Annotated in this window: 76 protein-coding genes and 1 riboswitch; of the genes, 48 read left to right on the forward strand and 28 right to left on the reverse strand. The window is 54.3% G+C overall.

The window, feature by feature from the left end; genetic code table 11:
- Positions 1 to 98 precede the first annotated feature (98 nt).
- Entirely contained in the window at positions 99 to 632 is a 534-nt protein-coding gene (locus QN359_RS05915; protein ID WP_322250693.1) for an acyloxyacyl hydrolase, read from the reverse strand.
- A gap of 114 nt (positions 633 to 746) precedes the next feature.
- On the opposite strand from QN359_RS05915, the gene QN359_RS05920 reads away from it, so the two are divergent.
- The 3 genes from QN359_RS05920 (at position 747) to QN359_RS05930 (ending at position 5663) form a co-directional block, all read left to right on the forward strand.
- Positions 747 to 1658 (forward strand): NAD(P)-dependent oxidoreductase, encoded by a 912-nt coding sequence (locus QN359_RS05920; protein WP_322250694.1) that lies wholly within the window; start codon positions 747 to 749, stop codon positions 1656 to 1658.
- A 44-nt stretch (positions 1659 to 1702) separates the two neighbouring features.
- On the forward strand, positions 1703 to 3793 hold the full coding sequence (locus tag QN359_RS05925; protein WP_322250695.1) for a molybdopterin oxidoreductase family protein: 2091 nt from the start codon (positions 1703 to 1705) through the stop codon (positions 3791 to 3793).
- A 190-nt stretch (positions 3794 to 3983) separates the two neighbouring features.
- Positions 3984 to 5663 (forward strand): long-chain-fatty-acid--CoA ligase, encoded by a 1680-nt coding sequence (locus QN359_RS05930; protein WP_323493211.1) that lies wholly within the window; start codon positions 3984 to 3986, stop codon positions 5661 to 5663.
- A 68-nt stretch (positions 5664 to 5731) separates the two neighbouring features.
- Here QN359_RS05930 and QN359_RS05935 read toward each other — a convergent pair whose 3' ends face one another.
- Complete coding sequence (locus tag QN359_RS05935; protein ID WP_322250698.1) at positions 5732 to 7312, reverse strand: alkaline phosphatase D family protein; 1581 nt, start codon at positions 7310 to 7312, stop codon at positions 5732 to 5734.
- Position 7313: 1 nt separating this feature from the next.
- The gene (locus QN359_RS05940; RefSeq protein ID WP_322250699.1) at positions 7314 to 7733 is read right to left on the reverse strand and encodes an acyl-CoA thioesterase; all 420 of its coding nucleotides are present in this window, start codon (positions 7731 to 7733) and stop codon (positions 7314 to 7316) included.
- A gap of 111 nt (positions 7734 to 7844) precedes the next feature.
- Here QN359_RS05940 and QN359_RS05945 point away from each other — a divergent pair, with 111 nt between their 5' ends.
- From QN359_RS05945 to QN359_RS05990, 10 genes are all read left to right on the forward strand, one after another.
- The gene (locus tag QN359_RS05945; protein ID WP_322250700.1) at positions 7845 to 9686 is read left to right on the forward strand and encodes an ABC transporter ATP-binding protein/permease; all 1842 of its coding nucleotides are present in this window, start codon (positions 7845 to 7847) and stop codon (positions 9684 to 9686) included.
- Positions 9687 to 10646, forward strand: coding sequence for a LysR family transcriptional regulator (locus tag QN359_RS05950; protein ID WP_322250701.1), 960 nt, complete (start codon positions 9687 to 9689; stop codon positions 10644 to 10646).
- 201 nt (positions 10647 to 10847) lie between these two features.
- Complete coding sequence (locus QN359_RS05955) at positions 10848 to 12134, forward strand: Glu/Leu/Phe/Val dehydrogenase (protein WP_322250702.1); 1287 nt, start codon at positions 10848 to 10850, stop codon at positions 12132 to 12134.
- Positions 12135 to 12397: 263 nt separating this feature from the next.
- A complete protein-coding gene (locus tag QN359_RS05960; protein WP_322250703.1) occupies positions 12398 to 13294 on the forward strand; it encodes an amino acid ABC transporter substrate-binding protein in 897 nt (298 codons plus the stop codon).
- Between the two features lie 191 nt (positions 13295 to 13485).
- On the forward strand, positions 13486 to 14433 hold the full coding sequence (locus QN359_RS05965; protein WP_322250704.1) for an amino acid ABC transporter substrate-binding protein: 948 nt from the start codon (positions 13486 to 13488) through the stop codon (positions 14431 to 14433).
- A gap of 172 nt (positions 14434 to 14605) precedes the next feature.
- Positions 14606 to 15358, forward strand: coding sequence for an amino acid ABC transporter permease (locus QN359_RS05970; protein ID WP_322250705.1), 753 nt, complete (start codon positions 14606 to 14608; stop codon positions 15356 to 15358).
- A gap of 2 nt (positions 15359 to 15360) precedes the next feature.
- Positions 15361 to 16053 (forward strand): amino acid ABC transporter permease, encoded by a 693-nt coding sequence (locus QN359_RS05975; RefSeq protein ID WP_322250706.1) that lies wholly within the window; start codon positions 15361 to 15363, stop codon positions 16051 to 16053.
- Positions 16054 to 16068: 15 nt separating this feature from the next.
- Positions 16069 to 16797: an amino acid ABC transporter ATP-binding protein gene (locus QN359_RS05980; protein ID WP_322250707.1), complete on the forward strand. Its 729-nt coding sequence runs from the start codon at positions 16069 to 16071 to the stop codon at positions 16795 to 16797.
- Positions 16798 to 16909: 112 nt separating this feature from the next.
- Entirely contained in the window at positions 16910 to 17962 is a 1053-nt protein-coding gene (gene pyrC / locus QN359_RS05985) for a dihydroorotase (RefSeq protein WP_322250708.1), read from the forward strand.
- Between the two features lie 5 nt (positions 17963 to 17967).
- Positions 17968 to 18777 (forward strand): DUF3025 domain-containing protein, encoded by an 810-nt coding sequence (locus tag QN359_RS05990; protein WP_322250709.1) that lies wholly within the window; start codon positions 17968 to 17970, stop codon positions 18775 to 18777.
- 130 nt (positions 18778 to 18907) lie between these two features.
- Here the strand turns inward: QN359_RS05990 and QN359_RS05995 are convergent, their stop codons facing one another.
- The 5 genes from QN359_RS05995 to QN359_RS06015 all read right to left on the reverse strand — a co-directional run bounded on the left by QN359_RS05995 (position 18908) and on the right by QN359_RS06015 (position 26409).
- A complete protein-coding gene (locus QN359_RS05995; RefSeq protein ID WP_322250710.1) occupies positions 18908 to 20512 on the reverse strand; it encodes a methyl-accepting chemotaxis protein in 1605 nt (534 codons plus the stop codon).
- A gap of 105 nt (positions 20513 to 20617) precedes the next feature.
- Positions 20618 to 20869, reverse strand: a complete 252-nt coding sequence (locus tag QN359_RS06000; RefSeq protein ID WP_322250711.1) for a YdcH family protein — start codon at positions 20867 to 20869, stop codon at positions 20618 to 20620.
- Between the two features lie 150 nt (positions 20870 to 21019).
- On the reverse strand, positions 21020 to 22600 hold the full coding sequence (locus QN359_RS06005; protein ID WP_322250712.1) for a methyl-accepting chemotaxis protein: 1581 nt from the start codon (positions 22598 to 22600) through the stop codon (positions 21020 to 21022).
- Between the two features lie 366 nt (positions 22601 to 22966).
- Positions 22967 to 23431 (reverse strand): DUF2147 domain-containing protein, encoded by a 465-nt coding sequence (locus tag QN359_RS06010; protein WP_322250713.1) that lies wholly within the window; start codon positions 23429 to 23431, stop codon positions 22967 to 22969.
- Between the two features lie 152 nt (positions 23432 to 23583).
- Positions 23584 to 26409, reverse strand: coding sequence for a valine--tRNA ligase (locus QN359_RS06015; RefSeq protein WP_322250714.1), 2826 nt, complete (start codon positions 26407 to 26409; stop codon positions 23584 to 23586).
- A gap of 223 nt (positions 26410 to 26632) precedes the next feature.
- Between QN359_RS06015 and QN359_RS06020 the strand changes: the two genes are divergently transcribed.
- The 8 genes from QN359_RS06020 (at position 26633) to QN359_RS06055 (ending at position 37008) form a co-directional block, all read left to right on the forward strand.
- Positions 26633 to 28714 carry a diguanylate cyclase gene (locus QN359_RS06020; protein ID WP_322250715.1) on the forward strand — a complete coding sequence of 694 codons (2082 nt, stop codon included), beginning with the start codon at positions 26633 to 26635 and terminating at the stop codon, positions 28712 to 28714.
- Between the two features lie 98 nt (positions 28715 to 28812).
- Positions 28813 to 28913, forward strand: a riboswitch (TPP riboswitch).
- Between the two features lie 81 nt (positions 28914 to 28994).
- Complete coding sequence (gene thiC, locus QN359_RS06025; protein WP_322250716.1) at positions 28995 to 30908, forward strand: phosphomethylpyrimidine synthase ThiC; 1914 nt, start codon at positions 28995 to 28997, stop codon at positions 30906 to 30908.
- Between the two features lie 2 nt (positions 30909 to 30910).
- Positions 30911 to 31114, forward strand: a complete 204-nt coding sequence (gene thiS, locus QN359_RS06030; RefSeq protein WP_322250717.1) for a sulfur carrier protein ThiS — start codon at positions 30911 to 30913, stop codon at positions 31112 to 31114.
- A 36-nt stretch (positions 31115 to 31150) separates the two neighbouring features.
- Positions 31151 to 31948 (forward strand): thiazole synthase, encoded by a 798-nt coding sequence (locus QN359_RS06035; protein ID WP_322250718.1) that lies wholly within the window; start codon positions 31151 to 31153, stop codon positions 31946 to 31948.
- Positions 31945 to 32751, forward strand: a complete 807-nt coding sequence (thiD, locus tag QN359_RS06040) for a bifunctional hydroxymethylpyrimidine kinase/phosphomethylpyrimidine kinase (RefSeq protein WP_322250719.1) — start codon at positions 31945 to 31947, stop codon at positions 32749 to 32751. The genes QN359_RS06035 and thiD overlap by 4 nt, the downstream gene beginning before the upstream one ends.
- Before the next feature lie 11 nt (positions 32752 to 32762).
- Positions 32763 to 33377, forward strand: coding sequence for a thiamine phosphate synthase (gene thiE / locus QN359_RS06045; protein WP_322250720.1), 615 nt, complete (start codon positions 32763 to 32765; stop codon positions 33375 to 33377).
- Between the two features lie 37 nt (positions 33378 to 33414).
- A complete protein-coding gene (locus QN359_RS06050; protein WP_322250721.1) occupies positions 33415 to 35703 on the forward strand; it encodes a UvrD-helicase domain-containing protein in 2289 nt (762 codons plus the stop codon).
- A 42-nt stretch (positions 35704 to 35745) separates the two neighbouring features.
- Positions 35746 to 37008, forward strand: coding sequence for a putative Na+/H+ antiporter (locus QN359_RS06055; protein ID WP_322250722.1), 1263 nt, complete (start codon positions 35746 to 35748; stop codon positions 37006 to 37008).
- Positions 37009 to 37020: 12 nt separating this feature from the next.
- On the opposite strand, the gene coq7 is transcribed toward QN359_RS06055, so the two are convergent.
- A complete protein-coding gene (gene coq7, locus QN359_RS06060) occupies positions 37021 to 37653 on the reverse strand; it encodes a 2-polyprenyl-3-methyl-6-methoxy-1,4-benzoquinone monooxygenase (RefSeq protein ID WP_322250723.1) in 633 nt (210 codons plus the stop codon).
- A gap of 438 nt (positions 37654 to 38091) precedes the next feature.
- Between coq7 and QN359_RS06065 the strand changes: the two genes are divergently transcribed.
- Positions 38092 to 39258, forward strand: coding sequence for a porin (locus tag QN359_RS06065; RefSeq protein ID WP_322250724.1), 1167 nt, complete (start codon positions 38092 to 38094; stop codon positions 39256 to 39258).
- Positions 39259 to 39547: 289 nt separating this feature from the next.
- Complete coding sequence (locus tag QN359_RS06070; RefSeq protein WP_322250725.1) at positions 39548 to 40591, forward strand: porin; 1044 nt, start codon at positions 39548 to 39550, stop codon at positions 40589 to 40591.
- 77 nt (positions 40592 to 40668) lie between these two features.
- Here the strand turns inward: QN359_RS06070 and ruvB are convergent, their stop codons facing one another.
- From ruvB to tyrS, 9 genes are all read right to left on the reverse strand, one after another.
- On the reverse strand, positions 40669 to 41721 hold the full coding sequence (gene ruvB, locus QN359_RS06075; RefSeq protein WP_322250726.1) for a Holliday junction branch migration DNA helicase RuvB: 1053 nt from the start codon (positions 41719 to 41721) through the stop codon (positions 40669 to 40671).
- A 7-nt stretch (positions 41722 to 41728) separates the two neighbouring features.
- The gene (gene ruvA, locus QN359_RS06080; protein ID WP_322250727.1) at positions 41729 to 42307 is read right to left on the reverse strand and encodes a Holliday junction branch migration protein RuvA; all 579 of its coding nucleotides are present in this window, start codon (positions 42305 to 42307) and stop codon (positions 41729 to 41731) included.
- Between the two features lie 100 nt (positions 42308 to 42407).
- The gene (gene ruvC / locus QN359_RS06085; protein WP_322250728.1) at positions 42408 to 42950 is read right to left on the reverse strand and encodes a crossover junction endodeoxyribonuclease RuvC; all 543 of its coding nucleotides are present in this window, start codon (positions 42948 to 42950) and stop codon (positions 42408 to 42410) included.
- A 51-nt stretch (positions 42951 to 43001) separates the two neighbouring features.
- Complete coding sequence (purH, locus tag QN359_RS06090; RefSeq protein WP_322250729.1) at positions 43002 to 44567, reverse strand: bifunctional phosphoribosylaminoimidazolecarboxamide formyltransferase/IMP cyclohydrolase; 1566 nt, start codon at positions 44565 to 44567, stop codon at positions 43002 to 43004.
- A gap of 56 nt (positions 44568 to 44623) precedes the next feature.
- On the reverse strand, positions 44624 to 44857 hold the full coding sequence (locus tag QN359_RS06095; RefSeq protein WP_110258221.1) for a helix-turn-helix domain-containing protein: 234 nt from the start codon (positions 44855 to 44857) through the stop codon (positions 44624 to 44626).
- Positions 44858 to 44930: 73 nt separating this feature from the next.
- Positions 44931 to 45941 (reverse strand): tRNA dihydrouridine synthase DusB, encoded by a 1011-nt coding sequence (gene dusB, locus QN359_RS06100; RefSeq protein ID WP_322250730.1) that lies wholly within the window; start codon positions 45939 to 45941, stop codon positions 44931 to 44933.
- 156 nt (positions 45942 to 46097) lie between these two features.
- Complete coding sequence (locus QN359_RS06105; protein WP_322250731.1) at positions 46098 to 46745, reverse strand: histidine phosphatase family protein; 648 nt, start codon at positions 46743 to 46745, stop codon at positions 46098 to 46100.
- Entirely contained in the window at positions 46738 to 47199 is a 462-nt protein-coding gene (dtd, locus tag QN359_RS06110; protein ID WP_322250732.1) for a D-aminoacyl-tRNA deacylase, read from the reverse strand. The genes QN359_RS06105 and dtd overlap by 8 nt, the downstream gene beginning before the upstream one ends.
- Positions 47196 to 48479: a tyrosine--tRNA ligase gene (gene tyrS / locus QN359_RS06115; RefSeq protein ID WP_322250733.1), complete on the reverse strand. Its 1284-nt coding sequence runs from the start codon at positions 48477 to 48479 to the stop codon at positions 47196 to 47198. The genes dtd and tyrS overlap by 4 nt, the downstream gene beginning before the upstream one ends.
- 235 nt (positions 48480 to 48714) lie before the next feature.
- Between tyrS and QN359_RS06120 the strand changes: the two genes are divergently transcribed.
- The 4 genes from QN359_RS06120 (at position 48715) to QN359_RS06135 (ending at position 53450) form a co-directional block, all read left to right on the forward strand.
- Entirely contained in the window at positions 48715 to 50082 is a 1368-nt protein-coding gene (locus QN359_RS06120) for a M23 family metallopeptidase (protein ID WP_322250734.1), read from the forward strand.
- Between the two features lie 71 nt (positions 50083 to 50153).
- Positions 50154 to 51266: an anhydro-N-acetylmuramic acid kinase gene (locus tag QN359_RS06125; RefSeq protein WP_322250735.1), complete on the forward strand. Its 1113-nt coding sequence runs from the start codon at positions 50154 to 50156 to the stop codon at positions 51264 to 51266.
- Between the two features lie 55 nt (positions 51267 to 51321).
- Entirely contained in the window at positions 51322 to 52239 is a 918-nt protein-coding gene (locus QN359_RS06130) for an aldo/keto reductase (RefSeq protein WP_322250736.1), read from the forward strand.
- Between the two features lie 95 nt (positions 52240 to 52334).
- A complete protein-coding gene (locus QN359_RS06135; RefSeq protein WP_322250737.1) occupies positions 52335 to 53450 on the forward strand; it encodes a porin in 1116 nt (371 codons plus the stop codon).
- A gap of 29 nt (positions 53451 to 53479) precedes the next feature.
- On the opposite strand, the gene QN359_RS06140 is transcribed toward QN359_RS06135, so the two are convergent.
- Positions 53480 to 54508 carry a LacI family DNA-binding transcriptional regulator gene (locus tag QN359_RS06140; protein WP_322250738.1) on the reverse strand — a complete coding sequence of 343 codons (1029 nt, stop codon included), beginning with the start codon at positions 54506 to 54508 and terminating at the stop codon, positions 53480 to 53482.
- Between the two features lie 786 nt (positions 54509 to 55294).
- Here QN359_RS06140 and QN359_RS06145 point away from each other — a divergent pair.
- Entirely contained in the window at positions 55295 to 57556 is a 2262-nt protein-coding gene (locus tag QN359_RS06145) for a putative bifunctional diguanylate cyclase/phosphodiesterase (RefSeq protein WP_322251073.1), read from the forward strand.
- A 116-nt stretch (positions 57557 to 57672) separates the two neighbouring features.
- Here QN359_RS06145 and QN359_RS06150 read toward each other — a convergent pair whose 3' ends face one another.
- Positions 57673 to 58563, reverse strand: coding sequence for a LysR substrate-binding domain-containing protein (locus tag QN359_RS06150; protein WP_322250739.1), 891 nt, complete (start codon positions 58561 to 58563; stop codon positions 57673 to 57675).
- A 124-nt stretch (positions 58564 to 58687) separates the two neighbouring features.
- Here QN359_RS06150 and QN359_RS06155 point away from each other — a divergent pair, with 124 nt between their 5' ends.
- Positions 58688 to 59239 carry a cob(I)yrinic acid a,c-diamide adenosyltransferase gene (locus tag QN359_RS06155; protein WP_322250740.1) on the forward strand — a complete coding sequence of 184 codons (552 nt, stop codon included), beginning with the start codon at positions 58688 to 58690 and terminating at the stop codon, positions 59237 to 59239.
- 10 nt (positions 59240 to 59249) lie between these two features.
- On the opposite strand, the gene QN359_RS06160 is transcribed toward QN359_RS06155, so the two are convergent.
- Positions 59250 to 59816 (reverse strand): DciA family protein, encoded by a 567-nt coding sequence (locus QN359_RS06160; RefSeq protein ID WP_322250741.1) that lies wholly within the window; start codon positions 59814 to 59816, stop codon positions 59250 to 59252.
- Positions 59817 to 59880: 64 nt separating this feature from the next.
- Here QN359_RS06160 and QN359_RS06165 point away from each other — a divergent pair, with 64 nt between their 5' ends.
- The 16 genes from QN359_RS06165 (at position 59881) to QN359_RS06240 (ending at position 76081) form a co-directional block, all read left to right on the forward strand.
- Positions 59881 to 60837, forward strand: coding sequence for a M23 family metallopeptidase (locus tag QN359_RS06165; protein ID WP_322250742.1), 957 nt, complete (start codon positions 59881 to 59883; stop codon positions 60835 to 60837).
- 170 nt (positions 60838 to 61007) lie between these two features.
- Positions 61008 to 63767 carry a preprotein translocase subunit SecA gene (gene secA, locus QN359_RS06170; RefSeq protein WP_322250743.1) on the forward strand — a complete coding sequence of 920 codons (2760 nt, stop codon included), beginning with the start codon at positions 61008 to 61010 and terminating at the stop codon, positions 63765 to 63767.
- A gap of 241 nt (positions 63768 to 64008) precedes the next feature.
- Positions 64009 to 64362 (forward strand): conjugal transfer protein TraD, encoded by a 354-nt coding sequence (locus QN359_RS06175; RefSeq protein ID WP_322250744.1) that lies wholly within the window; start codon positions 64009 to 64011, stop codon positions 64360 to 64362.
- A 336-nt stretch (positions 64363 to 64698) separates the two neighbouring features.
- Positions 64699 to 64941, forward strand: a complete 243-nt coding sequence (locus tag QN359_RS06180; protein ID WP_322250745.1) for a hypothetical protein — start codon at positions 64699 to 64701, stop codon at positions 64939 to 64941.
- A gap of 47 nt (positions 64942 to 64988) precedes the next feature.
- Positions 64989 to 65966, forward strand: a complete 978-nt coding sequence (locus tag QN359_RS06185) for a zeta toxin family protein (protein ID WP_322250746.1) — start codon at positions 64989 to 64991, stop codon at positions 65964 to 65966.
- Positions 65938 to 66156, forward strand: a complete 219-nt coding sequence (locus QN359_RS06190) for a hypothetical protein (RefSeq protein ID WP_322250747.1) — start codon at positions 65938 to 65940, stop codon at positions 66154 to 66156. The genes QN359_RS06185 and QN359_RS06190 overlap by 29 nt, the downstream gene beginning before the upstream one ends.
- Positions 66157 to 66452: 296 nt before the next feature.
- Positions 66453 to 66719, forward strand: coding sequence for a hypothetical protein (locus QN359_RS06195; protein WP_322250748.1), 267 nt, complete (start codon positions 66453 to 66455; stop codon positions 66717 to 66719).
- A gap of 65 nt (positions 66720 to 66784) precedes the next feature.
- Positions 66785 to 67645: a DUF692 domain-containing protein gene (locus QN359_RS06200; protein WP_322250749.1), complete on the forward strand. Its 861-nt coding sequence runs from the start codon at positions 66785 to 66787 to the stop codon at positions 67643 to 67645.
- Entirely contained in the window at positions 67642 to 68403 is a 762-nt protein-coding gene (locus QN359_RS06205) for a DNA-binding domain-containing protein (RefSeq protein WP_322250750.1), read from the forward strand. The genes QN359_RS06200 and QN359_RS06205 overlap by 4 nt, the downstream gene beginning before the upstream one ends.
- Before the next feature lie 114 nt (positions 68404 to 68517).
- Entirely contained in the window at positions 68518 to 69756 is a 1239-nt protein-coding gene (argJ, locus tag QN359_RS06210; RefSeq protein WP_322250751.1) for a bifunctional glutamate N-acetyltransferase/amino-acid acetyltransferase ArgJ, read from the forward strand.
- Positions 69757 to 69768: 12 nt separating this feature from the next.
- A complete protein-coding gene (locus tag QN359_RS06215; protein WP_322250752.1) occupies positions 69769 to 70635 on the forward strand; it encodes an ATP-binding protein in 867 nt (288 codons plus the stop codon).
- Positions 70628 to 71092, forward strand: a complete 465-nt coding sequence (locus QN359_RS06220; RefSeq protein ID WP_322250753.1) for a (deoxy)nucleoside triphosphate pyrophosphohydrolase — start codon at positions 70628 to 70630, stop codon at positions 71090 to 71092. The genes QN359_RS06215 and QN359_RS06220 overlap by 8 nt, the downstream gene beginning before the upstream one ends.
- Positions 71093 to 71487: 395 nt before the next feature.
- Positions 71488 to 72591, forward strand: a complete 1104-nt coding sequence (alr, locus tag QN359_RS06225; RefSeq protein WP_322250754.1) for an alanine racemase — start codon at positions 71488 to 71490, stop codon at positions 72589 to 72591.
- A gap of 41 nt (positions 72592 to 72632) precedes the next feature.
- Entirely contained in the window at positions 72633 to 73928 is a 1296-nt protein-coding gene (locus tag QN359_RS06230) for a D-amino acid dehydrogenase (protein ID WP_322250755.1), read from the forward strand.
- Positions 73925 to 74491 carry a hypothetical protein gene (locus tag QN359_RS06235; RefSeq protein ID WP_322250756.1) on the forward strand — a complete coding sequence of 189 codons (567 nt, stop codon included), beginning with the start codon at positions 73925 to 73927 and terminating at the stop codon, positions 74489 to 74491. The genes QN359_RS06230 and QN359_RS06235 overlap by 4 nt, the downstream gene beginning before the upstream one ends.
- Positions 74492 to 74530: 39 nt before the next feature.
- Entirely contained in the window at positions 74531 to 76081 is a 1551-nt protein-coding gene (locus tag QN359_RS06240) for a sigma 54-interacting transcriptional regulator (RefSeq protein WP_322250757.1), read from the forward strand.
- A 12-nt stretch (positions 76082 to 76093) separates the two neighbouring features.
- On the opposite strand, the gene QN359_RS06245 is transcribed toward QN359_RS06240, so the two are convergent.
- From QN359_RS06245 to ispB, 7 genes are all read right to left on the reverse strand, one after another.
- Positions 76094 to 76270, reverse strand: coding sequence for a DNA gyrase inhibitor YacG (locus QN359_RS06245; RefSeq protein ID WP_322250758.1), 177 nt, complete (start codon positions 76268 to 76270; stop codon positions 76094 to 76096).
- 2 nt (positions 76271 to 76272) lie between these two features.
- Complete coding sequence (gene zapD, locus QN359_RS06250) at positions 76273 to 77028, reverse strand: cell division protein ZapD (protein ID WP_322250759.1); 756 nt, start codon at positions 77026 to 77028, stop codon at positions 76273 to 76275.
- A gap of 106 nt (positions 77029 to 77134) precedes the next feature.
- The gene (gene coaE, locus QN359_RS06255; protein ID WP_322250760.1) at positions 77135 to 77752 is read right to left on the reverse strand and encodes a dephospho-CoA kinase; all 618 of its coding nucleotides are present in this window, start codon (positions 77750 to 77752) and stop codon (positions 77135 to 77137) included.
- Between the two features lie 7 nt (positions 77753 to 77759).
- The gene (locus tag QN359_RS06260) at positions 77760 to 78611 is read right to left on the reverse strand and encodes an A24 family peptidase (RefSeq protein ID WP_322250761.1); all 852 of its coding nucleotides are present in this window, start codon (positions 78609 to 78611) and stop codon (positions 77760 to 77762) included.
- A complete protein-coding gene (locus tag QN359_RS06265) occupies positions 78611 to 79837 on the reverse strand; it encodes a type II secretion system F family protein (protein ID WP_322250762.1) in 1227 nt (408 codons plus the stop codon). The genes QN359_RS06260 and QN359_RS06265 overlap by 1 nt, the downstream gene beginning before the upstream one ends.
- A 14-nt stretch (positions 79838 to 79851) precedes the next feature.
- Positions 79852 to 81579, reverse strand: coding sequence for a type IV-A pilus assembly ATPase PilB (pilB, locus tag QN359_RS06270; RefSeq protein ID WP_322250763.1), 1728 nt, complete (start codon positions 81577 to 81579; stop codon positions 79852 to 79854).
- 189 nt (positions 81580 to 81768) lie between these two features.
- On the reverse strand, positions 81769 to 82749 hold the full coding sequence (gene ispB, locus QN359_RS06275; protein WP_323493208.1) for an octaprenyl diphosphate synthase: 981 nt from the start codon (positions 82747 to 82749) through the stop codon (positions 81769 to 81771).
- A gap of 284 nt (positions 82750 to 83033) precedes the next feature.
- Between ispB and rplU the strand changes: the two genes are divergently transcribed.
- The 3 genes from rplU to obgE all read left to right on the forward strand — a co-directional run bounded on the left by rplU (position 83034) and on the right by obgE (position 84918).
- Positions 83034 to 83345, forward strand: coding sequence for a 50S ribosomal protein L21 (gene rplU / locus QN359_RS06280; protein ID WP_322250764.1), 312 nt, complete (start codon positions 83034 to 83036; stop codon positions 83343 to 83345).
- Positions 83346 to 83377: 32 nt separating this feature from the next.
- Positions 83378 to 83635, forward strand: a complete 258-nt coding sequence (rpmA, locus tag QN359_RS06285; protein WP_322250765.1) for a 50S ribosomal protein L27 — start codon at positions 83378 to 83380, stop codon at positions 83633 to 83635.
- A 170-nt stretch (positions 83636 to 83805) separates the two neighbouring features.
- Positions 83806 to 84918 carry a GTPase ObgE gene (gene obgE / locus QN359_RS06290; RefSeq protein WP_322250766.1) on the forward strand — a complete coding sequence of 371 codons (1113 nt, stop codon included), beginning with the start codon at positions 83806 to 83808 and terminating at the stop codon, positions 84916 to 84918.
- Positions 84919 to 85103: the final 185 nt, after the last annotated feature.

Raw genomic sequence — 85103 nt, forward strand, 5'->3', positions numbered from 1 at the left:
GCGACGAAGGAGCGACGCGATGGGAGGGGATGCAAACCCCTTCCAGAGTCTTTTCCATCGTCGCTTGCGACGATCCACTAAGTTGTTGGCGCCGGAGATTAGAAGCTGCGTCCGACTTTGATGACAGCCAGATTCGCGCCCGGGTTCGGGTGTTTGATTGCGCCATTCGAGAAATGTTGTATCTTCAGACCGATATCCCAACCACTGTTGAGCACATAGCCGACACCGATGTGGTCGCCGAATTGGAAGGCGGTCGAAAATTGACGGTTGTTATTGCTGTAGACATGGGAAAATAAATGCGCGCCGATACCGGCTTCGCCATACCAGCCCTTTTTATTATCATTTTGTAGACGGAAGACCGGCGTGATACCGATGTCGGTGATGTTTTGCGTGGCACCGCTGACGCCTTGATAGGCATTGTTGCGCCATTGAGTAAGCGTGACATCCCAATAGCCGCCGAGATGGGTGCCATTGGATTGGAACCAGGCTTTATCCCAGTTCCACTGTGCGCCGGCGCGCACGAATTGCGAACGATTTCCGCTGGCGAATTCGCCGGAAACCGAGTCAAGCGCGTAGGCGCTGGTCGTGCTCAACAACAGGCCGAGGGCGGCCAACAAAGCTTTTCGATTCATCGTTTTCATTGTGCAAATTTGCTGAAATAAAAAAATACTAGGGTAGCATGATTCGACCTCGCTGATCATCCTGCTCTACAATGGCATCTGTTTAATTTTTTCTTTTACTGACCAATGTCACCAACTCGCGACACAATTCACATTGCCTTTCTTGGCATCGGTTTGATGGGTAAGCCGATGGCGCAAACTTTGCTCGCTGCCGGTTATCGCTTATCGGTTTGGAACCGGAGTCCGGCCAAAGCGGCTGCACTCCAAGAGTATGGGGCAGAATTGGCGCTCGACGCTGCTACGGCGGTGGCTCAGGCCGATGTGGTGATCACCATGCTCGATGCCGGTCCGGTGGTACTTGAAGTGGTGCAGCAGATCGCTCCAGCGCTGCGCGCCGGCGCGATCGTCATCGACATGAGCTCGACCCGACCGGATGAAGCACGGCAATGCCATGCCATGCTCGCCGCGCGCGCGGTCGGCTTCATTGATGCGCCGGTTTCCGGCGGCGTGATCGGTGCCCAAGCAGGTACGTTGGCGATCATGGCGGGTGGTTCAGTGGCCGATTTTAATGCGGTTGCGCCGCTGTTTGACGTACTCGGGCGGGCCACCCATGTTGGTGCGGCCGGTACCGGGCAATTGGCGAAGTTGTGTAACCAGCTCATAGTCGGTGGCACAATTAATATCATCGCCGAGGCTTTATTGTTGGCACAAGCAGGCGGGGCTGATCCGGTCGCGGTACGCCAAGCTTTACGCGGCGGTTTTGCCGAAAGCCGGATTTTGGAAGTGCATGGTCAGCGCATGCTCGAGCGTGCCTTCATCCCCGGTGGCCAGGTCAAGACCCAGGCCAAGGATATGGAGAATATCTTGAGTGCCGCCGCTGCCGTCGGTCTGACGCTGCCATTGAGCCAGCAGGTGGCGGCGATCTATGCCGGCTTGCTGCCCGATTATCCGCAGGCCGATCATTCGGCCGCGCTGCTGGCACTCGAACAGCGCAATCCCGGGCTGCGCCTCGGATCTTTACCCGATCAATTACCATGAGCGGCGTGCGTCGCGATGGCTCTGTCATTTCACCAGGAATAAGCATGAGTTCAACCATAGTTCGCGGGGTTTGTCCGCATGATTGCCCCGATACCTGTGCCTTGTTGGTGACGGTCGAAGATGGCAAGGCCGTTGCCGTTAAAGGCGATCCCGATCATCCGACTACGGCCGGGGTGCTGTGTACCAAGGTGTCGCGCTATACCGAGCGTACCTACCATCCGGAACGACTGTTGTATCCGCAAAAACGGGTAGGAAAAAAAGGCGCCGGCCAGTTTGTCCGCATCAGTTGGGAAGAGGCGCTGAGTACTATCGCGGCGCGGCTCGCACCGCTGGCGGCCGAGCGGCCATTGGCGATCCTGCCTTACAGTTATGCTGGAACCATGGGCTTGTTGCAGGGTGATGGCATGGCGCAGCGGTTTTTTCATCGTATCGGCGCGTCGTTTCTCGATCGTACCATTTGCGCTACCGCCGGCGGTGTCGGTTACAAGTACACCCTGGGCGCGCGCGTCGGTACCGATACCGAACAGGTGCAGAATGCTCGCTTGATCATCATCTGGGGTGGCAATCCTATCGCCTCGAATCTGCATTTGTGGATGCGGGTGCAGGAAGCCAAGCGAGAGGGCGCGCAATTGATTTGTATCGATCCCTATCGCTCGTTGACGGCCGAGAAGTGTCATCAGCATATCGCACTCTTACCCGGTACCGATGCGGCGCTGGCGCTGGGCATGATGCATGTGCTGTGTGCCGAAGATTTGCTTGACCATGCCTATATCGCTGCGCATACCTTGGGCTTTGCCGAGCTCAAACAGCGTGTGGCCGAGTGGGATCCCGAACGTGTGGCGGCGGTGTGCGGTATTACTGCAGCAGAAGTGATTGGTTTGGCACGCGCCTATGGTCAGGCTGGTCAGCGCGGTGAGCCTAGTCTGATACGTATGAATTACGGCATACAACGCGTGCATGGTGGTGGCATGGCGGTACGGAATATCGCTTGTCTGCCAGCCTTGACCGGGGCTTGGCGGCACGCTGCCGGCGGCGTGCAATTATCGCTGTCCGATAGTTTTCCGCGTAATACCGCGTATTTGCAGCGTCCCGATTTGTTTCCGGCTGAGTTGCCGCGTCGGACCATTAACATGAGTACCATCGGAGACGATTTGCTGCGCCCGAGTTCGGCCGAGTTTGGCCCGCAAATTGAAGCCTTGTTTGTGTATAACTCCAATCCGGTAGCGATCGCGCCGGAATCGGGCAAGGTGATGCAAGGTTTTGCGCGTGAAGACTTATTTACGGTAGTGCTTGAACATTTCCAAACCGATACTGCCGACTATGCCGATCTGCTGCTGCCGGCCACCACGCAGCTTGAACACACCGATATTCACAGCACTTATGGTCACTTGTATATGATGGCGAACAATGCGGCGATTGCGCCGCTCGGTGAAGCCAAGCCTAACAGTGAAATTTTTCGCTTGCTAGCGCAGGCGATGGGTTATACCGAGCCGTGTTTTTCTGAGAGCGATGATGAGATGGCCAGTCGGGCCTTTAATAACAAGGATGAACGCGCGATTCATTTCGACTGGGCTTCCTTGAAAAAAACCGGTTGGCAAAAACTACGCGTGAAAGCGGCGCCGTTTGCCGAGGGTGGGTTTACCACGCCATCTGGTAAGTGTGAATTTTATAGTGCGACGATGGCGCGTGATGGTTTTGACCCTTTGCCCGGCTATACTGCGCCGCATGAGTCGGTGGCCAGCGCGCCACAGTTGGCGCAGCATTATCCTTTGGCGATGATTTCGCCGCCGGCGCGTAATTTTCTTAATTCGACCTTCGTCAATGTCAAGAGTTTACGCGATACCGAAGGCGAGCCGCATCTCGATATGCATCCCGATGACGCCACTGCACGCGCCATCGCTGATGGCGATATGCTGAGAATTTTCAATGATCGTGGCAGTTTCGTCGCGCGTGCGCGGGTGACCGACAAGGCACGTGCCGGCTTGGTGGTGGCCTTGTCGATATGGTGGAAGAAGCTCGCCAGCGACCATAAAAATGCCAATGAAGTGGTGAGCCAAGGCTTGACTGATATGGGTAAGGGACCGACGTTTTATGATGTGCTGGTGCAAGTAGAACGCCTGAACGAATTGCCTTGAGGCTCGTTTACTAGAGAACAGTTTCAATTTGCAGCTAAACCGCTTGCCATGTGCCCTCATTGTCGCTAGCATCAATGACGGCGCAGTACACAGATTAAAAAGAACGATCATGCTTTTTATTCGCTTGTGAGCAACAATATCGAGGCGAAAAAAATTTACGACGACATAACAATCAGAGACGAGGACGTATATGGACAAGTTTTGGCTTAAATCCTATCCCGAAGGGATTCCTGCAGAAATCGATGTGACCCGCTATGAATCGCTGGTACAGATGCTCGACGAAGCATTCAAAAAATTTGCTCCGCGTAATGCTTATGCCTGCATGGGGGCAGTTCTGACGTATGCTGAACTCGACCGCTTGTCGCAACAAGTCGGTGCTTGGCTGCAGAGCCGCGGCTTGTCGCAGGGTGCGCGGGTGGCGATCATGATGCCGAATGTCTTGCAATATCCGGTGGTGATGGCGGCGGTACTGCGCGCCGGTTATGCCGTGGTGAATGTGAATCCGCTGTATACGCCACGGGAACTTGAACATCAATTGAAAGATTCTGGCGCGGAGGCGATTTTTATTTTGGAAAATTTCGCCATCACGCTCGAGCATGTGTTGGCAAAAACCGCGATCAAGCATATCGTGGTGGCGAGCATGGGCGATATGTTAGGCGGCCTCAAAGGCATGCTGGTCAATTTCGTTGTGCGCAATGTAAAAAAAATGGTGCCGGCATTTTCGCTGCCAGGAGCACTGCGTTTCAAGCAAGTGTTGTCGCAAGCTGCGGGCATGAAGTTGAAACCAGTCATTATCAAGCATGATGATGTGGCGTTTTTACAGTACACCGGCGGTACCACCGGTGTCTCGAAAGGTGCGACGCTCACGCACCGCAACGTGGTGGCCAATGTTTTGCAAAATGATGCATGGCTCTCACCAGCTATGTCTGGTCATGAAGATGAAGCCAAGGTGATCGTCTGCGCCTTGCCGCTTTATCATATCTTCGCCTTGACGGTATGCAGTTTGCTCGGCACGCGCATCGGTGCGATGAATTTGCTCATTCCTAATCCGCGCGATATCCCTGGGTTTATCAAAGAATTGCAAAACTATAGGGTTAATATTTTCCCCGCCGTGAATACGCTGTATAACGGCTTGCTCAATAATCCCGAATTCGCCAAGCTCGATTTTTCTGGTTATGAAATTTGCAGTGGCGGCGGTATGGCAGTGCAAAAAGCGGTGGCCGACAGATGGCTCAAGGTCACTGGTTGCGCGATTGCTGAAGGTTACGGTTTGTCGGAAACCTCACCGGTGGCTACGGCTAACCCGGCGAATACCAAAGAATTTTCCGGCACCATAGGCATGCCGGTCCCATCGACCGATATCATGATTTTGGATGATGACGGTAATTCGGTACCACTTGGGCATGCCGGTGAAATTGCGATTCGTGGCCCGCAAGTGATGGCCGGTTATTGGAACCGTCCGGAAGAGACCGCCCAAGCCATGACGGCTGATGGTTTTTTCAAGACTGGTGACATCGGTATTATGGATTTTCGCGGTTACACCACGATCGTCGATCGTAAGAAAGATATGATTTTGGTTTCCGGCTTTAATGTCTATCCGAATGAAATCGAGGGCGTGGTCGCCATGCATCCGGGCGTGCTTGAGTGTGCTTGCATCGGCGTACCGGATGCCAATTCGGGCGAGGCGGTCAAATTGTTCGTGGTGCGCCGGGATCCGACTTTGACGGTGGATCAGTTGATGGACTATTGCAAAGAGCAATTCACCGCTTACAAAAAACCGAAGTACATTGAATTCCGTCTGGAATTGCCGAAGACGAATGTCGGTAAGATTTTGCGGCGTGAATTGCGCGACGAAAAAAAATCAGCTTAAGCGCCGGCTGAGTGGAAAAAAAAGGAAGGCTGCGGCCTTCCTTTTTTGTTTTTCGTCAGTGCTGCCGTTCACGCCAAGCCGGGGCGGCCATCTTCGACGGTGAAACTCTTGAGCGTAGCGATGCCGGATTCCGGATTGGCGACGTCATCGAGTGCGAGGAAATGGCTGAGCATTTTTTTCTCGGTAATTTCCAACAGCATGTAACCACGTTTGTCGCTGCGACCATATTTCAGATGGGGGTTGGCTAGCACGATCTGATCAGTAATTTCTTGCGGACGCGAATTCGAGGTGATCGAGGTGCCGCAAAATTCAGTGGCGATGCGGGGATTGCTTGCGCTGGCGCGGGCGTTGAAGTCTCGTTTCAGATGGGCGGCATAAAACGTATGCACGTCGCCGGAAAGGACGACCGGATTATTCACTTGGTAGCGCTGTAAGTCATCGAGCAAGCGAGTGCGTCCGGCTGGATAGCCGTCCCAGCCATCAGTCCAAAAGCGTGCTTCGGCATTAGCGCCAAGCGGGCTTAAGTTACATTGTGCCATCAGGGTTTGCTGCGCGAGGATATTCCATTTACCGGGCGACTTTGCCAAACCACGCGCCAGCCATTGTTCTTGTTCGTAGCCGAGCAGGGTGCGAGTGGGATCGCGCAGCTCATTGCATTCGCCGTAGCTGACGAAATTCGAACCACCACGGCCGGGTTTGGCACAGGCTTGGTAGGAACGGTATTGGCGGTCGTCGAGCACATGCAAGCGTGCCAGCCGACCCCAATCGTAGCGATCATACAAGCGCATATGGGCAAACTGGGCCGGCGTGACGGTCGCTTGCTGCAGGCGTACCGGCATATGTTCGTAGAAGGCCTGATAGGCGGCGGCGCGCCGTGGCATGAAGTTAGGATCGAGCCGTTCATCGCGGTCATTACCGTAGTCATTACTCACTTCGTGATCATCCCAGGTGACAATCCATGGTGCGCTGTGGTGCGCCGCTTGCAGTTGCAGGTCGCTTTTGTATTGCGCATAGCGGGCGCGGTAGCCGGCCAAGCTGCTGCTTTCGATGTCGCGTCGGCGTGGGCTGTTCGGGTGGCGCAGGTCGTAGGGACCCCACTCGTAGATGTAGTCCCCGAGGAAGGCGACCAAATCGGGTGCGGCAGCGGCGATGTGGCGATGTGCCGCATAGGCGCCGTATTCCCAATGCTGACAAGAGGCCACCGCAACGCGTAACAAAGCCACGGCGGCGTCGGCAGCCGGTGCAGTACGGGTGCGTGCCGGTGGGCTGACGGCGTCGCCGAGCAGAAAGCGATACCAGTACCAGCGATCTGGGCGTAAGCCGGTGACATCGACGTGCACACTGTGCGCCAACTCCGGCAGGGCAAACGCCTCGCCGCGTGCGACGATGCTGGCGAAGGTATGCTCATCCGCGACTTCCCAGCGGACTTTGTAGACGGTATCGCCATAGACTGGTTCGGCCAGCGGCGCGGCGATCAGGCGGGTCCACAGCACCACGCTGTCCGGGCGTGGTGAGCCCGAGGCTACGCCGAGCGCAAACGGATAACCGCCGCTGTAGCGTTCGGCCGCCTGACCGGGAAACGCGCGTGCCAGCGCAGCGAGGGCGGCCAGTTTCAGTGAACGGTGCAGGAACCGCCGACGCGTCGCCATCTCAGCGTACCGTCGCCAGTGCGCTCAGCGGTGGGATCTGGCGCGGTTTGCGCTCTTCATCGGTAGCGACGTAGGTCAGAGTGGCTTCGGTGACTTTGACGGTGCTGGCTTGCAGACGGTTACGTTCGGCATACACTTCGACCGAAATGGTGATCGAGGTATTGCCGACCTTGACGACTTCGGCATAGAACGACAGCAGGTCGCCGACAAACACCGGTTGTTTGAACAGGAAAGAGTTGACCGCGATGGTGGCGACGCGGCCGTTGGCGCGCCGGGCGGCCGGAATCGCTCCGGCGATGTCGACTTGGGACATGATCCAGCCGCCGAACACGTCGCCATGGATATTGGCATCGGCTGGCATAGGCATGACCCGCAGGGTAGGCATGTGGGGCGGCAGAGTAGTTTGCATGAGATCAGACATCGCGAGCTTCCTTAAAACGTTACAATCTGGTTCGGCGTGGCGCATGATGCAGTTTCATTGGCACGCCATTCGGTACCTCATGATAAACCACTTCAAGAAAAGACTCCTACGATGCGTCGCAGAGAAAACACCGGCAACCGCAGCCTGCCCGCTGCCGACCAGCCACGCGGCGACTGGTCAACCATCAAAACCCTGTTGCCTTATCTGTGGGCCTACAAATGGCGGGTGTTATTGGCTTTGTCATTTTTGGTCGCGGCCAAGCTGGCCAATGTCAGCGTGCCTTTATTGCTGAAAAAATTAGTCGACAACATGACGATTTCGCCCAGCCATCCGGCGGCGCAGTTGGTCCTGCCGGTCGGTCTGTTGTTGGCCTATGGTGCGCTGCGCTTGTCGACGACGATGTTTACGGAATTGCGCGAATTTGTCTTCGCCAAGGTGACGCAGCGGGCGGTACGCACGATTGCCTTACAAGTGTTCCGTCATTTGCATGCGCTGTCGCTGCGCTTTCATCTCAATCGTCAAACCGGTGGCGTCACGCGGGACATTGAACGCGGCACGCGCGCGGTGTCGTCGCTGGTGTCGTATGCCTTGTTCAGCATTGTGCCGACTTTGTTGGAAATTACCATGGTGCTGATTTATTTGAGCACGCATTATGATAAATGGTTTGGCATCATTACTTTTTGCGCGCTGTTTTTGTATATCGCTTTCACGATTACGGTTACCGAATGGCGCACGCATTTTCGCCGCACCATGAATGAGCTCGATTCCAAGGCGCATACCAAAGCGATCGATTCCTTACTCAATTATGAAACGGTAAAGTATTTTGGCAATGAGGAATACGAAGCGCAACGCTATGACCAAGGCTTGCAGAATTTTGAGGCGGCTGCCGTTAAATCGCAGACCAGTCTGTCTTTACTCAATACCGGGCAGTCGCTGATCATCGCCACGGCCGTCACGTTGATATTGTGGCGCGCTACCGCCGGTGTGATCGATGGCAGTATGAGTCTGGGTGATCTGGTGTTGGTCAATTCTTTCATGCTGCAATTGTATGTGCCGCTGAATTTTCTCGGTGTGTTGTACCGCGAGATCAAACAGAGCATGGCCGATATGGAGAAACTGTTTTCTCTGTTGGAGCAGAATCAGGATATTGCCGACAGTGAAACAGCGCTGCCGCTGCGTATCAAGCACGATGCTTCGATCAGTTTCGAACACGTCAATTTCAGTTATGAGAGTAATCGTCAGATTTTATTCGATATCAATTTCACGATAGCCGCCGGTACGACGACGGCGGTGGTTGGCCACAGTGGTTCCGGGAAGTCGACGCTGTCGCGTTTGTTGTTCCGTTTTTATGATATCGAGAGTGGCGTGATTGCGATCGCTGGCCAAGATGTGCGCGCGCTGACCCAGGCCTCGGTCCGTGCTGCCATCGGTATCGTGCCGCAAGATACAGTTCTGTTCAACGATACGATTGAATACAACATCGGTTATGGCAAACCGGGTGCAAGCAAGGCAGAAATTATCGCCGTGGCCAAGGCCGCGTATATCCATGATTTCATCGAGTCGCTGCCGGATGGTTACCAGGCTATGGTGGGTGAGCGCGGCTTGAAATTATCGGGCGGTGAAAAACAAAGGGTGGCGATCGCCAGGACGCTGCTGAAAAATCCGCCGATTTTGATTTTTGATGAAGCGACCTCGGCGCTCGATTCGCAATCTGAGCAAATGATACAGGCGCAATTAAAAGAGATTTCACGCAGCCACACCAGTTTGGTGATTGCCCATCGGCTCTCGACCATCGTCGATGCACAGCAGATTTTGGTCATGGATCAAGGCCGTATCATCGAGCGCGGCACCCATGCGCTGTTACTGGCTCAGCAAGGCGCGTATGCACGTATGTGGGAGCGCCAACAAAGTGGTGCGAGCGAAGTCGCTGTCGCCGCATTGGCGGAAATATAAATGGAAACCAAGTGGCTGGAAGATTTTGTCTCGCTGGCTGAAACCAATAGTTTCAGCCGTTCGGCGGAGTTGCGTCATGTGACGCAGCCGGCATTTTCGCGCCGTATTCAATCGCTGGAAGCGTGGTTGGGCAGCGATTTGATCGACAGGACTTCCTACCCGACACGTTTGACACATGCCGGTGAAGTGTTTTACGAGCAGGCGCTGGCGATGTTGGGGCAGATTAATAATGCGCGGGCGCTGTTACGCGGTAAACGCACCAGCCCACAGACTACGGTCGATTTTGCCGTGCCGCATACGCTGTCACTGACCTATGTACCACGCTGGCTGACCGGCCTGGAAAGTGCCTTCGGCGAAATTCATAGCCGCCTGCTGGCGCTGAATGTACATGATGCCGTCATGACGCTGGTTGAAGGCGGCTGTGATTTGTTGCTGTGCTATCACCATCCGCGCCAACCCTTGTTACTCGATGCCAGTCAGTACGACATGATCAGCATGGGCCGCGAAGCGCTGCGCGCCTATACCCGTTGCAATAAGCAAGGACAGCCCGATTTTGTTTTGCCCGGAACGGCCGAGGCACCTTTGCCATTTTTGGCCTATGCGAATAATGCCTACCTCGGGCGCATGGTCGATTTGGTGCTTAATGATGGTCGAATTCCTTTGCATTTGGAAAAATGCTATGAAACCGATATGGCGGAAGGTTTGAAAATGATGGCGCTGGAAGGCCGCGGCGTGGCATTTTTACCGGCCTCGGCGGTCACTCGCGAAGTACGCCAAAAACTGTTGGCGCGTGCCGATGAAGAGAGTGGTGCTTGGGAGTTGGAGATGGAAATTCGTTTGTACCGCGAACGCCCCTCCTTGCAACGTCCGGGCAAGGCGGTGGTATCACGTTTGTGGGAATATCTTGAGCAAGTTCAGTCAAGAGATGATAAAAAAGTACAGAAGAAAAATCGAAAATAGCGATTGATAGCGGTACTTTATTTTGCTTTTTATGGTGTGAAACGGAAACTATGCGTTCATTGCATAGATTCATGCAAACAAAGCATTGGCTGATTTTTGAAGCGGAAGACTACACTGCGTGGGCTTTTCGGTGTGCCGGAACTATCCGGCTAGACCGAAAAAACCATTCTTGAACTTCCCCTATCAGAAGGCCTATTCAACATGAGCACACCGCATCAGATTCCCTCCTACCTCACCCCGAGCGAAACCGGCCCTTGGTCGGTGTATCTTGAGCAAATCGACCGCGTCACGCCGTATCTCGGTTCGCTGTCGCGCTGGGTCGAAACTCTCAAACGTCCGAAACGTATTTTGATCGTCGATGTGCCTATCGAGCGTGATGATGGCAGTATTGCCCACTTCGAAGGCTACCGTGTACAGCACAATACTTCGCGCGGTCCGGGTAAGGGTGGCGTGCGCTTTCATCAAGATGTGACACTCTCAGAAGTGATGGCCTTGTCGGCCTGGATGACGATTAAAAACTCGGCTGTCAATGTGCCATACGGTGGTGCTAAAGGCGGTATCCGCGTGGATCCGAAGACCTTGTCACGCGGCGAATTGATGCGCATGACGCGCCGGTATACTTCCGAAATCGGTATCATTATCGGCCCGGACAAAGATATTCCTGCACCCGACGTCAACACCAATGAGCAAACCATGGCGTGGATGATGGATACGTATTCGATGAATGAGGGGCGCAACGCTACCGGCGTGGTGACCGGCAAGCCGATTTCTTTGGGTGGTAGTTTGGGGCGGCGCGAAGCTACCGGGCGCGGCGTATTTGTGGTTGGTTGTGAAGCGGCGGCTAAGCGTGGTATGGCCATCACCGGTGCGAAAATTGCTGTGCAAGGTTTCGGCAATGTCGGCGGGATTGCGGCACGCTTGTTTGCCGAAGCGGGTGCCAAAGTAGTGGCGGTGCAGGATCATGGCGGGACGATTTTTCATTCCAACGGTTTGAATGTAGCGGCCTTGCTCGAGCATGTCGCTACGCATGGCAGTGTGGCTGGTTTCGCTGCCATCGAAGCGGTGCTGCCGGATCAGGAATTCTGGGCCGTCAATTGCGACATCATGATTCCCGCCGCACTTGAACAGCAAATCACGGCAGACAATGCCAATCAGATACGTGCCAAGATTATTTTGGAAGGTGCCAACGGCCCGACTACCCCGCAAGCCGATGATATTTTGCGCGACAAGGGTGTATTAGTGGTACCCGATGTGATCGCCAATGCCGGTGGTGTGACGGTATCGTACTTCGAATGGGTACAGGATTTCTCCAGCTATTTCTGGACTGAAGATGAGATCAATCAACGTCTCACTCGCATCATGACAGAAGCGTTCAATGCAGTTTGGCAAGTGACGGAAGAGAAGCAAGTGTCTTTGCGAACGGCAGCTTTCATTATCGGTTGCTCACGCGTGTTGCAAGCGCGTGAAGTGCGCGGTCTGTATCCTTAATCCGGTTTTTTTGCGAGGCCCAGCCTGGTTTCGGCCGCGCTCAGGACGATTGAGGCGGCTTGCTGAGCGGGCTGGATAACTGGCGCAAAATGTATGCACAAACAGGAAAATATGTTTTTTTTGCTAGATGAATAAACATTATTTCCACACTAATTTGTAACAAGTGCTAAAAAAAGTGCGTTGAATATGCTTTGTGGCAATAAAGTTCTTGAGTATAGAAGGATTTTTTCATTACCATCGTTGACATGATAAACGGAGGTGGTATGAGAATGCTGGACAAATGCTGGGCGGCAGGTTTGCTGTACTTGTTGGTGGCCGCTTTGCCGCTTACTGCTGCGGCCGACACGCTCGCGCACATCAAAGAGACGCAAACCGTGACGATTGCGTATCGCGAATCGTCGGTACCGTTTTCGTATTTGACGACGGGTAAAGTACCGATGGGTTACTCGATCGATGTCTGCCTGAAATTTGTCGACGCAATTAAAAAGGAATTGAAGTCGCCGGGCTTGAAAGTCAATTACGTTTCGGTCACACCGAGTACCCGGATTGCCATGATTGCCGAAGGCCATGCCGATATGGAGTGCGGCTCGACGACGAATAACGCAGAACGGCGTAAGCAAGTCAGTTTCATCATCCCCCATTTTTTCGCCGCGACGCGCATGATCGTGCGCAGTGATGCCGGCATCAAGAACTGGACCGATCTCAAAGATAAGAAAGTCGTGACGACCAAGGGCACTACCACGGTCAAGTTGCTCAATGACAGAGATAAGGCGCGCGGCTTGAACCTGCGCTTATTGGAAGGCAATGATCATGCCGAATCGTTTGGCATGGTAGAGAAGTTTTCGGCCGATGCGTTTACCATGGATGATGTGTTGCTATATGGTTTTCGTGCCAACAGCAGTCATCCCGACAAATTTGTCATCGTCGGCGATGCGCTGTCGACCGAACCGTATGGCATCGTCGTGCATAAAGAGGATGCGGCGTTCAAGGATTTGCTCGATCGCGAAATGGCGCGCATGATGAATGACGGCGAGCTCACGCGTCTGTATGATAAATGGTTTAAAAAAGCGATTCCGCCAAATGGCGTTAATTTGGCGATGCCGATGGGTTTTTTGCTGAGAGATAATATTCGCTTTCCTTCGGATAAAGTTGCCGACTGATGCGTAATTTTGAGGCTTTTTGGCGCTCGATTTTCTTTTCCAAGCACAGTAAAATTATTAAGATGTCTAGGCTTTGCTGTTTTGGTACGTGATAATACTTATCAAAACAGGTAAAAAAAGAAGCTTGTGACTGGCGTGCTTTGATAAACTGATTGTTATCAACTATTCTGATTTTACTTTGAGGAGACAGTATGAAAATGTTAAAAGTTTTGGCATTGATGGCGGCTGCGGGCTTGTTGGTCGGCACCGCTTCTGCCCAAGAAACAGGCACACTGAAGAAAATTAAAGAAACTGGCATCATTACGCTGGGCGTACGCGATTCCTCGATTCCCTTTTCGTATTTGGATGACAAACAATCGTATGAAGGTTATTCGATCGATTTGTGCATGAAAATCGTCACTTCGGTACAAAAACAACTGGGTTTGAGCTCACTCAATGTCAAGCTCAACCCTGTCACTTCCGCCACCCGTATCCCTTTGATGGCCAATGGCACCATCGATCTGGAATGCGGTTCGACGACTAATAACGTTGAACGCCAAAAGCAAGTTGCTTTTGCTCCAACCACGTTTGTCACAGCCAACCGGATTTTGTCGAAAAAAGCTGCGCACATCAAGACCTTGGCTGATTTGAAGGGCAAGTCTGTCGTATCGACTTCCGGTACCGCAAATCTGAAACAATTAACGCAGTTGAATGCCGATCAAAACTTGGGCATCACTATTTTGCCAGCCAAAGACCATGCGGAAGCCTTTCTGATGGTAGAAACCGGTCGTGCCGTCGCTTTCGTGATGGATGATATTTTGCTCGCTTCCTTGGCTGCCAATTCCAAGGCGCCAAGCGATTACGAAATCAGCAAAGAAGCTTTGTCGGTTGAACCATACGGCATCATGCTGCGCAAAGATGATCCTGCTTTCAAGAAAGCTGTCGATACAGCGATCAGCAATGTGTTGACTTCGGGCGACATCAACCGCATCTATGCGAAATGGTTCTTGCAACCGATTCCGCCTAAAGGCATTTCCATGAACTGGCCAATGTCTGATAATTTCAAGGCCGTAGTCGCCAAGCCAACTGATTCCGGTGAACCAGCAGCGTATGCTGCCGTACCTGAAGCACAGCAAGCGGTATTGAAAAAGAAAAAATAAAGCCGTTTTCGGTTAATGATCATCACAACGGGGGGCCTTGCTCGCTCCCCGTTTTGTTTGGTGCAAGCAAATGTCATCAATCTGAATCTGCCGTGCGCATGGTATGCGCTGACGGCAGTAAGTTTGTTTGGCCTGAGCGAGTGATGATGCTGGCAATCAAGGGAGGAGAGACATGAATTACAATTGGAACTGGAACATATTTTGGGAGGCGGCGCCAGATGGCGGCGGCAGCTATTTTGATTCGCTGATTTCAGGTTTGCTGTGGACCTTGGCAACAGCCGCCTTGGCTTGGATCATCGCCTTGGTCTTGGGTTCCATCGTCGGTACCATCCGTACGGGCCCCAACAAATGGGCGGCACGAATCGGCAATGCGTATGTGGAATTGTTCCGCAATATACCCTTGCTGGTGCAAATGTTCCTGTGGTATTTCGTCATGCCTGAACTGATGCCTACTGAGATAGGCAACTGGCTCAAGTCCATGCCGAATGCCCCATTCATCACGGCGGTATTGAGTCTGGGCTTTTTTACCTCGGCTCGCGTCGCGGTGCAGGTATCGACCGGCATCAATGCCCTGCCACGCGGCCAACGTATGGCTGGCACGGCGCTCGGCTTGAGCTTGCCGCAGACGTACCGCTATGTGTTGCTGCCTATGGCATTTCGCATCATCATTCCTTCGCTCACGAATGAAGTCGCGGCCATCATTAAAAACAGTTCGGTCGCCTTGACCATCGGTTTGATGGAATTGACGGCCAGCGCACGCTCGATGCAAGAGTTTTCATTTCAAGTCTTTGAAGCCTTTACTGCGGCGACCTTGATCTATCTGGCCGTTTCGGTGATCGCCATTGTCGCAGCGAATCTGTTGGAAAAATTCCTGGCGGTACCTGGCTTCATTACCTCTGGTTCTGCCAAATCGGGAGGACAATAAGCATGTTTGCCAATTTTGACTTTGATGTGATCCAGCGTTCCTGGGTCTATTTGTTTGCCACCGGCATGACGTTTACGCTCAAGCTGACTTTGATGGCGATGCTCGGTGGTACGGTACTCGGGACGTTTCTGGCGATGATGCGTTTGTCCAGCAATAAACTGGTGGCCGGTTTTGCGACCACCTATGTCAATATCATGCGTTCCGTTCCGCTGGTGTTGGTGATTTTTTGGTTCTACTTTCTGGTGCCGTATCTTGGTGCTTGGGTCACCGGTTCGAATGAACCGATGCAGGTGGGTGCCTTCTCTTCTTGCCTGATTACTTTCGTCATGTTTGAAGCTGCGTATTACTGCGAAATTATGCGCTCCGGGATACAGTCGATTCCGCGTGGACAAATTTGGGCTGGTTATGCGATGGGCATGAATTACTGGCAAACCATGGGGCATATTGTTTTGCCTCAGGCGTTCCGGAATATGATTCCGATTTTATTCACCCAAACCATCGTGCTGTTCCAAGACGTCTCGCTGGTGTATGTGTTATCGATTACCGACTTCGTCGGCGCCGCCTCGAAAGTGGCACAACGCGATGGCCGTTTGGTGGAGATGTATTCGTTTGTGGCCGTGGTGTATTTCATCATGTGTTTCGGCTTGTCGAGCCTGGTGAAAAAATTACAGCAAAAGGTAGCGATCATTCGCTAGATATTGGAGATACACATGATCAAATTAAATAATGTCAGCAAATGGTATGGTCAGTTTCAAGTTCTGACCGATTGCACTACCGAGGTCGCCAAAGGCGAAGTGGTGGTGGTGTGTGGCCCTTCCGGTTCCGGCAAGTCGACCCTGATCAAAACGGTCAATGGTTTGGAGCCGTTTCAAAAGGGTGAGATCACGGTTGAAGGTATTTCGGTCGGCGATCCTAAGACCAATCTATCCAAGCTGCGCGCGCGCATAGGCATGGTATTTCAGAACTTTGAATTGTTCCCGCATTTGACGATACGGCAGAATTTGACGCTGGGTCAGGTCAAAGTGCTCGGTCGTTCGGAAGATGAAGCGACTGAACGTGGTTTGAAATACCTTGATCGCGTCGGTCTGCTGGCGCAAAAAGATAAATTCCCGGGTCAATTGTCGGGTGGTCAGCAGCAACGTGTGGCCATCGCGCGTGCCCTGTCTATGGATCCGATCGCGATGTTGTTCGATGAGCCGACTTCGGCGCTCGATCCGGAAATGATCAATGAAGTGCTCGATGTGATGGTCGGCTTGGCGCAGGAAGGCATGACCATGATGGTGGTTACGCATGAAATGGGCTTTGCTAAAAAAGTCGCCAACCGTATCGTTTTCATGGATAAAGGTTTGATCGTTGAGGATTGTGCAAAAGAAGAATTTTTCACCAATGCGCGCTCCGAACGGGCTCGTGACTTCTTAGCGAAAATCATTACGAATTAAGTGGTGTAGAAAAAAATACTCCCGTGCCGCGCGCCCGGGAGTATTTTTTTTGAGCGCTCGCCACGATACGGGTAAAATATCGTACCACTCGTATTTGAACCGAAAGCTAGCCATGACTACTGCCGCTCCACTCACACTGACCCTCACCCGCCCCGATGACTGGCATTTGCATTTGCGCGATGGCGCGGCCTTGGCCAGCGTACTGCCGCATACGGCGGCGCAGTTTGCGCGGGCGATCGTCATGCCGAACTTGAAGCCGCCGGTCACTACGACGGCGCAGGCCGCAGCCTATCGCGAGCGGATCTTGGCAGCACTGCCAGCAGGCATGCAGTTTGAACCTTTGATGGCGCTGTACCTGACCAATGATACGCCGGCCGATGAAATTCGCCGTGCCAAGGACAGTGGTTTTGTCCACGCCGTGAAACTGTATCCAGCCGGTGCCACCACGAATTCTGCTGCCGGCGTGACCGATCTCACACAGTGCTATCGCACGCTCGAAGTGATGCAAGAACTCGGTATGCCGTTTCTGGTACATGGTGAAGTGACCGATCCCGACATCGATTTATTCGACCGCGAAGCGGTCTTCATCGAGCGTGTGATGCAGCCGCTGCGTCGTGATATGCCGGAATTGAAAGTGGTGTTCGAGCATATCACCACCAGCGAAGCCGCGGCTTACGTCAGTGAAGCGAGCGGTCCGGTGGCGGCGACGATTACGCCACATCATCTGCTGTACAACCGCAATGAAATTTTTAAAGGCGGCATCCGTCCGCATTACTACTGCTTGCCCGTGTTGAAGCGCGAAAGTCACCGGCTGGCGCTGCTGAAAGCCGCTACTTCCGGGAATCCGCGTTTCTTCCTCGGCACCGATTCCGCCCCGCACCCCAAGGGTTTGAAAGAACATGCCTGCGGTTGCGCCGGTTGTTATACCGCGTTGCATGCGATGGAATTGTATGCGCAAGCGTTTGAACAAGCTGGTGCGCTCGAACGTTTGGAAGGCTTCGCCAGTTTTCATGGGCCTGATTTTTATCAGTTACCGCGCAATACAGATACGCTGAGCTTGCAGCGTATCGATTGGGTGATGCCCGATGAATTGCCGTTTGCTGACACGAGCATCGTGCCGCTCAACAGCGGCGAGACGATACACTGGAAAATGCAGGCGGCATAAGCGCGATGTCGGCGCGTTTTTTTGATGGTATCGATTGGGCCGCACCGTGGTTTGACACCGTGCGCCCGGTCGCGCAACAAGTATTGGCGGCGGCCGATTGGCGCAGCGAGCTCAATCGCTTGGCGCAGACTATGCAATTGCAGAATCATGTAGGATTGCCGCTGCATTTTATCGCCCAGCAAGATTTACCCGAAGGCGTCGCTTATGAAGCGCATATCAGCGCCACCGGTGGCGTGCCGACGCGCGAGAATCTGCATGATTTTTTCAATGCCTTGGTATGGCTGACTTTTCCACTCATCAAACGCCAGCTCAATGCCTTGCAAGCGGCGCAGATTGCCGCCTTAGGGATAGGTAAATCGCGCGGCGCGGCGCGTGATGCCGCCACTATTTTTGATGAAAATGCCGCCGTGCTGGTGCTCGCCGATGGCGCGCTTGGCGATGCTTTGCTGGCTGCTTTACGCGCGCATCGTTGGCAAGAAGCGTTCATGGCGCAAGCCGAGGTATTCGGTCAAGCTGCCGAGCTGTGGAGTTTCGGTCATGCTTTGATGGAAAAGCTGGTGACACCTTATAAGGCGATTTGCGCCCACAGTTGGGTGCTGCGGGTCGATGCCGGGTATTTTCAACAAGCGCCCGATGTTCGCCTCGGCATCATCGATAGCGCCGTGGCAGCACAGTTGGCGCAGCATGCCCTGACTACCGCCGCGTATATGCCGCTGCCAGTGGCCGGCATTCCCGGCTGGGTGGCACAGCAGGATGCGGCATTTTATGCCGATGCGGCGGTGTTTCGGCCGGCTAAACGGATTGAGTGCGCATAATTCCCATGTCCGTGCCTTTGATGTGAGGGCGACAGATAAAAGTCTGTACGATCAAGGGGAGAACAGGAATATACGCTCAGTAGCAGAGGGCAAACAACTGAGCGCGGTGGTGGTGAGAAAATTGCTTCGATTACAGCTGATTGAGCAGCAACAAGTCATGGGCATGATGGATAGTGCCTTTGCCTTCGAGCCGAAACAGGCTGACCAATTGCGCTAATCCCTGCGCTTGGTCTTGCAAGGATACCGAAGCGGTAGCGGCTTCTTCTACCAGCGCCGAATTCTGCTGCGTGGTGTCATCCATTTCGGTGATCGCTTGATTGACTTGGGCAATGCCCAGGCTTTGTTCGCGGCTGGCATGGGTAATGTCATGCATGATGGTACTGACTTGCGCGATGCTGTCGACGATCTCACTCATGGTGCTGCCGGCTTGCGCGACCAGTTTGCTGCCGGCCTGCACTTGGGTGACTGAGTCGCCGATGAGGCGGCTGATTTCTTTGGCGGCGGCGGCACTGCGTTGCGCCAAATTGCGTACTTCGCTGGCAACGACGGCGAAGCCGCGTCCTTGGTCGCCTGCTCTGGCAGCCTCGACGGCGGCATTCAGGGCCAGAATATTGGTTTGAAACGCGATGCTGTCGATGACGCCGATGATCTCGGTAATTTTATGTGCGGACGCGTTTATTTCATGCATGGTTTGTACTACTTCGTGCACCACCGTTCCGCCTTTGGCGGCGACATCCGATGCCGAGGCCGCCAAGCGATTGGCTTGTTGCGCATTGTCGGAATTCTGTTTGACGGTGGCGTTGAGTTGCTCCATCGATGCCGCCGTTTGTTCGAGCGCGCTGGCTTGGGCTTCGGTGCGGGCTGACAGATCGAGATTGCCGGCGGCAATTTGATCGGAGGCGCTGGCAATGGTGTCGGTGCCGGACCGTACTTGACTGACCAGATGGGAAAGATTGTCGCGCATATGTTTCATTGTCGCCAGCAAGCTGCTGTGGTCGCCGTGGCGTAATTTGACTTCGACGCTGAGGTCGCCATCGGCAATGCGTGTTGCGATCGCTGCCGCATACGAGGGTTCGCCGCCTAGTTCTTGGAGCATGCTGCGAGCCAGCAGCCAGCTTGCCAGCGCACCGCACAGCAAGGCGCTGAAGCTGAGGATGAACAGCATGAGCTGGGTGCTCTGATAATTTTTTTCAATTTGCTGTGCCAAGTCATTCATGTGTGCGCGCTGCAGATCGAGTAAGTTTTTCAGCAGATTTTGATAATTGTTGGCCGCCGGTAGAAAAGCTGTGGCGATCAAGCCGTCGGCCTGCTGCGCATTTCCAGCCGCTTTTTCACTGACGATTTGTTCGCGTACCGCGATGTAAGCGCTGCGTTGTGCGCGAATTTCTTCAAACAGTTTTTTTTCGTCTGCATCGCTGAGCAAGGCTTCGACTTGATTTTGCATGGCCGTGGCACCATTGGCGGTAGCGGCAGCATCCTCAGCAAAAAAAGCGGCCAGCCTTGCGTCACTGCTCTTGGCAATGGCGGTGGTGCGCCGCACTGCTACTTGAATATAGCGATACCAGTCGGCGATCAAGCGTTCTTTCGCCAGCGGTTGCTGCATCATGATGCGGGTGTCATTGGTACTGGCGCGCAGTTTCCATTGGGCGAAACCGGTAGCAATAAACGATAAACAGAGAATCATGGCAAAGCAAAGGCCAAGCCGGGTGCTGATCTTGAGGTGTTGGGGCGTCATGGGTATTTTTGTTATTAGGTAGGCGTACCGAGTCGGGCGAATTTTTGTACGCAGGTGCGCGCATACCGCCGGGCATCGGCGGTCGTGCAGTAGACGTGAGGGCGATCAGGCGCCGGTGTCGGCGGCTTGTAGTAAAGCGTACAACTGATCTTTCAAACTGATACGGACTTTCTTCAGTGCTTCGAGGGCGGCATCGGCCAGATGCTCGACACCGGTTTCGGCACGATGGATAGCCTTATCGGTCTCATCATATTCGTCAAATAATTTGGCGAAATGGGCATTGCCGGTTTTGAGTGTATGGATTTGGTCTTTGAATTCTGGGAAATCAAGGGCTAATGAATGATTGTCAACTTGCATACCGACTCCTGATCAAATGAGGGAAATTCCTTGGGGCCGCACAGTGACTCCGTGCGCCCCAAGTATTTGATATCTTATTGGCATGTGTGAAACGGGTGCTGATCTAGATCAAGTTGAGCGCAAACAGTGCGCTCAAAGGGGATGATCGATTCAGACGCTGAGACGGCGCGCTTGATTTTGCTCTGACGGCAATTTGAAGATAGCCACCGCTTGGCTCAGTGAGAGCGCTTGATCTTTCATGCTCTCGGCCGCGGCCGCGGCTTGTTCTACCAGCGCGGCATTTTGCTGCGTCATTTCATCCATGTCGGCGATGGCGATGTTGATTTGTTCTATGCCATTGCTTTGTTCTGAACTGGCCGCACGCATATCGCGCATGATATCGGCCACGCGGCCGACGCTGCTGACGATGTCTTGCATGGTTTTACCGGCATCGTCGACGAGCAAGCTGCCTTGATCGACTTTGCCGACCGAATCATCGATCAATTGTTTGATTTCTTTGGCGGCGCTGGAGCTGCGGTGCGCCAGGTTTCTGACTTCCGAGGCGACGACGGCAAAGCCGCGGCCTTGTTCGCCGGCCCGCGCGGCTTCGACCGCGGCATTGAGGGCGAGGATATTGGTTTGGAAAGCGATGCCATCGATGACACTGATAATGTCGACGATTTTGCGTGAGCTGGCCTTGATCGATGCCATCGTCAACACCACTTGCCCGACTACTTGCCCACCTTTTTGCGCGACACTGCTGGCCGAGGTGACCAAGTCATTGGCCAGACCGGCATTGTCGGCATTCTTTCTGACTGTGTCGGTCAATTCTTCCATCGAGCTGGCGGTTTCTTCCAGCGAGCTCGCTTGTGACTCGGTACGGTTGGAGAGGTCGGAATTGCCGATGGCAATTTCTTGCGAGGCGACGGTGATGGCATCGGTGCCGGTTTTAATTTGAGCCACGGTGGTGAGCAGATTATTTTGCATCTGCGTCAGTGCACGTAATAATTCACCGATTTCATCGCTGGCCGAGGCATCGATGTGCAGGCTCAGATCGCTGTTGGCAATGCGGTTAGCCACGGTGACCGCCTGTTTGAGTGGGCCGATGATGCTGCGGGCAATCAGCCAAGCGGCGGCGGCACCGAGTGCGAGCGTGAGCAAGCCAACGATGAGCATGCTGGCCATGGAGCGATGATAATTGGTCAGCGATTCATCGTAAGCCGTTTGCATCGCCGTATGTTGTTGTTGCGCCAGCGATGACAGTTCGCCCGTCCATTTTTCATGCGGTGGCAGGAACTCGCTTTGCAGTGTTGCCGAGGCATCGAAGTAATTGCCTTCAGTAACCATGGTTTGGATTTTTTTGGCAATCCCCAGCACTTGTTGCTTGTCATCCAGCGCATGTTTCAAGGTGCTGATGCCGGCTTCATCGTCGATCAGCTTTTTCGCTGCTAACTCTGATTTTTCGTAGGCAGCCAGCAGTGCCGTCAAACGCTGTGATTCGCTTTTCGCTTCGGCCGAGTCGCGCGGCGCGCACATTTTTCGTAGCACCAGCGCCAGTCCGCGAGCTTGCTCGCGCATTTCGGTCGCGGCGGCCAGACTGGCGACTTTGGTTTGGAAAATGTATTCGGTCGAGGCATGTAACTGGCTCATTTTGAACAAGGCCAGCAGTAGCAAAGCACTGGTAAACAGCAAGACTGAACCGAAGCCAATCAAGAGGCGGATGCGAATGTTAACGTGAGCGAGTGCATTCATAATGAGTCTCAGTGTTGGGAAAAACAAACAATAAATTTTTTTTTGTGGACCAATCGGCACAGCAACAAAAAACCACCGCAATAGACTGTGAGCAAGGCTACCGGATGTACGGAAAACGATACGAAAAAGTCTGAATAATTATCTTATGCACAAAAAAAATTGTGCAATTGAATATAGAAAGCGTTTTCAGCGCGCGCAGTGATAGTTTGCGAAACGCAATACTTACTTTACTGGATTTTTCGCTAAATTGCTCAAATGAAAATCTGCTGAGGAGCGGGGGAGCGGGGGAGATGAGGTCGGCACCAGGCCGTCAGAGCGAACAGACAGCGCCGCCGTTGGCGGCACTGCGCAGGAAGTGCTGATTAATTATGGTTCGCGCAGCCAGATTTGCGAACGACCGAACAAGGGTGCCCCGATGTAACCACGCACATTGAGTTTTGTGGCGTTTTCCAAAAAGGACAGTTTGCTGCGATACAGCTTGCCGTTGGCCGGGTCGAGAATTTTTCCGCCGGTATATTCATCGCCATCTTTTTTCAAGCCGAACAAAATGGTCATGCCGATGATGGGCTGGTCTTTGTTCGCGCCTTCGCATTTGTCGCACTTCGGGTTGCTGTCGGCACCGGGTTCGAGAAACAGTTTTTCGATTTTTCCTTGTAATTCGCCAGCGTTGTCGCTGATGCGTATCAAGGCTTTCGGCTTGCCGCTTTTATCGTCTATGCTTTTCCACAACCCGACCGGAGAGTCTTGGGCATGTGCAGCGGGCGCGGTGGCCAGCGTTAACAACAAGGGAAGTATCAATGCCGGCAATGCGGCGGAGCGGAAAGTTTTCATGATGTCTCCAAGTGTGTGGATGTGATATATGGGAACGCCTGAGATCAATCTCTGATGCGCCCCTTGTCTCTTCAATCATTGTACGTGGCAGCACAGGCTGACCACGTACAAGAATTTTAGAGCAAGTCCTTTAAACTTGGTTCCGTCACAAATTATGCCGCCGCTAATTTGGCGTATTGCTCACGCAATTTCACCAGTGTTGCGGAGAAATTAGCCATGCGTTCTTTCTCTTGCTCGACTACCGCAGCCGGTGCCCGGGCGACGAAACTTTCATTGCCGAGCTTGGTGGCAGCTTTGCTGATTTCATTATCGAGGCGGGTGATTTCTTTGCCCAAACGCTCGCGCTCGGCAGCGACATCGATTTCGACCTTGAGCATGAGTTTGGTTTCGCCGACGATGGAGGTCGGTGCCGGTGATTCGGGCAATTGATCGACGACGTGCACCTCGGATAATTTCGCCAGTGCCAGCAGATATGGTGCGAAGGATTCCAAACGCAGCTTGTCGTTGGCATTGGCAGCTTGCAATAACAACGGTACCCGTAAGGCCGGGGATAATTGCATTTCACCGCGCAGATTGCGGCAGGCATCGGTCATGATTTTCAGCGCTTGCATCCAGGCTTCGGCTTCGACATCGATGTTGGCGGCCACGGCCAGCGGATAGGCTTGTAACATGATGGTGTCGCCGGCTGGATTGAGTTGTTTGCCAGCCAGCGGTGCCACGGTTTGCCACAGTTCTTCGGTGACAAATGGAATTACCGGATGGGCCAGACGCAAAGTGACTTCGAGTACGCGCAACAGTGTGCGGCGGGTGGCGCGTTGTTGCGCTTCGCTGCCGTGCTGTACCTGAACTTTGGCCACTTCGAGATACCAGTCACAATATTCATCCCAAACGAATTTATATATGGCTGAGGCGATGTTATCGAAACGGTAGTCGGCGAAGCCTTTTTCGATCTCACTTTCGCTGCGCTGCAAAGTCGAGATGATCCAGCGATCTGCGGCCGAGTACTCGAGTTCCGGCGCATTCTGCTCGTAAGCAAATCCGCAGTCTTTGCCTTCGGTGTTCATCAATACGAAACGCGTGGCATTCCAGAGTTTGTTACAGAAATTGCGATAGCCTTCGCAGCGACCGAGATCGAAATTGATGTTACGACCGAGCGAGGCATAGCTGGCCATGGTGAAGCGCAGCGCATCGGTGCCGTAGGCTGGAATGCCATCGGCGAATTCTTTGCGCGTGGCTTTTTCTATCGCACTCGCTTGCTTCGGATTCATCAAGCCGACCGTGCGCTTGGCCACCAGGGCATCGAGTTCTATGCCGTCGATCAAATCGATCGGGTCGAGCGTATTGCCCTTCGATTTAGACATTTTCTGGCCACTGGAATCGCGCACCAAACCATGGATGTAGACGGTGTTGAACGGTACTTTTCCGGTGAAGTGAGTGGTCATCATGACCATGCGCGCGACCCAGAAGAAAATGATGTCGAAACCGGTAACCAGCACCGAGGAGGGCAGGAAGTGTTGCATGTCCGGGGTTTCGGCTGGCCAGCCCATGGTTGAGAATGGCACTAAGGCCGAAGAGAACCAGGTATCGAGCACATCTTGGTCGCGTGTGAGTGTGCCGTGATAGCCAGCTGCTGTGGCTTGACTGCGCGCCGCTGCTTCATCGCGGGCGACGAACAGTTCGCCGTTGTCGCCGTACCAAGCTGGAATCTGATGGCCCCACCACAATTGACGCGAAATACACCAATCTTGGATATTGTTGAGCCAGTGATTGTAGGTGGTGGTCCAATTTTCCGGGACGAATTTGATTTCGCCATCGGCAACTTTTTGCAATGCCACTTCAGCGATCGATTTGCCGGGAAAGTGTGTGCCTTCCGGGGCGGCCTTACTCATTGCCATGAACCATTGATCTGTCAGCATCGGTTCGATGATGGTATTGGTACGATCACCGCGTGGCACCATGAGTTTATGTGGTTTAACTTCAGCCAACAAACCTTGGGCATCGAGGTCGGCTACAACTTGTTTTCTGGCAACGAATCTATCCATGCCTTGGTAGGCCAGCGGGGCATTCTCGTTGATCTTGGCTTCGAGTGTCATGATGGAAATCAATTCCAAACCATGGCGCTGTCCGACGGCATAATCGTTGAGATCATGCGCCGGGGTGATTTTGACGCAGCCGGTGCCGAATTCTTTGTCGACATAGCTGTCGGCGATGAGAGGGATTTCGCGCTCGGTCAGTGGCAATTTCAGCAGTTTGCCGACCAAATGGGCGTAGCGCTCGTCGGTCGGGTCGACCGCCACGGCGACGTCGCCGAGCAGGGTTTCCGGCCGTGTGGTGGCAACGGTCAAGTGGCCGCTGCCATCGGCGAATGGATAGCGGATGTGCCACATGAAGCCATCTTCTTCTTCCGAGATGACTTCGAGGTCAGAGACCGCCGTGCCGAGTACCGGATCCCAGTGTACCAAGCGTTTGCCACGGTAAATCAGACCTTGTTCGACCAGACGCACGAATACTTCCGTCACTGATTGCGAGCGTTCGGCATCCATGGTGAAGTATTCACGGTCCCAGTCGGCCGAAGCGCCGAGGCGGCGCATTTGGCCGGTGATGCTGGAACCCGATTTTTCTTTCCATTCCCAGACTTTTTCGAGGAATTTTTCGCGGCCGAGATCGTGGCGCGATATTTTCTGGGCATCGAGTTGTCGTTCTACTACGATTTGGGTAGCGATGCCGGCGTGGTCGGTGCCGGGAATCCAGGCGGTATTGTAGCCACGCATACGGTAATAACGTGTCAAGCCATCCATGATGGTTTGGTTGAACGCATGGCCCATGTGCAAGGTGCCGGTAACATTCGGCGGTGGCAGTTGGATTGAGAACGATGGTTTGCCGTCATCCATGCTGGCAGCAAAATAGCCGCGCTGTTCCCAAGTAGTACGCCAGTTTTTTTCTATGTCGGCCGGTTCGAAAGACTTCGCTAGTTCCATGATTGTCTGCTGTTAGTGTGGGCAATCGTTGATTATAAAGGACAGTGGCGCTGCACATACCGCTATCGGCACGGTTTTGCGCGTCTGAGCGTGGGAAAACTGTGGGACTTTGACGACGTGAACGCGGCAAACCCTGCGTTTCGCAGCAATTTTTTTACCTTGTTCACGTATGATGTTAGGATGAAAACTCGGCGTTCCCCATTTATTGTTTGTCTATTTCTCCATGCTCAATAAAAAGTTTTCGTTTGTGCCCGCGTTGTGCCTACTGTTCTTACTCAATTTGGCAGTATTGAGTCAGACGGTACGCGCCGACGAGCAGGCGGAAATTGCTTATATTGCCACGATGATGAGTTTGGCCGATACCGATAACGCCGAAGCCTTGAAACGTTTGGATGCGTATCAGCGCAAGCATGCCGGGGCTTCTGCGCGCTTGCGCTTGGAATTACTCAAAGCCTTGGCCAGCGTGTATTTCGACGCCGGCAATATGAGTGCTGGCGCGCCAGTCTTGCAAGAGTTGGCCAGTCTGGCCGAGCGTGAACATGATGAAGATGGCCGCAACTTGGCGCAAATCATGGCGAGTTACCAAGCGATCGATGGCAGTGAACCGGATAAAGGTTTGAAGCAATTGCATCAAATCTTGGCCAATCTTTCGGCTAAGGCCAGTCCCGAAGTGCGCATGTATTTGCATAGCGCCTTAGGACGTGCTTACTATGTGATGGGCAATTTCGATCTTGCGCTCAAGTATTATCTGCAAGCACTGAGCTTGACTGATACCTTGCCGTATCATCAGGTTGAGAGCCGTTTACGACGTCTCGACGCCATCGCCAAGCTCTATACCAGCATGAAAGATCCGGAAAAAGCCTTAGCCACAGTCGAAGAGGCATTTGAGATTTCACCGCTGGCACGCACACCGAAAATTCTGGCCTCGCTGAGTATCAGTCAAGGTATTGCCTACACCGATTTACATCGCAACAAGGAAGCGATTGCTGCGTATCAACGGGCTTTGAAAATTTCGCGTGAAGCCGGCATGGCTTCGTTGGAAGTGATGAGCCTCCTCAATATCAGTGATTACTATCTGGTGTTGGCCGATTACAAAAATGCCGAATTGTATGCCCGCAAGAGTCTGCCGAAAGCCGAAACTATCGGTGATTCGCACATGATTGCCGTAGCCAAAGCTAACCTCGGCTTCGCTCTGGCTGGGCAAGGCAAAGTCGAGCAGGGGGTGGAATTGATCAACGCGGTCGTGCAAGCATTTCTTGCCGCCGATTTGAAAACCGATGCCGAGTCTTTGCTCGGTGAATTGGCCGGTACCTATGAAAAAGCCGGCATGTATCGCGAAGCGCTGGCGCGCTTGCGCCAGCAACAAGCACTCAGTGATGAATTATTTCGTGCCGACCGCTCGAAAGCAGTGGCCAGCTTGCAAGAGTCGTTCAATGCCGAGCAGCGGCAAAAGCAGATTCAATTGCTGGCGAAAGAAAATGCTTTGAAGGACGCCGATATCCGTAACCATCGCTTGCAACAACTGGTCGCTTTGCTGGCCGCCGCTTTGATGGTGCTGGTCGCTTGCTGTGGATTTTTACTGTATCGGCGCGTGCAGCGTATCAATAAGCAATTGCGTGAAGCCAATACTCAGCTGGAATTTCATGCCATTCGTGATCCGCTGACCGGCTTGCATAACCGCCGCGCATTCTTGGAAATGATGAAGCTCCGTGTGGCCGAGGCTCAAGCCGAGCGGCGTGACGGCAGCGACGATTATCCGGCTTGTTTGATTTTGCTCGATATCGATCACTTCAAGCAAATTAATGACAGCCTCGGCCATGCCGCTGGGGACACGGTATTAATCGAAGTGGCGGCACGTTTGCGCAAGGCGGTGCGCGATACGGATATGATTTTGCGTTGGGGAGGAGAAGAGTTTCTGGTATTTTCACCGAAATCGAACCCGGCACAGATAGCCGGTTTGGTCGAGCGAGTCTTGTACTCGGTCGGGGCCGAAACGATCTGCGTTAGTGAGCGGCAACTTCAGGTGACGCTGACGGCTGGGTTTATTTTACTGCCATTTTCTGATGTCGATGAAAACTTGTTCGGTTGGCAAAAAGCCTTGCAGATTGCCGATATGGCGCTGTATTTGGGCAAAGCCAACGGCCGTAATCGCGCGTATGGGGTAACGGCCTTGCTGCAGCCGGCCGCCATCGTGTTGCCACTGTTGGAAGAAGATTTGGCGGCGGCGGTGGCGGCCGGCATGCTCGAACTCGTGGAAGTCGCCGGGCCGATGAAGCTCGATTTGGCACAAATAAAAAGCGCCTGAGGCAAACAAGGGCCTGGCACATTTGCGCTATTGTTTCTAATTGCGGCTATAATGCGCTCTGTTGTGACAGACCAGTCCGTACTGGGCGGTTTGAATTTCAACAATGCTAGGGGTCCTGACATCATGCTGATGTCGGGTGAGAAATACCCTCGAACCTGATCTGGATAATGCCAGCGAAGGGAAGCCGCTGTAAGCGAACGCACGCATTGGTAACACGTGCTTGACGGTCGCCCAGAACCTCCTTTGCTGGCTCCATGCCAACAAGCAAACGGAGCCAAAAATGAATGACCACTCTCAATTTTCATCTGCCACCGCGACGGTCGACCAAGCGGCGATTCAGCCCTTACCGAATTCTCGCAAAATCTATTTAACCGGCAGCCGCCCCGACCTGCGCGTACCGATGCGCCAAATTACCCAGTCCGATACGCCGGCCATGTTCGGCTCGGAAAAAAATCCACCGATTTACGTCTACGATACTTCCGGCCCCTATACCGATCCGGCGATTGCCATCGATATACGCTCAGGCTTGCCGGCGCTGCGCGCAGCCTGGATTGCCGAGCGCAATGACAGCGAAACCTTGAGCGGACCAAGTTCCGAATACGGCGTGGCACGCCTGAATGATCCACAATTGGCAGCCTTGCGTTTCAATTTGCAAAGGCAGCCGCGGCGTGCTTTGGCGGGAAAAAATGTCAGCCAAATGCACTATGCCCGTCAAGGCATCATCACGCCGGAAATGGAATTCGTGGCGATTCGTGAAAATCTCAATCGGCGCCAGTATCTGGCCGAGTTGCAGGCGTCCGGACCGCTAGGTAATAAGCTCGCTGAATTGATGGGGCGGCAACATCCGGGGCAATCCTTCGGTGCTGCTATTCCGGCGGAAATTACGCCGGAATTCGTGCGCTCTGAAATCGCCCGCGGCCGTGCGATTATTCCGAATAATATCAACCATCCGGAAAGCGAACCGATGATCATCGGCCGCAATTTCCTCGTTAAAATTAATGCCAATATCGGTAATTCTGCCCTCACTTCTTCCATTGGTGAAGAAGTGGAAAAAATGACTTGGGCGATACGCTGGGGTGGTGACAATGTGATGGATCTGTCCACCGGCAAGCACATTCATGAAACGCGTGAATGGATCATCCGCAATTCGCCGGTACCTATCGGTACCGTGCCGATTTACCAAGCGCTGGAAAAGGTCAACGGTAAGGCCGAAGATTTGAGCTGGGAAATTTTCCGCGACACCCTGATCGAACAAGCCGAGCAAGGCGTCGATTACTTCACGATTCACGCCGGGGTACGCTTGCAGTATGTGCCGTTGACGGCCAAACGCATGACTGGCATTGTTTCGCGCGGCGGCTCCATCATGGCCAAGTGGTGTTTGGCCCATCATCGCGAGAGTTTTCTCTACGAGCATTTTGAAGATATTTGCGACATCATGAAAGCCTATGATGTCTCGTTCAGTCTTGGCGATGGTTTGCGGCCCGGTTCGATTTACGATGCTAACGATGAAGCCCAGCTCGGCGAATTGAAAACCCTCGGTGAACTGACCCAAATCGCGTGGAAACATGATGTGCAGGTGATGATAGAAGGCCCAGGCCATGTGCCCATGCATTTGATCAAAGAGAATATGGATTTGCAGCTTGAGCAATGTCACGAAGCGCCGTTTTACACCCTTGGCCCTTTGACTACCGATATTGCTCCCGGTTATGACCACATCACCTCGGGTATCGGTGCCGCGCAAATCGCTTGGTATGGTACGGCGATGTTGTGCTATGTCACGCCGAAAGAGCATCTCGGCTTGCCCAATAAAGCCGATGTCAAGGATGGCATCATCACCTACAAAATCGCCGCGCATGCGGCCGACTTGGCCAAAGGCCATCCGGGCGCGCAGATACGCGACAATGCCTTGTCGAAAGCGCGTTTCGAATTCCGCTGGGATGATCAATTCAACATTGGCCTCGATCCTGATAAGGCGCGTGAATTCCACGATGAAACTTTGCCCAAGGATTCTGCCAAGGTAGCGCATTTCTGTTCGATGTGCGGGCCGCATTTCTGTTCGATGAAGATCACCCAGGAAGTACGCGATTACGCCGCCAAACAAGGGATTTCCGAGATTGCTGCGCTGAAGCAAGGGATGGAGGTGAAAGCGGTGGAATTCATCCGCTCCGGCGCTGAAATTTATAAGAAGCAATAAGCATGATGGCGCTGCAATTGAACGGGGCGCCGCATCGGCTGCCCCTCGGTAGCCGTCTCGACCAGCTCATCGCCAGTTTGGATTTGGCGCAGCAAGCGATTGCGGTGGCTGTCAATCGCCGCATCATTGCGCGTTCACTGTGGAGCACGCACTTGCTGCAGGACGGCGATCAGGTCGAGGTGGTGCGTGCCATCGGCGGCGGTTGAGTGCGCAAGCCATGACTGAAAATACAAGGATACCCCATGCAAAACAATGATCCCCAAGCCGGCTTGACTATTGCCGGCAAGACTTACCGCTCGCGCCTCTTGGTTGGCAGCGGTAAATACCAAGACTTGGCGCAAACGCGCGCGGCCACGCTGGCCAGTGGTGCTGACATCATCACGGTGGCGATTCGCCGTGTCAACATCGGCCAAGACCCGCATGCGCCGAGTTTGCTCGATGTGGTGCCGCGCTCGGAATTCACGATTTTGCCGAATTCAGCCGGTTGCTACAACGCTGACGATGCGGTCTACACGCTGCAACTCGGTCGTGAACTCTTGGGCGGACACAAGCTGTGCAAGCTCGAAGTGCTCGGTGATGAGCGCAGCTTGTTTCCAAATATGCCAGAAACCCTCAAGGCTGCGAAAATTCTGGTGCAAGATGGCTTCGATGTGATGGTCTATTGCAGCGACGATCCGATTCAAGCGCGCATGCTGGAAGATCTAGGCTGTGTGGCGGTGATGCCGCTGGCCTCGCTGATCGGCTCCGGCATGGGCATACTTAATCCGTGGAATTTGTCGCTCATCATCGAACAGGCTACGGTACCGGTGCTGGTCGATGCCGGTGTCGGTACGGCGTCTGATGCGGCACTGGCGATGGAGCTTGGTTGCGATGGCGTGTTAATGAACAGTGCTATCGCTTTGGCGCGTGAGCCACTGCGCATGGCACGCGCGATGGGCTTGGCCGTCGAGGCCGGGCGCGAAGCGTTTTTGGCCGGACGCATGGCGCGCAAATTTGCCGCTTCGCCCTCGTCGCCGATGGCCGGGCGGGTGGTCGGATGAGTGCTCCTCAGCCTGCGCCGCAGCGTCCCTGCGTGTTGGTGTTTGCCGGTCATGATCCCAGCGGTGGGGCCGGCATTGCCGCCGACATCGAAGCCATCGCGGCGCAGGGCGCGCACGCGCTCACGATCATCACGGCGCTGACGGTGCAAGATAATGAACACGTGTATGCGCTGCAGGCGGTCGATACGCAGATCATCTTGCAGCAAGCGCTGACCTTGACGGCCAAGATACCGTTGTCGGTGATCAAAATCGGCATCGTCGCGCATCAGCAAAATGCCGCCGCGATTGCCCGTTTTATAATCGCCTTGCGGCAACGTCAGCCGGCTCTGCAAGTGATACTCGATCCGGTGCTCGGCAGTGGTCGTGGCGACAGTTTGTCGCTCGACGATGCGGTAGCGGCGCTGGCCCCGCTGTTAGCCGTTGCTACGCTGATCACGCCGAACTTGCCGGAATTGGCGCGGCTGGCAGCCAATGCTGAGGGTACGGCCGCGCAGGTGGCGGCCTTGATGCGGCAAAGTCCTGCCGATGTGCTGGTCAAAGGCGGTCATGCCGATGAAGCGCAGGTACACAATGTGTTCTATCGCTCGCAACAATTGACGGCCGCACGCAGTTGGCAGTGGCCGCGTCTGGATAGGCAATTTCACGGCAGCGGCTGTACCCTGGCGGCGGCCATCAGCGCTGCGCTGGCTGTCGGTATGTCACTCGAGCAAGCGCTTGATACGGCGCAAATTTTTACCCAGCGTAGTTTGGCACAAGCGTATGCGATTGCAGACGGTCAATTGATTCCGGCACGTCATTTTTAAGGACCTCCTTTATGTACCCATTACGCGGTTTGTATCTGGTCACCCCCGATTGGGACGATACCGAACAATTGCTCGCCGTGAGCGAGCAGGCTTTGCAAGGCGGCGCGCAGCTTTTACAGTATCGCCACAAAACCGCCGGTCTGGCGCAGCGGCGCGAGCAAGCTGCGGCCTTGTTGCGCTTATGCAGACGTTACGGCATAGCCTGCATCATCAATGATCATCTGGACTTGTGTCAGGAACTCGATGCCGATGGGGTGCATGTCGGTGGCACCGATCTGGCACCGGCGCAGGTGCGCGCGGCACTCGGACCCGATAAAATCGTCGGCGCTTCCTGTTACGGCGATCTGGCGCTGGCGCAGCAGGCCGCGGCAGCCGGGGTCAGCTATCTGGCCTTCGGCGGCTTTTATCCCTCGCGGGTGAAACAGTATGCGGTCGGTACCCCGGCCGACCTCGTTAGCCAGGCGCAACAGCGCTGGAATCTGCCCTGTGTGGTCATAGGCGGCATGACGGTAGATAATTGTCAGCCCTTGATCGCGCGCGGCAGCGCGATGGTGGCCGTGATCAGCAGCGTGTATTCGGTGCCCGACCCGGGTGCCGCCGCGCGCAGCTTCGCCGCCTTGTTTTGAGGCGCGCAAGGGCGGCGCAGTCCCGTATAATCGGGGGATGCAAAATTTACTTCACAATTTAAATCCTGAGCAGCTCGCTGCCGTCACCCTGCCGGCGCAATCGGCGCTGATACTGGCCGGTGCCGGCTCCGGCAAAACCCGCGTGCTGACTACCCGCATCGCTTGGCTGATACAAACCGGGCAAGTTTCCTCGGGTGGCTTGCTGGCCGTGACGTTTACCAATAAAGCCGCGAAAGAAATGCTGTCGCGCTTGTCGGCTATGTTGCCCATCAACACACGCGGCATGTGGGTCGGCACCTTTCATGGCTTGTGCAACCGCTTGTTGCGCGCCCATCATCGCGATGCCGGTTTGCCGCAAAGCTTTCAAATCCTTGATTCCGGTGATCAATTATCATTTATTAAACGTTTGCTTAAAGCAAATAACATCGATGATGAAAAGTTCCCGCCCAAGGCCCTGATGTACTTCATCAATGGCGCCAAAGATCAGGGTTTGCGCGCGGCGCAAGTCGATGCCTATGATGATTTCAATCGCAAGATGGTCGGTTTGTATGACCTCTACGATGCCCAGTGTCAGCGCGAAGGGGTGGTCGATTTTGCCGAATTGTTGTTGCGCACCTATGAATTGCTCAGTCGTCACCAGCCGTTGCGCGAACATTATCAAGAGCGTTTCCGTCATGTGTTGGTCGACGAGTTTCAAGATACCAATGATTTGCAATACAAATGGCTCAAGCTCATGGCTGGTGCCGGCACGGCACGCGCGGCAGCGGTGTTTGCCGTTGGCGACGATGATCAAAGTATTTATGCCTTCCGCGGCGCTAACGTTGGCAATATGTCGGCGTTCGAGCGCGAATTTCAGGTGGAAAATCTGATCAAACTGGAACAAAACTACCGTTCCCATGGTCATATTCTCGACAGTGCAAATATTCTCATCGCCAATAACAGTAAGCGTCTCGGGAAAAATCTGCGTACCGATGCCGGGCACGGCGAACCGGTGCGGATTATGGAAGCGAGCAGCGATATCGCCGAAGCCAATTGGATCGTCGAAGAAGCGAAAAATTTACTTCGCGACGGCGCAACGCGCAGCGAAATCGCGGTCTTGTACCGTTCCAATGCGCAGTCACGCGTGATTGAACATGCCTTGTTTACGGCCAATATTCCGTATCGTGTGTATGGGGGGCAGCGCTATTTTGATCGTGCCGAAATCAAACACGCGATCGCCTATTTGCAATTGATGGATAACCCGCACAATGACTCGGCTTTCATGCGCGTGGTGAATTTTCCCGCCCGTGGCATCGGTGCTCGCTCTATCGAGCAACTGCAAGACGCGGCGAAAATTCACGGTGCCTCGATGTATGCGGCAGTCCCTCATGTAGGCGGTAAAGCCGGCAACTCGCTGGCTAATTTTGTGAAACTGATAGAAGGCGTGCGCTTCGAAACGCAGCATTTGTCTTTGCCTGAGACGGTCGGCATTGTGCTCGATGTCAGCACTTTGCTGACGCACTATGCGAATGAAAAAGAAGGTGCCGATAGAATTGAAAATTTGCAGCAACTTGTCAATGCCGCGACCCAATTTGTTTCGGAAGAAGGCTTCGGGCGTGATGCCCCGGCCTTTGCCGGTCCGGTCAGCGTCGCTACGCCTTTATTGGGCAATGGCAGCGCCGATGTGATCATCGATGCCGATGCGGCCTTGCCGACCTTGATGTCGCCGTTGTCGGCATTTTTGTCGCATGCCTCGCTGGAAGCCGGGGATAACCAGGCGCAGGCCGGACAAGATGCGATGCAATTGATGACCGTGCACTCGGCCAAGGGTTTGGAGTTTGATGCGGTATTCATTACCGGTCTGGAAGAGGGTTTGTTCCCGCATGAAAACAGTGCGCAAGAGGCCAGCGGCGTGGAAGAAGAGCGGCGTCTGATGTATGTCGCCATCACGCGCGCACGCCAACGTTTGTACTTGAGTTTTTCGCAAACGCGCATGTTGCATGGCCAAACACGCTACAACCTGCGCTCACGCTTTTTCGACGAGTTGCCGGAAGAATCATTGAAGTGGTTGACCCCGAAAATTCAGCCCTCTTGGTTCGGTAACAGCAAGAAGTCGGCGTGGGATGACAATGGTAATGAGGCGGCCAACCGGCTGGCCCAAGCCATACAGGCACCGGCCGCCGGACATGGCTGGCGCAGCGGTCAGGGTGTGTCACATCCGAAATTTGGCGAGGGTGTGATCGTGAATATAGAGGGCAGCGGCAGCAATGCACGGGCCCACATTAATTTTGGAAAATTCGGCATGAAGTTGCTCGACCTGAGCATTGCCAAACTCGAGAAAATATAGCCGGCCAGCACGCTGTTCCGGACTGATATAAAGGAAGTAACGATGGTAACAGAGCAATTGCTGCAATACATAGGTGCCGGTTTATTCGGACTGGCAGTGCTGCACACTTTTTCGACCAAATATTTTCTCCACCTCGCGCACCGTTCCTCGCGCCACGCCGGGCTCTGGCATTTGCTCGGCGAAGTGGAAGTGGTGTTCGGCTTTTGGGCCTTCGTACTGGTCGGCTTCATCGCCTTGTTATCGAATCAGGCGCAGGCGATTGAGTATCTGGAAGGGCAGAATTTTACCGAACCCTTGTTTGTGTTCGTGATTCTGGTGATGGCCGGCACGCGTCCGGTATTGTGGGCGGTGCAGCAACTGGTGTCGCGGATCGCTATCGTCTTGCCAGTGCAAACGCAATTATCGAGTTATTTTCTGTGTCTGACCCTGGTACCCTTGCTCGGCTCCTTCATCACCGAGCCGGCGGCGATGACCTTGGCGGCGCTGATGTTGCGCCAACGCTTTTACACCAAAGATATTTCCAACCGCATGAAATACCTGACGCTAGGCGTTTTGTTCGTCAATGTCTCCATCGGCGGCGTGTTGACACCGTTCGCCGCACCACCGGTCTTGATGGTGGCGGAAAAATGGGGCTGGGATATGGCTTTCATGAGCAGCACCTTCGGTTGGAAAGCCGCTTGTGCCGTGTTCGTCAATGGTTTGCTCGCCACGCTGTGGTTCCAGCGTGACTTGCTGCGCCTGCCAACACCCGCAGCCGATGAGCCGGGTAGTGCCGTACCCTTGACGGTGGTGGCGATTCACTTCGGCTTCCTGGCCGCGACCGTGTGGTTCGCCCATTACCCAGTGATGTTTCTCGGTTTGTTTTTACTGTTCCTCGGCTTTACCAATGCCTATCAACGCTTTCAAGATAGCTTGATGCTGCGCGAAGGCTTGCTGGTGGCGTTTTTTCTGGCTGGTTTGGTGGTGTTGGGCGGTATGCAACAGTGGTGGTTGCAACCGATTTTGGCCGGCCTCAATCAGACCGTGCTGTTTTTTGGTGCCCTCTCGCTCACGGCAGTGACCGATAATGCCGCACTGACTTACCTAGGCTCACTGGTCGAGGGGCTTTCGGACGGTGCCAAATACGCCTTGGTAGCCGGTGCCGTCAGCGGCGGCGGCTTGACCGTGATCGCCAATGCGCCGAATCCGGCCGGCTATGCGATTTTAAAAGACTGCTTCGATGAACAAGCGATCAGCCCCTTGGGCTTATTACTGGCTGCGCTGGTGCCGACCGCCGTCGCGGCGTTCTTTTTTATTATCTTTTAAATAGGTATTCTGTTAAATGTAATAAGCGGTGCCGGTCATCACTTTCGACATCGCCTGCATCGCCAAGCGCACGGCTGTCGGCATGCTGCTGGCACCGAGCGCCGCCGCCGCCGCACCATGGGCTACTTCATCGAGGCGCATTTGCTCGACAATCGCGCGCGAGCGCAGGTCTGCTGGCGGCAAGTCGTGCAAATGCCCGGCCAAATGGGCTTCGACTTGACGTTCGGTTTCCACCACAAAGCCTAAGCTGGCGGCGTCGCCGCAGCGTGCTGCGATGACGCCGCAGGCATAGGCCCCGGCATACCAGAGTGGGTTCATGAAGCTGGTATGCGAATTCAATTCCTTGAGCCGTTCCGCCGTCCAGGCCAGATGATCTTCTTCTTCCCGACACGAATGCTGCAATTGCTGCGCCACTTGCGGCGTGTGCGAAAACGCGCTTTGCGCATCGTATAGCGCCTGCGCGCAAATTTCTCCGACATGATTGATACGCATCAGCGCCGCGCTGTGGCGCTGCTGGGCATCATTTAGTTGATCGGCCGCACAGAGCTGCGCCGGATAGGGCCGCGCACTGTGTGCCTGCGCCGTCACGGTACGTAAAGCGCGGTCTACAGTGAGGATGAAGCGGTCTAGTCTGGCGAAGGGCATGGCAGTGTGGAGGCGTGATCGATGGAGTGGCTATTGTAAAACACTTCAGCGCTGGTAGTATTTTGTGCAGGCGCAATAAAACTTGTTTCAAGTCAATTTCGTGGCGATTGATACTGCGTGCTTCCATGCATCGCGTTTGTAAAGCAAAAAATTGTCTTTTGATAAATTAAAGTATTTGGTCAGAAGCCACTTTCTGGAAATTTAATTTGCTTAAAAGCACGTAAATCACCTGCATTGTTGCTGTTAAGCGACGCATCTGACATTTAGAAACGATCGTGCGCAAATTATCTTTGCTGAAACGCAAGGAGTTTGGTTCAATCAGTTTTAACTTCTGAATCAACAGGTTTTGAAGTTTTTTTGCAAGACCGTGACAAATTAAAGCCGCCACCTAGAGCCGCTTCTTTCGCCGGATATCACAATAAATTTGGAGACATGACAATGAACAAATCACTTATCGCCTTGGCTGTACTGAGCGCTTGTGCAGCCACTGCATCGGCTCAATCGAGTGTTACCGTCTATGGCATCATCGATGCGGCAACGATGTACAACACCAATCAAACCGCGACCGGCGGCAGCAAGGTCACGCTCGATGCCGGTCAGTTGCTGACTTCGCGTTGGGGCTTCAAAGGCAGCGAAGATCTTGGCGGCGGCATGAAAGCCATTTTCAATTTGGAAGGCACGCTGGCCAATGATACCGGCGTAGGCGGTGCTGGTTTCGGTGGTAATTCGTTTACTCAAGGCGGCAACGGCACATCCTTGTTCGATCGCCTCGCCTGGGTTGGTTTGTCGGGCAACTTCGGTACGGTGACCATGGGTCGCAACAATATTCTCGGCGTGGATTCGGTCGGTTTGGCCGATCCGATCAGCCTGGCGCATGCCGGCAGCAACCCGAACGTGATGTTTAGTGCCTTGAATGCCGGTTCCTTGTTCGGGGGCTTCGGTACTAACCAAGGCGGCACGGCTTTGCGTCAAAATAATTCGATCAAATACGTTTCTCCATTCCAAAACATGTCCGGCTTCGGTGCCGCCGCCATGTATGGCTTCGGTGAAAAAGCCGGCGATACCGGTGCCAGCAGCTATGCCGGTTTGTCCGGTTTCTTCACCGATGGCGTCAATGGCGCGGCCTTGTCGTATGCTAAGCTGAAAGACGTCACCGGTACTTCGGAGTTGGCTGGTTGGGCTGCTGGTTTGAAATACATGGTGGTGCCGGGTGTTACTTTGCGCGCAACCTATTCGCACAACAAAATCGACGGTGCCATTCTGATTCCGGTCAGCGCAACCCTGGCTTTGAATGCCGATAAACGTAAGATCGCCGTCACCGGCCTGGGGGTTGATTACGCTTTCACGCCGCAAGCAACGATTACCGGCGCTTACTACGGCACCAAACGGTCGGGCGACATGAACGGTTTGCTTGATGGCAAAGCAGACCAATACATCGTGCTCGGCAAGTATGCTCTGAGCAAACGCACCATCGCCTATGCATCCTTAACCTACGCTAAAGCCGGTTCGAGCAATGCGCAAGACACGGCCTTGTCACTCGGTATCATTGCCGCTGGAAATAGTTCTGCCACCCGTACAGCACTTGGTGTTTTGCATTCATTCTAAGCATTGCCCTGTATTTCGCTTGGAAAAAAAAGCTGCCTGCGGGCAGCTTTTTTAATTGTATAAAGGCAACTTTTGTTGCTAATTTGCGACAATATCAGCCTGTAAACGGCCAAAACTGTCGATTTCACTTGGTGCTAGGGGCGCATTTTTGGTCAAATACGTTTAGTTCTTATCACGCAGAATTTGTAGTTTTCAAGTATCAACGCGTTTCTTGCTCACATCTGTATCTGATCTGCGCGTTTCGTGCTTACTGTAGTTAAAATTAAATCGATATCCTTTGGAGAAATATATGAAAAAAACACTGATCGCTTTGTCCGTTCTGGCTGCCATCTCAGGTGCCGCTCAAGCCCAATCCAACGTGACCGTGTACGGTGTACTGGACATGGCTTTGCAAGGTGAAAACAACGGCGGCAACGGTGCCGGCAAAACTTTCTCGCTCGATAGCGGTGTGCAATCGGGTTCGCGTCTCGGTTTCAAAGGTTCCGAAGATCTGGGCAACGGTTTGAAAGCAAATTTCAAATTGGAAATGGGCGTCAATGCTGACACAGGTGCTTCCGCTCAAGGCGGTCTGGCATTCGGTCGCGCTGCTTGGGTTGGTTTGTCCGGTAACTTCGGTGCCGTACAACTCGGTCGTCAAAACAAGCCTATGTTTGATGCAGTCGATTCCATCGACCCGTTCAGCACAGGTATCATCGGCGGCACTGCGCATCAAAGCACCAGCGCAACCGGCTTGGGTAACTTGTTCTTCGCAACCAACCCACGTTCGACTAACACCATCAACTACACGACAACTAACCTGAGCGGTTTCACAGGTTCGGCTGCTTACACTTTCGGCGAAGCCGCTGGTGATGCAACTAAAGGCCGCGGTATCGGTGCTTCCGGTTCGTACGCAGCGGGTCCTTTGTACGCTACTGTTGCTTACCATGCTGAAGATGTTGCTGCAGTTGGCGTCGCCAACAATGTAATCAAGCATGTTTTCGCCGGTGCAACTTATGACTTCGTTGTCGCCAAAGCTGCTGCTTCCTACGGTAAAGTTTCTTCTGACGACAACAAAACAGCCTACAAACTGTGGAGCTTGGGCGTCACAGTACCAGTCAGCGCAGCCGGTGCGGTTGTTGCTTCGGTTACTGGCGTAAAGAACGATGTTGTGACTACAGCCAACAAGAGCACACAATTGGCTCTCGGTTACACACATTCTTTGTCGAAGCGTACTAATGTCTACACATCCGTTTCGCGCGTAGCGAACGATGCTGGCGTCAATGCCGGCGGTCTGGCATCTGGCTTGGGCTTGACTGATTCGATGGTCAACGTCGGTATCCGTCACGCATTCTAATCACCGGCAAGCGCAAGCTTGCTGTTGAACAGAGTATAAAAAAAGCACCTTCGGGTGCTTTTTTTTTGTTTGCTGCTTCAGCCGGGCGGTTCGCCACCGGGTGGCGGCAGGCCGAAGTGGCTGTATGCCAGCGCCGTGGCGATACGGCCGCGTGGCGTGCGCTGCAGGTAGCCTTGCTGGATCAGGTAGGGTTCGAGCACGTCTTCGATGGTATCGCGCTCTTCGCCGATGGCCGCGGCGACATTATCTAGCCCGACCGGGCCACCGCCGAATTTGAACAAAATCGCTTCGAGCAGTTTTCTATCCATCAGATCAAAACCGACCTGGTCGACATCGAGCATGCACAGCGCCGCATCGGCGATCGCTTTGCTGATTGCGCCATTGCCTTTGACTTCGGCATAGTCGCGCACGCGCCGCAACAAGCGGTTGGCGATACGCGGGGTGCCGCGTGCGCGTTGCGCGATCTCGTGCGCACCCTCTTGATCGATCGGTGCTTTGAGCAGGGCGGCCGAGCGGATGACGATACGCGTCAATTGTTCGGTGGTATAAAATTCCAAGCGAGCGACGATGCCGAAGCGGTCGCGCAGCGGATTGGTCAGCATGCCGGCGCGGGTGGTGGCGCCGACCAAGGTAAACGGTTGCAAATCGAGTTTCACCGAGCGCGCCGCCGGTCCTTCGCCGATCATGATATCGATTTGATAGTCTTCCAAAGCCGGATACAGAATTTCTTCGACTACCGGGGAGAGCCGGTGAATTTCATCGATGAACAAGACATCATTGGCTTCCAGATTGGTCAGCAGGGCGGCCAGATCGCCGGCGCGCTCGAGTACCGGGCCAGAAGTCTGGCGCAGACTGACCCCCATCTCGCGCGCGATGATGTGTGCCAGCGTGGTTTTGCCTAGCCCAGGCGGACCGAACAACAGGGTATGGTCGAGCGCTTCGCCGCGCTGGCGCGCGGCGGTGATGAAAATTTCCAGCTGGGCGCGGATTTTTTCTTGGCCTACGTATTCATCGAGTTGCTTCGGTCGCAGCGCGCGTTCTACCGCTTCTTCGGTCGATGAGCTGGGGGTGGCGGCGATGATGCGGGTTTCGCTGACTTCGGAAAACAGGTTTTCGGTTTGTATGCTCATCGCAACATCACGCTTTCGAGAGCGCTTTGAGCGCGAGTTTGATGCCGTCTGACACGCCGCTGCCGGCCGTGACCGACTTCATCGCCAGCGTCGCTTCTTTGTCGGAATACCCGAGTGCCAGCAGGGCATTGAGAATATCGGGGCTGTGGTCGCCGGCGCTGCCGCTCGGTTTGCTGAAGAGGTCGGCACCGAGCTTGCCTTTGAGTTCGAGCAGCAGACGTTCGGCGGTTTTTTTGCCGATACCAGGCACACGCGTCAAGCGCCCGGCTTCTTGCAGGCTAATCGCTTGCGCCAAGTCGGCCACCGACATGCCCGATAAAATCGCCAGCGCCATGCGCGCACCGACGCCGCTGATCTTGATCAATTGGCGGAAGGTGGTGCGTTCTTCGGCGCTGCCGAAACCGAACAGCACGTGGGCATCTTCGCGGATCGCCAGATGGGTCAGCAGCGTGACTTTCTCACCATTGGGTGGCAGATTGTAAAAGGTACTCATGGGAACATCGACTTCATAGCCGACACCATGACAATCGATCAGCAATTGCGGCGGATTTTTTTCGAGCAGGATGCCTGCGATGCGACCTATCATAAGACGACCTTCATACTGTATGCATAAGCAGTGATAGTAAACGATTCCGGCGCGCTTGACGAGTTTCTGTGCCGACTTTTCTGCATCAGTTCTTGCCGTGTTATCCGATCAAACGGCCGGCTTTGACGCGCACGCCTTTTTTTGCCAATTCCGGTGCAAAGGCGGCGAGTATCGCCAGCGCTTCACCACTGTGGGCATGACAAATCGCCACTGCCAGCGCATCGGCGGCATCGCTGCCGGGGGTACCGGAGAGCAGCAACAGGCGTTTCACCATTTCCTGCACTTGCTCTTTACTGGCGCGGCCCTGACCGACCACGCCTTTCTTGACTTGCAAGGCCGTGTATTCGGCTACACACAGGTCGGCTGATACCAGCGCGCAAATCGCCGCGCCACGAGCTTGGCCGAGCAACAGGGTCGATTGTGGATTGACATTGACGAAGACTTTTTCGATGGCGGCGGTATCGGGCCGGTAAGTGCGTACGATTTCAGAGACGCCGGCCAAGATGGTTTTCAAACGTTCCGGCAGCGTGCCGTCGGCGGTTTTGATCGTGCCGGAAGCAATGTAACTGAGTTTGCTGCCATGCTGTTCGATGAGTCCGAAGCCGGTGGTACGTAAGCCGGGATCGATGCCGAGAATTTTCATTGCTGCTGGTCCGGCCCGGCCGGCAGCGATGGCTGCCGGCCGGGCATGGGTTTAATGGCGGAAGTGACGTGTACCAGTATAGACCATGACGACGCCGCGTTCGTCGGCGGCATCGATGACTTCTTGATCGCGCATCGAGCCACCCGGATGAATCACGCACGTCGCGCCGGCATCGACGACGACGTCGAGGCCGTCACGGAATGGGAAGAAGGCGTCCGACGCCACGGCCGAACCAGTCAGGCTCAAACCGGCATTGTCGGCCTTGATCGCGGCGATGCGCGCGGAATCGATACGACTCATTTGGCCGGCACCGACGCCCAAGGTCATGCCATTGCCGCAGAAAACGATGGCATTCGATTTCACATACTTGGCCACGCGCCAGGCGAACATCAGATCGGCCATTTGTGTTGGTGTCGGTTGTAACTTCGAGACCACGCGTAATTCTTCTTGCGTGACATGTTTAGCGTCCGGTGCTTGTACCAATAAGCCGCCGACGACGCGTTTGAAATCGTATTGATTGAGGCCGTCACCGAGTGAAATTTCGAGCAAACGAACATTTTGTTTGGCGGCGAAAATCTGCTTCGCTTCGGCGCTGAATGATGGTGCGATCAACACTTCAACAAATTGTTTGGCGACGATTTCCGCCGCTGCGCCATCGAGCTCGCGATTAAAGGCGATGATGCCGCCGAAGGCTGAGGTTGGGTCAGTTTGCAATGCCTTGCTATAGGCTTCAAACGGTGTGGCGCCAAGCGCGACGCCGCAAGGGTTGGCATGTTTGACGATGACGCAAGCCGATGCGTCAAACGATTTAACGCATTCCCAAGCCGCATCGGCATCGGCGATATTATTGTAGGACAACTCTTTGCCCTGCAATTGGCGATAATTGGCCAGGGCGCCGGCAGTCGTATGCAGATCGCGGTAAAACGCGGCCGACTGATGTGGGTTTTCACCGTAACGCATTTCCTGCACTTTTTCGAAATGCAGGTTCAGGGTTTGCGGATAGGCGCTGCGGGTCGCATGTGCTTTGTCTGCGCCCAAGCTGGTCAGATAGTTGGTAATGGCACCGTCGTATTGGGCGGTGTGAGCGAACACTTTCTTGGCCAGTGCAAACTTGGTTTCGTAGCTCACTACATTGGCGGCGGCTTTCATTTCGGCCAGCACCACGCTGTAATCGGCCGGGTCGACGATGACGGTAACGTCTTTATGGTTTTTCGCTGCCGAACGCAACATGGTCGGGCCGCCGATGTCGATGTTTTCAATCGCATCTTCGAGGGAACACTCGCCTTTGGCGACGGTTTGCTGGAATGGGTAGAGATTGACCACTACCATGTCGATGGTCGGGATGGCGTGTTCCGCCAAGGCCGCGGTGTGCAGCGGAAAATCGCGGCGCGCCAGAATACCGCCGTGGACTTTCGGGTGCAGGGTTTTGACGCGACCGTCGAGCATTTCCGGAAAACCGGTGTAGTCGGCCACTTCGGTCACGGCCAAGCCGTTGTCGGCCAATAATTTGGCAGTACCGCCGGTGGACAACAGTGTGACGCCGAGCGCCGTCAGTTCACGTGCAAAATCGAGCACGCCGGTCTTGTCGGAGACGGATATAAGGGCTTGTTTAATCATGATTAAAGGAGTGAGAGAGTAAAGAAACGGGTGGCGTGCAATCGGTGGCGTGCTGCTTACAGCAAGCCGTGCTGCTGCAATTTTTTGCGCAGGGTGTTGCGATTGATGCCCAACATGTCGGCGGCTTGCGACTGATTGCTGGAGGCGCGCGTCATCACCATTTCCAACATCGGTTTTTCTACTGCCAGTACCACCATATCGTAGATATTTGATGCCGGTTGCTCACCGAGATCGCGGAAATACTTTTCCAGGTTTTTATGGACGGCGTCTTGAATACTATCTTTGCTCATGCTGTTTTAATCACTGTTCGGTTATGCCGGGCGGATGGCGTTGTAGACAAACGGATGCTTTTGTCGATTTTGTTTATGCCGCCATTTTCTCTTCAAAGGGCCGGTATTGTAACCGTTCCCCTGCCATGCCATCAAAAAAATGACTGACTGCGGCCAGTTGTTGTTCGCAGTCGGTTAATAGATTCATTTGTTGGCGGAATTGTTCGCCGCCGATGAGGTCTTGCACATACCAACCGATATGCTTGCGCGCCGTGCGCACACCGAGATAATCGCCGTAAAACGCATAGTGGGCGCGCAGGTGGCCATCCATCAAAGTGCGCACTTCGCTGATCAGCGGTGGCGGCAAATGCACACCGGTGCGCAGAAAATGTTCGATTTCGCGGAAGATCCATGGCCGGCCTTGCGCGGCGCGGCCGATCATGATGGCATCGGCACCGGTCACGGCCAGCACGTGGCGCGCTTTTTCCGGCGTAGTGATGTCGCCATTGGCCACCACCGGTATGCGCACCGCGCTTTTGACGGCGGCGATGGTGTCGTACTCCGCTTCACCGCGGTAAGCGTCGGCGCGCGTACGGCCGTGCAGCGTGAGCATTTGTATGCCGGCCGCTTCGGCGATGCGCGCGATGTTGAGGGCATTCTTGTTGGCGCGGTCCCAGCCGGTACGAAATTTCAACGTGACCGGTACATTGACGGCCGCGACCACGGCATCGAGTATCTCGGCGACCAAACTTTCATGCTGCAGCAAGGCCGAACCGCACCAGGCATTACAGACTTTTTTGACCGGACAGCCCATGTTGATATCGATGATCTGCGCGCCTTTGTCGACATTGAACTTGGCACAGTCGGCCAACATGCGCGCATCGGCACCGGCGATCTGCACCGCCTTCGGTTCCATTTCGCCGCTGTGATTGGTGCGGCGGGTCGACTTTTCAGTTTCCCACAGTTTCGGGTTCGAGGCTGCCATTTCGGAAACGGCATAGCCGGCCCCGAGTTCCTTGCACAATTGGCGGAACGGCCGATCCGTCACACCGGCCATGGGTGCGACAAAAATATTATTCCGCAAGACGTAAGGGCCGATTTGCACGATGGGTTGCCGGAGAAATTTGAAGAAGCACTATTTTACCTGAAACCTGCTTAAATAATTAGCATAAATCGTCGCTGAAGAGAGAATTGTCGATATCGATCAAACTTGGGCCCTCGTTCCCGCAAGGGGGAACTCAGTTAAGGCAGCGCTTGTCACTCAAGCGATTTCATCAATCGTGTCAGCACGGGAAAGATGCGCGATATCGCCCCAGCTCAGCAGATGCAGTTCACCATTGTCATCACAACTGAAGCGATTGATACTGGCATTGTAAATCGTTACCTCGCGCGGTGCGTCGAGTGGCAAGCGGTGGGCGGCGCGGTAGGCGCATTCAAGCACGCCGCCGTGCGCGACGATAGCGATTTTTTGACCGGCAAACTGGCGCGCATAGTGTTGAATATGGCTGATCACGCGGGCATGAAAGCGCCGCGTGCTTTCGCCGGCGTTTTCTCCAGGTGGAAATTCGGCATCCGGGTCTTGTGTTTTCCAGGCGGCATATTCGTGCGGAAACAGTTGCGGTAAATCGCTGTATAACTGTCCTTCAAAACCACCGAAACAGCGTTCTCGCAAACCGGCATCGAGCCGGGTGCTGATTCCTTGCAGGCGCGCGATTTCGCCGGCGGTTTGGATGGCGCGCTGCAGGTCGCTGGAAATGATGGCGGCCAATTTTTCAGTTTGTAGTGCCGCGGCCAGCGCCTTGGCTTGGCTGGTGCCGACTGCATTCAAGGGAATGTCGAGATGCCCTTGCAGACGACGGACGGCGTTCCAAGCGGTTTCGCCGTGGCGTATCAAGAGGATGTCAGTCATTAGTTGCTTGTGGTGGGGAGATTTGCAGCCAGAATGTCACCGGTCCATCATTCGTCAGCGAGACTTGCATGTCCGCGCCAAAACGACCGGTTTCTACCTGAGGGTGGGCCGCGCGCGCGCGCGTGACGAAGTAATCAAACAGCGGTTGCGCCAATTGGGGCGGTGCTGCCGGGGTGAACGAGGGCCGCGTACCGGAGCGGGTATCGGCTGCGAGCGTGAATTGCGGCACCAGCAGCAAGCCACCGCCGCACTGCTGCAAGTTCAGGTTCATTTTGCCGGCGGCATCGGCAAATACGCGGTAATTGAGCAATTTGCTCAGTAAGGCATCGGCTTGCGTCGCGCTGTCGCCGCGTTCGGCGCACAGCAAGACCAACAAGCCGGGGCCGATCGCACCGATGCTGCTGCCGGCGACGCTGACTTGTGCCGCCGTGACACGCTGAAGCAGTGCAATCATGCCTGCAAACTCACGCGCGCAAATTTACGCTTACCAACTTGCAATACCAGCGTGCCGGCTGCGACTTTCAAGCCCTTGTCGCTGATGACCACGCCATCGATACGCACGCCGCCTTGGTCGATCATGCGCAAGGCTTCCGAAGTCGAGGCGCACAGATTGCTTTGTTTCAGCAATTGCGCAATCGCCAGCGGCGCGCCGGACAGGCTGACTTCCGGTACGTCGTCGGGAATACCGCCTTTGGAACGATTGACGAAATCGCTGAGCGCTTCGACGGCAGCGTGATGGCTGTGAAAACGCGTGACGATTTCCTGCGCAATCGCAACTTTGATGTCGCGCGGATTTTGGCCATCGGCCACCGCTTGTTTATGTGCGGCAATTTGCTCGATTGAACAGAAGGACAGTAACTCGTAATAGCGCCACATCATGGTGTCGGAGATACTCATGATCTTGGCGAACATGGTATTGGCCGGCTCGGTGATGGCGATGTAATTGTTTTTCGATTTGGACATTTTTTCCACGCCATCCAAACCTTCGAGCAAAGGCATGGTCAGTATGCATTGCTGCTCTTGGCCATAATCTTTTTGTAGCTCGCGACCAACCAAGAGATTGAATTTTTGATCGGTGCCACCAAGTTCAAGGTCAGCATGCAGGGCCACGGAATCGTAGCCTTGCATCAGCGGGTAGAGAAATTCGTGTACCGAAATCGGCGTGCCGGCCTTGAAGCGCTTGGTAAAGTCATCGCGTTCCATCATGCGCGCGACCGTGTACTTAGACGACAGTTGTATCATCCCGCGTGCGCCAAGGGCATCGCACCATTCGGAGTTGTAACGCATTTCTGTCTTGCTCGGATCAAGCACCAAGCTGGCTTGCTTGAAGTAAGTCTGGGCATTGTCGGCAATTTGCTCGCGCGTCAGCGGCGGCCGGGTGGCATTGCGGCCGGATGGGTCGCCGATCATCGAGGTGAAGTCGCCGATCAGAAAGATCACTTGGTGCCCGAGGTCTTGCAACTGCCGCATCTTGTTCAGTACCACGGTGTGGCCGAGGTGCAAATCAGGGGCGGTCGGGTCGAGCCCGAGTTTGATACGCAGCGGTTTGCCACTGGCTTCGCTGCGAGCGAGCTTTTGGGCGAACTCGGATTCGATGAGTAATTCGTCGACGCCACGTTTGCTTACGGCAAGAGCGTGCTGTACTGCATCGGACAAGGGCAGCGCGGTCGGCGCAGCGGATTTGCTTGATGGCACGACATTGACGGAGGAGGACAGATTTTGAGAGGAAGTCATAGTTTATTTACATCAAATTTTTTGTAACACCGCTGGTCAGGGTTCCATTTCTGAATCCATAATCACCGATTCGCCAGATTTCATCGCAAGATTTGATCGATGTAATCTGGTTTAGTTGTTTATAATTCGGTCTGGTTCTTCACTGCGAATGTCGTTCGCGCCCTGTCAGGCGTGGCTGTGCATGGAGGTGAAGAACGCGAATTGTAGATAAAAACAGTCAATTTTAACTGATCGCATGCGTCCACCTATAGATAAATTACTTCGTCTGGTCTCGGCCAGCCGTTTATTGTTCGGTTCCCGTCGGGTTTCACGCGCCGTTTCTTTGTCCGCCCTGTTTTGCGCCGTTTGCGCGGTCGGTGCAGCGGCGGTCGCGCCTTTGGCACCAGATGCCTCCGACTTGCCGGTCAAACGTATTCACACCGACTTGCCCTTACCATCACTCGATGAACAAATCGCCGCCTTGGCTGCCAATGAGCAGCATTTCGTGCGCGAAGAAAATGTACGTCGCGGCGATACCCTGAACGCCTTGTTATTGCGTTTAGGCGTAGATGATGATGAGGCGAATCAATTCATTAAATCGGACGCCGTGGCCCGCAGTCTGTTGCAATTACGTATAGACCGAGCGGTGCGGGCAAAGACGAACGAGGAAGGCGAGCTGGAATGGCTGCAAACCACGGTCATCGATGGCCCAGATAAAACCGCGCGTAACCTCGAAGTCAAACGCGATGCGGCCGGCCACTTAGTCGCCAGCACCAGCGCAGCCACCTTAGAGCGGCGTGTGGAAATGGCATCGGGCAGTATTTCATCGTCCTTGTTTGCTGCCACCGACGAAGCCAATATTCCCGATAATGTTTCGACCCAAATTATCGGCATGTTTGAAACCAACATCGATTTCCGAAAATTGCAGCGTGGCGATCATTTTAATGTTGTGTTTGAAACTTTTTGGCAAGATGGCCAGATGGTCAAGAGCGGCCGTGTACTCGCCGGTGAATTCAGTAATGCTGGCAAGGCCTACCAAGCGGTGTGGTTTGATGAAGGGGCCGGGCAGGGTGGTTACTACACCTTTGACGGCAAGTCGCTGAAGAAAGCTTTCCTCAAGTCACCATTGGAATTTACCCGTATTTCTTCGGGTTTTTCGATGCGCCTGCATCCGATTTCGGGACAATGGAAACAGCATAAAGGCGTCGACTTTGCCGCCGTGGTCGGTACACCCATCCGTGCCACCGCCGATGGCGTGGTTGATACGGCAGCGATGAGCGGCGGTTACGGCAACCTGGTCGTGATCAAGCACTGGTCGAATTACAGCACCGCGTATGCACACATGAGCCGTTTTGCCGCTGGTATACGCAAGGGTTCACGCGTGAGTCAAGGCGAAGTCATCGGCTATGTCGGTACCACCGGCTGGTCGACCGGTCCGCATTTGCATTATGAATTCCGCGTCAATAACGCGGCGCGTGATCCGTTGTCGGTGGTGGTGCCGGATGCGCCTGCATTGGCCAGCAATGAAACCGCGCGTTTCAAAGCGGTGGCCGGTGACATGCATCATCGCTTCAATTTAATGCGGCCGGAACGAGCCGAAAGTATTAACGTAGCAGCGCGCTGAGTCATTTTCTTGCGCTGGTCGGGCCGAACCCAGGTTCGGCCTTTTTTTATTCTTGATAGACGCAATTTCACATGCACCTTGATGACGCACTGTATATCGGTTTGATGTCGGGCACCAGTCTCGATGGGGTCGACGGCGTGTTGCTGCGCTTGCCAGAACATGCCACTGGCGAGCTTGAAATTCTGGCCAGTAGGCATTTGCCTTTCGATGCCGCGCTGCATGCGGCAGCACTGCAATTGCAGCAGCCAGGGCCGAATGAAATCGAACGCGAAGCCGAGCTGGCCAATGCCATCGCGCGCATCTATGCCGATTGCACGGCGGCTTTGCTGCAGCAGCATCCGGCGCAGAATGTGCGTGCCATTGGCGCGCATGGGCAAACGATACGGCACCGGCCGGAAGCCGGGTTTACCCGTCAGAGTTTGAATGCGGCTTTGCTGGCGGAATTGAGCGGCATCGATGTCGTGGCCGATTTTCGCAGCCGCGATGTCGCCGCCGGCGGCCAAGGCGCACCCTTGGTACCGGCCTTTCACCGCGCTTTGTTCGGTGCGCCGGGCGCATGCCGGGTGGTGGCGAACATCGGTGGCATTGCCAATGTCAGTGTGCTGGCCGCCGACGGCAGTACCAGCGGTTATGACACCGGGCCTGGCAATGTGCTCATGGATTACTGGATTGCTCAGCAGCGCGGCGAACCTTACGATGCCGACGGTGCTTGGGCCGCGCAAGGCCAGATTTGTGCCGGTCTGTTGGCGCGCATGTTAACTGAACCCTACCTGCAACTGGCCGCACCGAAAAGCACCGGGCGTGATTTATTTCATGGCGCTTGGTTGCAGCAGCATTTACTGCATTGGCCTGCGGTGGCGGCCGTTGATGTGCAGGCGACCCTGTGCGCCTTGACCGCGCACAGCCTGGCTGCCGCTATCAGTAAGGAAGTCAGCGCCGTGTATGTGTGCGGCGGCGGTGCTTATAATACCTGCTTGATGACGATGCTGGCACAGGCCATCCAAGACCAAGGCGGGCGCGCCAGCTTACACAGCACGGCGGCTTTGGACATGGATCCGGAGCAGGTGGAAGCGTGCGCCTTCGCATGGTTGGCGCAGCAATTTTTTCAGCGCGAGCCGGGAAATCTGCCGGCAGTGACCGGTGCGCGCGGCGGGCGTGTCCTCGGTGCTTTATATCCACGCTAATCTCCACGCAGTTGCCGACACCGGCACCTGCCAACTCCACTGGGATTGATCAACGATGAGTCACAACTTACTTTCTCCGCGCCGACAATTGGCGGCAAATGGTCCGGATTTTTCTCGTATTGTGCTCGGTTTATGGCGCCTGGCTGATTGGAATATGACGCCGCAGCAGCGCGTTACTTTTCTCGAAGAGGCGCTGGCGCTGGGGATCACGACGATCGATCAAGCCGATATTTACGGTGACTACCAAAGTGAAACCTTGCTGGGTCAGGCCGTGCAACTGGCACCATCCTTACGTCAGCGTTTGCAGTTCGTCAGCAAATGCGGCATCAAATTGGTGTCGTCGGCGCGGCCGGCACATAGCCTGCAGCATTACGATACCAGCCGCGCGCATCTCATCGCCAGCGCCGAACATTCACTGCACGCCATGCAGATAGAGCAGCTCGACCTGCTGCTGATCCACCGGCCCGATCCCTTGATGGATGCCGATGAAATCGCTGCCGCCTTCAGTCATTTGCAAGACAGTGGCAAGGTGCGGCATTTCGGGGTGTCGAATTTCACGCCGGCGCAATTCGACTTGCTGGCAGCACGTTTTCCCTTGGTGACGAATCAGCTTGAATTATCGCTCATGCATTTGCAGCCGCTGCATGATGGCAGCCTCGATCTGTGTCAGCGCTTGCGTTGTGCGCCGATGATTTGGTCGGCACTCGGTGGTGGTGCCTTATTCGCTGAGCCAGCCACTCCCGCGGTTCTGCGGGTGCGCAGTGTCTTGGAACGTCTGGCCACCGAGTATGCGGTGTCGGTGACGACGGTGGCCTTATCATGGATCTTGCGCCATCCTTCACAGCCCTTGGTATTGACCGGTTCCGGTCGGGTTGCCGCTTTGCGTGATGCGGTACGCGCTTGTGATCTGGAACTGACACGCGAGCAATGGTTTGCACTCTGGAGCGCGGCGGCCGGTAAATCGGTCGATTGATTTTCAGAAAATTCCTACCACAAATTCATTCCTAGGTTGGCGCAGGCTGTTTAAAATCAGTTTTCATACTGATGAAAAAACGGTGTTTCTCTATCATGCGCAAACTGACTGTTTCTCTGTATTCGCCAAAGCGGCTGGTGGCCGCCGCACTGTATTGCGCCGGCGGTCTACCGGCGTATGCCAGTGAGCTCACGCTGTATGGCGTCATCGATGTCGCCATGCGTTATGATAGCAAGGCGCAGCGCAGCGAGCTCGGTAGTGGCCAAATTCAAGGCAGTCATTGGGGGCTGCGCGGGCGCGATGGCTTAGGGACTGACAGCAGCTTGATCTTCGCACTCGAGGCCGGGTTTAACCCCGATGACGGCCGCAGCGGCCAGCAATCGCGCCTGTTCGGCAGTCAGGCTTGGCTTGGTGTCGAAGGCCCGGCCGGCAGCTTGCGCCTTGGTCGCCAGTATGGCGTCATGTTCGATGCCATGTCGGCCATCGATCCATATGGCATAGCCAACGGCGATGCGATTTCCTGGCAGTACAATTTGTTCGGCTTGCGGTTTGATAATACGCTCAAATACCAGCAGACACTGGCGAACTGGCAAGTCTCCGTTGCCTATAGTTTTTCTGAACAAGCTGCGAACAGCCGCGCCGGCCGAACGCTAGGACTCAGTCTGGCACGCGATTTCGGCGGCGTGCTGGCTTATGCTGCCTGGCAGAAAAGTGCCGATCTGGATGGCCGCAGCGCCAGTGCCGCCATGCTCGGCGCGACCGCCGAGTATCGTGCAGTCAAATTGTGGGCCGGGTATTTGCAACTGCGGCGTGAGCAGGGTTTCCTGCAGTGCAGCGCGGTCGTTACGCCAGGTTCAGTGGCGGCTCCTTGCCATGCAGAGCCACTTGCCAATGCCAGTTTTGCAGCGGGTTTCGCCAGCGGCGCTGCCGTCACAAACTACCTGCAGTTCGCACTCAGTTATCGGCTGCAGCCGCAGCTCGAAGTGGTGGCTGCTTTCATGGAAGACCGCACGGCGGTGGCCGGCAGCGAAGGCCGATTCGGGCGGCGCAGTCGCTATCTGATGCTCGATTACGCCTTATCTTTACGCACCGATTTGTATGCGGCCATCGATCATAGCCGGCTCGACACGGCCGGCTTGGAGCACCCGGCTTATGAGGCGCAAAACGATGGGGCCAAGGGCTACCATATTGGCTTGCGCCACCGCTTCTGACGCGCATTGTTTGACCGCGCCGCGCTTGCCTAATAGTGCAGAGTGCGTTTGTTGGTGGGCGCGCTGTCGCGTACCACCAAGCTGACTGGCAAGACTTGTTGTTGCGGCGTATCTCCATGGTTTTGCAACAGTAAGCGCACGCCACTGGCACCGAGTTTTTCTTTATCGATACGTATCGTGGTCAACGGTGGATGGGCGAGTGCGGCGGCGGCGATATCGTCGCAACCGACGATGGCGATGTCGTTTGGAATGCGGATGCCGGCATCGATGCAGCAGCGCATTGCAATCAGTGCGCAACTATCGTTGTAGCAAACTATCGCATCCGGGCGTGGCAGCAGCGTCAGCAGGTGGTGCACCGCCTCGGCCACTGCTTGTTCCAGATCGATGATGTGCGGCAGGACGATTTCGAGCTCGGGGTCGGCCAATAAGCGCGCTTCAAACAGCGCTTTGCGAAAGCCGCGGGCGCGTTCGCCGACGCTGTAGTGTGCCGGCGAACCCGATAACCAAGCGATGCGACGCCGTCCGCTGGCCAGCAAATGGCGGGTCGCCAAGTAACCGGCCATCTGGTTATCGGGATTGACAGAATCAAAGCCTTGCACGCAGGTGTCGATCAAGGCTATCGGTTTTTGCGTAGCGCGCAGCAATGATAATAACTCGGTTTCAAAATAGCCGGCACACAGTATGGCATCGGTGCCGTGGCGTTGAATTTGCTCAAGTACCGGATCGGCCGGGCCGATCGCCATGAAGGAAGGCACAATGCCGTAATGTCGACAAATTTCTTCTACGCCGTGCAGCATGGGTGAAAAAAACGGGCTGCTCGCCAAGGTATTATGTTGCCTATGCAAGAGAAAGCTCAAGCGTCTGATTTTGCGTGGCTTGAGTTTGCCAAAATCGTAGTTCAGTTCATGTGCGATGCCGACGATAAGGCGGCGGGTTTGCTCGGTTAATCCGGTTTGATTTTTCAGTGCGCGTGAGACCGTGCCGATGGAAATTCCAGCCGCTTTGGCAATGTCGCGCACGGTGGTGGCTGCCTCGTGCCCAGCTTCATGCTTAGTCATGTCGTACATACCGGTTCGGTTGACGCGCAGCGAGTCGGTATGCCAGCTTGACCGGACCGAGCTGGTACGGCCGCAGCCTCAGGTCGTTGATGAGCGGAAGAAAATACCCAAAGCTGAACATACATTGCTCCAATCGAGTCATTACTAAGAGGTTGTTTTTTATCGGTTTTCGGCTCGATTTATATCTGTCTGAAAAAGGCAAGTCAATCAAATGCCATACTGTGCAGATAGTTTATTGTGTTTAGTAAAATGCATTACAACTGACGGCTGGCAAGCTGGTCGGACGTAGGGGGATAGGGGAGGTGACGCTAAGTCATCAGTCAGTGAACAATGGCTGGCTTATCGGACAAATCCGTGTAAATTTTTTATAAAACTAGGATTAATTTTAATAATGTATTGTTTTCTATCTGATATAGATGCATTTCAGCATTTAATTGGCCTAGTCTTTTTTTGCGTCAGTGTGTCATTTATGCCGCATGCGCAGCGGCAAATTGATTCGGCAGATCCTGTGTTGTTTTTGCCTTTTTGCCGGTATTTCTCTCGATAATCGCCATTAGCTGGTATACAATTATTGCAACATTTTAATCTACGCTGCCTGAGCCCGTACTTGCGCAGATGTGGTGGCGTTGCCGGTATTCGGGGTTTGGCCTACCCTGTGTGAGTGCTGAAGGAAACGATGCCGTGAATGTTTTCCCCTTGTCCCGCCGCCTCTTTTTGCGTGCTCTCAGTCCCACTGCGGCAAGCTCGCAATGGCGTGAAAGTATACTTTCTTCCATTTTGTTATACGTGCTCGTGCTCGGCACACTGGCAGCCATTCCCAGCATACTGTTGGCCTTCAGCGAACGCTTGTGGTCGCTCATTGCAGTCGATCTGCTGGCGCTGGCGTGGGTGGCAGCGACGCTGATTTCGGCGACCCTGAGCTTTCGGGCACGCGCCTGGCGCTTCCTGATTCTGGTTTATTTGCTCGGCATTTACTTCCTCCTCAAGGTCGGGGTAACCGGTTTGATTTACCTGTTGGCGTTTCCCGTCATGGTGGCATTTTTTTGCCGCTTGCGTGAAGCCGTCGCGGCCCTGTGTTTAGCCGTGGCGACGTTGCTCGTGATCGGCTATTTCGATATGGCTAACATCGGCGATATCGGTGTGCACGAGACGGCGTTTCGCCATTGGCTGATCGTTATCATCAATTTTTCCTTGGTTTGTGCAGTGTTATCGATTTCTTGTGGCGTTTTGTTGCGGCGACTCGAAATCTCGCTCAATCATCAACAATTGATCAGCCAATCGCTGCTCGATGGGCAGGCATCGCTGCGTGTGGCCAATGAAGACTTGCGTCTGACTGTAGCCGCAGTAGCGCGACTGACCGATATTGTCGTCATCATCGAAAACGATGCACCGATGTATCCCGTTGGCAATGCTTCCGGGGCTACCCCGCATTTGTGTATCGTCTTCGTCAATGAAGCATTTGAACGCCAAACCGGGTACTTGCGCAGCGAAGTACTCGGGCGCATGCCGCACTTTTTGAGTGGACCCGAAACGCAAATAGCCGAGCTTGACAGACTGCGTGCCGCCCTCGTCGCGCTCGCGCCGGTGCATCTGGAACTGATCGTGTATACCCGCGTCGGCCAGGCATTTTGGTTGGAGGCCGATCTGGTTCCGCTGGCCAATGAGCGCGGCGAATTCACCCATTGGGTGGCAACCGGGCGCGATATCAGTGAACGTAAAACAGCCGAAGCCGATATTCACCGCTTGGCGTATTTTGATTTCTTGACCGGTTTGCCGAATCGTCGTTTGCTGTTGGACCGGCTGGGAATGATACTGGCCAGTGCGCGCCGCAGTGGCCAAGTCAGCGCAGTGTTGTTCATTGATCTCGATAATTTTAAGATGATCAATGATGCACGCGGCCATGCGGTCGGTGATGCTTTGCTGCAGCAAGTCACGCAACGTTTGTTGGCTTCGTTGCGCGAGAATGATACGGTGGCGCGTATCGGCGGCGATGAGTTCGTGGTCTTGCTGGCCGATATTTCACACGAGGTGCAACATGGCGCGCAGATCGCCTTGCATGTGGCGGAAAAAATTCGTGTATCGATGAGCGAGTTATTTGATGTGCGCGAATTTTTGTATGCCGTCACCTGCAGCATAGGCGTGACCTTGCTGCCGCATGAAGAGCAGAGTGCCGACGATGTGCTGCGCGAAGCTGACACCGCCATGTATCGCGCCAAGGCCGGTGGTCGCAACCAGATTGCTTTCTATGAAGCCGGCATGCAGCTGGAGATTGAACAGCGCTTGACGATGGAGCGCGAACTCGGCCAAGCCTTGGGCAAACAAGAGCTGCAAATGTATATGCAGGCACAGGTAGATAGCCGTGGCCATCCGGTTGGCGCTGAATTGTTGATGCGCTGGCATCATCCTCTACGCGGTATGGTGTCGCCGGCCGTATTCATTCCGCTGGCCGAAGAGTCCGGTCTCATTATCGAGTTGGGCGATTGGGTCTTGCGCGAGGCCTGTCGCAGCGTGTTGGCACTGACGGCGGCCGGTTGGCAGATACCGGTCTCGCTCAATGTCAGTCCCAAGCAATTTCGACAAATCGATTTTGTTGACAAGGTCAGACGCATGCTGGCCGATAGCGGTGCCGATCCACATCGCTTGATCTTCGAGGTTACCGAAGGATTATTGATCGATAATTTGAGTGAAACCATCGCGCGCATGCGAGAGCTGACCCAGCTTGGCATTCGTTTTTCCATCGATGATTTCGGCACCGGTTATTCGAGTTTTTCTTATCTGAAAAAATTGCCTTTGTATGAATTGAAAATAGACCGCAGTTTTGTCCGTGACATTCTCGATGACCAAAGCGGTATGGCAATCGTCCAATCGATTTTATCGATGGCCGAGCACCTCGGCTTACGTGTGGTGGCGGAGGGAGTGGAAACGGTGCAGCAAGCGGAATTTTTGATTGCCAACGGTTGCGCTTCGCTGCAAGGGTTTTTGTACTCTCAACCTATGCCGATGGCATTGTGGATAGAGCAACAAGCACTGCGGAGCGTACTGATTTGAACTACGCGATGTCGCCGGTGTTTGTGCCGGCAATGCCTTATCATCCTTATGGTGTTTGGCGATGGCGGCGAACAACGCGCTGGCCGCAGCGGTAAGTCAGCATCAGACTGCGGCTGTTAAGGCGTGGTCTGAAACGTCGCCTGCATCCAGTCGATGAAAATCTGTACTTCGGGACGCAGGCTCGGCTGTGCTTCGTGCACCAGATGGTAGGCGTGCGGCGGCGTGGCCAGTTGGGTATCGAACAGCCGAACGACTTCGCCGCGTTCTATCAATTCTTGGGCAAAATGCTGGCGCGTCAAACCGACACCATGGCCGTGCTTGACTGCTTCGAGCAACAAACCCAGATCATCGATGCGTAAGCCGTGAGTCGGTTCGGCCCAGTCGAGTGCCGCGACTTCAAACCAAGGCTGCCACGGCTCGAGCGCGGAACGCAGCAGGCGCGCGTGGCGCAGGTCGGCCGGCAGCTTGATCGGTGCGATCGATTTCAAATATGCCGGGCTGGCAACGGCGAAACTCGGTTCGACGAATAATTTTTTAGTCACCAAATTCGGGTATTCACCGGCACCGAAACGCACTTCCACATCGCTTTCCGATAAGCTCAGATCATACAACGGCACGAACAGATAGACTTCGATTTCGATATCGGGATAGCGGCGCGCAAAGTCGGCCAGGTGCGGCATGAACATATAGCGTGCAAAGGTAGGCGGGACGGTCACCTTGACGCGCATCTGATGCTGCGGCACTTTATTGGGCAGCGGGAAATCTGCCAAGGCGCGCAAGGCATTTCTCACCACATCGAGATAGCGTCGGCCGAATTCGGTCAAGGCCACGCTGCGGCCCTCGCGCACGAACACGCGTTCGCACAGATGTTCTTCTAACAAGCGTATGCGATGTGATAAGGCCGATGGCGTGATGCAAAGCTCTTCGGCCGCGACGGCAAACGAGCCGAAGCGGGCCGCTGCTTCAAAAGCGGAAAGTGCGTGAACCGGGGGTAATCTGGTGGCCATTCTGTATCCTGATGTGGGTTCGGCCGGGGCAAAACCATGCGCTGTATAAGTATGCCGACTATTATGATGCGTTGCGGCGGTTTTTGGCTTATGCTCAGCGACTTCTCATCAAATTATCTACATTATGGGCAATCGACTCTCAAAAATTGCAACACGGACCGGCGACGCCGGCACCACCGGCCTGGGCGACGGCAGTCGCGTCGACAAAGATGGCTTGCGCGTGCACGCCATGGGCGATGTCGATGAACTCAATTCGCACATCGGTGTGCTGTTGTGTGAATCCTTACCGGAACAATTGACACATGAATTAATGTCGATACAGCACGACTTGTTCGATATGGGGGGCGAGTTGTGCATACCCGGTTATACCCTCATCACCGAAGCGCAAGTCATACGGCTCGATGGTTTACTGGAAAAATACAATGCCGATTTGCCGCCGCTGCAGGATTTCATTCTGCCTGGCGGTTCGCGCGCGGCCGCTATCGCCCATGTCTGCCGTACCGTATGTCGCCGTGCCGAACGCGCCCTCGTTACTTTGGGTAAAAGCGAAAACGTGGCAGAGCATCCGCGTCAGTATATGAACCGCTTGTCGGATTTATTGTTTGTTTTGTCGCGCGTGCTCAATCGTTTCAACGGCGGCAATGATGTCTTGTGGGAGCACGGGCGCGCACGTTGAGCGCGCGATTTCAGCGTTGACCGTGGCGTTCCAGCAGGCGCGCCAAGGCGGCGCGCAGCGCTTGGTTTCGGCTGCTGTCTTCGATGTTGCTGGCCAGCTTGCCCAGCGCTTGCAAGGCGATGCCGGAGAGCGCCAATTGCTTCGGTGGTGGGGGTTTGTCAACCATGCGGCTGACTTGTACTTTGATACGGATTGCGTTAATCTGCCAACCACGCTCTTGTAAGTTGCTCTGTAATTTAGGGCATTGTTGCTTGAGCTTGGTTGCCAGCGCGGCATTGGCGGCCGACAGAGTCAGCAAGCCTTCACTGAGCTGCATGATTTCGCAGCTGTCAAAAATAGCCGGTAGCAGCGCCGCACAATCTTTTTGCAAAGATGAGTTGCGCTGTATGGTAGGCAGCAGCGGCGAAATCGAGGCGTTGCTGCGTAAAAAGTCAACCGCACCATGTACGATTTTCGGCGTATGGCTGCGGCGAATATTGATGGTTTGCGTCGTGCCGGAAAGTCGGTAGCGGTCGGCTGCAGCGACTTGGCTGCCCCGCGGCTTGGCGCGATAAGAAGGAGGTGCAGATGTTGACATGGCCTATACCTTACCACAAACTGATTGCGTCGGCCCCGGCTGGCGTGACTGAGGATTAGTATCGATGCAAATCATTGTCATGCATGCGCGGTTTACCCAAGCCAAATCGGTGACTTTGTCGTCGCATCATCTGCTGTTGGCTGTGCTGGCTTTTCTGGTGCTGATGGTGGTAAGCGGCGCACTGATGGCAGCCTTGACCTTACGCTTGGCCAGTGCCGATGTGCCGGGCGTGCGGATGTTGCTGCCGCAAGCAAGTATGCTGAGCGGCGATGCGAATCAAAAAGACCGCTACCTGAAAGAAAATCTGGCGGCGATGGCCGTGAAACTCGGCGAAATGCAGGCGCAACTGATGCGTCTCGATGCTCTCGGCGAACGGGTGCAAGGCTTGGCCGGCGTTAAGCCGGAAGAATTCAATTTCAAAGAATTACCACCACGCGGTGGCCCGGAAATGTCCTCCGACACTTCGCATGCGCTCAATATGTCGGAGTTTCAGGCCGCCTTGGATGCGTTGCAGAAAGATGTAGAATCGCGCTCTGACTACATGAATGTGGTGGAAACCAATTTGATGGGTTTCAAAATCCAATCGAAATTATTGCCGACCGTGCAGCCGGTGAATGTCACCTACAATGCCTCCGGTTTCGGTTGGCGGCTCGATCCCTTTACCGGTCGCAGTGCCTTTCATGAGGGCATAGACTTTCCAGCTCCGACTGGTACGGCCATCGTGGCAGCGGCCGGTGGCGTGGTGGTAGCGGCCGAATTTCATCCGCAATTTGGCAATATGCTGGAAATCGATCACGGCGGTGACCTCATTACCCGCTATGCCCATACCTCGAAAATCTACGTCAAGCTCGGCGATATCGTTAAACGCGGCCAACATGTCGCCGATATCGGTTCGACCGGACGCTCCACCGGCTCGCATCTGCATTTTGAGGTGCGCATCAAAGACGTGCCGCAAAATCCCAATAAATTCCTCTCTGCCGGCGCGAACCAAGCGAAATTGTATGCATTGAGTCAAAAATAGCTTGAATTTGTGCATTAAGACACCAATTGCTGCAGTGTAGTCGGGTTTACATCGGTGTTTTTCCTGATCTGGACAGCGCAGCATGGTAAAATCGAGAGCTATCCCATAAGTTGCTGTGCAAGCAAGTTTTTGCCGCGGCGTTTTTCAGAATTTAACTTACCGTTCATAGCATGTCATTCCTGACCAAGATATTCGGCAGCCGTAATCAACGGCTCTTGAAGCAATACCAAAAGACGGTGCGTGACATCAACGCATTGGAACCCCAGCTGGAAGCCCTGTCGGATCAGGCTTTGCAGGCCAAAACGGCGGAATTCAAAGCGCGCGTAGCGGCCGGTGCCAGCCTCGACAGCCTGTTGCCGGAAGCGTTTGCGGTGTGTCGCGAGGCCAGTAAACGGGTGCTCAAGATGCGTCATTTCGATGTGCAGATGATAGGCGGCATGGTTTTGCATTTCGGTAAAATTGCTGAAATGGGTACCGGCGAAGGCAAGACCCTGATGGGAACGCTGCCGATTTACCTCAATGCCTTGTCGGGTGAGGGCGTGCATGTGGTTACGGTCAATGATTATTTGGCACAGCGCGATGCGGAGTGGATGGGGCAGCTCTACAGTTGGTTGGGGCTCACGACCGGTATTAATTTGTCGCAACTCGATCACGATGCCAAGCAGCTCGCTTACGGTTCCGACGTTACCTACGGCACCAATAATGAATTCGGTTTCGATTATTTGCGCGACAACATGGTGTTTGAAGCCAAAGACCGAGTACAACGTCGTCTCAATTTTGCCGTGGTCGATGAAGTCGATTCCATCCTCATCGATGAAGCGCGTACGCCGCTGATCATTTCCGGCCAAGCCGAAAATCATACTGAACTGTATTACAAAATCAATGAAGTACCGAAGCTGCTGACTCTGCAGATCGGTGAAGAAACCGCCGACGGCAGCGGAAAAGTAGACGTGCCCGGTGACTACACCAAAGATGAGAAAGCCCATCAAGTCTTGTTGACCGAAGCCGGTCATGACAAGGCCGAGCGCATACTGACGGAAATGGGTTTGCTACCGGAAGGCGCATCGCTCTACGATGCCGCCAATATCACGCTGATCCATCATCTGTATGCGGCGCTGCGCGCGCATGCTTTGTATTTCAAAGATCAGCATTATGTGGTGTTGGATGAGGAAATCGTCATCGTCGATGAATTTACCGGCCGCATGATGACCGGACGCCGTTGGTCGGATGGCTTGCATCAAGCGGTAGAAGCCAAAGAAGGCGTGCGCATTCAGAATGAAAATCAGACGCTGGCGTCGATTACCTTCCAAAATTATTTCCGCATGTATACGCGCTTGTCGGGCATGACCGGCACGGCCGATACCGAAGCGTATGAATTCCAAGAAATTTACGGCTTGGAAACCGTGGTCATTCCACCGAATCGGCCATCGCGTCGCCTCGATCGTCAAGATCAAGTCTACAAATCGGCGCAGGAAAAATACGGTGCCATGCTCAAGGATATACAAGATTGCTACGAGCGCGGTCAGCCGGTCTTGGTCGGTACTACCTCGATAGAAAATTCAGAATTACTGTCGGGCATCTTGAGTGAGGCGAAACTGCCGCATAATGTCTTGAATGCCAAGCAGCATCAGCGTGAAGCTGAAATCATTGCCCAAGCCGGCCGGCCGCAAGCTATTACCATCGCCACCAATATGGCTGGTCGTGGTACCGATATCGTGCTCGGCGGGAATGTCGCCAAGCAAGTGCAACTGATCGAAGCCAATCCTGCTTTGGCTGCTGCCGACAAGGCGACGCAATCGCAAACCTTGCGCGACGAATGGAAGTCGCTCAATGAGCATGTGGTGGCGGCCGGCGGTTTGCATATCATCGGTACGGAACGGCATGAATCACGCCGCGTCGACAACCAGTTGCGTGGTCGTTCGGGTCGTCAGGGTGATCCTGGCTCCAGCCGTTTCTATCTGTCGCTCGACGATCAATTGCTGCGCATTTTTGCCGGTGACCGCGTACGCGCGATCATGGAACGCTTGAAAATGCCGGAAGGCGAACCGATCGAAGCCGGCATCGTCTCGCGCTCTATCGAATCGGCGCAGCGCAAGGTGGAAGCACGTAACTTTGATATTCGTAAGCAATTGCTGGAATATGATGATGTTGCCAATGATCAACGCAAAGTGATTTATCAGCAGCGCAATGAATTGCTCGAAGCGCATGACATGACCGAGTTGATGACTTCCTTGCGTCACGGTATGTTCGCCGATCTGGTACACGCCCATGTACCACCGGAATCGGTGGAAGAACAGTGGGATGTGGCCGGTCTGGAAAATGTCTTGGCCAATGAGTGGGCGATCGACTTGCCATTGACGAAAATGTTGGCTGACGAAGCCAGCTTGAGCGGTGAAGACATACTCGAACGCGTGCTTGCTGTCGTCAATGAAGCGTATGAAGCGAAACTGAGCTTGGTCGGCAAAGAATCGTTTGCCGGTTTTGAGCGCAGCATCATGTTGACCGAGATTGACAGCCATTGGCGCGAACATTTGGCCGCGCTTGATCATCTGCGTCAGGGTATACATTTGCGCGGTTATGCGCAGAAAAACCCGAAACAGGAATACAAGCGTGAAGCCTTCGAATTGTTTGCACAAATGCTGACGATGATCAAAAACCAAGTGGTGCGTACGGTCGTGACAGTCAGAATACAGTCACGCGCTGAAATCGACGCCGCCGAACTGCAATTGGCGCAATCGCAGGTAGAGAATGTGCATTATCAACATGCTGATTTTGATGCCGATGCCACGCCCGAAGACATGCTGGCACCACAAGCTTTCAATGGCATCGAAGCACCCGAAGGCAGCTATGCCTTGAAAGTCGGGCGTAACGATGTCTGTCCTTGCGGCAGCGGTAAGAAATTCAAGCAGTGCCACGGCAAGCTGGCGTAAGCGCGTAGTTTGGTAAAAAAAGAGGCAGCTGCGGCTGTAATGCCGTTCAGTCTTAACTGAACGGCATTACTCATAAAGAGGGGAATTCAATGAAAAAATCGGGAAACTTGACAAGTTTCTCGATTTTTTTGAAATGCTATAAAAATTTTTGCAGAATAGCTGTCCGGGTGAGTGAAGTTTGAATTGATCTGCGCTTCCCTAAATGGATCGTCGCAAGCGACGATGGAAAAGACTCTGGATTATGACTATAGAAACCATCGGCGTAAGCACGATCGACGACACCGCAACGGATGCTGCTGTGCTGCGCGAAAAGCTGGTCGATGCCCTGACGCAGGGCTACCAAGTTGCGTTCGACCCCGACGAAGCCGAGCGCGCCGGTGCCTTCGTCGAAGATGCGTTGACCGAGCTGGACGCCGCAGAAAGCTGCGAGGATCTGGCGGAGGTCTGGGAAGAGCCGGCATTTTTAGACGACGACGGCCCGAGCGCCGACATCCCCCCTTTCATCACCATAAGCAATGCGCGTGAACTGTACGATCTTCGTCCGGGCGAAACTGTGTCCGAGGCTATTGCTCGGCGGGACGCCAAGGGGGCGTAAGCGATGTCAGTGAGCGAAGCAGTAGCCCGAGTTATCACGCGGCGGTTTGCCCGCTACCACTGAGGCGCACTTTATGACACATCCGATGACGAAATACGTGACTTTGGGCAATTGATGTACTGCTTTAGGGTGGACGGCGAGGTATAGCGCTGCCAAAATCTGTCCTCGCTCAAGCGATTTTCGCTTCGATTCCCTAAGTCCGACAGACTCCCGGATGAATTTTTGACACATTTATCGTTGATCATTTGGCGTGCGACAAAGCCCGCACGAGCATTAAGTGGCGCTGCTATTAATGGACTATAATAAAAGCCATCAGGAAGTTAAAGGTAGACGATTATGAAACTCAAAGTCCGCAGCAACTTGGGCAGGTTCAGTTCCCCGACAGTATTGAGGGGCGATGCCCCGTTTCTCGGCGCGACCGTTGAGGAATGGGATAAAGCGATTACTGGTAACATGGACCAGACCCTTGCCCAAGTCAAACTACTCGCAATGGGTAACGGTCCCAAGCGAGATGCTTCCAAGGCCACCTCGTTCGATCTGGCGAGTTTCGCCGGAAAACGTTTGGCCAACGCCAAATAATTTTCCTTCCTCTTACTTGAAAACGCGGTATTGACCGCGTTTTTTATATGTCCGACGAAAAAAAAGACAATACGCTCGATCTGCATGTGGTGGTGTTTGCCGGCCCGAACGGGTCTGGGAAGACCTCGTTGATCGACGAAATCAAGCAGACCGGTCTGGCCACCATACGAGGCGTCTACCCTCTTCCTGCCTACTTTATTAACCCTGATCAAGTGGCCAAGGATCTGCCGGGTGACTATCCCAACCAGAACGCCAGGGATGAGGCCGCGCAGAGAGCCGCCATGCGCATCCGCGCCGAGGCGACGGCGAGTAAGTTGCCTTTCGCCTTTGAGACCGTGATGTCACACCCATCGCGTATCAACGAAATGCTGATACTCAAAGAGCAAGACTACCGCCTGTTCCTGACCTTTATCACCACGGACAATCCGGAAAAGAACGTAGAACGGGTGACGCAGCGCTATGAAACGGGAACCACCACGGGGCACTACGTCGCGCCTGACAAGGTGCGCGAACGCTACCACCGCACGCTTGCGCTGCTCCCTCGCGCGGCCGAAATTGCCGATGCGGTCTACATCTACGATAATTCCGCCGATTTCGAGAAGCCCAAGTTGCAGGCCGTCATTGAGCGCGACGCGCAGTTCTCGGTCTCACCCGACGCGAAGGATTGGGTCATTCAGCGCCTGGTCCATCCGCTACAGCAGCGCGAGCGGGAATTAGGCCAACTGATCGCCACGCTTGAGAAGCACGGTCACCAGGTTGGCGACGCGGACGAGCTCAACGGGACCTATCAGGGTGCGGTTCTATTAAAGACTAGCTACTATCTGGCCCAGCTGGACGACTCAACCAAACAGGCCGTAATCCACGACCGGCTCATGCTAGACACCGGAAACAAAGGTGTCGACAACGCGCCGCCGACGTACAGTGAAAAAGAAAACCTGACGATCCAGTATTCGCAGGCGAATGCCCCACGAGTCGAACGCCACGGGAAAAGGCTTGATGTTAATCTTGATAGACGCGCGGACTGATAATGCTCAGGATTTTTTGTCTTGGTATGAAAATGAAGATCTGCATCCAGAATTAATTATCATTTTACCGGGGCGTCAGGGGCGGCTCATACAAGCCAAATTTTTTGAAAAGCTTTTCGATGTGATTGAGCCTTTGTCGGACATCATTAATAAACTCGTTGATGTCGACATTAAGGAAGCGCAGATTTAATCCAAGCGGTTTGTCCGCTGCCACTGAGGCGCACTGCTGTGTTGCCTTACGCTGTCAATAGTCGACTATTGACAGCGTAAGGCGCCTTGCATTGCATCCTCATTGGCAACGGCCAATTCCACTGCGATTAAATCTGCGCTTCCTTAACGGTGCAAAAAAATCCGAAATTTTTTTCCTATGCTTGTAAGAAAATCCTTGCCGCCAGCGACAGATGCATAAGTTCTGCCACTCGGCGCTGAAATGCCAAGGCAGCACTTATCCCTTTTACTGTCCTTCCCTTACTTTCGGAGATCATCATGAAAAAAACTATCCAAACCGGTGCCCTTATCGCTGCTGCTGCCGCTGCCATGGCCTTGTCCGGCGGCGCCTTTGCGGCCACGACTACAGCCGCCATGGCGGACACCGTGCATTGTGCCGGCATCAACAGCTGCAAAGGCACGAGCGACTGCAAAACCGCAGAAAACGCTTGCAAAGGTCAGAATGTATGTAAAGGCCACGGTTTCTTGGCAACAACTGCAGCCGATTGCCAAGCCAAAGGCGGCAAGATCATCGACGCTAAATAAGTATTGTTTCAGCTATCCCGGCATCAGGATTGTGAATGGTGCCGGGCATCACGGAATTCACCACTATGCGCGCTCCTCTTTCCCCCAGCCCTGGCTATGGCCTCGGTCTGCGTACCGATCACTACCATGCGATGCTGGCCGATAAGCCGGCACTCGATTGGCTGGAAATTCTGTCAGAAAATTATATGGTACCGGGCGGTAAGCCGCTGGCCATGCTCGAGGCGATTCGGGCCGATTATCCTATGGTCATGCATGGCGTATCGATGAATATCGGCGCGGCCGCCGGCCCTGATCTGGCGTACTTGCAGTCGTTACAAGAATTGATCACGCGGGTAGAGCCGCTCTGGGTATCCGATCATTTGTGTTGGACCGGCGCACATGGAAAAAATATGCATGACTTACTGCCACTGCCTTACACCGAAGAGAGCATCGCCATCGTGGTCGACAATATTGGTCGCGTGCAAGATGTACTCAAGCGTCAGTTGGTGTTGGAAAATGTGTCGAGTTATTTATCCTACAGTCACGACAGCATGCCGGAATGGGAATTCGTCGCAGCGGTGGCCGAGCGTTCCGACAGCCTGATTTTGCTGGACGTGAATAATGTCTATGTCAGCAGCGTCAATCACGGCTTTGCCGCCAGTACTTATCTGGCTGCCATGCCAGTGCAAAGGGTGCGCCAGATTCATTTGGCCGGGCACAGCAATCATGGCCACTACATTATCGATACCCACGATCAAGCGGTGGCCGAACCGGTGTGGGATTTGTATGCTGAGGCGGTACAGCGCTTCGGCGCGGTCGCCACCATGATAGAACGTGATGATGCGATCCCACCCTTGGCCGACTTGTTGGCTGAGTTGGATTATGCGCGCGCCGTGGCGGCGCGGGTACAAGCACAGAGTCCGACGCGACAGCAGGTGGCGGCATGAGTTCCTTAGCGCAAATTCAAAGTGATATGCAAGAATATTTGCTTGGCACTTTGCCGGCCAGCGCACTGTTACCCTGTATTGCGCCCGGCACCGGCTTAACGGGAACGGAACGTTTATCGATCTATCACAGCAGTTACCGGGCGCGTTTGCAAGAAGCCTTGTCGCAAGCCTTTCAAAAAACGCATAGCTATCTCGGCGATGCCATGTTCTATGCGGCCGCCACGGCTTATATCGAGGCTTACCCGTCGCAGCAGGCGAATTTACGTTGGTTCGGCGCGCATTTTGGCACGTTTCTGAATCTGCATCTGCCGGCACATCCACAAGTGGCCGAACTGGCGCAGTTCGAGTGGAGTTTGGGCTTGGCCTTTGATGCCGCCGATGCCGCGCCACTGGCGCTGACGGCGCTGGCCACGGTTACCGATTGGGAAACGGCTGGATTTGCCATCACGACGAGTTTGCTGTTTCTGACGTTGCACAGTAATTGCATCGCCATTTGGCATGCGCTGGATAAGGACCGCACACCACCGCCGCCGCATACGCTGCCGGTGGCTAGCACGCTGATGCTGTGGCGGCGGCAATTGCAGCCGCATTTTCGTACCGTCGTCAGTGCCGAGGCAGCGGCTTTGCAACAATTACGTGAAGGGCAAAGTTTTGCCAGCATCTGCGAACGGATAGTCGAGGCGTATCCTGAGGCGGAAATCGCTAGCTGGTTGCAAATTTGGCTAGCTGAAGAATTATTGACGGCGATCGTGTCCTAAGCCCTGTCGACGGCGCGCTGCGAGAATGATTGGTCGCGCGCTGTTTTTGCTACATCGCAGTGCAATAAATTGTCTTACAATGGCGGCTTGATTTCACTGCAAGGAAACTTGATCATGGCCGTTAATTCACCTCTCCCCATCGCTGCTGATTTGAAGCCGGTCGCCGGTATTCGGCTCGGCCATGCCGAAGCCGGTATTCGTAAAGCGCATCGCAAAGATTTACTGGTCATCGAATTGGCTGCCACCGCTACGGTGGCCGGCGTGTTTACCACCAACCGCTTTTGCGCCGCCCCTGTACAGGTGTGCAAGGCCCATCTCGATGGCTTGCACATGGCATCCGCGCCGATACGCGCCTTGGTGATCAACACCGGCAATGCCAATGCCGGCACCGGCGACGCTGGCTTGGCTGCGGCCAATGCCACTTGCGCCGCCTTGGCGGAATTGCTGCATTGTGAAGCCTCGCAGATCTTGCCATTTTCAACCGGCGTGATTCTCGAACCTTTGCCGGTCGATCGCCTGATTGCCGGTTTGCCGCAGGCATTATCGAATTTGCAGGAAGATAATTGGTTTTTGGCCGCCGAAGCGATCATGACCACTGATACCCAAGCCAAAGCAGCTTCGGCCACGGTCGTCATCGATGGCAAAACGGTGCAAATGACCGGGATGAGCAAAGGGGCTGGCATGATCAAGCCGAATATGGCTACCATGCTCGGCTATCTGGCGCTCGATGCCAAAATCACACAGCCAGTACTCGACCATTTGGTGAAACAAGCGGCCGATCAATCCTTCAATTGCATCACCATCGATGGCGATACCTCGACCAATGATTCCTTCATGCTCATCGCCACCGGTGCCGGCGCCGTCGAGATCAGCGACATCGACAGCCCCGAGTACGCCTTGCTGGCGCAAGCAGTGAGCGATCTGGCACAAAAGCTGGCGCACATGATTATCCGTGATGGTGAAGGTGCGACCAAGTTCATCTCGATTATCGTCGAAGAAGGCAACACGCGCGAAGAGTGCCGCAAGATCGCCTATTCGATCGCTCATTCACCGCTGGTGAAAACCGCTTTTTTCGCCTCCGATCCGAATCTCGGGCGTATTTTAGCCGCCATCGGTTATGCCGGTGTCGATGACCTTGATGTCAGCAAACTTAATCTTTATCTCGATGAGGTGTGGGTCGCTAAAAATGGCGGCCGTAACCCCGATTACCGCGAAGAAGATGGTCAGCGCGTGATGCAGCAAAGCGAAATCACGGTGCGCGTCAAGCTCGGTCGTGGCAAGGTCGCGGCCACTGTGTGGACTTGCGATCTCTCACATGAGTATGTGACGATTAACGCCGATTACCGGTCCTGAGCGAGGTATTGCATGACTGAACTGGCTCATTTTTTGTTGCGTGCCGAACAGCTGCTGGCACGGGTAGAACGCTTGTTGCCGGCAGCCATGCCGACCCCTGATTGGGAGCTCGGTCACGCTTTTCGCTGGCGCAAGCGCGGTGGCATAGGATATTTGCAAGTGGTGCGACATGCCAGTGTGATTGCGCTGACAGATTTGCACAATATCGAACAGCAGAAAGCACAGATCACGCAAAATACCGCGCAATTCGTGACTGGGCGGCCGGCCAATAATGTGTTGCTGACCGGCGCACGTGGCACCGGCAAGTCCTCGCTGATCAAAGCTTGCCTGCAGCAATTTGCCGCCCAGGGCTTGCGTTTGATTGAGGTCGATAAGGCCGATCTGGCCGATTTGCCGGATATGGTCGATCTGGTGGCCGAGCGTCCTGAACGGTTCATTATTTTTTGTGACGATTTGTCGTTTGAAGAGGGCGAGGCCGGCTACAAGGCGCTGAAGGTAGCGCTCGATGGTAGTATCGCCGCCACCTCGGACAATGTTTTGATTTACGCCACCTCGAACCGCCGTCATCTGTTGCCGGAAAAAATGTCGGATAATGCCAGTTATCGCCATGGCGATGACGGTGATTTGCATCCCGGTGAAACCGTCGAGGAAAAAATTTCCCTGTCGGAACGTTTCGGCTTGTGGGTGTCGTTCTATCCATTCAAGCAAGACGATTATCTGGACATCGTCGCGCATTGGCTGGCACATTTCGGCTGCGACAGTGCGCAGATCAGCGCTGCCCGTGCCGACGCCTTGCGTTGGGCCTTGCAACGTGGCTCGCGCTCGGGTCGCGTGGCTTGGCAATTCGCGCGTGACCATGCCGGTAAGTTTGATGTCTGAGCCTAAGTCTGCACCTCGCTCCGCTGGTGTGCCGCAAGATGTCGCGGTCGGCGTACTCATGCGTGCCAATGGCGATGTACTGTTGGCGCAACGTCCAGAGGGCAAACCGTATGCCGGCTACTGGGAATTTCCCGGTGGCAAAGTGGAAGCGGGCGAGAGTATTTTTGCTGCTTTGCAACGCGAATTTGTCGAAGAGCTCGGCATTGCCATCATCAGCGCCGAAGCCTGGTGTTGTGTCGAGCATGTGTATCCGCATGCCCATGTGCGCCTGCATTTTTATCTCAGCCGCGAGTGGCAAGGGCAAGCGCAGAGCTTGGAAAATCAAGCCTTTGCTTGGCAAGGCAGCGTAGGATTAACGCCCTTACTACCGGCTACCATCCCCTTACTCGATTGGCTTGCTTTATTGCAAAGCGATGCCGCTTTGGCGTACGCAGCACAGCGCAGCGCTACTACTTAATCACCACTCCCTTTTTTTTGCACCATTTATGCCCGGTTGACCACTGTCAACCGGGCATTTTTCTATGTCTGTTTATTACAACTTTGTTGGCATTAGGCTGCAGAGTCTGGTATTTTTCGGGCTGAGATGTAATTGCCTTGAATCAAAATCATCAGCTGTATTAAAAATAATACGGCGTATGAATTTTGATACACTGTCTGAATTTACATACGCACACAGGGAAAGTCCTGCAAAGGAGTGTCCAAATCGATGTGCGGTGTATCTGAATTAATACATCACTGCGAGACCGCTGCACGAATTTTGTGTAAGTGATTGAATTGATTAAAAAAAATTTAGTGGCACGCGTATTGCTATAGAGAAGTGAAATTTATCTTTAGCGATGGAGTGCGAAAAATATGCAACAAATGTCAGGAAGAGCCGGTGCGGTGCTGCAGATAGACTTGCAAGCAATCCGCGATAACTATGCGCTGCTGTGCGCTCAGCTTGGCCCTGCCCGTTGCGGTGCGGCGGTCAAGGCGGATGCCTATGGCTTAGGTGCCGTGCCGATTGCCAAGGCCTTATACCAGCAAGGCTGCCGTCATTTCTTTGTCGCCCATCTCGAGGAAGCGATCGCCTTGCGTGCGCACTTGCCGGCCGCGGCCGCGCTCATCGTCATGCATGGCGCTCCAGTCGGCTACGAAGCCGAATTTCTCGAATACCAATGTACGCCAGTGTTGAATAGCTTAGAACAAATGCAAGCTTGGCAAACGCTGGCCTTGGTTCAACAGCGTGCGCTTGCCGCCATCGTGCAGGTCGACACCGGCATGGCGCGCATGGGTTTGTCAGCAACGGAAGTGACACGCTGCAGCAGCGATGCGGCCTTGTGGTCGGGCATTACGGTCACGCATCTGATGAGTCACCTGGCTTGCGCCGAAGATCAGTCGCATCCTATGAACCACGAACAACTGGCGCGGTTCACGGCCTTACGCAAAATTTTTCCACACAGCTTAGCCACTCTGGCGAATTCATCCGGCATCTTCCTCGGTTCCGATTTTCATTTTGATTTAGCCCGTCCCGGTGCCGCCCTGTATGGCGTGGCACCGATCGCTGGTGCGCCGAACCCGATGCGGGCTGTGGTGAGCTTACAGGGACGCATCATCCAAACGCGCGACATCAGTGCCGGTACTGGCGTCGGTTATGGCTTGAGCTGGCAGGCTACCGAGTCCACCCGCATCGCCACCGTGGCCGTCGGTTATGCCGACGGTTGGCTGCGCAGCTTGAGTAATCGTGGCCTCGCCTATATCAACGACGTGGCGGTGAATATCGTTGGCAAAGTGTCGATGGATACCATCACGCTCGATGTCACGCATATCGCGCCAGAATACCTGGTAGCCGGCGCACTGGTGGATTTGATTTCCCCGACCCACACGGTCGATCACGTGGCAGCAACGGCACAAACGATCGCTTATGAAATTCTGACCAGTCTCGGGCAGCGCTACGCGCGCCATTATACGAACTGACAGACCCGCGACAGCACACTAGAAACAGACAAGGAATACCTATGAAAATCATCATTCTCGGCGCCGGCGTTATCGGCACAGCCTCCGCCTATTTTCTCGCCAAAGCCGGCCACGAAGTCACGGTGATCGAACGTCAGCCGGCCGCCGCGCTGGAAACCAGTTACGCCAATGCCGGCGAAGTCTCGCCTGGTTATTCGGCCCCTTGGGCTGGCCCCGGTGTGCCGCTCAAGGCCGTCAAATGGTTGATGATGAAACACAGCCCGCTGGCGATTCGTCCTACTTTTGATTTGCATACTTGGCGCTGGGTCATGCAAATGCTGATGAACTGTACTGCTGCGCGCTATGAAACCAATAAAGGCCGCATGTTGCGTATGGCGGAATACAGCCGCGATGTATTGCAGCAACTGCGCGCCGATACCGGTATCTCGTATGATGAGAGAACCCAAGGTACGCTGCAATTATTTCGTAATCAGGCACAACTCGATGGTGCTGCCGCCGATATCGCTATTTTGCAGCGTTACGAAGTACCGTATCAAACTCTGGACAAAGCCGCTTGCCTGCAGCATGAACCGGCACTGGCGAATGTACAGGAAAAATTTGTTGGCGCGCTGCTGTTGCCTGGTGATGAAACCGGCGACTGCTTTAAATTCACACAAAATTTGGCCAAGCTGGCCGAAGGCTTGGGAGTGCGCTTCCGTTATGGTGTGAGCATAGAGAAGCTACGCTATGAAGGCGATGCGATTACCTCGGTATTGACCTCGGAAGGCGAATTGCAGGCTGACAGCTATGTGTTGGCGCTGGGCAGCTATTCACCGCTCATGTTGCGCGAACTCGGCATCCACATTCCGGTCTACCCGATCAAGGGTTATTCGCTGACCGTGCCTATCATCGATGCCGCGCGCGCACCGGAATCGACCGTCATGGATGAAACCTATAAGGTCGCCATCACCCGTCTGGGCGACCGCATTCGTGTCGGCGGTACGGCTGAAATCACCGGCTACAACCTCGATTTACGCAAAGACCGGCGCGACACCTTGGAATTTTCCGTCACCGATCTGTTCCCAGGTGGTGGCGCGGTCGAGTCGGCCGAATTTTGGACTGGTTTGCGGCCGATGACGCCGGATGGCACACCCATCATCGGCCCTACGCCTTACCGCAATTTGTTCCTCAACACCGGCCACGGTACCCTGGGTTGGACCATGGCTTGCGGTTCGGGACAATTCATTGCAGATTTGATTTCCGGTAAAAAACCTCAAATTTCCACTGAAGGTTTGTACATGGACCGTTACGGCAGCAGCAGCAAGCGGCCGCTTATTCTTCCTAAGGAGTTGGCATGAGCCAGTTCGACCAATTGCTGTCATCAACACAAGTATTTGCCGATCCGCATTTAAATACGCGCTTTTATACCGCGATTGAATTGTTGGCGCAAATCATGCTGGTCATGCCGCGCGCCACCACGGTGGATAGTTTGGCGCAAGCTTGTGAACGTACGCCGCGCTTGATCAGGTCGATTTTATCGACCTTGAGCAAAGATGGCTTGGTTGGCCGTGATGCCAAGGAAAAAGATGCTTGGCATTGTCGCGATTGTAATGGCATCATCACCCTCGCCGATGTGTATCGCTGTTTTGCCGATGCGGAAGAACGTGCCATCGCCAAATCAGCCACGCGCGCGGCGGTGCTGCCACTGTCAGAAGAAGTCGCGGGGGCGGAAACGCCATCGCGCAGCTCTAGTCAGCAAAGCGTCGATTTATTGATGATGCAAATTAAAATGACCGTTAACCGAGCTGTGCTGCAACAATTAGAACACTTTGATTTGAATCGTCTGCGCGGCCTGGCAACGACTGCGGCCTTCCGCAGCCAGTATGCGCGCCCGCGCGGTTATATCCCCGAACCGTATTGATGCCGGGGTGCATTACCCCTTATTGAGAATTTTTCCCTCATGCGCATCGATATAGAGTTTAAAGACCGGGTCGGCATTGCCCACGAAATTCTGGCCGTATTGGCCAAGCGCGGTTTGAATGTGGTGGGTGTCGAAGTCGACCCGCCGCATATCTATATCGACAGCCCGGAGTTGCTGGAATTCATGCTGCCTGATTTGCAAAGCGATTGCCAGCAGGTACGCGGCGTCGGCAGCATCGGCGTGCTCGATGTCTTGCCAGGCATGCGCAGACGCTTACACCTCGATACCATGATGGCCGCCATGCAAGACCCGGTGCTGGCCATCGATGGTGCTGGCCGGGTAGTGATTGCCAATGCCGCAGCGGCGGCCGTAGCCGGGCTTTCTGAAGCGCTGCTGTGCCAACGGCCGCTGCGCGAAGTCTTGGATGACGAGGGCATCGAAGCCGAGCTCATCAGCGCCGGCTTACGCCTGCCTAGTCGCGAAGTCAGCTTCAACGGCGAACCTTTCTTCATGGACGTGACACCCGTGGCCGATCCCGACCAAGCGGCCTTGGCACGTTCAGTCGGTGCGGTGCTGACATTTCATACGCCGGCGCGCATTGGTGGACGTATCCATGCTTTGCAAAATACCAGCGGTCATGGCTTTGATCTGATCATTGGCGAATCCGAACCTATCCGCGCGCTCAAGATCCGCGCCGCGCGCGTGGCGGCGGTCGATGCGCCGCTGCTGATCACCGGTGAAACCGGTACCGGCAAAGAATTACTGGCGCAAGCTTGCCATGGCGTCAGCAGCCGCTGCCATGCCTCGTTTTTAGAACTCAATTGCGCGGCATTGCCAGAGAGCTTGGCCGAAAGCGAATTGTTTGGCTATATGGCTGGGGCTTTTACTGGTGCTCAGCGTGGCGGCAAGCCGGGACTGTTTGAAATGGCCGATGGCGGCACTGTGTTTCTCGATGAAATAGGCGAGATGTCGCTGTATTTACAGGCTAAATTGCTGCGTTTTTTAAATGATGGCAAATTCCGTCGTATCGGCGGTGACAAAGAAGTGCGCGTCAATGTGCGCATTATCAGCGCAACCCATAGAAATTTGCGGAAAATGGTGCAGGAAGGCTTGTTCCGCGAAGACTTGTTTTACCGCCTCAATGTCTTGCATTTGGAAATGCCGCCCTTGCGCGAGCGTCCTGACGATGTGCTGCCGCTGGCGCGGCACTTCATTGAGCGCGCCTGTACGCAAGCTCAAAAATCTGTTTGTCGCCTCAATACCGCCGCCTGCGCCGCCTTGGTGTCGAATCGTTGGCCCGGTAATGTCCGGCAATTGCAGAATGTTGTGTTCCGTGCCATCACCATGTCGGATCAACGCGTGCTCGACGTCGCCGATCTCGATTGGGCGGAAGACAGCATCAGTGCTGAAGAAGTGAATCAAGAAATTACCGACACCTGGGAGCTGGCGCTGCAAGCATTTGAGCAATCTTTGCTGTCGCGCTTATATCCACAGTACCCGTCCAGCCGCAAACTGGCGGCGCGCTTGGAAACCTCCCATTCGGTGATGGCGACCAAGTTGCGCAAGTATGGTATCGGGCAGAAACGCTGAATCTGCGTTTTCCTAGACAGTCTCTTCCGGATCTTCCGGCAAGTTGACGGCTGGGATAGTGTATTTTTCCTCGGCCCAGGCACCAAGATCGATTTGTTTGCAGCGCTGACTGCAAAATGGTCGCCAAGTATTGCTTTCTTTCCACTCGACCGCTTGTTCGCAGGTCGGACAATTGACAACTGTAGCCATAATCAGAAATTACACAGAGTGAGATCGAAGGGGATATCGTTGTCGAAGGCTTTCGGCTTCATATCACCGTCTTGCGACATATAGCGTATCCAGAGCATGTATTTGTTGGCCGAAATTTCAGGAATCGCACCTAATTCACGCACCACGCTCACGCGCAGCAATTGATACACTTTTCCTTGCAGCATTTGCTGATAACTGCCGGCTTGGGCAATCACCTTCGTGGTCGAGCCCGATTCGCGCAACAGGCGCAGTACGACATTGATGGCGTCGAACAAGGGAGCGATTGGAGCAAACCAATTCGAAATATCGGCAAAACGTTTCTCTGCGGAATTTTTTTGCCACGCATAATAGCTCGGCAAATCAAATTCACAGGCACCGCCGGGAATAATGGTGCGGCCGCGTATGCTCATGAGCCACTCGTTATCGCGCACATTCTGGCCGGTTTTGCCGGTGCAGGCAACGAGTGCGCTGCTGGCACGATCGACATCGTCGAGTACTTTATCAAGCATGTCGGCTTCGACATTGGGATTGGATTTGAAACCGATCAGGGTATGCTTCTGCCGTTCCAATTCTTGAAACAGGTCAGATTTCAGATCGGCGCGACCGGCTACTTCTAACATTTCGAAAATGGTTGCGAGCGCGACATGATGTTGCAAAGGGTCAGACTGATGCAAGAAAAATATGAATTTTTCATACAGGTCTTCCAACCGCAGCAGCGTGCGAATGCGCTCGTTGAAAGGGTACTCGTAAACGATCAAAATAGTGTCCCTGTAAAATTGTTGCAACTCAGGCCTGAGCTTGACGTGATTCTGAACCATACTGTCAAAAAATACAAACTTCCGATGAAATTTTTTTGGCTTGTGTTCAACTCTGCTGGGCGCGCGCTGCGGCCACATAGCGCTCATGCAATACATCGACCTGCTGTACTACGGCTTCCATGCCAGCTTGATTGTCGATCATATCATCGGCAGCAGCCAGTCGGTCGGCGCGGCTGGCTTGGCTGCGCATGATGGCTTCGACTGCGGCTCGGCTCAAATTATTGCGCGCCATGACGCGCGCGATTTGAGTTTCCACACTGCAATCCACCACGACAATTCGATCAACGCGCTGGCGCCACTTGCCCGATTCGACCAGTAAGGGTACCACGTACATCAGGTAGGCACCGCCGGCCGCTGCTGCCTCGGTGTGCGTTTGCCGGCCGATCAAGGGGTGCAGGATGTGTTCCAAGCGCTGTCTTTGCGCCGGGTCGGCGAATACCAGTTCGCGCATTTTCTGGCGATTGAGCGCCCCTTGCGCGGTGAGGAAATCGGCCCCGAAGGCGGCCTCGATGGCTGGAATAGCCGCCCCACCAGGCGCGCTCAGTTGATGGGCGATCAGATCGGTATCGATGATGGCGGCACCGCGTGCGGCAAACAGATCGGCCACCGTGCTTTTGCCGCTGCCGATGCCGCCGGTGAGCCCGATTGCGTAACGCGCAGACATAGTCAACCTAAAAAAGCTTGCTTAACTGGGGACCCCAGAACAAGGCGATCAAGCCGGCACCGGCTAAGTAAGGGCCGAATGGCAGTGGGGTATCGCGCCCGATCTTACGCAAGGCCATCATGGCCAAGCCGATCACGGCCGCTACCACCGAAGACAACAGTATGATGATCGGCAACATCGCCCAGCCCATCCAAGCCCCGAGTGCCGCGAGCAGTTTGAAATCGCCATAGCCCATGCCCTCTTTGCCGGTAGTCAGCTTGAAGAGCCAGTAAATCGACCATAGGCACAGGTAACCGGCGACGGCCCCGATGACTGCCGACGACAGCGAGGTAAAGGTGCCGTTGAGATTGACCAGCAAGCCCAGCCATAGCAGCGGCAGCGTCAAATCGTCGGGCAAGAGCTGGGTATCGGCATCGATGAAAGTCAGGGCAATGAGAATAAAACCGAATACCAGCGCGGCCAAGCCGGCCACACCGCTGCCGAAGTGCCAGACCATGGCTGCCGACAAGGCACCGGTCAATAACTCCACCACCGGATAGCGCGGTGAAATCGCTGCTTTGCAGCCGCGGCATTTGCCGCCGATTGCCAGATAGCTGAGCACCGGGATATTTTCCATTGCGCCAATCTGGTGGCCGCAGTGCGGACACGCTGAACGCGGCAGCATCAGATTGAACTGGTCGGTGTGCGGCAGCGGCAAGCCGCTCTCGCTGGCGACGTAATTATCCGATTCGCGCTGCATCATTTTCGGCAGCCGATAAATGACGACATTGAGAAAGCTGCCTATCATCAGGCCGAAAACCGCCGCGCACACAGTGCTGAGCAGATTGCCCGGTAAGTTGAAGAAAATTTCGCTATTCATCAGACTACATTACCCAATTTAAAGATAGGCAGATACATTGCAATCACCAGCCCGCCGATGATCACGCCGAGTACCGCCATGATGATCGGCTCCATCAGACTGGCCAGCGATGCCACCGCTTCATCGACTTCTTCTTCATAGAAGTCGGCCACTTTGCTCAGCATATTATCGAGTGCACCCGACTCTTCACCGATGGCCACCATTTGCGTCACCATACTCGGAAAGACATTCGAATTTTGCATCGCCACAGTCAGGCTGGTACCGGTGCTGACCTCGGTTTGAATTTTAATCGTGGCATCGAGGTAGACCGCATTGCCCGCCGCGCCGCCAACCGAATCCAATGATTCTACCAAGGGCACGCCGGCCGCGAACATGGTGGCCAAGGTACGCGTCCAGCGCGCGATGGTAGCTTTGCGGATGACCGAACCGAAGATCGGGGCTTGCAACAGCATGCGGTCCATGAAGCGTTGCATAGGCAGCGAGCGCTGCCAAGTTTGCATGAAAAAGTAGATGCTGCCGAACAGCCCACCGAAAATCAAATACCAATACGCGACGAAAAACTCCGAGATCGCCATTACCACCAGCGTCGGTCCCGGCAAATCGGCACCGAAACTGCTGAACACCTGTTTGAACGCCGGTACCACCCAAATCATGATCACGGCCGTGACGATGAAGGCGACCGACAGAATCGCGATCGGGTAGGTCAGTGCTGATTTGATCTTCTTTTTCATCAGCATGGTTTTTTCTTTATAAACTGCCAAGCGGGTGAGCAGATCATCGAGAATACCGGCCTGTTCGCCGGCACCAACCAAGTTACAGAATAAGGGATCAAAATACAGCGGGAATTTACGGAAGGCCTGATTCAAACTGGTGCCGGTTTCGACGTCACCGCGTATATCTTGCAGCAGCTTGGAAACGGAGGGGTTGGCATTGCCCTTGGCGACGATATCGAACGATTGCAGCAAGGGTACGCCGGCCTTCATCATCGTCGCTAATTGACGGGTAAACAGGGTGATGTCGGCATCGGTGATTTTTTTCCCCGAGGTGTAATTTTTCTTCTTCAGCTTGGTGACCAAGATACCTTGGCGACGCAGTGTGACATTGACGATCGCCTCACCGCCGGCGCGCATTTCACCCTGTACCAATTTGCCGTGCTTGTCTTTACCTTCCCAGGCATACAAGACTTCTTTGATCGGCTTGGGCGCTCGGCCGGAATTAGTTGCCATGTGAAAGTCTCCGCTTATTCATTGGTACATCCCAATACTTCTTCCAAACTGGTCATGCCTTGTTTAACCTTCATCAAGCCAGACTGGCGCAGATTGCGCACGCCTTCGCGCTGCGCTTGCTCTTCAATATCCATCGCCGTGCCATTCGAGAGAATGATGCGTTCGATTGCGCTGGTAATGGGCATGAGTTGATAAATGCCGACGCGGCCTTTGTAGCCGCCGCCGTTGCAGCGCTCGCAGCCAACCGGTTCATATGGCTTCCAACTGCCGTCGAGTTCTTCTTCTTTAAAACCGGCTTGCAGCAGTACTTCATCGAGTACCTCGGCCGGACGCTTGCAGGTACACAGACGGCGTGCCAGCCGCTGCGCCGTGATCAAAATCACCGATGAGGCGATATTGAACGGTGCCACGCCCATATTCATCAGCCGCGTCAGGGTCGACGGGGCATCATTGGTATGCAGGGTAGAGAACACCATATGGCCGGTTTGCGCCGCCTTGATGGCGATGTCGGCAGTTTCCAAGTCGCGAATTTCACCCACCATGATGACATCCGGATCCTGCCGCAAAAATGATTTCAGTGCGGCGGCAAAGCTCAGCCCGGCCTTGTCATTGACATTCACTTGGTTGACGCCCGGTAAATTGATCTCGGCCGGATCTTCGGCCGTCGAGATATTGATACCCGGCTTATTGATGACGTTGAGACAGGTATATAGCGACACCGTCTTGCCCGAGCCGGTAGGGCCGGTCACCAGCACCATGCCGTAGGGGCGCTGAATCGCATTCATCAGAATTTCTTTTTGATCCGGGTCGTAGCCGAGCGCATCGATACCCATCTGCGCTTGCGAGCCATCGAGAATCCGCATCACGATTTTTTCGCCGAACAGCGTAGGCAGCGTGCTGACGCGGAAATCGATGGACTTATTGGCGTTGAGATGCAATTTCATCCGGCCATCTTGTGGGATGCGCTTTTCTGAAATATCGAGCTTAGAGATCACCTTGATGCGCGACGACAGCTTGTCTTTGATTGCCAATGGTGGTTGGGCAATTTCGCGCAACTCACCGTCGACGCGGAAGCGGATGCGGTAAAACTTTTCGAACGGTTCGAAATGCAAATCGGAGGCACCCATATTGATAGCGTCGATCAGCATTTTCTGCAGAAATTTCACGATCGGGGCATCGTCGACTTCGGTCGCTTGGGCGTCGGCAGCAGCTTGCCCGAGGTCCTCTTCGCGAAATTCGATATCGAAATCGTCACCGGCCAAGTCGTTGAGACTTTGTTCCGAGGTTTTACCGATTTTTTCCAACAGCTTGACCAGCGCATCATGCTGCACAATGATGATCTCGATAGCAAGATTGGTCTGGAATTTGACTTGATCGAGCGCGGAGCTATTGGTCGGGTCAGAAACGGCCAGCGTGAGCTTATTGCCTTTTTTTGAAATTGGTACCAAACGCTGTAATTGCATCAGACGTTGATCGACCAGTTTTTCCGGAATCAGACCTTCATTGATGATGCTCAGATCGAGCAGCGGATAACCGAAGGTTTCGGAACAAAAACTGGCTAATTCACGCGCATTGATGATGCCGCTTTGCAGCAGACCATCAATGAAAGCGGTTTTATCCGTCGTTGCCTTTTTAGTGATCACATCGATTTGTACCAAGCTGATCAAATTAGCTTGCAGCAAGGCCCGGGCTAATCCTGCGGTCAACGAGGGTGGTGCGGAGTTTGGTGGGGCGGCGGACATAGTGACTTATCGGTGAGTTTTGCCAAATGCATGTTTGCCTTGCGATAATGCAACCTGTGCGTAAATTTGTAAAGGAATGCTACTTTTAATTACATACTAAGGCTATTTCGCACGGTGCAGATGTCGCCTTTGGGTGAAAAGTAGCGACTGTCGGCGCGCCGCCGTCCCGTCTGCGCGCCGAAGTGGAGATCAGTGGTTGCGATGCACGGCAAAGTGGCTCAAGGCCAGCAGCGCATCTTTGTAGGGCGTTGCCGGCAGATTGGCAATGGCCGCGCTGGCGCTGGCGGCGGCAGTTTCTGCTTTAGCCGTGGTGTAGGCGAGTGCACCCGATTGTGTGATAGCGGCCAGAATGGCGTCAAATTGCGATTCATCACCCTGCTCGATACAGAGGCGTACCAATTCTTTTTCCGCCGCGTTGCCATTACTCATGAGATAAATCAAGGGCAGGGTAGGCTTGCCTTCGCGTAAATCATCGCCGACATTTTTCCCGATCTCGTCGGCATTACCGGAATAATCAAGCACGTCGTCGATCAATTGGAAGGCCGTGCCCAGACAGCGACCATATTCGGCCGCAGCAGCGATCTGCGTGGCATCGACACCGGCGATGAGGGCACCGATTTCGGCAGCGGCTTCAAACAACTTGGCGGTTTTCGAACGGATCACTTGTAAATAGCGCTCTTCGCTGACTTCGGGATCGTGCATGTTGAGCAGTTGCAGAACTTCGCCCTCGGCAATCACATTGGTGGCATCGGCGAGGATTTGCATGACGCGCATATTATCAATCGAGACCATCATTTGGAATGCGCGTGAATACAAGAAATCGCCCACCAACACCGAGGCCGCATTGCCGAACAAGGCATTGGCAGTCTGCCGTCCACGACGTAATGAGGACTCATCGACTACATCGTCATGCAAGAGCGTGGCGGTATGAATGAATTCAACGATGGCGGCCAGTTCGTGATGACGCTGCCCTTGATACGCATAGGCGTTGGCGACCAATAAAACCAGCACCGGTCGGATGCGTTTGCCGCCGGCGTTAATGATGTATTCGGCAATCTGATTGACTAAAGCTACATCGGAATGCAATTGCTGACGAATTACTTGGTTAACGGCCAACATTTCCGTGGCAATCACATCGGTAATCGGGTTGTGTTGTGCTGAGGCAGACAAGGCTGAATCCCACTAAGTAATCCAAGACCGCGAGATTATACGACGGCAAGCCTGCTTTTGCGTTATTCCTATGATTAGAAGTGCCACAGAGATGCCGATTCTTCATGCTTTATAGAAAAAAGCCTTGGCCATCGCGCTCAAGGCTAGCCGGGCTGCTGAAAAAATATGCAAAATGTTTTTGACGCTCGACTTAAGTCTATGTATAATTTGGGGTTTTCCCGATTTCCTAAGCAGTTTTCAAGGACGGGGCGAAAATATCCCTATATTAATTGATGAGGTTTCACATGTACGCGGTCATAAAAACCGGAGGCAAACAATACAAAGTTGTCGCTGGTGAAAAACTTAAAGTAGAACAGATACCTGCAGACATTGGCTCCGAAATCACCATCGATCAAGTGCTCGCAATGGGCGCAGGCGAAACCATACAATTTGGTACGCCACTGGTCGCAGGTGCTACGGTGCTGGCTAAGGTTATAGATCACGGTCGTCACGACAAAGTGCGCATTTTCAAAATGCGTCGTCGTAAGCATTACCAGAAGCGTCAAGGCCATCGCCAAAACTACACTGAATTGCAAATCGTATCTATCAACGGCTAAGCTGCTGATTACACCTGAACAAGGAGCTATAAATGGCACATAAAAAAGGCGGCGGCACCACGCGCAACGGCCGTGACTCAGAATCAAAACGCTTAGGCGTCAAGATTTACGGCGGCCAGGCTATCAACGCCGGCGGTATCATTATTCGTCAACGTGGAACACGTGTCCACCCTGGTGAAAATGTTGGTATGGGCAAAGATCATACTTTGTTTGCACTGATTAACGGTAAAGTACAATTTGCAATCAAAGGCGCCGCAAGACGCCAATACGCGATTGTGGTTGCTGCGTAATCAGGCTGATCGGTGATCTGACAGCGATGTAAGCTCACCTCAAGTCGGTAGCAAAAAGTAAAAAAGGCTCTGCCATTGGTGGAGCCTTTTTAATTGCAAGAAATCCTGTATAAATCGATACTTCCATCTGGGAAGCAAGGATTTATACAAGCTTTTTTAGGTGTTTAAAAATGAAATTTATTGACGAAGCCAGAATTGAAGTCATCGCCGGCGACGGCGGCAATGGTGTTGCCTCTTTTTGTCGTGAAAAATTCCGCCCGTTCGGTGGGCCCGATGGTGGTGATGGTGGCCGTGGCGGCAGTATCTTTGCGGTGGCTGACCGTAACATCAATACCTTGGTCGATTATCGCTATTCGAAACTGCATAAAGCCAAAGATGGTGAAAATGGCCGCGGTGCTGATTGCTACGGCAAGGGTGCTGATGACATTATTTTGCGCATGCCGGTCGGCACGCAAATTTGCGATCGCAATACCGATGAAGTCATCGCCGATCTGACCGAGCATGGTCAGCAAGTCGAATTGGCCTTGGGTGGCGAGGGCGGTTGGGGAAATATCCACTTCAAGACCTCGACCAACCGTGCGCCGCGTCAGCGTACCGAAGGTAAAGAAGGCGAACGACGCGAGTTGCGTCTGGAACTCAAAGTGTTGGCCGACGTCGGCTTGTTAGGTTTGCCGAACGCCGGTAAATCGACCTTCATCACCGCAGTGTCGAATGCGCGTCCGAAGATTGCTGATTACCCGTTCACCACGCTGCATCCGAATTTGGGTATGGTACGCGTCAGTCACGAGAAAAGTTTCGTCATTGCCGACATCCCGGGCTTGATCGAAGGTGCGGCTGATGGTGTCGGTTTGGGTGTGCAGTTCCTTAAACATTTGCAGCGTACTGGTTTGCTCTTGCATATCGTCGATCTGGCACCGTTTGATGACAATGTCGATCCGGTCAAAGATGCCAAGGCCCTCATCAAAGAGCTGCGTAAATACGATGAAAGTCTGTATGACAAGCCGCGCTGGTTGGTCCTCAACAAGCTAGACGTGTTGACACCGGATGAGCGTAAAAAGAAAGTCAAAGATTTCATCAAGCGCTTTGCCTGGAAGGGCCCGGTATTTGAAATCTCGGCCTTGAATCACGAAGGTTGCGAAGATTTGGTCATGGCGATTTACAAAGACATCGAAGAAAAGCGCACGCAGGTACAGCGTTCGCAAGAAACCCAGATGAAAGAAGAAGCCCAGGGCATTCTTTCCATCGATCCAGATGATCCGCGCTTTAAAATCTACGAAGACTGATTGAAAAAAACCTGAGCTGGCCTCAGGTTTTTTTACGTCTGAATTTTTCATCAAAAATCTGACTAGGGTTTGAAGCCCCGGCCTTCAGAGGCTGTCGCAAAAGGGTATTGAGTCGGTATCATTACCCTGACTGGTGGCCACGTCATTCCTGCGCGCTTTTGGCAGGAACCCAGCGGCGTTCGTGG

The organism is Undibacterium sp. 5I2, assembly GCF_035019605.1.
Classification (GTDB): Bacteria; Pseudomonadota; Gammaproteobacteria; order Burkholderiales; family Burkholderiaceae_D; genus Undibacterium.

Coding starts and splice junctions, on each gene's coding strand:
- QN359_RS05915 (WP_322250693.1), bottom strand. CDS start 632: ATGAATCGAAAAGCTTTGTTGGCCGCCCTCGGCCTGTTGTTGAGCACG.
- QN359_RS05920 (WP_322250694.1), top strand. CDS start 747: ATGTCACCAACTCGCGACACAATTCACATTGCCTTTCTTGGCATCGGT.
- QN359_RS05925 (WP_322250695.1), top strand. CDS start 1,703: ATGAGTTCAACCATAGTTCGCGGGGTTTGTCCGCATGATTGCCCCGAT.
- QN359_RS05930 (WP_323493211.1), top strand. CDS start 3,984: ATGGACAAGTTTTGGCTTAAATCCTATCCCGAAGGGATTCCTGCAGAA.
- QN359_RS05935 (WP_322250698.1), bottom strand. CDS start 7,312: ATGGCGACGCGTCGGCGGTTCCTGCACCGTTCACTGAAACTGGCCGCC.
- QN359_RS05940 (WP_322250699.1), bottom strand. CDS start 7,733: ATGTCTGATCTCATGCAAACTACTCTGCCGCCCCACATGCCTACCCTG.
- QN359_RS05945 (WP_322250700.1), top strand. CDS start 7,845: ATGCGTCGCAGAGAAAACACCGGCAACCGCAGCCTGCCCGCTGCCGAC.
- QN359_RS05950 (WP_322250701.1), top strand. CDS start 9,687: ATGGAAACCAAGTGGCTGGAAGATTTTGTCTCGCTGGCTGAAACCAAT.
- QN359_RS05955 (WP_322250702.1), top strand. CDS start 10,848: ATGAGCACACCGCATCAGATTCCCTCCTACCTCACCCCGAGCGAAACC.
- QN359_RS05960 (WP_322250703.1), top strand. CDS start 12,398: ATGAGAATGCTGGACAAATGCTGGGCGGCAGGTTTGCTGTACTTGTTG.
- QN359_RS05965 (WP_322250704.1), top strand. CDS start 13,486: ATGAAAATGTTAAAAGTTTTGGCATTGATGGCGGCTGCGGGCTTGTTG.
- QN359_RS05970 (WP_322250705.1), top strand. CDS start 14,606: ATGAATTACAATTGGAACTGGAACATATTTTGGGAGGCGGCGCCAGAT.
- QN359_RS05975 (WP_322250706.1), top strand. CDS start 15,361: ATGTTTGCCAATTTTGACTTTGATGTGATCCAGCGTTCCTGGGTCTAT.
- QN359_RS05980 (WP_322250707.1), top strand. CDS start 16,069: ATGATCAAATTAAATAATGTCAGCAAATGGTATGGTCAGTTTCAAGTT.
- pyrC (WP_322250708.1), top strand. CDS start 16,910: ATGACTACTGCCGCTCCACTCACACTGACCCTCACCCGCCCCGATGAC.
- QN359_RS05990 (WP_322250709.1), top strand. CDS start 17,968: ATGTCGGCGCGTTTTTTTGATGGTATCGATTGGGCCGCACCGTGGTTT.
- QN359_RS05995 (WP_322250710.1), bottom strand. CDS start 20,512: ATGACGCCCCAACACCTCAAGATCAGCACCCGGCTTGGCCTTTGCTTT.
- QN359_RS06000 (WP_322250711.1), bottom strand. CDS start 20,869: ATGCAAGTTGACAATCATTCATTAGCCCTTGATTTCCCAGAATTCAAA.
- QN359_RS06005 (WP_322250712.1), bottom strand. CDS start 22,600: ATGAATGCACTCGCTCACGTTAACATTCGCATCCGCCTCTTGATTGGC.
- QN359_RS06010 (WP_322250713.1), bottom strand. CDS start 23,431: ATGAAAACTTTCCGCTCCGCCGCATTGCCGGCATTGATACTTCCCTTG.
- QN359_RS06015 (WP_322250714.1), bottom strand. CDS start 26,409: ATGGAACTAGCGAAGTCTTTCGAACCGGCCGACATAGAAAAAAACTGG.
- QN359_RS06020 (WP_322250715.1), top strand. CDS start 26,633: ATGCTCAATAAAAAGTTTTCGTTTGTGCCCGCGTTGTGCCTACTGTTC.
- thiC (WP_322250716.1), top strand. CDS start 28,995: ATGAATGACCACTCTCAATTTTCATCTGCCACCGCGACGGTCGACCAA.
- thiS (WP_322250717.1), top strand. CDS start 30,911: ATGATGGCGCTGCAATTGAACGGGGCGCCGCATCGGCTGCCCCTCGGT.
- QN359_RS06035 (WP_322250718.1), top strand. CDS start 31,151: ATGCAAAACAATGATCCCCAAGCCGGCTTGACTATTGCCGGCAAGACT.
- thiD (WP_322250719.1), top strand. CDS start 31,945: ATGAGTGCTCCTCAGCCTGCGCCGCAGCGTCCCTGCGTGTTGGTGTTT.
- thiE (WP_322250720.1), top strand. CDS start 32,763: ATGTACCCATTACGCGGTTTGTATCTGGTCACCCCCGATTGGGACGAT.
- QN359_RS06050 (WP_322250721.1), top strand. CDS start 33,415: ATGCAAAATTTACTTCACAATTTAAATCCTGAGCAGCTCGCTGCCGTC.
- QN359_RS06055 (WP_322250722.1), top strand. CDS start 35,746: ATGGTAACAGAGCAATTGCTGCAATACATAGGTGCCGGTTTATTCGGA.
- coq7 (WP_322250723.1), bottom strand. CDS start 37,653: ATGCCCTTCGCCAGACTAGACCGCTTCATCCTCACTGTAGACCGCGCT.
- QN359_RS06065 (WP_322250724.1), top strand. CDS start 38,092: ATGAACAAATCACTTATCGCCTTGGCTGTACTGAGCGCTTGTGCAGCC.
- QN359_RS06070 (WP_322250725.1), top strand. CDS start 39,548: ATGAAAAAAACACTGATCGCTTTGTCCGTTCTGGCTGCCATCTCAGGT.
- ruvB (WP_322250726.1), bottom strand. CDS start 41,721: ATGAGCATACAAACCGAAAACCTGTTTTCCGAAGTCAGCGAAACCCGC.
- ruvA (WP_322250727.1), bottom strand. CDS start 42,307: ATGATAGGTCGCATCGCAGGCATCCTGCTCGAAAAAAATCCGCCGCAA.
- ruvC (WP_322250728.1), bottom strand. CDS start 42,950: ATGAAAATTCTCGGCATCGATCCCGGCTTACGTACCACCGGCTTCGGA.
- purH (WP_322250729.1), bottom strand. CDS start 44,567: ATGATTAAACAAGCCCTTATATCCGTCTCCGACAAGACCGGCGTGCTC.
- QN359_RS06095 (WP_110258221.1), bottom strand. CDS start 44,857: ATGAGCAAAGATAGTATTCAAGACGCCGTCCATAAAAACCTGGAAAAG.
- QN359_RS06105 (WP_322250731.1), bottom strand. CDS start 46,745: ATGACTGACATCCTCTTGATACGCCACGGCGAAACCGCTTGGAACGCC.
- dtd (WP_322250732.1), bottom strand. CDS start 47,199: ATGATTGCACTGCTTCAGCGTGTCACGGCGGCACAAGTCAGCGTCGCC.
- tyrS (WP_322250733.1), bottom strand. CDS start 48,479: ATGACTTCCTCTCAAAATCTGTCCTCCTCCGTCAATGTCGTGCCATCA.
- QN359_RS06120 (WP_322250734.1), top strand. CDS start 48,715: ATGCGTCCACCTATAGATAAATTACTTCGTCTGGTCTCGGCCAGCCGT.
- QN359_RS06125 (WP_322250735.1), top strand. CDS start 50,154: ATGCACCTTGATGACGCACTGTATATCGGTTTGATGTCGGGCACCAGT.
- QN359_RS06130 (WP_322250736.1), top strand. CDS start 51,322: ATGAGTCACAACTTACTTTCTCCGCGCCGACAATTGGCGGCAAATGGT.
- QN359_RS06135 (WP_322250737.1), top strand. CDS start 52,335: ATGCGCAAACTGACTGTTTCTCTGTATTCGCCAAAGCGGCTGGTGGCC.
- QN359_RS06140 (WP_322250738.1), bottom strand. CDS start 54,508: ATGACTAAGCATGAAGCTGGGCACGAGGCAGCCACCACCGTGCGCGAC.
- QN359_RS06150 (WP_322250739.1), bottom strand. CDS start 58,563: ATGGCCACCAGATTACCCCCGGTTCACGCACTTTCCGCTTTTGAAGCA.
- QN359_RS06155 (WP_322250740.1), top strand. CDS start 58,688: ATGGGCAATCGACTCTCAAAAATTGCAACACGGACCGGCGACGCCGGC.
- QN359_RS06160 (WP_322250741.1), bottom strand. CDS start 59,816: ATGTCAACATCTGCACCTCCTTCTTATCGCGCCAAGCCGCGGGGCAGC.
- QN359_RS06165 (WP_322250742.1), top strand. CDS start 59,881: ATGCAAATCATTGTCATGCATGCGCGGTTTACCCAAGCCAAATCGGTG.
- secA (WP_322250743.1), top strand. CDS start 61,008: ATGTCATTCCTGACCAAGATATTCGGCAGCCGTAATCAACGGCTCTTG.
- QN359_RS06175 (WP_322250744.1), top strand. CDS start 64,009: ATGACTATAGAAACCATCGGCGTAAGCACGATCGACGACACCGCAACG.
- QN359_RS06180 (WP_322250745.1), top strand. CDS start 64,699: ATGAAACTCAAAGTCCGCAGCAACTTGGGCAGGTTCAGTTCCCCGACA.
- QN359_RS06185 (WP_322250746.1), top strand. CDS start 64,989: ATGTCCGACGAAAAAAAAGACAATACGCTCGATCTGCATGTGGTGGTG.
- QN359_RS06190 (WP_322250747.1), top strand. CDS start 65,938: ATGTTAATCTTGATAGACGCGCGGACTGATAATGCTCAGGATTTTTTG.
- QN359_RS06195 (WP_322250748.1), top strand. CDS start 66,453: ATGAAAAAAACTATCCAAACCGGTGCCCTTATCGCTGCTGCTGCCGCT.
- QN359_RS06200 (WP_322250749.1), top strand. CDS start 66,785: ATGCGCGCTCCTCTTTCCCCCAGCCCTGGCTATGGCCTCGGTCTGCGT.
- QN359_RS06205 (WP_322250750.1), top strand. CDS start 67,642: ATGAGTTCCTTAGCGCAAATTCAAAGTGATATGCAAGAATATTTGCTT.
- argJ (WP_322250751.1), top strand. CDS start 68,518: ATGGCCGTTAATTCACCTCTCCCCATCGCTGCTGATTTGAAGCCGGTC.
- QN359_RS06215 (WP_322250752.1), top strand. CDS start 69,769: ATGACTGAACTGGCTCATTTTTTGTTGCGTGCCGAACAGCTGCTGGCA.
- QN359_RS06220 (WP_322250753.1), top strand. CDS start 70,628: ATGTCTGAGCCTAAGTCTGCACCTCGCTCCGCTGGTGTGCCGCAAGAT.
- alr (WP_322250754.1), top strand. CDS start 71,488: ATGCAACAAATGTCAGGAAGAGCCGGTGCGGTGCTGCAGATAGACTTG.
- QN359_RS06230 (WP_322250755.1), top strand. CDS start 72,633: ATGAAAATCATCATTCTCGGCGCCGGCGTTATCGGCACAGCCTCCGCC.
- QN359_RS06235 (WP_322250756.1), top strand. CDS start 73,925: ATGAGCCAGTTCGACCAATTGCTGTCATCAACACAAGTATTTGCCGAT.
- QN359_RS06240 (WP_322250757.1), top strand. CDS start 74,531: ATGCGCATCGATATAGAGTTTAAAGACCGGGTCGGCATTGCCCACGAA.
- QN359_RS06245 (WP_322250758.1), bottom strand. CDS start 76,270: ATGGCTACAGTTGTCAATTGTCCGACCTGCGAACAAGCGGTCGAGTGG.
- coaE (WP_322250760.1), bottom strand. CDS start 77,752: ATGTCTGCGCGTTACGCAATCGGGCTCACCGGCGGCATCGGCAGCGGC.
- QN359_RS06260 (WP_322250761.1), bottom strand. CDS start 78,611: ATGAATAGCGAAATTTTCTTCAACTTACCGGGCAATCTGCTCAGCACT.
- QN359_RS06265 (WP_322250762.1), bottom strand. CDS start 79,837: ATGGCAACTAATTCCGGCCGAGCGCCCAAGCCGATCAAAGAAGTCTTG.
- pilB (WP_322250763.1), bottom strand. CDS start 81,579: ATGTCCGCCGCCCCACCAAACTCCGCACCACCCTCGTTGACCGCAGGA.
- rplU (WP_322250764.1), top strand. CDS start 83,034: ATGTACGCGGTCATAAAAACCGGAGGCAAACAATACAAAGTTGTCGCT.
- rpmA (WP_322250765.1), top strand. CDS start 83,378: ATGGCACATAAAAAAGGCGGCGGCACCACGCGCAACGGCCGTGACTCA.
- obgE (WP_322250766.1), top strand. CDS start 83,806: ATGAAATTTATTGACGAAGCCAGAATTGAAGTCATCGCCGGCGACGGC.